Here is a 114,369-nt window from a genome sequence, read left to right as displayed (position 1 = left end):
GCACGGCACCCTGCTCGATGCCCTTGGCGACCAGGCTGAAGACGCGCTCTTTCGCCGCGCACGAGATGACCGGGCCCAGGTCCGGATTGTCCTTGCCCGCGCCGACCGTCAAGGTTTGCGCCTTGGCGGCCAGTTCCGGCAGCCACTCGCGCGCTTCGCCCACCAGCACGGCGACGGAAGCGGCCATGCAGCGCTGGCCGGCGGCGCCGAAGCCGGCACCCAGCAACTGGTTCAGGGTCTGCTCTTTATTGGCGTCCGGCAAGACGACAGCGTGGTTCTTGGCGCCCATCATGCATTGCGCGCGCTTGCCATTCAGGCTGGCGCGCTGGTACACATGCGTGCCCACCTTGCTGGAGCCGACAAACGAAATCGCCTTGATGTCCGGATGGTCGCACAGGGCGTTGACCACGTCTTCGCCGCCATGGATCACGTTCAGCACGCCAGCCGGGATGCCTGCCTGCAAGGCCAGGCGCACGAGTTTTTCCGTCACCAGCGGATCTTGCTCCGATGGTTTCAGCACAAACGTATTGCCGCAGGCAATCGCCATCGGGAACATCCATAAGGGGATCATGGCGGGAAAATTGAATGGAGTGATGCCGGCGCACACGCCCAACGGCTGCATCACGCTGTAGGTATCGACGCCACCGGCCACGTTTTGCGCGTATTCGCCCATCTGCAGGGTACCGATATTGGCGGCATGCTCGACCACTTCCAGGCCACGGAACACGTCGCCTTCCGCGTCGAGCAGGGTCTTGCCCTGTTCCATCGTCAGGGTAGCGGCCAGGTCGGCCATGTTTTCGCGGATCAACTGCTGGAGTTTGAGGAAAATGCGCGCGCGGGCACCGATCGGCGTCTTGCGCCAGGTCTTGAAGGCGCGCTGGGCCGAGGCGATGGCGGCATTGACTTCGTCCGGCGTGGCGAACGGTACCTTGGCCAGTACTTCCTGGGTGGCGGGGTTGACGACATCGCGCCAGACGGTGGTTTGGGATTCAAGCCACTCGCCATTGATCAAGAGGGGAACGGTCGGAACATTGATAGCTGCAGCGTTTTGCGTGGTCACTCGGTGTCTCCTGGTTTTATGGATAGGTCTGTTTGCATTATTCGCACATCCCCCGCCGCAAACAAGACGTGAAAATGCGAGATAATGCGAAGCTGAATCTGTTAATCTGCAAATATTGTAAATTTGCAGATTCCACAAAGCGGGGAAGAGGAAACGCGATGGCAAAGGTTTTCATGGGCGTGCGCCTGCAGCGGCTGCGCGAGGAACGGCGCATGACGCAGGTGGCGCTGGCCAAGGCCCTGGGCATTTCGCCCAGCTATCTGAACCAGATGGAGCGCAACCAGCGCCCGCTGACGGTGCCGATTCTGTTGCGCATCGGCACGGTGTTAGGGGTCGATCCGCAAATCTTTTCCGAACACGACAGCGCCAGCCTGGTGGCCGACGTGCGCGACGTGTTCGGCGAATTGCCCGACGCGCCGCCCACCTCGATGGCCGAGCTCAAGATGCTGGTGGAAAACATGCCGGAACTGGCCCGTTCCATCCTGCTGCTGCAGCGGCGTTACCGGGTGATGGCGGAACGGGCTGACACGTTGGCCGCGCGCCTCGATGACGGCAGCCGCGGCGCCAGCTCGGCGGCGCCCTCCACGGACGAGGAAGTGCGCGAATACCTGAACCGGCGGCAAAACTATATCGATGAACTGGACCGGGCGGCAGAGCTCGTGGCCGGTGAATTCGATCCCGCCCTGCGCACGCTCGACGCGTTGCAAAGCCGCTTGCTGGCGCGCCACGGCATCCAGGTGCAACTGTCCGATGGCGACGCGGGCATGGTGCGCAAGCACCGCTTTGACGCCCAGCAACACATATTGTGGCTGCCCGACACCTTGACGGGCGGCCAGCGCGCCTTCCAGATGGCGGCGCAAATCAGCCTGCTCGAGCACAGCGACCTGATCGATGCGCTGGTGCTGGCGGCGGGATTCTCCGGCGCGGCCGCACAAACGAGCGCGCGCCTGGCGTTTTCCAACTATTTTGCCGGCGCCCTGTTGATGCCGTATCAACGCTTCCTGCAGGCGGCGGAAACGCGCGCCTACGATATCGAGCGCCTGGCGCACCAGTTCGGCGTGGGTTTCGAAGCCGTGTGCCACCGCCTGAGCACCATGCAGCGCCCCGATGCGGCGGGTTTGCCATTTTTCTTTGTACGCGTCGACCGCGCGGGCAATGTGTCGAAGCGCCAATCGGCCACGGACTTTCACTTTTCAAGGGTGGGCGGCACCTGCCCCCTGTGGATCGTGTATGACGCCTTCAGTCATCCGGGCCAGGTGCTCACGCAAGTGGCCAGCATGCCCGACGGCTGCACCTATCTGTGGATCGCGCGCCAGGTCAGCACGGCCTCGCCAGGATTCCGCGCGCCAGGCAAAACCTTTGCCGTGGCGCTGGGCTGCGACATCTCGCAGGCGCACCGGCTGATTTACTCGAAGGGACTCGATTTGCACGACCCTTCCAGCGCCACGCCCATCGGCACGGGCTGCAAGGTGTGCGAGCGGCAGGCGTGTCCGCAGCGGGCGTTTCCCTCGCTGCTGGCACCGCCACCGGCGTCGGCCTGATTTACTCGACGACTCTTGCCCGCAAGGCGTCGAATTCACGCGCAAATTGCGCGCGCCAGTCGCGCCGCGTGGACTCAGCTATCCAGGCCGCGTCCAGACCATTCAGCATGAAGCCGCGCATGTCATCGAGGCCAAAGCCGAATTCGCGCATCATCATCCAGGCGCCAGTCGGCGTCACGTGGTGCAGGGTCGGGTCGTCCGTGTTCGGATGCAGTTTCAAGCCCAGCTTGGCCATGGCGCGGATCGGGTGATCGAGGGCCCAGCGTTCAGGCGTCAGCGTGCGCAGATAATACGAATTGGTCGGCACCACGGTAAACACCAGTCCCCGCTCGACGCAGCGCTGCGCCAGTTGAGGATTGTCGACAATCGTGTAGCCATGGTCGACGCGGTCCACCTGCAGTTGCTCGATGGCCGTCTCCACGTTCATCCACGGCATGCCGAATTCGCCCGCGTGCGCCGTGCATTTGAAGCCTGCCTCGCGCGCGGCGCGGTAGGCTTCGATGAATAGCTCCGGCGGACGGTCGTTTTCGCGGTAGTCGATGCCGATGCCGATCACTTCCGGCGCGCGGTGCGCCTTCATCCATTGCACCATCTGCACGGCTTCTGCGGGAGCGGCTTCGCGGTCGATGCTGGGGATCAAACGGCCGATCACGCCAAAATCGCGCTGCGCGTCGCGGATGGCGGCGACGATGGCGTCTTGCGCCGCGTCATAGCGGATGCCCGACACGCGCACGGTGCCAGTCGGATTCCAGAAAAACTCCGCATAGCGCACGCCGTGGCCATGCACGTCTTCCAGGTATTCGTAGGCGAGACAATACAGGTCAGTCGGCGAGACGATCAGGTGCGCGTCAAGTGCGCGCAGCACGCGCAGCACGCCAACGGGCTTGTCGCCGCGCGTATAGAACGCATCGATTTCCTCGGCGGTGACGACATTGCCCGCCTTCGCGGCCAGCGCACGGAAAGTAGCCTGGCGCACCGTGCCAAACAGGTGGCAATGCAGCTCCACCTTCGGCATGGCGCGTAAAAACTGTTCGATGCTCAGGGGGGAATTAGACATGAAGCTCGTTTCGTAGTGAAGTGGGTCAGACGAGAATGGCGGCCAGGCGGCGCATCAGGCACTCGATGGCGGCCGGGCCATCGGCCAGCATCGCCACCTGCGTGTTGATGGCGGCGCGGCGCGGCACGCGGAACTCGCACACCGTCATGCCGCGCGTCAGTTCGCCCGTCAATTCGATGGCCACGTGGGCGCTCTGGAACTGGAACAGCCGCGGCGCTTCCAGGTACAGGGCCACCACCGGGTCGTACATGGGCATGGGCACGGAACCGTCGGTACTGCGGATACGCACATACGCTTCCAGGTAGCCGGCCAGACGCTGCGCGCGCGGCGTGCCGATGGCGCGCAGGCGCTGCACTTCCGCATTCGTCACCAGCAGCTGGCGGCACAGGTTCAAGCCGAACATGCGCAGCGGGATGCCGGACTTGAAGACCTGGGCGGCCGCTTCCGGGTCCGCATAGATATTGAATTCGGCCGCCGCCGTATGATTGCCCTGGTCGGTGGAGCCGCCCATCAGGATGATTTCAACGATCTTGCCGGCGATGTCGGGGGCCCGGGTCAGTGCGGTCGCCAGGTTGGTCATCGGCGCAATCGCCATGATGGTGATCTGGCCAGGGTGGGCGCGCACGGCCGCGATCAGCGCATCGACGGCGTGGCCGGTAGCGTCGCTGGCGGCGCCAGGCGGCAGGATCTCGCCTGTTGTCGGCATGCCGCTGTCGCCGAGGATGCGCTGCGCCGTCTCGATGACGCCGGCCAGCGGTTTTTCGCAGCCCCGATAAATGGGCACCGTCAAGCCATCATGGGCCTTGATGCGCAAGGCATTGTCGTAGGTGATATCGACGGGCGCATTGCCCGCCACCACGCTCACGCCCAGCCACTCGATATCGGGATTGCTGCCCAAGAGCAGCATCGTCAGCCAGTCGTCGAAACCGGGATCGGTATCGAGCCAGATTTTTTTCAAGGCTTGGGTCATGATGCTTTCCATTAAGAAATCACGCGCCTAGCCACAGGGCGCTGTCGGACGGCAGTACGAAGGACACGGCCGTGCCTTCGCGCCAGGCGGCGCCACCGGCTGCGCAAATACCCTTGACCTGGCCCAGCGGCGTTTGCAGCAGGTATTCGACGGTGTCGCCGAGGAAGCCCCGTGCCAGCACGGTGCCAGGATACTGTCCTGCCGCGTCGTCGGCGGCGCAGACGCGCACCTTGTCCGGCCGCCAGCCCAGCACCGTGGTGCCGGCAGCGACGGGCGATGTGTACGGCAGGCTGGCACCCGCGTGGTGCAGCGCGCCATCGCGGTAGTCGAACAGGTTTTCAAAGCCCATGAAATTGGCGACAAAACGCGTCGACGGCGTATTGAAGACGGCTTCCGGCGCGGCCAATTGCTCGATGCGACCGCCGTTCATGACGACGATGCGGTCGGATAGCGCCAGCGCCTCTTCCTGGTCGTGCGTCACGTACAACATGGTGATGCCCAGTTCGCGCTGGATGCGGCGCAATTCGGCACGCATCTGCACGCGCAGCTTGGCGTCCAGGTTCGACAACGGCTCGTCCAGCAGCAGCAGGGCCGGCTCGACGACGATGGCGCGCGCCAGCGCCACGCGCTGTTGCTGGCCACCCGACATCTGCGCCGGCAAACGGGTTTCAAAACCGGTCAGTCCCACGGCGGCGATCACGGCTTCCACTTTCGTTTTCAGCAGGGCTGGCGCGACCTTGCGCAGGCGCAAGCCGAAAGCGATGTTGTCGTACACGTTCAGGTGCGGGAACAGCGCGTACGACTGGAACACCATGCCGATATTGCGCTTGTTCGGCGCCAGCTTGCCGATTTCGCGGCCATCGAGCACGATGCGGCCCGACTGCAGCGGCATCAGGCCGGCGATGGCGCGCATGGTGGTGGTCTTGCCGCAGCCGCTGGGGCCCAGCAGGGAAATCAATTCGCCCTGCTCGACGTGCAGGTCCAGGTCTTTCACGGACGTCGTGTTCTTGGCGTAGCCGAGGTTCAGCTTGTGCAGTTCCAGATAACTCATCGTATGTTGCCTCTTACATGTATTTAGAAATGCCCAGCACCTTCTCGGTCACCATCACGAAGGCCATGGTGAACAAGACCAGCAAGGTCGACAGGGCAGCGATCGATGGATCGAAACTGTTTTCCATATGCCCCAGCATCTCGATCGGCAAAGTGCTGATGCCCGGCCCCGTCAGGAACAGCGAGACGGGCACCTGATTGAACGAGGTGACGAAGGCGAGGAAGAAGGCGGCGATCACGGCGTTGCGGATATTCGGCAGCACGATCATGAAGAACGCGCGCAGACGCGACGCGCCCAGGGTGATGGCGGCATCCTCGATATCCACGCGCAAATTCACCAGGCTGGCGTACACCACGCGCACCGAGTACGGAATCAACAGCGCGATGTGGCCGATCAACAGGCCCACATACACGGGCGCATTGATGGTCAGGACCAGGTGGTGCAGCAAGCCCAGGCCGACCAGGATGGCGGGAATGATCAGCGGCGACGTCAGGATCTGGCGGATGGCGCCGATGCCTGGCGGCGGCATGCGCGAAAACGCATACGCGACGGGAATGCCCAGCAACAGCGCGATGACGGTGGCGATCAGGCCGATTTCCAGGCTGGTCTGGAAGGCGCGGCGGAACTCGGGCGCCGCCCACACTTCGAGGATCCAGCGCAGCGAATAGGACTCGGGCGGGAACGCCAGGGTTTCGCCGCCGGAAAAGCCCGCCAGCACGACGATGGCGAAAGGCCCCAGCAGGAACAAAAACACCAGCCATAAAACGGCACGTGAAAACAGGCTTTCTTTCATACGGAGCTCCGGCTCGAGGAAATACGTTTAAGGCCGGCGTTGACCAGCAGGGTCATGCAGACGAGGATGACGGCGATGACATTGGCGGCGCCGAAATCGCTCTCCACGCTGACCTTCTGGTACAGCAGGGTTTCCAGCATCAGCACCTTGGTGCCGCCCAGCAGGGCCGGCGTCACATAGGCCGTCACGCAGCCCGTAAACACCAGGGTGCCGCCAACGACCAGGCCTTCCTGCGTCAGCGGCAGGGTGACCTTGCAAAACACTTGCCATGGATTGGCGCCCAAAGTCGCCGCAGCCGGTTCCACGTCGCGCGGCAGGTTTTCCAGCGCGCCCGCCAGCGACATCAGCATCAAGGGCAGCAGCAATTGCAGCAGGCCCACAAACACGGCGAACTCGCTGAACAGCAAACGCAGGGGCTCGTCCGTGAAACCCATGTTGACGAGCGCCGCGTTGAGGGCGCCGTTACGCCCCAGCAAGACGATCCAGGCATAGGTACGCGCGATCGGCGAGACCATCAGCGGCAAGATCATCATGCCCACTACCAGCCCGCGCCACTTCGGCGACACGCGCGCCACGGCTTGCGCTGCCGGATAACCGAGGATGATGGAGGCCAGCGTCACCAGCGCGGCGATGCGCAGGGTGCGCCAGAAGATGGTGCGGTTGAATTCCTGCGAGAAAAATTCAATGAAGCGGTCGACGCCCCACTGCATGCCGTCGCCGACGCGGAAGGCGTCGACCAGCAAGGCCAGCACAGGCAGCAGGAAGCAGACGACGATAAAGATCAGCGCAGGCAGGACCAGCAGCAGTCCCAGGCGCTTTTTTGGATCAGCAAACATGGTGTTTTCTCCTCGTCACCACTATTTGCTCATGGCCTTGTTCCACTGCGTCATCCAGTTGCTGCGCTGCTTGAGGATGGTTTCCGGTTTGACGAATTTCAGCGAGCTGATTTGATCGGCGCCATAGGTATTGAATTGCGCGGCGGCCACCGACAGGCGCACGTCCTTGTTGACGGGCGAGTCGACCAGGTTGGTCGCCAGCTGCGTCTGCACTTCCTTGGACAGCCAGAAATCCATCAGCTGGTAAGCCAGGTCCGCATTCTTCGAACCGGCAACGATGCCCATCACGTTCATGCCTGCCGCCTGGCCTTCGGCCGGGATGCTCCACTTCAGGGGCAGGCCCGTCTTGAGCATTTGCGACCAGGTAAAGCGCGCCACGGGTGCGGCCCAGATTTCATCCTGGGCGAACAGGGCGGCCAGCTGCGCGCTGTTTTTCGAGAAGGTGACGACGTTGCCCTTCATGCCAACGATCTTGGCAAAGCCGGTGGCGTAGTCGTCCGTCTTGCCGCCCCAGGCCGCATCGGCCATGCGCAGCATCAACGGGCCCTGCGTGGTGCTCACGTCGGGGAAGGCCACGCGGCCCTTCAGTTCGGGGCGCCACAGGTCCTTCCAGGAGGTCAGCGGGGCAATCTTGTCGCTGCGGTACACCAGGCCGACCGAGTACAGGGTGTAGCCGACGGCGTAATTGCCGCCGATGGGGTTTTTCGCCACGTCGTACAGGGCTTTGTAATTGCTCAGCTTGGCATAATCCATGGGCTGGATCACACCCTTCTGCGCCGCTTCCAGCATGCCGGAATCGGACAGCAGCACCAGGTCGATCACCGGGTTCTTGCTGTGCACCACCAGCTTGGCGATGCGGTCCGCGTTATTCCCCGTTTCCACCTTGATATCGCAACCGCATTTGGCCTTGAACGGCTCGTACACATACTTCATGAACAAGGGCTGGGCAATCGGATAGGCCGAAATGACCAGCTCGCGTTTTTCCGCGTGGGCGGCGTTAGCCAGCAAGCCTAGGCTCAACGCCAACATGAGGTGCTTTTTCAAGATGCTTCCTTTCAGGGGGCGGCGCTGCGGGACAGCGCCTGTAACGATGAATCAGACTCAGAAATAATGTCGCATGCCGACGATCAAGACGCTTTGCGTCTTGCCGCCCGAGGCGCCGAAACCGAACACGCGGGCGAACGTCGCATCGCCGGCCGCTTTCTGGTAGCTCCAGGTGACGGCGACATCGGTGCGCTTGGACAGGAAGTAATCGGCCTGGAAGTTGACCTGATGCCATTTCGGCGTCTTGTTGATCACGTCGTATTTACCAGTGGTATAAAAATACGACGCGCCCAGGTTCAGTGCTTCCGTCAGCTTGTGGTTCACGTTCAGGTCCACGTTTTGCAAGGTCAGATTGCTTTGATCCAGGTAGTGGTAGCGCACGTTGGTGTACAGCGCGCCAAACTTGGTCCTGCCCACATTATAAAAGCCTCCCGTGCCGGCGATGGCCTGGCTGTCCACGCCGGCGCCCTTGACGGCGCTCTTGTTGAAGATCAACAGGGAACTGCCGTAGTCGTTGCCGATGGCGCCATTCGGCGCGTCCGGGCTGTTCGGGTGGTCCATCCTGGTATAGGCGACGGCCCAGCTGAAGGCATCGACTTTGTAGCCGGCGCCCATGCTGTAGACGCGGTTGCGGTTGGAGTCTGCCGGGTTCTCGCTGAAACCGTACAAGCCCGTGAACGACAAGTTGCTGATGTTCGGGCTGACATACTTGACGGCATTTTGCACGCGCAGGTTGTTGTAGCCATTGTCGTTGTCGCCGATGTGCACGCCGTTACTGGCGATGACCACCGGGCCCAGCAGGTCCTTGACGGCTTCGTACTGGCGACCCAGGGTCAGGGTGCCCTTGTCATTGCTCGACAGGCCCACATACGACTGGCGGCCGAACAAACGGCCGCTTTGCGCAGCCGTGCCCGTCATGACGTTAAAACCGTTTTCCAGCACGAAGATGGCCTTGGTGCCGTCACCCAGGTCTTCCTGGCCGCGGAAACCGATGCGGGGATTCTGATTCGTGCCGCTCAGCGCATGCGTGCGGCTGCCGTTACCCTCGTCCGACACATAGCCGATACCGGCCGACAGCAAGCCATACACTTGCACGCTGCTTTGCGCCTGCGCCGCGCCCTGCGCCGCCAGCAAGCCACCCACCACCATCGTTCCCGTCATCCATTTGTTCATCGCCGCCACCCTAAAAAGAATAAACCCTGAGTTTTTTGGAATTATTTTATTGATGCATCCCTTGCCCGGTGCGCCGCCGCGACTGGCGGCACCGCATTCCAGGCTCTTCTCCTGAATACTATTGCTTTCAAGACAAGTAAAGACCAGTCCAGAATATGGTAAATTGCGGGATAAGAAAATTTGTTTATTTTTATAAATCCATTACTTTTTCTAATAAGCAGCGCCCATGCATGAACTGAGCAAGAAGATTTCCTTACGACATTTACAAGCGTTTTCCACCTTAGCCCGGGTAAACAGCTTCAGCAAGGCTGCACAGGAATTGTGCGTGACCCAGCCGGCCCTCAGCGCGTCGATCAAGCTGCTGGAAAATCAACTGGGAAAAAAGTTGTTTAACCGCACAACCCACCAGCTGGAATTGACGCGCGAAGGCAAGCTGGCGCTCGACTACGCCACGCATTTATTGAATACGGCGAGCAACACTTTTGCCGATATCCAGCGTGCCATCGGCAGCGGCCGGCACCGCATCCGCATCGGCGCCATCCCGTCGGCCATGGCGATGACGGCCGCGGTGGTGGCGCGCTACAGCGAGCAGCATGGCGATGAAGTGGAAATCGTCCTGTCCGACATGCCCAATGACGGCTTGCTGCACGCCTTGCATTCGGGCCAGCTGGACTTTTGCGTGGGTATCGAGGTGCCCGGTTCCGTCTCGCTGGAAAGCGTGGGCCTGTTTGAAGACGAGTTGGTGCTGGTGACGGCGGGACGCCATGCGCTGGCGCCGCTCAAGGAAGTGCGCTGGGAGCAACTGGCCGGGCAGGAAATCGTCGTGTTCACCAAAGGCAGCATCTGGGAATTCGCCTCGAGCGCACTGCGCCAGCATGGCTTGAGCCCGTCGAGCCTGTATCAGATGATCCACAGCGAGTCGCTGTATGGCGTGGTGCGCGCCGGCATCGCCGTGGGCATCATGCCCAGCCTGTACACGACTTTCCTCAACGACGAAGAGCTGCACGTGGCGCCGCTGCGCCAGCCCACCTGCAAGCGCAAGATCGCCTTGATGCGGCGCAATGAAATCAGTCGCAACCACCATGTGGACGACTGTTTTTCAGCGCTGCGCAAAGATTTACAACAGGTCGACCAGTGGTTTTGATGGTCACCGCCGGGGTCAGACCCCCACTCACGTCGACGCCTGCTCAGGCGCTGGTGGTGGAGAGGGTCTGACCCCAGCCTTGGCGATTACTGCGGTGCCTTGAGCAGATTGGCCAGCGCCACGTATTGCTCCAGGCCTACCGTTTCCGGGCGCTTGGTCGGGTCGATGCCGGCCGCCTTGATCTGCTCTTCCGTAAACATGCCGGCCAGGCAGTTGCGGATCACCTTGCGGCGCTGCGAGAAGGCCTTCATGACCACCGCTTCCAGCGTGGCCTGGTCGCAGGCCAGGCGCTCGGCCACGGGGATCATGCGCACGATGGCCGATTCCACTTTCGGCGGCGGATCAAACGCCGTCGGCGGCACGATGAACATCAAGGTCATGTCATAACGCCATTGCAGCATCACGGACAGGCGGCCATACGCCTTGCTGCCCGGCTCGGCCACCATGCGTTCGACGACTTCCTTTTGCAGCATGAAATGCTGGTCTTTCACCAGTGGCGCGAAGTCCGCCAGGTGGAACAGCAGGGGGCTGGAAATGTTGTACGGCAAGTTGCCCACGATGCGCAGCTTCTCGCCGGCCGGCACGGGGATTTGCGCAAAATCGAATTTCAGCGCGTCACCCGAGTGGATCGTCAGCTTGGCCGGGTTGAAGGTCTTTTCCAGACGCACGATCAGGTCGCGGTCCAGTTCCACCACATGCATTTGCTTCAGGTGGCGCAGCAATTGCTCAGTCATGGCGCCCAGGCCGGGGCCAATCTCGACCATGGCATCGTCCGCTTGCGGCGCGATGGCGGCCGTGATGTCGTCGAGGACGAAGCGGTCATGCAGGAAGTTCTGACCAAAGCGTTTGCGGGCAACGTGTTTCATATTCTGTTTTTCTATTCTAGAGGCGGTGTAGCGGGGTAAAACCGGTGGGTATCAGGCGCGGGTGCTGGCGCGCAGCATGTCGAGCGCCGTTTGCAGGGCCTGCTCCATGCTGTGGCAATCGGCCAGTCCCAGCCCTTGCGCGGCCAGGTCCAGCGCCGTGCCGTGGTCGACCGAGGTGCGGATCAGCGGCAAGCCCAGGGTGATATTGATGCCGCGCCCGAAGGTCGCGTATTTCAGCACGGGCAAGCCCTGGTCGTGATACATGGCCAGCACGCAATCGGCATCGGCCAGATACTTGTGCTGGAACAAGGTGTCGGCCGGGTACGGTCCGCGTGCATCGATGCCGCGCAATTGCGCCGCGGCAATCGCCGGGGCGATCACATCGATTTCCTCGCGTCCCAGGTAACCGCCCTCGCCCGCATGCGGATTCAGGCCGGTCACCAGAATGCGCGGCGCGGCGATGCCGAATTTCTGTTGCAGGTCCGCCTGGATGATATCGAGGGTGACGGCCAGGCTGTCCGGGGTGATGGCAGCAGACACGTCCTTCAAGGGCAAATGCGTGGTAGCCAGCGCCACGCGCAGGGTCGGTTCGCCATGTCCCGGTTCGCCGGCCAGCATCATCACCACTTGCGGTGTGCCGGTTTTTTCTGCCAGGTATTCCGTGTGGCCGGAAAAGGCCACGCCGGCGTCGTTGATCGTGCTCTTTTGCAAGGGCGCCGTGACCATGGCGCCAAACCAGCCGGCCTGGATCCCTTCCACGGCCGCGTCCAGGGTAGCGAGCACGGAGCGCCCGTTTTCCTTGTCCAGCACGCCAGCAATGACATTGTTAACCGTCGGAATATCGATCACGGCCAGGCGACCTGAGCCGAACTGGGGCAAGCCGTTGTTGCGCACGGCTTGCAGCGACAGCGCCGCCAGGCGAATCTCCGGGTCGATCAGGCTGGCCGTCAGCGCCAGGAAGGCGGCGTCGCCCAGCAGGATGCAGTCGACTTCATGCCGCATGGCCCAGGCGGCGCGGATCGAAATTTCCGGGCCGACACCGGCCGGTTCGCCACAGGTAATGGCGATGGCCGGGCGGCGTGATACAGGCAGGTTACTCATGCACAAATAGTCGGCAGCATTACTGGTCGTCCGCGCGGAATTCGACGTAGGCACGGTCGCGTACTTCGCGCGCCCAGTTTTCCGTCGCTTCTTCCAGCTTGCGTTCGCGCAAAGCGTTGCGCGCGGCACTGCGCTGCTTCTCTTTCGAGACGTCGTCGCTCTTGCGTTCCAGCACTTCGATCAGGTGGAAGCCAAAGCTCGATTCAATCGGCTCGCTCACTTGACCCGGTTTCAGCGCATTCATCGCCGTTTCAAATTCCGGCACGGTGTCGCCCGGATACAGCCAGCCCAGGTCGCCGCCCTTGGCCGCCGAACCGTCATTCGAGAACAAACGGGCCAGGTCTTCGAACTTGGCAGCCTTGTTATCGAGACGCTCTTTCAATTCCGACAATTTGCGCTTGGCTTCGGCAGCCGACAAGGTCGGCGTAATTTTCAGCAAGATATGGCGGGCATGCGTCTGTTGCACGGCAGCGACGGCTTGCGCCTCGGCCGCGCTACGGCGGTCCACCAGCTTCAGGATGTGGAACCCCGTGTTGCTCTTGATGATGGGCGTGATCTGGCCCGGCTTCAACTTCATCAACTGTTCCGTGAACAAAGGCGGCAAACGGTCGCTATTGCGCCAGCCAATATCGCCGCCGCTCAGCGCATCGCTGGCGTCGGAATAGGTGGCGGCCATCTTGGCAAAGTCGGCGCCCGTGCGCAACTGGCGGCTGACTTCTTCGGCGCGCGCGCGGCGCGCGGCGATCTGTTCAGGGCTGGAATTTTCCGGTATGCGCACGAGAATCTGCGCCAGGTTCAACTCGACCTGTTCGCTGGCCGCCGCTTTTTCCGCTTCCAGGAAGTTATCCACTTCGGAATCGGAAATCTGGATCTTGGCGTCGACTTCATGCTCGCGCAAGCGCTGCATGATGATTTCATCACGGATTTCTTCGCGGAAGGTCGCAAACGGCGTGCCTTCTTTTTCCATCTGGTTGCGCAGTTCTTGCACCGTCATCTTTTGCTGTTCAGCAATACGGCCAATCGCGCGGTCCAGGGTCAGGTCATCCACGCGCACGCCCATTTCCTTGGCCAGCTGCATCTGTGCGCGTTCAACAATCATGCGCTCCAACAATTGACGACGCAGGTCAGCAGGATTGGGCAAAGGCACGTTCTGCGCCTTCATGCGCTGCTCCACGCTCTTGATACGGGCCGCCACTTCATTGCGCGTAATCACATCGTCATTGACGACGACGGCGATGGAGTCGATGCTCTGGCCACTGCTCGAGGCCGGTGGCGTGAAGCCCTTGGCCGGTGCTGGGGCAGTGGCAGCGGGCTTGGCCGCAGGCGCTGGCGCAGCCTGCTGCGCCCAGACACTACTGGTCGTGGCGCCGGAAACGGCGCACAACAAAACCGTTGCAATTTTGAGTTGGTGCATACTGGCATTACGCATAATGTGTAGAGCGCTCATGAGTTCAGGTGAATAAAAAAACCGGTTTGTGCCAGCGCCGGGAACACCGGCGGCGGCAACGGCAACGGTGCGTATCTTAACGGAGTGGCTGGCTCAGTGTCTGGTAACCCGGGATGGTTTTGGTAAAAGTTTCCAGGCCATTCGCCCCCATCCCCAGGCCATTCGACAAGCCTGTCAATTCCAGCTGGAAGAAGATCGGCGTCGAGACAGTCTTGGCCGTCGTCACGAAACGCTGCGCCCCCATGCGGAACACCCAGCAATCGCCCTTGTATTCCAGGCCGACCAGGCTTTCCAACATGCTACGATCCTTGATGGAGTAACTGATGCGTCCTACGCCATACAAGCGATCCGTCAACGGCCACTGCGTCGACACCTCAGCATTGCGCAAACTGCCACGCTGGAAACGATTGCTGAAATTTAGTACTTTCTTGGCACCTGGCTGATATTGCAAGCTGTAGTTGTAACTCATCAACTGACGCTCGCTGGGATTGTACTGCACCAGGCTGTCGGCGGCCCAATTCTCCGACACGCGGCCCGTTGCTGCCAGCAGGATATCCGAACGCGACTGATTGACGGGCGTGGTCGAATTGAGCTGCACGCGCTGGTCGGCAAAATAGAAACGCTGGCCGAAGGTCAGACGCATGCGCTCCGTGCCATCCGGCTGCAGGAAGCGCGAGACCACGGCCGCCGTGACCTGGTTGGCGTCGCCGATGCGGTCACTGCCAACAAAACGGTTTTCCGTGAAGATCTGCGTCAGGTTGAAGGTGCCGTCAGCCGTATCGAAATTCGGAAACTGCGACTGGTCGCGGTACGGCGTGTAGACGTAGAACAGGCGCGGCTCCAGGGTTTGCGTGCCGCCCTTGGCGCCAAACAGATTCGTGTCGCGTTCAAACACCAGGCCGCTGTCGACCGAGAAGGTTGGCACGGCGCGCGTAAACGAAGTCGTCGGGAACAGCGCCTTGGTCCTCGCGTCATTATCCAGCTGATAAGCACTGGCATTGAGCATCAGCTTGGGCGTGATGAAATAGCCTGGGCGCATGATGGGAAAACTCACTTGCGGCACGGCCACGAGGCGCGATCCTTGCACCAGCGTAGGATGGGCGAAGCGCGTCGCTTCCGCGTCAAAGGTCCAGTCGAAGCCGCCCCAGACGTCATATTTACCAGCGTGGAAGTTCACCGCCGGCAAGCGGTCATACGGGCGCGGCACGGTCACCGAAGGATCGGGATCCTGCAGCACCTGGTAATTCTGCACGCGCGCCGTCAGGCTCCAGTCCTCGGTGCGGTAATCTGTGCGCAATTCGCGCAGCAACTGGCGCTCGGTGGCGGTGGCGACGGTTTTCGAAAAATCGTTCGGGTAATTATTGTCCGATGCGTCGCGCAGGTCCCAGCTATAGGTCCAGCCCTTGGCCAGTGCCTGCTCATGCTTGGACTTGATCATGTAGCGGTTGGTCTTGGTCTGCTTGTCGTTAGGCAAGAACTCAACCGACGTTTCGCCCTGGTACAAACCGGCATCCGTCTCGCCCATGTAGCGGCCCGTCGCACCGAGCTGGATGCCGCGCCGCTGTATGTAGCGCGGGAACAGCGTCAGGTCGCGGTTCGGCGCGATGTTCAGGTAATACGGCATCAGCAGCTCGAAGCCGTTCTTCGAAGCAAAGCCCGGCGTGGGCGCCAGCCAGCCCGAGCGGCGCGCACCCGACAGCGAAAACGAGATGCCCGGCGTACCCAGGATCGGCACGTCCTTGAAATAGATGATGGTCTTGCTGCCCGTGCCTACGTCGCGGCCCGTATCGAGGTTCAAGGTGCTCGATTTCAGGTACCAATCCGGATTCGGCCCTTCGCAGGTACTGTACGTGCCGTCGATGACATTGGCTTCGTCGGGATTGATGAAGTCGACGCGCTCGGCCTTGCCCTGGCCGCCACCCACTTCGAAGCGATATGTCGGGTTGAGCAGGAAACCCTTGCCGGTCTCCATGTTCAACTTCAAGACGTCACCCGTGTAGTAATCGCCGAAACGCCACATCTTGATATGGCCCTCGGCGTCGAACTGATCTTCAACTTGTTTGTAACAAGCTGTATCGGCCGTCATTTTTGTGGTTTTTCCCCGCTCAATCACGACATTTTGCTCGAGATTGATCTCCCTTTCGGGCCGTCCGTTCATGCTGTTTGACGTCATGACGGTGGGCGCGTCGGGATCTTCCACATGCACCGGACGCGGTGCTTTCTGGGCGTGGGCAGGCACCGTCGTGGCGGCGACGAGCGCGCTGATGGCGAAAGCCCAGCGCTGCGAAGGGGGGGAGGCCGAAAACCAGCTCATGAATTGGAAGGGGCAAGCACCATGACAGGCGATTTTTTGATTTGAATCCCTTATTATATGGGAATCTGCACCATCAACCCGATTCCACAGGCCGCTTAATGTCATTCTCTTCCAATTCCTCCACCGCGCCGGCCCAGACCGACGCTCGCCTGACCCTGTTGAAAGCCTGGTTGACCTCGCTTAACCTCGTCGCGCCCGATTCCGCCCGCCCCGCTTCCAGCGATGCCAGCTTCCGCCGCTACTACCGTCTCGATATGCTGCCCGGCAATACAACATTGCCAGGAAGTACACTGATTGCCATGGATGCGCCGCCCGAGCGTGAAAACGTGCCCGCCTTTGTCAAGGTGGCCGGCTTGCTGAAAGGCGCCGGCGTGTCCGTGCCCGAGATCATCGCGCAAGATCTGGACAATGGCTTCCTGCTGCTCTCCGACCTGGGCACGACCACGTACCTCGATGCACTGAACCACGACAATGCCAGCGTGCTGTACGCCGAAGCGCTCGAGTCGCTGATGAAAATTCAGCTGGCCAGCCAGCCGGACGTCTTGCCCGAGTTCGACCGCGCCTTCATCCTGCGCGAAATGAATCTGTTCCCGGAATGGTTTATTGGCAAGCACCTGGGCGCCACCTTGACGGATGTGCAACAAACCCAGCTGGACAAGGTCTTCGAGGCCATCACGGCGAATATTTTGTCGCAACAACAGGTATTCATGCACCGCGACTACCATTCGCGCAATTTGATGCATATCAACGATGGTTCGATCCCGAATCCCGGCATCCTCGACTTCCAGGACGCCGTCTTCGGTCCCATCACCTACGACATCGCCTCGCTGCTGCGCGACGCCTATATCCAGTGGGATGAAGAACTGGTGCTCGACTGGGTGATCCGCTACTGGCAACGCGCCAAGCAGCTGGGTTTGCCAGTCAATCCCGACATCGACGCCTTCTACCGCGATTTCGAATTCACGGCCCTGCAGCGCCACCTGAAAATCCTCGGCCTGTTCGCGCGCCTGAATTACCGCGACGGCAAGGATCTGTACATGGGCGACCTGCCAACCGTGCTCGACTACGTGCGCAAGACAGCCAACCGCTATACGGAACTCAAGCCGCTGGTGCGTTTGCTCGATGCGCTGGAGAATAAAACGCCGCAGGTCGGCTACACATTCTGATCACTTCAGAGCAATGTACAAAATAAATCAGAAAACGAGTATTCCATGAAAGCCATGATCTTTGCCGCAGGCCGCGGTGAACGGATGCGTCCGCTTACCGACACCTGTCCCAAACCGCTGCTGAAAGTGCGCGGCCGTCCGCTGATCGTCTGGCATGTGCTGAACCTGGTGCGCGCCGGCATCACGGACATCGTCATCAACCATTCCCACCTGGGCCATCTGATCGAAGAAACCCTGGGCGATGGCAGCGCGTATGGCGCGCGCATCGCGTACTCGCCCGAGACCACGCCGCTGGAAACGGCGGGCGGCATCGCCCAGGCGCGCCACTTGCTGGGCGAGGAACCATTCCTGGCCATTTCCGGCGACATCTATTGCCCCTACTTTGATTTCAAGCAAGTACTCGACGTGCTGGCCGACAAGGATGTGCTGGGCACGCCGTATCCGGCCGACCAGCGCGACATCGCCTGGGCTTACCTGGTGCCCAATCCCGACTTCCATCCGAAAGGCGACTTCGGCCTGACCTTGTTTGCGATCAACAATACGGACGACACCAAGTGGACCTTCGCCAATATCGGCGTGTACCGTCCTGAAATGTTCGACGGCATCGCGCCCGGCAGCCACGCCAGACTGGGCGACCTGTTGCGCCAGTATGCAGATCAGGGCCGCGTGGGCGGCGAAGTCTATCCGGGCGAGTGGACGAACGTGGGTACCCCAAAGCAGCTCGACGCGCTCAATGGCGGCGCCAGTACAAGCCCGAAGGCGCCTGCGGCATGATGGCCAATTACGCGGCACGGCGCGCGGCGCTGCTGGCGCAGATGCTGCCGGGCAGCGTGGCCATCCTCGCCACGGCGCCGGAAGTGCCGCGCAACAGCGATTGCGATTATCCGTATCGCCACGACAGCTACTTTTACTACCTCAGCGGTTTCACGGAACCCGACAGCGCCGTGGCCCTGGTGGCCGCCAGCGCCACGGCACCCGCGCGCGCCATCCTGTTTTGCCGCGCCAAGAACACGGAGCGCGAAATCTGGGACGGCTTCCGCCATGGCCCCGAGGCGGCGCGCGCCACCTTCGGCTTCGACGAGGCCTTCCCCATCGAGGAACTCGACGTGGAAACGACGCGCCTGCTGGCCGACGCCCCCGCCATTTACTATGCGCTGGGCGGCAGCCTCGATGCACAGGTCAAGGTCTGGCTGCACAGTGTGCGCAAGAAGGCGCGCAGCGGCGTCACGGCGCCCGCCATGGCCATTGAACTCAACGGCATGCTCGACGCCATGCGCCTGCTGAAAGACCCGCAAGAACAAGACCTGATGCGCCGCGCGGCGGCCATTTCCAGCGCGGCACACGTGCGCGCCATGCGCGCCACGCGGCCCGGCATGCACGAATACGCGCTGGAAGCGGAACTGCTGTACGAATTTCGCCGTAGCGGTGCGCAATTTCCCGCGTATTCCTCCATCGTGGCCAGTGGCGACAACGCCTGCATCCTGCATTACAGCGCCAACAACGCCGTCTTGAAAGAAGGCGAACTGGTGCTGATCGACGCCGGCTGCGAACTCGATGGCTACGCCTCCGACATTACGCGTACCTGGCCCGTCAACGGCCGCTTCAGCGGCCCGCAGCGGGCACTGTATGAACTGGTGCTGGCGGCGCAGCAGGCAGCGCTGGACATGGTGCGCCCCGGCTTGCCGCACAGCGCCATCCACGAGGCGGCCGTGCAGGTGCTGGCGCAGGGCATGCTGGATTTGAAATTGCTGGACAGGGAAAAGAGCGGTGGCGTGCACGACGTCATCGCCGACAAGGCCTACCTGCCTTTCTACATGCACGGTACCAGCCACTGGCTGGGCATGGACGTGCACGACGTGGGCGCCTACCGCGACACGGGCGCGCCCGGCAAACCGTGGCGCGCTTTGGCACCGGGCATGGTGCTGACGGTGGAACCGGGCATCTATGTGCGCCCCGGCGCGGGCGTGCCGGAGCAGTTCTGGCATACCGGCATCCGCATCGAAGACGATGTGCTGGTCACGCCGCAAGGCCATGAAGTCTTCAGCACGGCGCCCAAAAGCGTCGCTGAAATCGAACAACTGATGTCACAGGATTAGCGCCGCCGCATGCATACACCGTCCACTTTCGATCTCGCCATCTGTGGCGCTGGCCCCGTCGGCATGGCGCTGGCCGCCCTGCTGGTGCAGCGGGGCACACGCGCCGCCGGCATCGCCTTGCTCGACGCCAAATCCATCGAGCAAGCCAGACGCGACCCGCGCACCATCGCCCTGTCGCACGGCAGCCGCCAGATTCTCGAGGAAGCGGGCGCCTGGCCCGTGGCAGCGACGCCTATCCACCAGATTCACGTTTCGCGCCGCGGCCATTTCGGGCGCAGCCTGATGGACCGCAGCGAGCATGGCGTCGAGGCGCTCGGCTATGTGGCGCGTTACGGCGCCGTCGTCAGCGCGCTGGCCGATGTATGCGAGCGCCTGGGCGTGGCCAGCTTGCGCCCGGCGCTGGTGACGGGTAGCGCGGAAGATGGCGACGGCGTCAGCGTGCAGATCGAACAGGCGGGTGCCGCATCGAGCTTGCGCGCCAGCCTGCTGGTGCAGGCCGAGGGCGGCCTGTTCGGCCAGCAGCCAGAGCGCGCCGTCAGCCGCGATTATGCTCAAAGCGCCATCATTGCCCATGTGCGCGCAAGCACACCCATTGCCCATCGCGCCTACGAACGCTTCACCGACGAAGGCCCGCTGGCCCTGCTGCCGCAGGACGACGGCTACGCGCTGGTGTGGTGCGTGCCGCCGACGCGCGCCGAACAGTTGCTGGCCCTGGACGACGCAGCCTTCCTGGCGCGCCTGGGCACCGCCTTCGGCAGCCGCCTCGGACGTTTTACCCACACGACGCCGCGCCTGGCCTATCCGCTGGGCCTGAACGCACAGGCGGGCGGCACGGCGCGCACGGTCGCTATCGGCAATGCGGCGCAAACCCTGCACCCGGTGGCAGGGCAAGGCCTGAACCTGGGCTTGCGCGACGCCGCCGTGCTGGCCCGCTTGCTGGCGCAGGACAGCAGCCCGGCGGGGCTGGAACGCTACGCCAGTCTGCGCCAGGGCGACCGGGGGCTGACCGTGCGCGTCACCGACACCATGGCGCGCATCTTTACGGGCAGCGCGCCCACGCAAGGCTTGCTGGGACTGTCGCTGGGCTTGCTAGACGTTGTCAGCCCTGCGCGCAAAAGCTTAGCGGAACTGATGATGTACGGCCGCCGCTGAGGGCGCACAAGGGGGCCATGGCGTTGTTGCCATGCCTTGCCGTACTAATCGTACTGTCTTCGGCAAGGCGCCTAGCCCTGCCCCCCTGTGCAACCCTCAGTCGTAACGAGCAGGCACGGGCGAAAAAGAAACAGGCGAGATATCCGGCATTGGAGTAAACGGCCCGTGGATGCGACAATGGCTGTCACCTGGCTTTCGGCGACCGTTCCATGACAGATGCATTGCCCGCAGCACCGCCTGCCGCTCTTCCCGAAGTAGTTTTTTCCCGCCTGCTGGAAGATGCCCTCGACGCCGTCATCATCATCGATGAACATTGCCGCATCCGCTATATCAATGGCGCCATGCAGGCACTGTCGGGCTATGCCAGCGGGGAATTACTGGGCCAGACCCTGAACGGCCTGCTGCCCGACGCCGTCGGCGCGCAGCACGACAACCACGTGATCAACTACATCCGCAGCTCGCGCACCTCCAGCGTGCTGGGCAAGATACGCGAATTCGCCATCCGCCACCGCGACACGCAGATGATTCCCATCGAAATGAAGGCGCTGGACCTGGGCGTGGTCGACGGCATGCGCTATTTCGGCGCCTTTTTGCTCGACGTACGCGAACGGCGCGAACTGGCGGCAAAAAACGCCAGCCTGCTGGCGCAGCTGGAACAGCAGGCGCTGCACGATGCGCTGACGTCGCTGCCCAACCGGCGCGCCTATGAAGCCCAGGCTGAACAAGCCATGGCGCGCGCGGCGCGCAGCGGTGCCGCCCTGAGCGTGGGCGTGGCCGACCTCGACCACTTCAAGAAGATCAACGACCGTTATGGCCATGCGGTGGGCGATGCCGTGCTGCGCACGGTGGCGCAGGCGCTGCGCGACACGGGACGCATCACCGACGTGGCAGCGCGTCTCGGTGGCGAGGAATTTGGCCTGCTCTTCCCCGACGCCAGCCTGCAGCAGGCCTGCCAGGTGGCTGAACGCATCCGCGCAGCCGTGGCAGCGGCGGTCACCGTGCTGCCCGACGGCAGCCCGTTGCACGTCACCATCAGCATCGGCGTGGCGTCACTGATCGCCGGCGCCAGCCTGGACGCTGCCATGTCGGATGCCGACAAGGCCCTGTATGTCGCCAAGCATCAGGGGCGCAACCAGGTCGTCACGGCAACGGCCGACCAATAAAAACGGCCCGCGCAAGGCGGGCCATCTTCAGTTGCGCAAGGCATTGCCTTACTCGACTGCCTTGAGCATATCCTCGATCACCTTCTTGGCATCGCCAAACACCATCATCGTGTTCGGCTGGTAGAACAGTTCATTGTCCAGGCCCGCATAGCCGGAAGCCATCGAGCGCTTGTTGACGATGATGCTCTTGGCCTTGTACGCCTCCAGGATCGGCATGCCGGCGATCGGCGATGTCGGGTCTTTCGCTGCCGGGTTGACGACATCGTTCGCGCCCAGCACCAGCACCACATCTGTCTGGCCGAATTCGCCGTTGATGTCTTCCATCTCGAAGACCTGGTCGTACGGCACTTCCGCCTCAGCCAGCAGCACGTTCATGTGGCCCGGCATGCGCCCCGCCACGGGGTGGATCGCATACTTGACGGTGACGCCCTTGTGCGTGAGCTTTTCCACCAGTTCCTTGAGCGAGTGCTGCGCGCGCGCCACGGCCAGGCCGTAGCCGGGCACGATGATGACGGTTTCCGCATTGCTCATGATGAAGGCGGCGTCGTCGGCGGAACCCGATTTCACGGGACGCTGTTCCTGCGCGCCGGCCACGCCTGCCGCCGGCGCAGCGCCGCCGAAGCCGCCGAGGATGACGTTGAAAAACGAGCGGTTCATGGCCTTGCACATGATGTACGACAGGATCGCGCCCGACGAGCCCACGAGCGAGCCGGCGATGATCAGCATCGAGTTATTCAGCGAAAAACCGATGCCGGCCGCGGCCCAGCCGGAGTAACTGTTGAGCATCGATACCACCACCGGCATATCGGCACCGCCGATGGGAATGATGATCAGCACACCCAGCGCAAAGGCGATGACGGCCATGACGATGAATGGCGTCCAGGCCGGCTCCACCCCGTCGGCGAAGCAGAACACCAGGCCCAGCGCGACCATCACCAGCGCCAGCACCAGGTTGAGCATGTGCTGGCCCTTGAAGCTGACGGGCGCGCCCTGGAACAGGCGGAACTTGTATTTGCCCGACAGCTTGCCGAAGGCAATCACTGAACCGGAGAACGTAATGGCGCCGACAAAGGTACCGATGAACAGCTCGAAGCGGTTGCCGATGGGCAGCGCCTGACCGTGCTGGGCGATATTGAAGGCCCATGGTTCGGACACGGCCGCCACGGCGATGCAGACGGCCGCCAGCCCGATCAGCGAGTGCATGGCCGCCACGAGTTCCGGCATCTTCGTCATTTCCACGGTTTTGGCCAGGTAGGCGCCGATGGCGCCACCCGTGACGATGCCGATAATGACGAGGGTCAGGCCCATGCCGCCCGTTTGCTGTTCCTTCAGTTTCAGGATCAGCGCCACGGTGGTGACGGCGGCAATCGCCATGCCGCTCATGCCGAAGGCATTGCCGCGGCGCGCTGTCGAGGGCGACGACAGGCCTTTCAAGGCCTGGATGAAGCACACCGAGGCGATCAGGTACATCATCGTCACCAGGTTCATGGTGACGAAGCTCATGGCGTGACTCATTCTTTTGCTCCTTGCTTGGCCTTCGGTTCTTTTTTGCGGAACATCTCGAGCATGCGCTGCGTGACGAGGAAGCCGCCAAACACGTTGACGGCGGCCAGCGCCACGGCCAGGGTGCCGGCCGCCTGCGCCAGCGGGCCTTGCGTCAGGCCGGCCGCCAGCATGGCGCCGACGATGATGATGGCGGAAATGGCATTGGTAACAGCCATCAGCGGCGTGTGCAGCGCCGGCGTGACGGTCCAGACGACGTGGTAGCCGACATAAATGGCCAGCACGAAGATGATCAGGTTAATGATGGTGTGACTGATTTCCATGATGTTATTCTCTCCGGCACCGCATTATTTACGTAAGATTTCACTGCCTGCACACACCAGGCTGGCCTTGATGATTTCATCCTCGCGGTCGATCAGCAACTGGTCGTCCTTGTCGATGATGAGCTTTAAAAAGTCCAGCACGTTGCGCGCATACAGGGCCGAAGCATCGGCCGCCACCAGGGTCGCCAGGTTCGGCTCGCCCACGATGTACACGCCGTGCTTGACGACCGTCTTGCCCAGCTCGGACAGGGGGCAGTTGCCGCCCTGCTCGACGGCCAGGTCGACGATGACGGAACCCGGTTTCATGGCTTTCACCGTTTCTTCGGAGATCAGCACGGGCGCGGCGCGGCCGGGGATCAGGGCCGTGGTGATGATGATGTCGGCCAGTTTCGCCCGTTCATGCACCAGTTCGGCCTGGCGGCGCATCCAGTCGGCCGGCATGGCGCGCGCATAGCCGCCCGAGCCCTTGGCGATTTCTTTTTCTTCATCGGTCAGGAAAGGCACGTCGAGGAACTTGGCGCCCAAGGATTCCACCTGCTCCTTGACGGGCGGGCGCACGTCGGATGCCTCGATGACGGCGCCCAGGCGCTTGGCCGTGGCGATCGCCTGCAGGCCGGCCACGCCCACGCCCATGATCAGTACGCGCGCTGCCTTGACGGTGCCGGCCGCCGTCATCAGCATGGGCATGAAGCGCTGATACGTATTGGCCGCCACCAGCACGGCCTTGTAGCCGGCGATATTCGCCTGCGACGACAGCACGTCCATCGACTGCGCGCGCGTGATGCGCGGCACGGCTTCGAGCGCAAAGGCGGACAGGCCGGCCGTGGCCATGGCGGCGATATTGTCGGCGTCAAACGGGTTGAGCATGCCGATCAGCACGGTGCCGCTGGCCATCAAGGCCCGTTCACCGGCATCGGGGGCGCGCACCTTGAGCACGATGGCGCAACCATAGGCTTCCTGGGCGCTGCCGATCAGCGCACCGGCGGCGGCATACGCATCGTCGGGAATCGAGGCTTGCAAGCCCGCTCCCGACTGCACGACGACCTGATGCTTGGCTGCCAATTTCTTGACTGTCTCGGGCGTGGCTGCCACCCGCGTTTCACCAGGCCGTGTTTCGGCCGGTATGCCTATCCTCATGATGCCTCCGCTAATTAATAAACTGACTAGAATCTAACACGGAAAGCAGCGCGTTAAACGTTTGTGAAGCAGCAACTTTTAGTTGTACGATACTAATTTCACCAGCATCCCCCAATTTGTTTCACCATGCGGCGCGGCGACCATATTGTGGGAAAAGTGTGTCAATCTCACCACAGGCTAGCGTGCGTGCACGCTTGTTTTGACCACGCGGAAAGCCTATATTAGCGGGCGTTTCCTGCCATCTTGCCGACTCAGCTCCCATGCTAGTGCGCGCCCCGGGAAAGACGTAAGTACCTCCCACCGTTATGTGCTAAAACGTTGTCATTTATCAATATCTCCGCGCAACAGAAGGCAGGGTTCCAACTGCGCGCGCAGAACAAGATAAAATGTCGGCTCTTTCAAGGATGGAATCATGCCGAGAATCTGGAAACCCTCTGTCACCGTTGCCGCCATCGTCGAGCGCGACGGCCTGTTTTTACTGATTGAAGAAGAGACCAGCGAAGGCATCAAGCTGAATCAGCCGGCCGGTCATCTCGACCCGTTCGAGTCGCTGGAACAGGCGGTGATCCGCGAAACGCTGGAAGAAGCGGCCTACGATTTCATCCCTACGGCACTGGTCGGCATGTATATGTCGCGCTATCAGTCACTGCGCACGGGCGAGGACGTGACCTATCTGCGCTTCACCTTTTGCGGCACGGCCGGCGCCGAGCATGACCGCCCGCTGGACGAAGGCATCATCCGCACCCTGTGGATGACGCGCGACGAGCTGGCGGCATGCCAGGAACGCCACCGCAGCCCCCTGGTGCTGCAGTGCGTGGACGAATACCTGGCTGGCCGGCGCGCACCGCTGGCCCTGCTGCACACGCATGCGTCTGTCTTTAATAGTGCATAGACCCGCGCATAGCAATCATTTAAAAGTAACTGGAAAGCAAGATGAGCAAGAAGAAAGTCGTTATCGGCATGTCCGGCGGGGTTGATTCCTCGGTCGCCGCATGGATGCTGAAGGAACAAGGCTATGAAGTCATCGGCCTGTTCATGAAAAACTGGGAAGATGACGACGATTCGCAATACTGCTCCACGCGCCAGGACTGGATCGATGCGGCCAGCGTGGCCGACGTCATCGGCGTCGATATCGAAGCCGTCAATTTCGCCTCCGAATACAAGGACCGCGTGTTCGCCGATTTCTTACGCGAATACCAGGCCGGCCGTACGCCGAATCCGGACGTGCTGTGCAACGCCGAAATCAAATTCAAGGCGTTTCTTGACCACGCCATGACCCTGGGCGCCGACCTGATCGCCACCGGCCACTACGCGCGCGTGCGCCAGGCGCCCACCGATGCGGGCCGCTATGAACTGCTGAAAGCCGTCGACGCCAGCAAGGACCAAAGCTACTTCCTGCACCGGCTGAACCAGGCGCAATTGTCTAAAACCCTGTTTCCGCTCGGTGAAATCCCGAAGACGCAAGTGCGCCAGATCGCCGAGCAGCTGGCGCTGCCGAACGCGCAGAAAAAAGATTCGACGGGCATCTGTTTTATCGGCGAACGCCCGTTCCGCGAATTTTTGAACCGCTACCTGTCCTACAAGCCGGGTCCCATGAAAACGGCCGACGGCAAGACCGTGGGCGAACACGTGGGACTGAGTTTTTATACGCTGGGCCAGCGCAAGGGCATCGGCATCGGCGGCGTGAAGTCGTACCAGAACGCCGATGGCAGCAGCGACGCGTGGTATGTGGCGCGCAAGGATATCGCCAATAACACTCTGTGGGTGGTGCAGGGCCATGACCATCCGTGGCTGCTGTCGCCCGCCTTGACGGCCGACCAGGCCAGCTGGGTCGCCGGCACTGCGCCACAAGCGGGCGCCCTGTCCGCCAAGACGCGCTACCGACAGGCTGACGTGGCTTGCCAGCTATTGCCGGATGGGAATGACCATTTCGGCCTGGCGTTTGACCAGGCGCAATGGGCCGTCACGCCGGGCCAGTCGGCCGTGCTGTACGACGGCGACGTGTGCCTGGGCGGCGGGATTATCGCCAGCGCCTCGGGCATGCCATGATCATGGACTGAAAGGATACGCTGATGCGCACACTGCACGCCCGGATAAGCACCGCATGGAATGCATTACCCTTAGTCCTGCAAGCGAGCTTGCTGCTGAGTGCCACTGCGTACTGTTTACTGCATCTCGGGAAGTCACTGGGCCAGGCGCTGTATTACCTGACCCACTGACACCTGACAATGCCGCCAGTTCAGCCGGGCTGATTGGTCGATTGTGCGGCGGCCAATGCCTGCTGCTTGCGCACCATCGCGATAACCGTGTTGCGCACGGTTTTCAGCACCGTGTCGGCCATGAAGGGTTTCACGATGAAGCCCGACACGCCCATCGCATGGGCTGCCTGCAGCGAGGCCGCGTCGATGCCGCCCGAGACCATGAAAATGAGCGTCTTCGGATACTGGGCGCGGATGGTTTGCACCACATTGCTCCCATCTTCCACCTGCTCGCGCGCGATGCACACGAAATGCGGATGGTGCTTGACCAGCAGCGCCAGTCCCAGCGCGCTGGTATGCGTCTGCCCGCAGACATCGTAGCCGCCATCGGTCAGGACCGTGTTCAGCAGGCCGCGCGCCACGGCGCTGCTATCGATCAGGACTGTCTTTAACATCATGATTACTTCCCTTGCTTGATTGTTCTTGTCTTGCGCCGTGCCTTACTTTTCCCACACGAGCTTGTTCCAGGTCACGCCTAAAGTCACGTCCGTCTTGAGCGCGACTAACTTTCTTGAAAGATACAGTATTTCCCGCTCTTTTCGCAGGCTTTCGCCCAGTGCGCCGGGCAAAATTCCCGCGCCGGCCATCACGGCGTCGATATTGCCGTAAGCACGCAACAGTTTCGCGCCCGTCTTCAGGCCGATCTTCGATACGCCGGGGATGCTGTCGGTGACGTCGCCCATCAGCGCCAGCAAGTCGGGCAGCAGTTCCGGCGGCACGCCGAACTTTTTCTCGACCCAGGCGCGGTCATGCCAGACACCCTTGAAATGGTCCCATACCAGCGCGCCGTGGGCGATCAGGCCATGCAAATCCTTGTCGGTGGTGGCGATGACGGCCGCGCCGCGCCCCTCGTGCAGCCAGCGCATGACGGCTGTGCCGATCACGTCGTCGGCCTCGACCTCGGGAATGCTCACCACATGCATGCCGAAGCTGGCCAGGGTGGCATAGAAGCCGGGCAAGGCGTCGCGCAGCACCTGCGGCATGGGCTGGCGCCCTTCGCGGTAACCGGCATACAGGGCGTGGCGCCAGGTGGGGCCGCCAAAGTCGAAGGCCGGCAGGATGTGCGTCGGCTCGTGGTCGTTGATGAGCGTGCGGAATGACGACAGCGCATGGCGCAGCGCGATCTCCGCTTTCAGGTCGGAATCGGGTTCAGGACTGGCTTCGTAGACGCGGCGTACGATATTCAAGCCGTCGATAGCGAGGAGTCTGGCCATGCGGTTAGTCGATACTGGTTGAATCGGGCATTTTACCGTATGGCGCCGGGGATATTCCCAGCATATTCCCCTTGGCAGGATTCACGCGGCCTCACAGCACCGAACAAAACCGTAGCGAGCGGAAGGGAGATGTGGCCGAGAAGCGCAACCGTACTCTAGTACGGTGAGCATCGCAGGCCATATATACCGACGCGCAGCAGGTTTGGTTTGGTGCTCTCATTTGGCGAAATCGTAGGGCCCGCCACGTTCGAGCGCCCGCTGGTAGGCAGGGCGCGCGTGGATGCGCTGCAAGAACGCCGTCAGCTTCGGCAGGCGCTCGTCGAGTCCGCCACGCATGGCGGCCGCTTCCAGCGGAAAGCTCATCTGGATGTCGGCCGCCGTAAATTCATTGCCGGCAAACCATTTGGCATTCTCCAGCTCCGCTTCCATATAGGCCAGCTGGCTATGGATATTGGGCATGATGAAGCTGCTCTTGACCTTGCTGGCGATGCCGCGCGCGATCGGCTTGACAAAAAACGGCATGGGCGACGATTCGACCTTGTCGAATACCAGCTTCATCAGCAGCGGCGGCATGGCCGAGCCTTCCGCGAAATGCAGCCAGTAGGTCCAGCGCAGCTTCTCCGGCGTGCCCGCCGCCGGGATCAATCGGCCATTGCCGTAGCGCTCGACCAGGTAATCGATGATGGCGCCCGATTCGGCGATGGTGTGGGCGCCATCCGTGATCACGGGCGACTTGCCGAGAGGATGGACGGCTTTCAAGGAAGCGGGCGCCAGCATGGTTTTCGGGTCGCGCTGGTAGCGCTTGACCTCGTAGTCGAGGCCCAGCTCCTCGAGCAGCCAGAGCACGCGCTGCGAGCGCGAATTATTCAGATGGTGGACGACGATCATAGAGTTTCCCGTTAGGCGATGGTTGAGTTCCAGTATAGCCGGGACGGGAAAATCGCGGCGAAAGGGGCTGCACACCAAAAGAAATTGCGAAAAACAGTATTTTCAATTGATAACTTTTCAATCTTCCCTTATCTTGTTTTGTTTCCCATAAGTAAGGATCTTTCCCCGTGGATGTCGACGTCAACAACAACAGCGCCCAGCGCGAGGCCATTACCTTCAGCGCCACCGGCAGCGAATACTTCCGTATCTGGATCGTCAACCTGCTGCTGAGCATCGTCACCCTGGGCATTTACTCCGCCTGGGCCAAGGTGCGCCGCAACCGGTATTTCTATTCCAGCACCCACCTGGCGGGCAGCAGCTTCGAATACCATGGCAATGCGGTCGCCATCCTGAAAGGCCGCATCGCGGCCGTGGTGCTGATCGGCGGCTACAACATCGCCCTGCGTGTCTCGCCCATCGTGGGCCTGCTGATGTTCGTGCTGCTGGCCGCCATCCTGCCCTGGCTGGTATGGAAAAGCCTGCAATTCAAGCTGTACAACACCAGCTACCGGGGCATCCGCTTCGGTTTCGGCGGCAGCGCCAGGGAAGCCTACAAATACTTCCTGTGGCTGCCCATCCTGAACACCTTCACGGCAGGCTTGATGACGCCGTTTCTGCACCAGCGCCTGAAGCGCTTCCAGCACACGCAAAGCCGTTTCGGCACCAGCCCGTTCAGCTTTGACGCCACAGTCGGCAGCTTTTACAAGACCTACTTGCTGTTCTTTGCGCTGCTGCTGGGCGGCCTGCTGGTGCTCATTTTCGTCGTCTTCGGCAGCGTGTTTGCCTCGTTTGCGGCCCATGCCAACGACGCCACCAAGGTCGGCAGCCTGATGTTTGCCATCGGCGCACTGTATCTGTGGGCGTTTACCGTGCTGCCGTTGTTCCTGACCATGATCCAGAACCTGATCTGGAACCACACGCGCTTGCAGCAGCACCAGTTCCAGTCGCAACTGACCTGGGGCCGCACCACCTTCATCATGCTGACCAACCTGCTGGGCGTCGTCGTCACGCTGGGCCTGTTCGCACCATTCGCCCACGTGCGCTGGCTGAAGTACCGCCTGGAAGCGACGTCCATGCTGGTGCATGGCAGCCTGGACGAGTTTGTCGCCGCCACGGGCCAGCAAGTGTCGGCCACGGGCGAAGGCATGGCCGACCTGCTGGACTTCGACCTGTCGATGTAAGCAATGAACGCCAACACGCAAGAAGACCACGCAGCTCTGGCCGCCCGCTATTTCGACGGCCAGAGTTCGCGCCTGTACCACGTGACACTGTCCGTGCGCGATGGCGTGGCCATGCTGGCAGGCGACATCGAGCGCAGCTGCCCGCTGGGCGAGCTGCACGTGTCCGAACGCAGCAGCCACGCCGTGCGCAAGGTCAGCTTTCCCGACGGCGCCTACCTGGAGATCGCCGACCAGGCGGCCTTCAACGACATGCTGCACGAAACGGGACACCGCGACGGCTGGGTGGTGCGGCTGCAGCAAAGCTGGCGCGGCGCCCTGCTGGCCACGGTCGCCACCGTGCTGGCCCTGTGGCTCAGCTATCAGTACCTGCTGCCCGTGGTGGCGAAGGGTGTCGCGTATGCGATTCCCCAGTCGGTCGAGCGCCAGCTGGGGCAGGGCGTGCTCGATTTCCTCGACGGCCACGTGTTTGAAGCGAGCAAGCTCGCTGGCACGCGCCAGCAAGCCTTGCGCAGCCAGTTCGCGCGCCTGGCCACGCCCGGCGACAGCACGCCCGAGCACCGCATCGTTTTCCGCAAGAGCAAGATCGGTCCGAACGCGTTTGCCCTGCCGTCCGGCGACATCGTGCTGACCGATGAAATGGTGGAACTGCTGCCGGACGACCAGGCCATCATGGGCGTGCTGGCACATGAGCTGGGCCACTTGCAGCAGCGCCACCTGACGCGGCGCATCATCCAGACCTCGGCCGTGGGCGCCGGCGCGGCACTGCTGTTCGGCGACGTGTCGACGGTGGTGGCCACCGTGCCGCCGCTGCTGCTGGACTTGAAGTATTCGCGCGATGTCGAACGCGACGCGGACGACTACGCGATTGCCATGCTGCGCCAGAACGGCATTGCGCTGGAACACCTGGCGCAAGTGTTTGTCGCCCTGGGCAAGCTGGACCAGGGCACGCCCTACCTGTCGAGCCATCCGGCCAGCGCCGAACGGGTCGAACGCATCCGCGCCGCACAGCGGTAATCATGCGCGGCGTCCGCTGGGCGCCGCGTTCTTTCCCACCAGCACGTTGCGCAAATCGAAGGTAGACTCGGCAGTATCAGTCTGACTTCACCGGAGTGCCCATGCGCCTAGTACCATTTCGCTACCTGACCTTCATTGCGACGGCCGCCATCTTTGTCCTGTCCCTGTTTTACTATGACCATTACTGGCTGCCCCTGCTGGCCGGTGCGCTGACCCTGGTCGGCATCAGCGACCTGCTGCAAACGAAGCGCGCGCTGCGCCGCAACTACCCCATCCTCGCGCATTTCCGCTTTTTCTTCGAGAGCATCCGTCCGGAAATCCGCCAGTACTTCCTGGAAAGCGACAGCGAGGCGACGCCGTTTTCGCGCAGCCAGCGCAGCATCGTCTACCAGCGCGCCAAGGAGCAGACCGACAAGCGCCCATTCGGCACCCAGCTCGACGTGTATGCAGCGGGCTATGAATGGATCAACCATTCCATCGCTCCCGCCAAGGTCACGGGCCACGATTTCCGCATCGAGATCGGCAATCACCCGGACTGCCCGCGCGCCAAACCGTATTCGGCCAGCGTCTTCAATATCTCGGCGATGAGCTTTGGCGCCCTGTCGGCCAACGCCATCCTGGCCCTGAACGGCGGCGCGCGCAGCGGCGGCTTCATGCACGACACGGGCGAAGGCAGCATTAGTCCTTACCACCGCGAAAACGGCGGCGACCTGGTATGGGAAATCGGCTCCGGCTACTTCGGCTGCCGCAACCAGGACGGCACGTTTTCCGAAGAACGCTTCATCGCCAACGCCAGCTCCGAGCAAGTCAAAATGATCGAGCTGAAAATGTCGCAGGGCGCCAAGCCAGGTCACGGCGGCGTGCTGCCCGGCCCGAAAGTGACCATCGAGATCGCCACCACGCGCGGCGTGATGGTGGGCGAAGATTGCGTCTCGCCGGCCGCGCACAGCGCCTTTTCCACGCCACTGGAAATGCTGCACTTTATCGACCGCCTGCGCAATCTCTCCGGTGGCAAGCCGACGGGTTTCAAGCTGGCCATCGGCCATCCGTGGGAGTTTTTCGCCATCGTCAAGGCTATGTTAGCAACAGGTATCACGCCCGACTTCATCGTCGTCGACGGCAGCGAAGGCGGCACGGGCGCGGCACCGCTGGAATTTACGGACCATGTGGGCACGCCGCTGCAGGAAGCGCTGGTGCTCGTGCATAACACCCTGGTGGGCGCCAACCTGCGCGAGCGCGTCAAGATTGGCTGCTCGGGCAAGATCATCACGGCCTTCGACATCGCCCGATTGCTGGCACTGGGCGCCGACTGGTGCAATTCGGCGCGCGGCTTCATGTTCGCGCTCGGTTGCATCCAGTCGCAAAGCTGCCACACGGACCGCTGTCCCACGGGCGTGGCCACGCAAGACCCGCAGCGCCAGCGCGCGCTGGTGGTGCCCGACAAGATCGCCCGCGTGGCGCACTTCCACCAGAACACCATGAAAGCGCTGGCCGAACTGATCGCCGCTGCCGGCCTGGCGCATCCGCAGGAACTGCGTCCGCATCACCTGGTGCGGCGCATCTCGCCGAATCAGGTAAAACTGGCGTCGGCCCTGCTGCCCTTCCTGGAAGCGGGCCAGTTGCTCGACCCGAGCCAGCTGCCACAGTTGCCGCCCGTGTTCGGCCTGTACTGGCCCAAGGCTCAGGCGGTTTCGTTCCAGCGCCTGGATTAAGCCCTGCATTGCGCAAGTGGTGGCAATACCACTTAATAACCACTTGCGCAAAAACCTGAATCCAATACAATACCAAAACAAATACAAAACGCAGGCAGCTTTTCCGGTGATCGCCCAGACGCGCCACCACGGTGCCACAATACGTATGCCATCATCACAGACCGGAGGAGTTGCAGCATGGAGCAGGGTTTGCGCGAGAAAGTAGGACAGTTGTTCATGGTGGGCTTCGACGCCCTGCAGGCGGACGAGCATATCAAGACCTTGATACGCGAAAAGAAGGTGGGCGGCGTGATCCTGTTCCGCCGCAACGTGCACACGCCCGCGCAAGTGTCAGCCCTGTGCCGCGAACTTCAGGAAATCAACGCGGAAGTGTCCGACACGCCACTGCTCATCTCGATTGACCAGGAAGGCGGCATGGTGATGCGCATCGAGCAGGGCGTCACCCCGATACCCGCAGCGATGGCTTTCCAGGCGGCCGGCTCCATCGAGGATTGCGAACGCATGAACCGGATCAGCGGCGATGAAATGCGCCAGGTGGGCATTAACATGCTGCTCGCGCCCGTGCTGGATGTGAACAACAACCGCAACAACCCCGTCATCGGCGTGCGTGCGTATGGCGAGGATGCCGCCACCGTCATCGACTACGGCATGGCGGCCATGCGCGGCCAGCGCGCCAGCGGCGTGGCCGTCACCGCCAAGCACTTCCCCGGCCACGGCGACACGGCCATCGACACGCATTACGCCATGGCGCTGGTGCCGCACGGCAAGGAACGCCTGCACGCCGTGGAACTGGCGCCGTTCCGCGCGGCGATCGCCGGCGGCGTGGATGCCATCATGACCGCGCACGTGGTCTTCCCCGCTTTTGAGGCCGATACCAGCGTGCCGGCCACCCTCTCCAAAGGCGTGCTGACGGACCTGCTGCGCGACGAGTTGCAATACAAGGGCGTCGTCATCACCGACTGCCTGGAAATGGCGGCCATCGCCGATGGTATCGGCATCGCCCAGGGCGCCATCGCCACCCTGCAGGCGGGCGCCGACATCGTCCTCATCTCGCACCGCGAAGCGCAGCAGACAGCCGCCATCGAGGCCGTCATCGCCGCCGTGGAACGCGGTGACATTCCCATGGCGCGCATCGACGCGGCTTGCGCGCGCGTGGCTGAACTCAAGCGCAACCGCGCCGTGCGCGACTGGCGCACCCGCCCCGTCGTCCCGCCGGCACTGATGCAGCCGGCCGCCATGGCCCTGTCGCAGCTGCTGCAAAAGGCCGCCTTGCGCGTGCAAGGCGAATACCGCGCGCTCGACGCCAGCTTGCCCGTGACCCTGCTGACGGTGGAAGTGCGTTCGCGCAGCGAAATCGACGAAGTGGCGCTGGGCCGCAACAAGGAAGCGCGCAGCTCCATGTTGCCGGCGTTGCTCGAAGCGGGCCTGGACGTGCGCGAATATGCGCTGTCGGCCGAAGCGCTGGACGAGGAAGTGGCTGCCGCCATCGCCTTTGCGCAAGGCGCGCAGCAAATTGTGCTGCAAACGTATAACGCCATGTTCGTCGAGGGCCAGCGCCGCCTGGTCGAGGCGCTGCCGCAGGATAAACTGTGGCTGGTGGCCGGCCGCTTGCCATACGATTTGGACCTCGCGCCGCACGCGCAAGGCCGCCTGGCCGCCTTCGGCTGCCGTCCGGCCGCGCTGGTACCCGTCGTCGACAAGCTAGTCGGCAAGGCCTAGGCGCTGTAGCTGCGTAAAAAAACCCGCAGACGCGGGTTTTTTGTCGTTCAGGGCTGCGTGACTGGCGGCAAGGCCGCCACCGCCAGCAAGGCAAACGGTCCGAGGAACAGGCCGATGCCGAACCAGAGTCCCCCGTGGCGGCCGCGCCGGCTGGCCAGCAGCCAGGAAGCGATCGCAAACAAAAACATGAAGATCAACAGTATCGCCATTGCCACTCCTTGCCATGCGGAAGGCCCAGTGTAGCCCACGGGCGCGCCCATGACCAGACCTGCATCAAGCCCTGGCTAGCGCTGCACCTGCATCAGGATCACGCGCTTGCTGCTGCCGTCGACGGGCGGCGTGGCGGATGGCGGCGGCGGGCTGTCGCAGGAGCCGCAGGAACCGCAGCCGCTGCCGCAACCCGGCGCCACCTTGAACAAGGCCGACATCTTCGCCTCATCGAGGCCGCAGCGCACCAGGCCACGCACGATGGCGCGGCGCACGCCCGCCGGCAGGTATTTGGTCGAAAAATGCAGCAGCGCGGCTGCGACGATCAGGGCGACGATAATGGTTTGCCACATGGTGTGCTCCTAGGCGCCCAGCATCAGGGCGACGCGATACGTGATGAACGAGGCTGCGTAGGCCAGGGCGAACATATAGCCGGCCATCAGCAGCGGATAGCGCCAGCCGCCCGTTTCGCGTTTCACCACGGAGAGGGTTGACAGGCACTGCGGCGCGAACACATACCAGGCCAGCAAGGAGAGCGCGGTGGCCATCGACCACGAATGGGCGATCAGCGGCTCCAGGGTCGAAGCCAGCGCATCGCCCGTTTGCGACAGCGCATACACGGTACCCAGGGCGCCGACGGCCACTTCGCGCGCCGCCATGCCCGGCACCAGCGCGATGCAGATCTGCCAGTTAAAACCGATGGGCGCGAAGATCACTTCCAGGCCGCGGCCCAGGATGCCGGCCAGGCTGTAATAGATCGGCGGATGGATCGCGTTGTCCGGCGCACCGGGGAAGGTGCTGAGAAACCACAGGATGATCATCAGGCTCAGGATGATGGTACCGACGCGCGTCAGGAAGATCTTCGCGCGCTCCCACAGGCTGACGGCCAGGTTGCGCAAGTGCGGCCAGTGGTAAGCCGGCAGTTCCAGCATCAGCGGCTGGTTGCCGCGCACGCCCATGCTGCGCTTCATGACCCAGGCCACGGCCATGGCCGAGATGATGCCGGCGAAGTACAGGACAAACAGCACCAGGCCTTGCAGGCTCAGATAGCCCCACACTTCGCGCTGCGGGATGAAGGCGGCGATGATCAGCGCATACACGGGCAGGCGTGCCGAGCATGTCATCAGCGGCGCAATCATGATGGTAACCAGGCGGTCGCGCGGGTTCTGGATGGTGCGCGCCGCCATCACGCCGGGAATGGCGCAGGCAAAGCTCGACAGCAGCGGAATGAAGGCGCGGCCCGAAAGGCCCACGCCACCCATCAGACGGTCCAGCAAGAAGGCCGCGCGCGGCAGGTAGCCGCAGTCTTCCAGGCTGAGGATAAAGAAGAACAGGATCAGGATCTGCGGCAGGAATACCAGCACGCTGCCGACCCCGCCGATGATGCCTTCCACCAGCAAGCTTTTCAGGTGGCCATCGGGCATGTTCGCCGTCAGCAAGGCACCCAGGTGGCCCACGCCATCGGTGATCATTTCCATCGGCGTGGCGGCCCAGGCAAACACGGCCTGGAAGATCAGGAACATCAGCACGGCCAGGATGAGGGGGCCGAACACGGGATGCAGCACCACGTCGTCGATTTTTTCCGTCAGGTTGCCCGTGTCGCTGGTGTCATTGCTGACGGCGGCCAGGATGCGGCGCACTTCGCGCTGAGTTTCCTCGACGGTAACGGTATCGATGGCCGCCAGCGGTTTCGCTTCCACGGCCGGCAGCGGCAGCATGGCGTCGATAGCGCTCAGCAAAGCTTTTTCGCCATCGTGCTGCACCGCGACGGTTTCCACCACGGGCATGCCCAGTTCCTGCGACAGCCTGGCCGTATCGATCAGCATGCCGCGCTTGCGCGCCACGTCCGTCATGTTCAGCGCCAGCAGCATGGGCAAGCCCAGGCGCTTGACTTCCAGCACCAGGCGCAAGTTCAGGCGCAGATTGGTGGCATCGACCACACAGATGATGGCGTCCGGGCGCGGGTCGCCCTTGCGCAATCCCCCCACCACGTCGCGCGTGATGGCTTCATCGGGCGTGGTGGCGGACAGGCTGTAGGCGCCCGGCAGGTCGAGCAGGCGCACGGGCGTGCCACCCGGCGAGGTGAAATGGCCTTCCTTGCGCTCGATGGTCACACCGGCGTAGTTCGCCACTTTCTGGCGCGCGCCCGTCAAACGGTTGAACAGGGCGGTCTTGCCGCAGTTCGGATTGCCCAGCAAGGCAATTTGTGGCTGATGCGGCGGCTTGTGCACGCCCGCATCGACGATAGTTTCGACAGCACCCATGGTTATTCCGGTTGAAGCAGCGGTTGAATCGTGATCAGCGCCGCTTCGAAGCGGCGCAGTGCGAACGTGGCATTGCCGACCTTGATGGCCAGCGGATCGCCGCCGGGAATGCCGCGCTTGAGCATGCGGAGTCGTTCGCCGGGAACGAATCCCAGCTCCATCAAGCGGCGGGCGAGGTCGACGCCGTCTTCCGTCTGTCCTGCCGTGTGGGGCGTGATATGCAACACCGTGCCGCTCTGGCCGACTGCCAGCGCATCGAGCGTCATCAAGGGTGGAACTAGAGTCATGAGCAAATTCCGTTCAAATTAAGAACACCGGGGACAGACTGCTGCGCGCGGCGCATCGCGTTTGACTTGGGTGTTGTGAGGTAAAACGCAACTGTTGCGCATTACCGACAAGCGGCCTTTCAAACTGTCCAGACGACGACCGTCCGAGACAATACCAGCATTATAAACATGAATGCGAATTGTTTTTATTTAGCCCGGAGAGTGGCCCCTGTCAAGGGCTACGCCATGTGCGCGAAGGCCATATCCACGCGCCGCGCCAAGCCGCCAAGCGCCGCACACTTGATCAAAATCGCTTGCATTGTCCTGCACTTTGCGCGACAATGAAACGTAATGATAATGATTCTCATTAAAACACTAGCAACAATGCTTCAGTGCACTAGTGTCTATTCATCCTCCAGCCAGAAGGTGCATCAATGATTGTATGTGTCTGCAACAACATATCTGATCGTGAAATCCGTCAAGCCGTCGATCTTGGCCTGTCCAGCATGGCCGAACTGCGCCGTGACTTGGGCGTGGCCACCTGCTGCGGCAAATGCCATACCTGCGCGCGGGAGGTGCTGAACGATCACCTGAACGCCACCGCAGTGCTGCAAGAAACCGTATTGATGCGGGCTGTACTGACAAACTAAAGAAAGCGATAAACGCCATGACGATGATGCCCCCGCCCGTAACGGTGCAGGCCGTGCAACAATTTGCCGACTTCGACAAGAAGCGCAACAAGTTCGCGCCGCTGATGGCCATCGTCGTCCTGCATATCGCCGGCTTTTACGCCATCCAGAGCGGCTTGCTGAGCCGCGTCGTCACGGCGGCCATGCCGACCATCACCACCATCAGCATCATCGCCCCGCCGGCGCCGCCCAAGCCACCGGCACCGTCGGTGCCAAAAACCGTGGAACTGAGCGCTCCCGTGCCACGCGCCGTGATCCCGCCGCTGCCGCTGATCGCTATGGCGCCGAGCGAACCGACGATCACGCCGCCGCAGCCGACGCGCGCCGAAGCGGCACCCGTTGCCACTGCCGCGCCGACAGCGCCATCGACACCGGCGCCGTCACCACCTGCACCAGCGGCACCGCGCACCGTCAGCAGCGTCGAATACATCAAGGCACCGCAACTGATCTACCCGAATTTGTCACGCCGTCTGGGCGAAAGCGGCACGGTGGTGCTGCGCATCCTGATCAATGAAAAAGGCTTGCCGGAGCAAATCCTGATCCATAAATCGACCGGCTACGGCAACCTCGATGAAGCGGGCCGCCAGGCCGCCCAGCGCGCGCTGTTCAAGCCCATGATCGAAAACGGCAAGCCGGTTCCCGTCTACGTTTTAGTACCGCTGACCTTCCAACTGAGCTAGCCTTCCGGCGGCGCCCTGTTTTCCGTACCAGTCAAGCAACAGCTTGTTTCAGTCTGCCAGCCACCATCCCCGGGCCAGGCAGACTTTTTTTTGTCCAAGGGGTCAGACCCTCAACACCGCCAACGCAAGATTCAGCGCCAACTTCGCCGGGGGTCTGACCCCAGCCTTACATCTCCGCCCACATCCTGAGCAGGTTGTGATAATGCCCCGTCAAGCCCACCGTCGCCGGCGAATCGCCGTGCTCGCCGCGCACGCTCTGGATGTTCTGATCGAGCTCGAACAGCATGCTGCGCTTCCAGTCCTCGCGCACCATGCTTTGCGTCCACAGGAAGGAGCAGATGCGCTCGCCGCTGGTGACGGGCAGCACCTGATGCACGCTGCTCGACGGATACACGATCACGTCGCCGGCCGGCAGTTTCACTTCATGCGTGCCGTAGGAATCGACTACCACCAGTTCGCCGCCTTCGTACTCGTCCGGCTCGCTCAGGAACACGGTCGAGGAAACGTCGGCGCGCATCGACTGCATGCCGTTTTTCGGCGTGCGGATGGCGCCATCGATATGCAGGCCATAGTGCTCGCCGCCCGCATAGCTGTTGAAGAACGGCGGCAGGATGCGCAGCGGCAGCACGGCGGCAAAGAACAGCGGATTGGCCATCAGCGCGCGGCTGACGATCTCGCCCAGCTCCAGCGCCAGCGGCGAACCTTCGGCCAGCTGGCGGTTGCGCTTGACCTGCGCCCCTTGCGCCCCGACGCTGGCGCGCCCGTCGACCCAGTCCGTCTGCGCCAGGCGCTGGCGAAACTGCGTCACCTGTTCCGGCGTCAGCACGCCGGGTATATGCAGCATCATCTTGCTATCCTTTTTCAATAAAATTTCTGCCTGATTATCGCATCGCCACCAGCGACCAAGAAGACACAAAAGCAAGAACGGAGCAACATTTCCCGCCTTTTCAGCGCAGCCAAATAGCAGCATGAACGCGAATGAGAATGGCCTTCATTTTCCTTAACAAATAAAAAATGGGAAAATGCTGCAATCCATTTGAGAATAGGTTTTATTCGCACGATATTTACGTTAAAAAGACGGAAAAACACCGTTTCGCAGCAAAAACCGCCCATATTTTGCGCTATCATGCGGACATAGCGAAACCGGCAACCTGCGCGCCACCAGGCAGCCCTGCGCCACCCGGCAGTGAACGCCAGCAGCCTGCGGTTTCATCATCGAACGCAACACAGAACAAAGGAATTCCCATGAAGGGCGATAAAGAAGTCATCCGCATGCTCAATGCACAGCTCACCAACGAACTGTCGGCCATCAACCAGTACTTCCTGCATGCGCGCATGTACAAGCACTGGGGCCTGGAAAAGCTGGGCAAGAAGGAATACGAAGAATCGATCGGCGAAATGAAACACGCCGACAAGCTGATCGACCGCATCCTGATGCTCGACGGCCTGCCTAACCTGCAAGCGCTGCACAAGCTGCTGATCGGCGAGAACACGCCGGAAATGCTGGAATGCGACTTGAAGCTGGAACGCGCCGCGCACGCCACCGTCAAGGAAGGCATCGCCATCAGCGAAAAAGCGGGCGATTACGTCTCGCGTGACCTGTTCCTGATGATCCTGGAAGACACGGAAGAGCATATCGACTGGCTCGAAACGCAGATCGACCTGATCGCCAAAATCGGCATCCAGAACTATCTGCAAAGCCAGATGGCCGTGGAAGAGTAATCGTTTCGCAGCATCGAAAAAAACCGGCACGCGTGCCGGTTTTTTTACGCCTATGCCTTTACTGCGGCACGGTGTCCTTGAACGATGGCCGCTCGGACAGTTTGTCGAACAGGCGCGCCAGCGCGGGATGATCGTCGCGCCAGTCGATTTCCGGGAAGCGGAAGCTGAGCCAGCCCAGCGCGCAGCCCACGGCCACGTCGGCCAGGGTGTAGTTCTTGCCGGCGCAATACGCGCTCTCGCCCAGGCGTGCCTCCAGCGCCGCCAGGCCCAGGGAGATTTTTTCCAGCTGACGCGCGATCCAGGCCGCACTTTGTTGCTCGGGCGGGCGCTGCGTGCGCTCCAGGCGCACCAGCACGCCCGCATCGAGAATGCCGTCGGCCAGCGCTTCCCAGTTCTTGATATCAGCGCGCTCGCGGCCATTGCCGCCAGCCGGCAGCAGCTTGCACACGGGCGTGAGCGTGTCGAGGTATTCGACGATGACTTTCGAATCGATGAGCGCGCTGCCATCCTCCATCACCAGGCAGGGCACCTTGCCCAGCGGATTGGCCTGGGCGATGCGGGTTTCCGACGCCCACACGTTTTCCAGCTCATAGACATAGTCGAGCTTTTTTTCCGCCAGCACGATACGGGCTTTGCGGACATACGGGCTGGCGAGGGAACCGATCAGTTTCATAGGTACTTTAAGGTAAAGGAGCAGCAAGCAGTATAGCATCGGCGGCAGCGGCGTTTGGCAGCATGCGCCCAGCGGTCCCCGGGGTGTGGCAGGCACGCCGCATCGGGGCCGGATTCGGCCAAAATGGGGGCCACCCACCGCCGACGGACGGCTGGCCAGCGGCCAGCGGTGGTAAAATCGCCCTTTACTGTGGCGCCGTCAGTGTTGCTGTATTGCAATAGCCCTGCCCTCCCCGCGCGCCACACGCCAACCGTTTCTTTAACTTGCGTCCGCTCTCATGACTTCTACACCTCCGTATTCCACGCTGTCGGCCCTGTCTCCGCTCGATGGCCGCTACGCCAGCAAGACCGACCTGCTGCGCCCGATCCTGTCCGAAGCCGGTTTCATGCACCACCGCGTGAAAGTGGAAATCTCCTGGCTGCAAGCGCTGTCGCAAGCGGGTTTCGCTGAAATCAAGCCGTTCTCGGCAGAAGCGACCGCCCTGCTCGACAAGATGGCGGCGGACTTCTCGGAAGCCGACGCGGCCCGCATCAAGGCCATCGAAGCGGTCACCAACCATGACGTCAAGGCTGTCGAATACTGGCTGAAGGAACAAGTGGCGGATGTGCCGGAACTGGTGGCGGCGTCGGAATTCATCCATTTCGCCTGCACCTCGGAAGATATCAACAACACCTCGCACGGCATGATGCTGAAAGCCGCGCGCGATGGCGTGATGCTGCCGGCATTGAACGGCCTGGTAGCCAAGCTGACGCAGATCGCGCACGACAATGCCGACGTGCCGATGCTGTCGCGCACGCACGGCCAGACGGCCAGCCCGACCACCCTGGGCAAGGAGTTTGCCAACGTCGTGGCCCGCTTGCAGCGCGCGGTAAAACGCATCGAGCAAGTGGAAATCCTCGGCAAGATGAATGGCGCCGTCGGCAACTACAACGCCCACCTGTCTGCCTACCCAGGCTTCGACTGGCCGGCATTCTCGCAAGCCGTGATCGAACAGCGCCTGGGCCTGGTCTTCAACCCGTACACCATCCAGATCGAGCCGCATGATTACATGGCCGAACTGTTCGATGCCTTCGCGCGCGCCAACACGATCTTGCTGGACTTGAACCGCGACATCTGGACGTATGTGTCGCTGGGCTATTTCAAGCAAAAACTGAAAGCGGGCGAAATCGGCTCGTCGACCATGCCGCACAAGGTCAATCCGATCGACTTTGAAAACTCGGAAGGCAATCTGGGCCTGGCCAACGCCGTCCTGAAACACCTGTCGGAAAAACTGCCCGTCTCGCGCATGCAGCGCGACCTGACCGATTCGACCGTGCTGCGCAATATCGGCGTGGGCCTGGGCTACACCCTGCTGGCCTATGACAGCTGCCTGCGCGGCTTGAACAAGCTGGAAGTGAACCACGCGCGCCTGGCGCAAGACCTGGACGCCACCTGGGAAGTGCTGGCCGAGCCCGTGCAAACCGTGATGCGCCGCTATGGCATCGAAAATCCGTACGAGCAGCTGAAAGAATTGACGCGCGGCAAGGGCATCTCGAAAGAGGCGCTGCAAACCTTCGTCAATGGCCTGGCCATTCCGCAGGATGCCAAGGATGTCTTGCTGACCATGACACCGGGTAACTATATCGGTATCGCGGCGCAATTGGCCAAGGCGATCTAAGCGACCAACGCTATCCGGATCAGGCAGATCCACTCCCGCGGGGCGGCCAGCACACAAATGCTGCCCGCCCCGCGGTTTTTCCGGCAATCTTTCTTGTAGAATCTGCAGCACGCAGCGCCATTTGCTTTTCTTTGGTATATTAGGCCGAATTAGTCCTAATGCGTACTACTTTCAAGAAAGCCGCCGATGCAACGCTACACCACCACCGCCATCATCCTGCACTGGCTGACTGCCCTGCTGATCATCAGCGCCTTTGTCATGGGCCTGGTCATGACGGACATTCCCGGCCTGACGCCCACCAAACTCAAATATTTTTCCTGGCACAAGTGGCTGGGCGTGACCGTGCTGGCCATCGCCGCCATCCGCCTGCTGTGGCGCAAGGCCAACGTGCCGCCGCCGCATCCGGCCAGCATGCTTGCCTGGCAAAAGAAGGCGGCCGACGCCATGCATGTGCTGCTGTACATCCTGATCTTCGCCGTGCCCGTCTCCGGCTACCTGTACACCCTGGCTGCCGGCGTGCCGGTGGTCTATCTGGGCCTGTTCCAGCTGCCGGTCATCATGGCGCCGAACCCGGAACTTAAGCCGCTTTTAAAAGAGATTCATTATGTTCTGAACATGACGATGGCCGCCGCCGTGGCCGCCCATGTGCTGGCGGCGCTGAAGCACCAGTTCATCGACCGCGATGGCGTGCTCAAGCGCATGCTGCCTTAACGTCCTCCCCTTGCTCACTGAAACACAGGAAAAAACAAGATGAAAACCACCCAACGCATCGTCCTCGCTTCCCTGCTGGGCCTGTCCGTGGCCGCCACCGCCGCCACCCTGCTGAAAGTCGATCCCGCCAAGACCAGCGTGTCGGCCGTATTCAAGCAAATGAACGTGCCCGTGGAAGCGAAGTTCAAGAAATTCAATATCGCCATCGATTACAACCCTGCCACGCCGGACGCATCGAAAGCGTCGGTCGAAATCGACACGGCCAGTATCGATATCGGCGACCCCGAGTACAACAAGGAAGTGGCCAAGAAAGAATGGTTCAACGCGGCCCAGTTCCCGAAAGCCACCTTTGTGTCGAGCAGCATCAAGGCCGCCGGTGCGGGCAAGCTGACGGTCAGCGGCAAGCTGAGCATCAAAGGCAAGACCACCGACGTGACCTTCCCCCTGACGGTGAAAGCCGACGGCGGAAAATATGCATTTGACGGCGCCCTGCCGATCAAACGCCTGACCTACAACATCGGCGAAGGCGAGTGGAAAGACACGAGCATGGTTGCCGACGAGGTTACGATTAAATTCCACGTTGCCGCCCAGTAACACCTGAGAAAACGTCCAGGACGGCGTTGCTCTTGCCTCGTCGCGCTATTCGCACTGCCTTCGGCAAGGCGCCTTGTCCTGAACGTTTTTCAGTCGTTACCAAAAACAACCCCACCACCTGTTCAACTATAGGATCTGCATGAAATTTTCGCACTTGATGATCGCCGTGCTGGCAGCCGCTGGCGCGGGTTCGGCCATGGCCGCTACCGACACCTACAACCTCGACCCGACGCATACCTTCCCCAGCTTTGAAGCCGATCACATGGGCATGTCCGTCTGGCGCGGCAAGTTCAACAAGACCAAAGGAACCGTGACCCTGGACCGTGCCGCCAAGACGGGCAGCCTGGACCTGGTCATCGATGCCGATTCGATCGATTTCGGCCTCGACGCCATGAACACGCACGCGAAAAAAGCGGACATGTTCAATGTGGAAAAATTCCCGGCAATCACCTACAAGAGCAAGTCGCTCAAGTTCAACGGCGATCAGCTGGTGGAAGTCGATGGCGAACTGACCCTGCTGGGCGTGACCAAGCCCGTCAAATTGAACGTGAGCAAATTCAAGTGCATCATGCACCCGCGCTACAAGCGCGAAGTGTGCGGCGCCGATGCCAGCGCGGAATTCAAGCGCAGCGACTTTGGACTGAACTATGGCATGCCGGCATTCTCGCCGGAAGTCAAGCTGGCCATCCAGGTCGAAGCGATCAAGGCCGATTAAACAAGACCTTGCCGCATGACAAGCCCGCCTCGCTGCCCGCAGCCAGGCGGGCTTTTGCATGCGCGACGCGAATCCGCTGGACTTTTCTATCGTGCGGCATCACTATCTATTGGCATGATGTTGTTCTGACATGAAACCCCACTCACCCATCGCGCGGAGGACTACATGAATTTCATTATCTGGATCGTTATTGGCGGCGTCATCGGCTGGCTGGCCAGCATGGTCATGAAAACCGATGCGCAACAGGGCATCTTCCTCAATATCGTCGTCGGCATCGTGGGCGCCTTCCTGGGCGGCTGGCTGCTGGCGCCCCTGTTCGGCACGGGCACCATCAATAGCGACAATTTCAGCGTGTCTTCGCTGCTGGTCTCGTTCCTGGGCGCCGTGATCCTGCTGGGCATCGTGAATCTTTTGCGCCGCGGCAAAATACGCTAGACCAGTAACAGCCATCGATCACGAAGTGGCCGGGCCGCGCAAGCGTCCGGCCATTTTTCATTGCTGCCAAGACACGTATGGACAATGCCACAGTCGCCGCACGGAAAAATGCGGGCTGGCGGCCGGCTCCTGCCCCTACGCCATCGAAAATCATGCCATTTATGCCAACATACAAGAGCATGCCACCCGGAAAATGTGATTGACTAGTGCGAGTTCGATACGGATACTCTAGGTCGCCCGCTGAGAAAAGACACTGGGTACACGTTGGTTCCGACTTCCCACCATGTAAAAAGACTAGAACTCGAATGAAAAAATCGTTAATCGCGCTCGCCATCCTGAGCAATTTCGCACACGCCGACGAAGGCATGTGGATGCCCCAACAGCTGCCACAAGTAGCCAAGGAACTGAAAGCAGCCGGACTGAAACTCGATCCGACCACCCTGACCAAACTGACCGAGTTCCCGATGGGCGCCATCGTCAGCCTGGGCGGTTGCTCGGCCTCGTTCGTCTCGCCACAAGGCCTGGTTGCCACCAACCACCATTGCGTCTACAACAGCGTGGCGGTCAATTCGACCAAAGAGCGCGATTTGCTGGCCAATGGTTTCCTGGCCAAGACCTTCGCTGAAGAATTGCCGGCCGCCCCGGGCAGCCGCATCTTCGTCACCTCGGCCGTGACGAATGTCAGCGACAAGATCATCAGCGCCGACGTAGCCAAGCTGCAAGGCAAGGCACGCATCGACGCGATCGAGAAAAACCAGAAAAAACTGGTCGCCGAATGCGAAAAAGAAGCCGGTTTCCGCTGCACAGTGTCGAGCTACTACGGCGGCCTGGAGTTCTACCTGATCAAGCAACTGGAAATCCGCGACGTGCGCCTGGTACACGCGCCTCCAGCGGGCGTGGGCAAGTTCGGCGGCGACACCGACAACTGGATGTGGCCGCGCCACACGGGCGACTACGGTTTCTACCGCGCCTATGTCAGCAAGGATGGCAAGGCTGCCGACTTCAGCAAGGACAACGTGCCTTACCAGCCAAAACACGTGCTGAAACTGGCCAAGGATGGCTTGAAAGAAGGCGATTTCGTGATGGCGCTGGGCTACCCTGGCCGCACCAACCGTCACCGCCTGCCATCGGAAGTGGCGTTCACGTTTGACTGGAACTACCCGGCCTTCGTGAAAGCGTCGGGCGAAACCCTGGCCATCATCGCGCGTGAAACCAAGGACAACAAGGATGTTGCCCTGAAATACGCGGGTCAGGTTGCTGGCGTCAACAATTACTACAAGAACCGCCAAGGCATGCTCGATTCCTACGCCGGCAGCGACTTCCTGGCACGCAAGACGACGGAACACGAAGCCCTGAAAACCTGGGTCAATGCCAATGCTGCCCGCAAGGCGGAATTTGCCGGTGATATCGAGCAAGTGGAAAAGCTGATCGCCGAGCGCGATGCCGACACCAAGCGCGACTTCTTCCTTAGCTACGCACAGCCACGCCTGCTGAGCACGGCGCGCAGCCTGTACCGCCTGTCGAACGAAAGCACCAAGGCCGATACGGAACGCAAGTCCGGCTACCAGACGCGCGATTTGCCACGCCTGGAAGCGGGTATCACCTCGGTCGAGCGCACCTACGATGAAAAAGTCGACAAGGCGCTGGTACTGAACAGCCTGACCAAGTACGCCGCGCAACCGGCAGCACAACGCCGCGCCAGCTTCGACGCCGCCATCGGCATCAAGGACGGCATGTCGCCGGCCGAGCTGTCCGCCGCCCTGGACAAACTGTATGCGGGCAGCAAGCTGGGCGACAAGGCCGAGCGCGCAGCATGGCTGAAACGTACGCCAGCCGAGTTCCAGGCCAGCAAGGACAGCTTCATCCAGGCAGCCGTCGCCATGTACCCCGATTCGCTGAAAAACGAAGCGGAAGACGAAGAACTGGCCGGCAAGATCCAGCAAGCCTACGCCAACTACATGAAAGCAAAAATTGCCTTCATGAAGAGCAAGGGCCAAGCCGTGTATCCTGACGCCAACAGCACCTTGCGCGTGACATTCGGCAGAGTTGCCGGCCGTGACCATGGCGCCGACGGCACCACCTGGACTGCCTTCACCACCGTCAATGGCGTTGCTGCCAAAGCCACGGGCGAAGGCGAGTTCAATGCACCTGCAAATCAACTGGCCGCGATCAAAGCCAAGGACTTCGGTAAATTCGTCGATCCGAAGCTGAAAACCGTGCCGGTCGACTACCTGGCCACTTTGGACATCACCGGCGGCAACTCCGGTTCGGCTGCCCTGAACGCGAAAGGCGAATTCATCGGCCTGGCATTCGATGGCACCCTGGACTCGATCATTTCCGATTGGGACTACAACAAGGCCAACACCCGTTCGATCCAGGTCGACCTGCGCTACATGCTGTGGAACATGAAACACATCGACCACGCAGACAACCTGCTGAAAGAAATGGGCGCTGAATAACAAGAAGCAATAACCCGGCAACGGGCGCTTGTCAGCTGAGCCACTCCTGCGGGAGTGGCTTTTTTTCGTCTAGCGTCTGATCTTTGAAAACCGGTAAGGCACGGCTTGCTCCGCGCCAAACACCTGTGCCCGACTGCTTCCCAAAGGCAGCATCACGCGCCGGCCATCCTGCAGCAGCAAGGCCAGATCCGCGCCGGGAAAGCGCTGCGCCAGCAGCCGATACGCTTGCCGCTCGATGGCGGCAGCAAGAATCACGATGCGGTAATCGGCCTCGCCAAAATCCAGCAGCAGCGCGGGAGCCTCAGGCCCCGGCAGCGCCGTGATGCGCAAGCGCGTGCTTCCCTTGACGAGCTCGAAGGCGGACCACGGGGGCAAGGTACGCCGCGTGGAACCGATCTGCAGCTGCGGCGCCTGGCCTGCATCCGCCAAAGCCAGCAAGGCATCGGGCCGCAGCTCCGACATGGCCCCATCGACGGCCAGCAGCCAGCCACGGTAACGTATCAGTGCACCCTGCGCGGTGGCCGTGACGGAGCCGCCCTGCGTCACGGGTTCCTTGCTCACCGGCAAGCGCAACGGCGCTGTCTGTGCCGTCAGGCAAGGCCACCACATCAGCGCCGCCATCGCTGCCATCACTGCCTTGCCCATGCCGCCTCCCCCTCGTGCGTGAAACGTATTCATAACACAAGTACTGCAGCCAGCCCCTGCGGCGCCTCAAGGCAGGAGCGCCGGTGCTACAATTGGCCCCTAGCGGGCGTACTTACCCAGCGCGCCTTCCCCCTCCCAGACTCAGACCGCTATGCCACCAGACTTGCGCACGACCTACGAACTCGGTAACCACAACCAGACCACGACCTGGCTGGAATGCATCACCTTCTACAAGGATCTTGCCGCACGCTACCCGCACGTGCTGCATTTCGAACAGATCGGCCTGTCCGACTCGGGCGTGCCCATCCACGCTGGCGTCGTCAGCGCGGACGGCGTGTTTGACCGCGAGCAGATCAAGCGCGCGGGCCGCACCGTTTTCTTCAACAATAACGGCATCCACCCGGGTGAACCGGAAGGCATCGACGCCTGCATGGCCATCGTGCGCGACCTATGCACACAGCCCGAGCGCCTGGCAGCGCTGGGCAGCACCGTGCTGCTGTTCATCCCGATCTACAACGTCGATGGCAGCCTGAACCGTGCCAATACATCGCGCGTCAACCAGGATGGCCCGGAGCAATTCGGTTTCCGCGGCAACAGCCGCCACCTGGACCTGAACCGCGATTTCATCAAGTGCGACAGCCTGAACGCGCAAGTGTTCAACCGCCTGCTAGCGAGCTGGGACCCGGACGTGATGGTTGACACGCATACGTCGAACGGCGCCGACTATCCGTACACGATGACCCTGATTCACACGCAGACGGATAAGCTGGGCAATGGCCTTGGTCCCTTCCTGCAAGACACCATGCTGCCGCACATCTTTGCGCGCATGGAACAAGCCGGCTGGCCCACCTGCCCGTATGTCAATCCCGTCAAGGATAGCCCGGACCACGGCATCGCCGAATTCCTCGAAGTGCCCCGTTTCTCGACCGGTTTTGCGGCCCTGCATCACGTGATCGGCTTCATGCCGGAAACGCATATGTTGAAACCATTTGCCGACCGCTACGCTTCCATGCGCGCCCTGCTCGACATCACCATGGCATTCACCATCGAGCATGGCGAACAAATCAAGCAATTGCGCGCACGGGCAAAAGCGGCTGGCCGCACGCAGGCAGAATGGCCGATCCACTGGGCCATGAACGAAGAGCAACCATCGACCTTCCCCTTCAAGGGCTACGCGGCGCAATACACGCCGAGTATCCTGGGCGACTACCAGCGCCTGTCCTACGACCGTTCGCAGCCGTGGGAACGCGATATCAAGTATTACAACCGCTTCGATGCGGATGTCACCGTGGCCGCGCCGAAAGCCTATGTGGTGCCGCAAGCCTGGCGCGAAGTCATCGAGCGCCTGCGTTGGAATGGCGTCGAAATGAGCCGCATCACCGCCGAACAGACGCTAACGGCACGCTACTACCACATCACCAACGTCGGCACGCGCGCCACTGCCTACGAAGGCCATATGTTCCACGACACGGTGGACGTGGAAGCGCGCACGGGACAATTCACCGTACAGGCAGGCGATTATGTGATCAGCCTGGAGCAGGACAACGCGCGCTACGCCGTGGAAACGCTGGAACCGCAAGCGCACGACAGCTTCTTCCGCTGGGGTTTCTTTAACAGCGTGCTGGAGAAGAAAGAAGCGTTTTCCGATTACGTGTTCGAAGACATGGCATCCGAACTGCTGCGCGACGAACCGGCGCTGGCGGCCAAGTTTGCCGACTGGAAAGCAGCGAATCCGGCCCTGCTGAGCAATCAGGAAGCCGTACTGAATTTCATTTTTGAGCACTGCCAGCGCTTTGCCGAGCCTGAATGGCGGCGCTACCCCGTCATTGCCCTGATGTAACTCAAGGCGGTAGCAACTGCAACATCCTGGCGCCGCAGCGGAGACCCCGGTGCGGCGCCTCTTTCTGTGCCCTGCCCACAAGGTAATCCCATGCACTACGCACTAAACCTGCGCACCTTCATTTACAGCCATTATTTTTACCTGGGCTTGCGCGTGGCCATCGGCCTGGTCGGCCTGGCCTTGCTGGTCCAGGAAATCAGCGACAGCGCCACCGCCATGACGGTGTGCATCGGCGCCCTGTGCACGACCCTGATGGACATGCCCAGCCCGCTGCGCCACAAATTCAACGAAATGCTGGCTTCCGTGCTGCTGTGCAGCGCCGTCACCTTACTCATCAGCCTGTGCGGGCCCGTGCAGTGGCTGCTGATGACGGTACTTGTGCTGGTGAGTTTTCTCGCCAGCATGATGGTGGTGTACGGCAAGAAATCCATGCCCTTGCAACTGGCCGCTCTGTTCATCATGACCATGTCGATGGAGCATCAGATGACATGGCAGCAATCGTTTCACCATGCGGGCCTGTTCATGCTGGGGGGCTTGATCTATCTGGCCTATGCCATGGCCATCGCCTGGGTCTTGCGCCACCGCATCAAGCAGCAAGTGCTGGCCGAAGCCCTGTTCGAACTGGCCGCCTACATCGACATCAAGGCCGATTTCTACGACACGCGCTTCAATTTGACGGAGCAATTCAACAAGCTGGTGCGCCACCAAAGCATTTTGGCCGACCGCCAGCAGGCGTCGCGCGACTTGATTTTGCGCAGCCACAAGAACAGCAAGGATGCCATCGTTGTGCAAGTGCACGTGTGCATGCTGGATTTATACGAACTGATCCTCTCCACGCACACCGATTACGCGCTGCTGCGCCAGCACCTGGCCGACTCCGACGTGCTCAAATCCTTGCACGACCTCGCTTACAAGGCGGCGCGCGACATCGAAGCCGTCGCCTACGCCGTCACGCGCAAGCGCGCCTCGTATGCGCACATCAGCTACGACAAGGAATGGCTTGATATCGAAGCAGAAATTGCCCGCTTGCACGCACAAGGCGATGCTGCGCAGGAAGCGCTGGCGACCCTGCGTGCGCAGCGCAACAAGATCCGCGCCATTTTAAAGATGATCGGTGAATTGCATTTGGCCACGCAAAAAGTCTATGCCGACGTACCGTTCTGGAGCGGCGCGGACATGGCGCCGTTCCTGTCGCAACAGAAATATGAACTGAAGACCCTGTTGTCCAACTTGCGCCTGGATTCGCCCGTGTTCCGCTTCGCCCTGCGCGTGTCGATGGCCATCTCGGTGGGATTGCTGATTGGCCACTGGTTGCCGTATGCGGCGCACAGCTACTGGATCGTGCTCACCATCGTCATCATCCTGCGCCCCACGTTCAGCATGACGCGCCAGCGCCGCGCCGACCGCATCATCGGCACCATCATCGGCTGCGTCATCACGGCCATCGTGATCCGCTATGTGCACAGCAATATCGTGCTGATGGCCATTTTATTTCTCTCCATCGTGGCCACCCCCACCTTCATCTATCTGCGCTACCGCTACACGGCCATCGCGGTGAGCCTGATGATCTTGCTGCAAATGCACCTGGTGGCGCCCAGCAACCCGAACCTGGTCAGCGAACGCCTGATCGATACCCTGATCGGCGCGGCGGTGGCGACCATCTTCAGCTTTGTGCTGGCCAACTGGGAATACCAGAGCCTGCCACGGCTGGTGCGCCAGGTACTGAATGTAAACTTGAGCTATATGCAGGCCAGCTTCGCGCTGCTGCAGGGGAAGTGTTTCGATGATTTCGCCTACCGCATCGAGCGCAAGCGCCTGATGGACAGCCTGGCCGCGCTCAGCTCGGCACTGGTGCGCATGCTCGATGAACCGGCCAGCAAGCAGCGGGCCGTGGAAGACATCAACCTGTTCATCGTGCAAAATTACTTATTGGTGGCCCACGTGGCGGCACTGCGCTCCATCCTGGGGCGCCACGCCAGCCAGTTGCCTGTCGCGCCCGTCAATGCCTTGCTCAGCCACAGCCATACGCAAGTGTGTTTGACCCTGTCGCGCGCGCTGGAACAGCTCGACAACCAGGCCGCCATCAGCGCCCCGCTGGCCACCCTTCCCGCACCGCCCGTCAGCGACGTGGCCTGGTCAGGTTGGCCGCTGGTCAAAAGACGCATTCGCCTGTTGCAGGCAGATGCCGACAAGATCGTGATACATAGTGCGGCGATCGTGCACATCGTCTCACCGCGCAACTGACCTGTTTGTCAGCCGCTTTATGCAGGCTGGCCTGCCTGCGGCAGGCTACCAATCACTACTTCAGATACTGCTCAAACCAGCCGACGGTGCGTTTCTGCAAGTCGCGCTGGTGCTCGGGCTTGCGGAAGGAATGGCCTTCGCCATCGTAGATGAACAGGCTGGACGGCACACCCATGGCGCGCAAGCCGTGCCAGAATTCCAGCGACTGGGCGGCCGGCGTTTCCACGTCGCGCTCGCCCACATAGATCAGGGTCGGCGTCTTGGCCGCCTTGATCGATTCGATGGGCGAAGCCTTGCGGTAGACCTCAGGCTTGTCATACGCGGAGGCGCCAAAGAACGGGATCATCCACTGATTGATGCCGTTCTGGCCGTAATAACTGATCCAGTTCGACACGCCCGCACCCGCCACGGCCGCCTTGAAGCGGTCGCTGTGCGTGACGCCCCACATGGTCATGAAGCCACCATACGAATGGCCAATCAGGCCCAGGCGCTGGCCGTCGACGGGCGCCACTTTTTCCACCGCATCGATGCCGGCCAGGATATCGCGCCAGTCGCCGCCGCCAAAGTCAGCCATGTTGGCACGCGTAAATGCCTGGCCCTGGCCGAAGCTGCCGCGCGGATTCGGCAGGAAGACGAAATAGCCTTTTTGCGTCAATTCCTCGATCACGGTGCCCGCTGCCACATAACGGGGCGAGGCGGCAGCGCCGGGGCCGCCATGCACGTTGACGATCATCGGGTAGCGCTTGCCGGCCTCCACCTTCAACGGTCCCAGCAGCCAGCCTTGCACCTTGTATTGCTCGTTGTTCCAGCCCACGTTCTGCACCGTCAGCTGCGGCGCAAAGCCGTCATTGTCGCGCGTGATCTTTTTCAGCTGGCCCACCGGTCCCGCCACCAGGTAGCTGGCGTGCGTAAAATCTTCCTGAGCGGCGGCCGCCTGCCGGCCATCGGCGCTGAACGAGAGACGGCCATCGCTGCCGCTACTGCTGAGTTCACCCAGCATCACCGGCTGAGCCGGACCGGTTTGCGCATCGACGGGCACCAGCGCCAGCTGCGAATCGATCAGTGCGGTCGCCAGCAAGCCGGTGCCGCGCCAGACGACGCCATTGAAGGTGCCGCGATAGTCTTGTGTGAGATTGCGCGGTGTGCCGCCGGCCAGCGGTACGCTATAAATATCGCCGCCGATGGAGCCGAAGTCGCTCATCAGGCCACCGATGAAAACCACCGTCTTGCCGTCCGGCGAGACGGAAGGCAGGTTCAGCTGCATGGCTGGCGCGACGATTACGCGCAGGGCGCCCGTGGCCGCATCGATATGGCTGAGCTTGGCCACCCACCAGTTACTGTCACCATTGCCTTGCGCGCTGGTGGCAACAAAGCCGCGGCCATCGGGCGTCCAGCTGTATTCATACACATAGGTGTCGGCGGGTGACAGCAGACGCGCTTCGCCGCCGCTGACAGGCACGACGGTAATGCGCTGGGTATCGTCTTCGCTGCCCACTTCGCCCACCTGGCGCACGCCCGCTTCCACGGCGCCGGCCAGCTTGCGCGCTCCCACTGTCGCTAGCATGGCCAGCTGCTTGCCGTCCGGCGACCAGCGCGCCGTACTGGCCACACCTTTAATACTGGTCAACACCCGCGCTTGCGTTTGCGACAGGGTGGCCAGGTACAACTGCGCCATACCCGCCTTGGCGTCGTAGCCGACAAAGACCAGCTGCCTGCCATCGGGTGACCAGCTGGGCTTGTCGTAGGAACACACGGCACACGGGTCGAATTGCTGCACGATGGCGCCGTTGGCAGCGTCGCGCACGACGATGGCGGCATGCGGGCGCTGCGGCTGCTCGCCCGCCTTGCTCGATTCGATGGCGGCGATGCGCTGGCCATTGGCCGACAGGGCGACGGCGCGGTAATCGCGCAATGCCAGCTCGGTTGCAGGGGCGGCCTGCGCCACGCTCCCCAGAAGGCTGCCTGCCAGCAAGCCACAGACGGCCAGATCAGTTATTTTCATCATGTAAATTCCGGTTAGAAATAAAAAAAACCGCCGGCGAGCGCGGCGGTTTTGGATGGAGCAGACTGCATTAGCGGGCCTTCTTGCCCAGGTGCGAATGCCGCATGCTGTACAAGAAGTAAATGGCCACGGTCACCGCCATCCACACGCTGAACACGACAAACGTCGTATGCGGCAAATCGCGCATGATGTACAGGCAAGCCAGTATGCTCAAGCCAGGAATCACGTACGGCCCGAACGGCACGCTGAAGCCTTCGATGCGGTTGGCACCCTGCTTGTGGCGCAGCACGGGCACGGCAACCGAGACCACCATGAAGGCAGTCAGGGTGCCGATGCTGACCATGTCCCACAAATAAGTCGCATCGACGGAGCCGGCCACCACGGCGACCACCAGGCAGACGATGATGGTATTGCTGACCGGCACCAGGGTGCGCGGGTGGATCTTCTGGAACGACTTCGGGATCAGGCCGTCGCGGCTGACGGCAAACAAGATGCGCGTCTGGCCGTAAATCGTCACCAGGGTCACGCTGAAGACGGAAATGACGGCGCCAGCCGACAGCACCAGCGCCGGCCAGGTCTTGCCCGTGACATTTTGCAGGATCACCGCCAGCCCCGCTTCCTGGCCTTCGAACAGCTTGGCCTGTTGCGCGCCCAGGGCGGCCACGGCCACCAGCAGGTAAAACACGGTGACGATGAGCAGGGCGCCGAGGATGCCGCGCGGCACATTGCGCGTGGGATTTTTCACTTCGTCACCGGCCGTCGCCACCGTATCGAGGCCGATGAAAGAGAAGAACACGGTGCCTGCTGCGGCTGTCACGCCCGTCATGCCGGCAAAGCCCTTGCTGTTGTCGGTATTGAAGAAGGGGAAGAAATTGTCGGCATTGAATCCGGAAAACGCGATGACGACAAAAAACACCAGGATCGCCAGCTTGATGATGACCATGATAGCGTTCATCAGGGCCGATTCCTTGGCGCCGCGCAGCAGCAAAAAACCGCACATGCAGATCAAAAAGATCGGCGGCAGGTTGATGTGGCCGGCATGAAACTCCATGCCATGCGGGCCGGAAACAATCATCGGCGTACGCAGCATCTCGGGAATATGCCAGCCGAAGGCATTTTCCAGAAAATTATTCAGGTAAGACGACCAGCCGATGGCCACGGCACTGCCCGCCAACCCGTATTCCAGCAGCAAACAAGCGGCCATGATGAAGGCAAGAAACTCGCCCACGGTGGCGTAAGCAAACGAATACGAGGAGCCGGAGGCAGGAATGCGGAACGACAATTCCGCATAGCACAAGGCCGTCAGGCCGGCCGTGATGGCGGCGATCAGGAAAGACAGGACGACCGATGGGCCCGCCTTGGGCACGGCTTCGACCATGGTAAAGAAAATGCCCGTGCCGATGGTGGCGCCGACGCCGATCATGGTGAGGGAAAACAGGCCGATGGACCGGCTCAAGCCACTGCTGCTGAGGCCTTCACCATAGTCGACCATGGTATCGATCGGCTTGGTGCGGCAAAGTTTCTGGACCAGGGTTTGGCTCACTAGCATTCCTTTATGAGGCATGCACTTGAACACCTGCCAAAACCTACTGCGCGTCGCGATTCGCGGCCTGCGATGCTCACTGTGCATTCGCACAGCTGCGCTTCTTAGCCACAACTCACTTCCGCTCGCTACGGTTTTGTAAGGTGTTGTTAGGAACATGACGGGTAAAAACAAGAGAAAACGGCGCGCCGGCCCTACCTGGCAAAAAACCGGAAAGATCGCGTCCATTTTCAAAACTAAACGATTATAGGGCTTTCATCGGCTCAGCTAAACAGAACTTTGATGCAAGGAAACAACGCCAGGCGTGCGACGGCAAACCTGTCAGCGTGCTGGCGAAGTGGAAATTGCTTCTATGAAATAAAAAGCGCGCCACTGCAGGGGCAGGGGCGCGCTTCTGGCTCAGCTCAACTACGCTGGTTTACTTCTTCGCGTGTGGCGCATCGGCCGCCGGCCAGCCTGCCTCGTAGCCTTGCGGCACGTCATCGCGCCGCTCTTTCGGCGCCAGGCCCAGCACGTAGTACAGCACCGTCAGCAGGATCAGCCAGGCTGGTCCCACCATCAGGGCGATGCGCGTATCGGGGAAATACGCCATCAGGCCGATCACCAGCGCCAGGAAAGCCAGCGAAATCCAGGAACCGTACGGCGCGAACGGCATGCGGAAGGCCAGGTTCTTGATTTCCAGTGGCGTCAAGGTCTTGCGGAACTGGATCTGCGTGACCAGGATCACGCCCCAGGTCCAGACGGCGCCGAAGGTGGAAATCGAGGTGACCCAGATAAACACTTTTTCCGGCACCAGGTAGTTCAGCAGCACGCCCAGCAGCAGGGCAAACACGGACACCAGAATGGCGCGGCGTGGCACGCCGTTAGCCGTGGTTTCCGCAAATGCCTTCGGTGCCTGGCCTTGCAGCGCCAGGTTGTACAGCATGCGGCCCGTGCTGAAGATACCGCCATTGCACGACGACAAGGCTGCCGTCAGCACGACGAAGTTGATGATGCCGGCTGCCGTCTTGATGCCCAGGCGTTCAAACGTCATGACGAACGGGCTGCCGGTGGTGCCGATTTCATTCCATGGATAAATCGACAGGATGACGAACAGCGCGCCGACATAGAAAATCAGGATGCGCCAGAACACCGAATTGATGGCGTCGGGAATCGATTTCTTCGGGTTTGCCGCCTCGCCGGCGGTCAGGCCGATCATTTCCACGCCCAGGTAGGCAAACATCACCATCTGCAGCGACATCAGCACGCCCTGCGCGCCGTTCGGGAAGAAGCCGCCATGCGTCCACAGGTTCGAGATGCCGATGGCCACGCCGTCGTTGCCGAGACCGAAGATGATCATGCCTGTGCCGCCGACGATCATCAGGATGATGGTGACCACCTTGATCAGGGCGAACCAGAATTCGAACTCGCCGTAGGCTTTCACGGCCAGCAGGTTGATCGCGCCCATGGAACCGAGGGCCGCCAGGGCCCAGATCCAGCGTGGCACGTCGGGGAACCAGATGCCCATGTAGATGGCGACGGCGGTAATTTCAGCCACGCACGTGACCAGCCACAGGAACCAGTAATTCCAGCCAGTCAGATAGCCTTGCAGAGGTCCCAGGTAATCCTGGGCATAGCGGCTGAAGGAGCCGGCCACCGGATTGTGCACGGCCATTTCGCCCAGCGCGCGCATGATCATGAAGATGACCGCGCCACCGATGATGTACGACAGCATGATGCCGGGACCGGCCATCTTGATGGCGTTGCCGGAACCCAAAAACAGGCCCACGCCAATCGCAGCGCCCAGCGCCATCAGGCGTATCTGCCGCTCGCCCAGGCCGCGGTGCAAGCCTTGTTCACTCGTTTTCATTACATGTCTCCGTTTTTTTCTTGAATACACCGATCCCTCCACCCCAATGGCGGTTCCGCTCTTGCTGGACAGGAGGAAAGGGCGAGCCGGCGGCAAGCGCCGGCATGCTCAGATGATCAGGCCAGTTCAGCGATCAGTTCGATCTCGACGCAAGCACCCAGCGGGATTTGCGCCACGCCGAAGGCGGAGCGGGCATGCTTGCCGCTGTCGCCGAAGACTTCGACGAACAGTTCCGAGGCGCCATTGGTCACCAGGTGCTGTTCCGTGAATGCAGAGGTGGAATTGACCAGGCTCATGACCTTGACGATGCGTTTGACCTTGTTCAAGTCGCCGCCGCACGCGTCTTGCAGGGTGGCGATCAGTTCGATGGCGATACCGCGCGCGGCGATCTTGCCTTCTTCCGTGGTGACGTCCTTGCCCAGCTGACCGACCCAGACCTTGCCATCCTTCTTGGCCAGGTGGCCGGACAGGAAGACGGTGTTGCCCGTGCGGGCATGCATCACGTAGGCGGCAGCTGGCGCGGCAACGACTGGCAGTTCAATGTTGAGGGCTTTGAGTTTTTCGTAAAACGACATGCTATTTCTCCAAGAAAACAATATAAGCGAAACCAAAATTCATGCACGGCAGGGCACGAAGGATGACGCCCTGGCAAGGCGGCAGTGACCGACTACAGTGCCAGATTAAACGTCATCATATTGGTGAACCAGCAGTTTTAGTTCACAAATAGGCCCGGTTATTCAGTGGATTATACCGACAATCAAACAAAATTCAGCATCGGTTCATGAAGCATGCTCTACAGGCATCGAGCGTGACTTTTTTCATTCAATTGTCACTTGTGCAATGTCAAGCCCTCCGGGTCAAGGTTTATCGCCGCCAAAAATGCGTGGTCATGCGAAACCACAAGTAACGCCCCCTGATATTGCAGCAGCATGTGCTCCAGCGCCTGCAGGCTGGCCAGGTCCAGGTGATTGTCGGGTTCGTCGAGCAGCAACAGTTGCGGCGGCGCCTGCGCATACAGTTCGGCCGCCAGCGCTACCTTCATGCGCTCGCCACCGCTGAGCAAACGGCTGGGCATGGTGGCGCGTGCGCCGGCAATGCCCACCAGCGCCAGCCGCGTGCGCAAGGCCCCTTCCGCCAGGCTGCTATTGCGTGCCTGCAAGCGTTGCACGGCGCTCCACTCGCCGTCTTGCAGTCCAGCATGCTGGTCCAGCCAGGCCACCTGCGCATGGCAGCGCAGCTCGCCGCTGGCGGGCGCCAGTTGCCCGGCGATCACGCGCAGCAAGGTCGACTTGCCGCTGCCATTGTCACCCGTCACGGCCAGCCGGCGCGGCCCGCTCAGTACCAGGTTGATGGCGTGCGCCTGGCCATGCGGCAAGACCACGTCGCGCAATGCCAGCAGCAATTTACCATCCGGCACCAGGCTCTCGGGCGCCAGCAGCAGCCGTTCGGCCTCGGGCGCGCAGCGGGCGCTGGCATCCAGCACGCGTTGCTGGCGCGCCTGCTGCGCCTCCTGCGCGCGCAAACGCAGCTTGCCCTGGCTATCCTGGCTTTTCTCCTTCTTCGCGTCCAGCAGCAACTTGCTTTGGTTGCCTTCGCGGCCCTCGCGCTCACCACGTCCGACACGACGCTGCTGGCGCTCTGCTTGCTGCTGCGCCTCGCGCTGTTCGCGTCTGGCGCCGGCCTTTTCCGCCTGCAGGGCCGCCGCAAAACCAGCCTGCTCCAGCGCGCGCTGCTGCACATACAAGGGGTAATTGCCGCCATAGCTGCGCAAGCCCTGCGGCGACAACTCGACGATTTCATCGACGTGCTGCAACAAGGCGCGGTCATGGCTAATCAGCAGCAAGCCGCCCGGCCAGCGCGCCATCTGCGCCACCAGGCGGGCCCGCTGCCGCACATCGAGATGGTTGCTCGGCTCATCGAGCACCAGCCAGTCCGCCTGCGACAGCCAGCCCCCTTGCAAGGCAATGCGCTGGCGTTCTCCGCCGCTCAGGCTAGCCGTTGGCGTGTCGGCATCGACATGGCGCAGATCGAGCGCATCAAGCGCATGGCGCAGGCGGGCGTGGGCATCCCAGCGTTCGCCCACCAGTGCGTAATCAGCCTCGTCGATGCTACCGGCGGCGATGCGCGCCAGCGCCGCCAGCAAGTTCTCCATGCCTGCGAGCGCCGCCACGCTGGGATAGTGCTGCGGATCGAGTTCCTGCGCCACGTAATGCAGGCGGCCATCGCAGCGCACGGTGCCAGAAGACGGCTGCGCCTGGCCAGCCAGCAGGCGCGCCAGCACACTCTTGCCCACGCCGTTATCGCCGACGAGGCCGATACGTTGCGGGGCAAAGATGAATTGCAAATCGGAAAACAGGGCGCGCCCATCGGGCAGCACAACGGAAAGACGGTCGAGTTGCAGGAATGCAGGCATGGATACTCCTTGAGCAAGGCTGGCGAACCCGCGCGGCGCAAGGCGCTGTGGCGGGAAGGGCGAGGCCGTGCACAGCACGGCAGTATCAATGGCGCATGTCGAAGCGTCCTGGAGAAATGGAGAAGAGGCGTCAGTGTAGCAGAGCAGGTCTTTTAGCGCTGGCCCAGCGTCGTGTCGCCGAACAGGTTCTTGTACTCGCGCGGCTGCGAGCGCCAGTACTGCGGTGGCACCTGCACCTGCGCGCCCAGCTGGGCCGCCGCATGCCAGGGCCAGCGCGGGTCGAACAGGATGGCGCGCGCCAGCGCCACCATGTCGGACTGGCCATTGGCAATGATGTCTTCTGCCTGCTGCGCCTCCGTGATCAAGCCCACGCTGATGGTCGGCAAGCCGCTGTCGCGCTTGATGCGTTCGGCAAACGCCACCTGGTAGCCGGGTCCCACGGGAATCTGCTGCTGCGGCGAAATGCCGCCGCTGGAGACGTGGATGAAGTCGGCACCCAGCTGCTTGAGTTCCTGCGCGAAACGCACGCTTTGCTCGATTTCCCAGCCTCCCTCAACCCAGTCGGTGGCGGAAATGCGCACGCCCACGGCCACGCTGGCGGGCACGGCGGCGCGCACGGCTTCATAGACTTCCAGCGGAAAACGCATGCGGTTATCCAGGCTGCCGCCATATGCATCGGTGCGCTGGTTGGACAGGGGCGAGAGAAACTGGTGCAGCAAATAGCCGTGCGCCGCATGCAATTCGATGCCTTCGATACCGAGCGCATGCACGCGCTGTGCGGCCGCGACAAAGGCACCCTTGATTTGCAGCAAGCCCATCTCGTCCAGGGCAATCGGCACGGTTTCGCCGGGCGCATGGGCGATGGCGGACGGCGCCACCGTTTGCCAGCCGCCGTCGGCCAGGTGCACACAGGCACCGCCCTGCCAGGGAGCGCGGCTCGACGCCTTGCGTCCCGCGTGGCCCAGCTGCACCACCAGCGGAATCGGAGAGTGGCGGCGGATCGCCTGCACCACGTTGGCCAGCGCAATTTGATTCGCGTCCGACCACAGGCCCAGGTCCTCGGCCGAGATGCGTCCCTCGGGCGAGACGGCCGTCGCTTCCGTCATCAGCAAGCCCGCACCGGACAGGGCCAGGTGGCCCAGGTGGATCATGTGCCAGTCGGTGGCGTTGCCGTTGTCGGCAGAGTACTGGCACATGGGCGCGATGGCGATACGGTTGGCCACGTGCAGCGGCCCCAGTGCATACGGCGTGAATAGGTGGCTCATGGCGGACTCCGGAAAAGGGGAAGCACCGATTCTACTGTGCTTAGCAAAGCGCGGCTTACACCTGCTTACGTTTGATACAGCGCAAGGGCTAGCCTTGCGGCCAGCACACCGTTAATGTGGACACATCAGCTGGACACATCAACAACATCGCAACACCTTGCCCCCCAGGAGAACACATGAACACGACGACCACCGCCAGCCGCATCCACCCCTTGATGGCCGGCGCCGCCATTTCCGTGACGGTCCTGTGCCTGGTGGGCGCGGCGTCCATCGCCGGCATCTTGCCCAATTCGCGGGCGAATGTGCCTGCCGTGCCTGCCGATGTGGCCGCCATGACGCCGGCGAACGCCGCAGCCCTGGCTGCTCCCGTGGCCGCGCCTGTCGTCGCGCAAACGGCCCCCGCTCCGGCACCGGCGCCTGTCGTGCACAAGCGCGTCGTGCACCACACGCAAGTGGCGCAGGCGCGTCCTGCCTACAATGACAACAATGATGGCTACCGCGACACAGCCTACCGCGAACCCGTCCGCCAGCAGCAGCCGGCGCCAGCACCGGCACAACCGAACTATGTGGGCATCGGCACGGGCGCCGTCATCGGTGGCTTGATCGGCAATCAGGTCGGTGGTGGCCGCGGCAAGGCGCTGGCGACGGTGGCCGGTGTGATCGGCGGCGGCATGCTGGGTAATGCGGTGCAGAACCAGGTGCAGCAACCCCAACGTTAAGCGGGATCAGTCGTCACGACTCAGTCGTACGGTCCCAGAAAATCGAGCTTGCCCACGGCCACGCCATTGTTTCTCAGGATGGCGTGGACCATGGAGATGTGAAAATAGAAGTTCGGCAAGGCAAAGCTGAGCAGATAATTGTCGCCCGAGAATGTCTTGCCTTCATCGGTCCAGTTCAGCACCACTTCCTTCTGCGCGCTGCCGGCCATCTGGCCCGCGTTGACGCTGTCGATGTAAGCGATGGTGTTGGCGATACGCTCTTGCAACTGTTCGAACGACGCTTCGTTATCCTCGAACTTCGGTGCCGGCACGCCGCTCAGGCGCTCGACCGACATCTTCGACGTATCGCTTGCGCGCTGCACCTGCGCCGTCAAGTCCAGCATGTCGGGCGCCAGTTGCGCGCCCAGTAAAATCTCGGGCACGATGCCATCTTCCTCCACATGGGCTTGCGCTTTTTCCAGCAGGGCCGAGACGACCCGCAAGCCGCGAATGAAGACGGGAATAGTTGCCTGATACATGGACACGGACATGACGCACTCCTGATAGTGAACGATGAGCCAGTGTACCCGAGGCGCTGTCTTCCGGCAGCGCGCGCAATGCCACTCCTGTGCGCCAGCGCACCAAGCGAAACAGTTGCCCTTACTTTTCCAGGTTCACCTTGCCAGCCGGTGCATGGTTGGGCTGTTCCGCGGGCTCTGCCTGCGGGAGTGGCTGCGGCGCCGGATTGTCCTTGCGCTTGCCACCGAAGAACTTGACGATGGCCGCGCCGCCGCCCACCACAGCCAGGATCAGCACTTTCTTGAAGGCCAGCAGCAGCGCCAGCAACTTGCCAAACAGGCCCAGCTTGCTGGCCACGCCACCGGCCACCAGCGCCGCCAGGCCATATTCAGCCACCTTGTCCGTCTTGCTGTCGAAATCCGTGTAGCGGTTACCCTCGGTAAATTCCGTGAATGCCGTCACTTGCTGCATCTCTTTCTTGATCGCCTCGATCTGCTGCATGCCGGCGATCGCGTTCAGGTTCAGCACGCCTTCGCGGCCCAGCACGCGTACGTTGTAGTTCAGCGAGTGCTCGCCGCCATCGACCATCAGATCCTTGGCCCAGTACAGCTTGTGCGTATCCTTGGCATAGCTGGGTTTTTCCGCCCAGCCCATCAGATGGATGCCGGGATAACCCTGCTTCTTGCGCTCCGCATTGTTTTCCAGCACGGACGCCTGCATATCCTTGAGCAATTCGTCGTACTTGATACTGTCCGCATCGTCATCCTTGATATGGCCTTCCTTTTCATACGTGACGATGACACCCCAGCTATCGCGTTCGAGCACGCTGGTCTTGGCGGGCACGATCATGCCCAGCGATACCATGCCGGGAGGATTGCCCCAGGCATCAACCAGCACGCGCTCGGCATCGGCCGGCGACAAATAACGGAAGCTGGCGGGCAAATCCAGGGTGGCGATGCCTCCTGGCAAAGTGATCTTGCCGCGCTGCAGGTGCAATTGGGCGAGAAATTGCTCGGCCGTCATTTCCGGAGCGGCTGCCTTGTCATCGGCAGGGGCGGCAGCCGTCAGGCCGGAGAGGGTCAGGCACAGCAAGGCTGTCAGCAGGCGTTTCAACATAATCGGTCCAAGAAATTGCAAAAGGGAAATATTTTAAACCAGATGATTGCCTAATGGATAATTATTTCTGTGCGACATCTTTTTCATCAAAAAAGCGCCAGGCGGGTTTCCCCGGCTGGCGCCTGATGCTGCGTGATGGCTGCACGATCAGGAGGTACGCACCACCATCAGCCCCGCGCGCAAGCCCACGCGCACGTCCGGGTTCGGAAACACCACTAGCTCTTCCGCGTGCTGCACTGTGTACACATGGTCGCCATCGCTGGCGATCACCGCGTGCTGCGGCAGGGACGTGAAATTCTGCGTGCTGCGATCAAAAGCCATGCGGAACTCATCGCTGTGCTTGATGATTTCCTGCGCCACCTTGAACACGTGCGGTTGCGCCTTGATCGGCTGCGCAGGCAAGCCGCGCAGCAAGCCGTCCAGCGCCCGCGACACGTCGTCGAACAGGCTCAGGTCGTTCTGCCCCAGGGTACCCACGCGGCCCAGCTCCACCGTGCTGGCGGCGGCGCCAAAATGCTCGGCCGAATAATAACTATACGTGCCGGCCGACTGCGGGTTCATGATGATGGCGCCGATGGCCGCCTGACCCAGCCAATCGATCAGCTGCGCCTTGGCGTCGTCGGCCACCAGGTCCGGCACGATGGCAAACGTGGGGTACACGGAAGGCCGGATGGCCGTGTGCAAATCCAGGTGCCAGCGAACTGGGCCCGCCGCGCCAAAGAACGCTTTTGTCGCGGCGATCATTTCATCGGCGCGCGCGCTTTCCGCCGCTTGCGCCAGGCTCCCCCGCACGGGGCGGAACATGCGATTCAGGTCGGCGTCGATGAAACGCTTGCCGGCCCGGATCGCATCGACATTACCCACGCAAACGAGCAAGTCGACGGCCAGCTTAGCCGCATCGCGCGACAGCGCGTCGAGCAGATGCGCCAGCACTTCGATCGGCCCCGTCTCGTCGCCGTGCACCCCCACCGAGATGGCCACGCTGGCGCGGCCCGCATCGGCTTGCGGCTTGACAACTTGCAGCATGCCGGGCGCCGGCAAGGCCACCGTGAAACCGGCGTTGGCAAACAGCTGCGCCACGGCGCCGAAATCGGCCTGCGCCAGCGCCTGCACGGCTGGCGGCAAGCCGCCAGCGCCCGGTCCAACTTGTCGTACTTCCTGCGTCATTACACCGCCGCTTCCGCTGTGGATTTCACCGTGATTTTATTCACGGCCTCCGACAAGGTCCACACATCCAGCATGGCTTGCTCCAGTTCCGTCGCCGCCACATAGGCCGACAGGCCCAGCGCACCCGTCACCGCATCGACCGCCTCGCCTGCGTTACCTTGCCCGGCACGCGCCAGCACCTGCGTCAGCAAACGCTGTTGCGTGCGACGCAGGGCTTGCTGCGCGTAGTTGCGCAACTGTTCCTGCGACTTGCCTTGCGCGGCCAGCTTCAGGCCACGCTCCAGCGTATCGATGCCCGCCTGGCTGCGCAGGGCCAGACCCACTTGCAGGAAGGCGGCCAGGTCCATCGAGGCAGGACGCGGCACGGACAGGGCCGGGAACAGGAAGCCGGCGACGACTTCCAGCGCGTCGACCGCATCCCACGCCTGCACAAAGGCCGGCGTCAAGCCTGGCACCAGTGCGGCCTCGGACTTGATGCCAACGGCTTGCAGCAGCTCGCGCTTCGATTCCGCGCCAAACAAACGCGTCAGTTCGGCCAGGCCGGCACCACGCAATTGCTCGGCTGGCACGGACAGGACGCCGGCGATCATCGTTTGCTGCAGCACGCGCGTTTGCGCGTCCACCTTGATCGACACGTCACGCGGCACCGTCAGCGCATCGGCATCGAGCGCATCAAACACGGGCGCCAGATTCAGTGCCACCCAGGCCTGGCCCCATGCCAGGATGACTGCCGACTCGTCGACGCCATGTTCTGCCGCCAGGTTGCGGATCATCAGCGGGCCGCAGCGGTTGATCACTTCATTGGCCAGCACGGTGGCCAGGATGGCGTTGGCCAGCGGATGGTCGAGCGCCGAACGCGTTTCCACCAGCAAGGATGGGAAGTAAGGTTTCAGGACCGGCTCGGCCCACGTTTCATCCGTCAACGGCAGGGCGGAGAGGATGCGCTTGAAGCGGTTCTTCACGTTGGCGATCACCACCGCCAGTTCCGGCGTAGTCAGGCCACGGTTGTCCAGCTTGCGGCGCGCCAGTTCGGCCACCGACGGCAATTGCTCCAGTTCGCGCGACAGGGCACCCTCTTCTTCCAGGCTGGCGATCAGCGCGGCATAGCCATCCTGTACGGCGCTCTCGCCTTGCGCCTGCAACTCGCGCACCAGCAAATGCGTCTGCTGCGTGTTGTCGCGCAAGACCAGGCGCTCGACGTCGTCCGTCATCGCATACAGTTCGCGGTTGCGTTCTTCTTCCGTCAGCTTGCCCGCATTGACTTCCACATCCAGCCAGATTTTGACGTTGACTTCATGGTCCGAGCAATCCACGCCGGCCGAGTTGTCGATCGCATCGGTGAAGATGCGTCCGCCCGCCAGCGCGAACTCGATGCGGCCTGCCTGCGTCGCACCCAAATTCCCCCCTTCGGCGACGACCTTCACGCGCAGCTCATTGCCGCTGACGCGGATATGGTCGTTGGCGCGGTCCTTCACCTGGGCGTGCGTCTCGGTGGAAGCCTTGATATAGGTGCCGATACCGCCGTTGTAGAACAGGTCCACCGGAGATTTCAGGATGCGGTGCATCAGTTCTTCCGGCGGCAGCGAGGTTTCCGCGATATCGAGCGCGGCGCGGATTTGCGGCGACAGCTCGATCGTACGGGCGGAACGCGGGTACACACCGCCGCCTGCCGAGATCAGCTCCTTGTTGTAGTCGTCCCACGAGGAACGCGGCAAGGCGAACAGGCGCGCGCGTTCGTCGAACGAAACGGCGACGTCCGGTGTCGGGTCGAGGAAGATGTGGCGGTGGTCAAACGCAGCCACCAGTTTCAGCTGGCGCGACAGCAATACGCCGTTGCCGAACACGTCGCCCGACATGTCGCCCACGCCAACCATGGTGATCGGGGTGGTATTGAGGTCGTGGTCCATTTCATAGAAGTGACGTTTCACGGCTTCGAATGCGCCCTTGGCGGTGATGCCCAGTTTCTTGTGGTCGTAGCCGTTCGAGCCGCCCGAGGCAAACGCGTCACCGAGCCAGAAGCCGCGCTGCACGGCGATGCCGTTGGCGATGTCGGAGAAGGTGGCCGTGCCTTTGTCGGCAGCCACTACCAGGTAAGGATCGGCATCGTCAAAACACACGGTGTCGACTGGCGGCACGATATTGCCCAGGGAACGGTTGTCCGTCACTTCCAGCAGGCTGGAAATGAACAGGCGGTACACGGCTTCGCCTTCGGCCGCGATGGTTTCGCGCACGGCGTCCTTCGGCATCATCTTGCAGACAAAACCACCCTTCGCGCCGGCCGGCACGATCACGGCGTTTTTCACCATCTGGGCTTTGACGAGGCCCAGGACTTCGGTGCGGTAGTCTTCCATGCGGTCGGACCAGCGCAAGCCGCCACGGGCAACGGGGCCGCCGCGCAGGTGCACGCCTTCAAAACGGCGCGAGAAGACAAAAATCTCGCGGTAAGGACGCGGTTCCGGCACCAGCGCCAGGCTGCTGGTATCGAACTTGAAGATGATCTTGTCACCTTCCTGATTGTTCTGGAAGTAGCTGGTGCGCAGGGTGGCGGCCATCAGGTCGGCCAGCGCGCCGAGGATTTCCTCGGTGTCTGCGTGGTTCACGGACGGCAGGCCGGCCTTGATGGTGGCGATCGCCTCCAGGGCGGCCGCGTGCTGCGCGTCGGACAGCGACGGATCGAAGCGCTGCAGGAAGGCGTCGACCAGGGCTTTCACGTGGGCCGGCTGCTTGCGCAGGCTTTCGGCAATGTAGCGCACCGAGAAGCGGCTGCCCGTCTGGCGCCAGTAGCTGGTGTAGGCGCGCACCAGTTGCACTTCGCGCGTCGACAGGCCGCCTTCGATGACCAGGCCATTCAGGCGGCCATCTTCGGCTTCATCGTTGAACAGCGCGGCAAACAACTCCTGCGCCACGGCGACAACTTCCGGCTGCGCCAGTTTCGCCGCGCTGGCGGCATCGACCGTCAGACTGGTGACGAAATAGCGCGTGCCGTCCAGTGGCGAAATCGAAAAGGCCTGCTCGCGGTCGATGGCCACGCCCGCGTTATGCAGCGCCGGCAGGATGGCCGACAGCGGCGGCACCTTGTTGGCCGAATACAGGCGGATGGTGGTGACGGCACCCGTCTCGATGCGCACGGCTACGTGCGATGGATCGGTGTTGCGCAGGATGGTGTCGAGGTCGCGGAAGGCGACGGCCGGCGCGGTGGCGGCAACGTAGTCGAGCGGCAGGGTGGCGCAGAGTTTGCGCAGGCTGGTACGCAGGGCCACGTCGGGCACGGCGTCGGCCACGGCGGCAAAACCGTTATGCCAGCCATCGAGCACACCCAGCAATGGCTGTTCGATATCCGTTTCCAGGTCCAGCGGGTAACGGGCGGCGTGCGCGATCAGATAGACACGCGCCAGTGGACCGTCGGCCACCAGGGTTTGCGTGCTCACATGCGTGGCGCCGGAACTGGCTTGCAGCGCCTTTGCCAGGCTCGATGCCACGCTGGCGCTATAGCGCTCGCGCGGCAGGTACACCAGCACGTTCAGGTGGCGCGCATACACGTCGCGGCGCGCAAAGACCTTGGTGCGCGGCTGCTTGTACAGCGAGACGACGGCACCGCATACTTGCGCCAGCCAGTCGAGGTCCGCTTCCAGCGCTTCGGTGCGCGGCAGGGATTCGAGGATTTCACGGAATTTCTCGGCGCGGAAGCCTTGCTGGCGCACGCCGGCCAGGCTCAGTACCTTGGCCACGCGGCCACGCGCAAATGGCAGCGCTGCCAGCGGAGTGGAATTGCCGGCACGGGTAAACAAGCCGACAAAGCAATGCTCGCCCAGGATCGCGCCTTGCGCATCCATGTCGCGCACGCCGATGAAGTCCAGCTGCTGGTCGCGGTGCAAAGTACCCGCCACGTCGGCCTTGACGATGGACAGCGCCGATTCGCGCTTGGCCAGGGTGTCGAAGTCGCCGGGAATATTTGCCAGGCAGGTGCCGTAGACTGGGTGTGCCGTATCCTGCAGCACGCCGACGCGGCTAGGAATATCGCGTTCGAGTTCGCGCACGCCCGGCTTGACGCGGTAATAGGCGTAGCCGAACACTTCAAAGCCGCCACTGCGGGCCCACTCCAAAAAGGCAGCCACTTCCGCGCCTTCTTCGCCATGCTGGGAAGCGGTCGTGGCGACGGCGGCCAGGCGCTCGCTCATGGCGGCGGCGTCGCGGCGCACGACGGCAGCGTCACGCGCCACCATGTCGATGGCGGCGACCAGCGCGGCCAGGGCTTCCGGCGCCAGCTCTTCGTCGAGCAGCACCAGCACATACGATTCGAGCGGGTCGCCCGGCTGGCGCACCGCTTCCACGCTGCCGTCAGCGGCGCGGCGCACCGGCAGCACGGTATTCATCACGCCGCGCACGGCCAGGTGCTGGCGGCGCATGGCCATGACGATGGAGTCGACCAGGTAAGGCATGTCTTCGTTCAGGATCAGCAAGGCGCTCGCCATGCCGCCACGGCCATCCGCATAACGCAGGGTGGCGATTTGGCAGCCGCTGCCGCTGCGCTTGGCCGCTTGCGTAAAACCATCGACCAGCACGGGCGCCAGGCTGTCAGGCGCGATATCGGCCAGGTCTTCGGCGTCGAGCGAGTCGAGCCATGCCTGTACCAGTTGTACGACAGGCGCTGCCGCCTTGTTCGCACTGCCAGCCGCGTTAATCAGCTGCAGCGTTTGTGTGCGCAAATCTTGTGGCGTGTGATTCATCTTGCATCTCCATTACGGTAATGTGAATGTCCAACGCTGTCGTTCGGGCTCGTGGCTGCGCGGCAGCGGTGTCAAGAGACGGGGGTCGCCCGTCCAATTCTGTGTTGCGAATAGTCTGTCTCGGATTTTCTGTGTATTTTTCTATCGCCTACAAGTCGTACAATCCAGGTAAGTTGAGGATGATCGTCAATTCTTCAAGCGCCGCATGCACTTCCAGCGCCAGCTGCGGGTCGGCCAGATCACCCGGCTCCAGATGGTCGCGGTAGTGCTTCTCCACCCACTGTACCAGCCGATGGTACAACGCTTCCGTCATGATCACGCCCTGGTGCATGGCGCGCGCTTCGGTTTCCGTCAGGGCCACGCGCAAACGCAGGCAGGCAGGCCCGCCGCCGTTGCGCATGCTCTGGCGCAGGTCGAAATGAATCAGTTCATCGATGGTTCCACCGCTGACCACCAGGCCTTCCAGATAGCGCGACACGGCGCGATTTTCCTGGCACTCCTGCGGTATCACCAGCGCCATCTTGCCGCCCTCTTTCGTCAGCAACTGGCTGTTGAACAGATAGCTGCTGACGGCGTCCGCAATCGGCACCTGGCCCGTGTCCACCCGCAGCGCCCGCAAGTCGGCACCCGTGGCGGCGACGGCGCGGTGCAGCTGCGACAGGCTCGCCTCTTCATCGGCAAACGCCTGCTCATGATAGAACAGCACGTTGCCATTACCGACGGCGATGACGTCGTTATGGAACACGCCTTGGTCGATCACTTCCGGATTCTGCTGCACGTACACGGTGCGCCTGGCGTCCAGACCATGCAATCGCGCCACGGCTTGCGACGCTTCCAGCGTCTGGCGCGCCGGGTAGCGCTTCGGCGACGGCGCGGAAGGATCGAACTCCACCCGACCATACACGAACAACTCAACCGATGGCGCGCCGTGGCTCGCACCGAGACGCGTGTGATTGGCCGCGCCCTCGTCGCCAAAGGCGGGCGTCGACGGCAGCGCCTCATGCACGGCGAAGTGCTGGTCGTCGCTGAAAATGGCGCGCAGGCTGCGCGCCGACTGCGCGTGCTCGAAGGCGCGGTGCAGCTTGTTATTCAGGTTGGCGGCCGTGAAATGCACGCGGCCATCCTGCGTGTCCGCCGACGGGCTGACCGTGGCGGCATTCGCCGTCCACATGGGCGAGGCCGAATACGCACAGGCCAGGATGACGGGCGACTCCTTGTAGGCGCGTGCCAGCACTTCGGCATCTGTCCCAGTGAAACCGATAGCGCGCAGCAGGCGGAAATTGGGCCGATCCTGTGGCGGCAGCAAGGCTTGCGCAAAGCCGCGCGCGGCCAGCGCACGCATCTTGGCCAGGCCCTGCAAGGCGGCCTGCTTCGGATTCGAAGCGCTTTTCACATTGCTGAACGAGGCCACGTTGCCGAACGAGAGCCCCGCGTAGTTATGCGATGGGCCAACCAGGCCGTCAAAATTGTATTCGCGCGTGCTGTGCATGAGGTTTCCTTAAAAATTCAGGCCGGGCGACAGCTTGGCCGGCATTTCCAATACGCTGTTCTCGATCGAAGCGACCGGATAGGCGCAGTAATCGGCTGCGTAATAAGCGCTCGGACGGTGGTTGCCCGACTTGCCGATACCGCCGAACGGCGCCGTGCTGGCCGCTCCCGTGGTGGGACGGTTCCAGTTGATGATGCCGGCGCGCGCGCGGACCTGGAAGGTTTGCCACAGGGCAGGATCGTCGGACAACAAGGCGGCGGCCAGGCCGAATTCGGTGGCGTTGGCAACCTTCAGGGCCGCATCGAAATCGGCCACGCGGATCACTTGCAGCAGTGGGCCGAACCATTCTTCGTCGGGGATGCCCTTGGCATCGGTAACGTCGACGATGCCGGCCGTGACAAAGCCCGCTTCGGGATTCAACTGGCGCATCTGCAGCAGGGTGGTGCCGCCCTTGGCGACCATATCGGCTTGCGCCTGCACCAGGCGCGCGGCCACGGCGGCTGAGACGACAGGCCCCATGAAAGGCTGCGGCTGGGCGTCGGACGCGCCGATACCCAGTTTCGCGGCCACTTCCACCAGGCGCGCCACAAAAGCAGTACCAAAGGCGTTATCCTGTACCACCAGGCGGCGCGCGCAGGTGCAGCGCTGGCCGGCCGAAACGAAGGCGGAGAAGATCGCGTGGTGCACGGCCGCGTCCACGTCCTTCACATCCCACACAACCAGAGCGTTATTGCCGCCCATTTCCAGCGCCAGCATCTTGCCCGGCTGGCCGCCGAACTGACGGTGCAGGCTGATGCCCGTCTGGCAGGAACCCGTGAACAGCACGCCGTCGAGCAAGGCATTCGCACCCAGGGCCACGCCCGTATCGCGCCCGCCATTGACGAGGTTGACGACGCCATTCGGCAAGCCAGCCTGCTGCCACAGCTGCACGGTTTTCACGGCCGTGCGCGGCGCATATTCGCTGGGCTTGAAGACGATGGTGTTACCGGCGATCAGGGCCGGCACGATGTGGCCGTTGGGCAGGTGGCCGGGGAAATTGTACGGGCCGAACACGCCGAATACACCGTGCGGACGGTGGCGCAGCACGGCGTCGCCATCGGCGATCTTGCTTTGCGCAATGCCCGTGCGCGCATTGTACGACTGCACCGAGATATCGATCTTGTTGGCCATGGTGGCCACTTCCGTGCGCGATTCCCACAGCGGTTTGCCCACTTCTTCCGAAATCAGCAGCGCCAGCGCTTCCGCATGTTCCTTCAGCAGTTCGCGAAAGCGCACGCAGATGGCGATGCGTTCTTCGACGGGCGTATCGGCCCACGCTTCAAAGGCGGCGCGGGCAGCCTGGCAAGCCTGTTCGACTTCGCTCTCCGTCGCTTCCAGGCTGGCCCAGGTTTGCTTGCCGTTCGATGGATCGATGGTGAGCAGTTCACGGCCCGTGCCTGGCAGCCAGGCGCCGTTGATGAAGTTCGATGCTGCGGTAGATGAATTCAGGTCGGACGATTTAGACATGGGGATGCTTCCTCGGGTTGAGTGACAAGGTGCGCACAGTGTCGCCGTGATGGCAGCGCAGCAGATGCAGTTCATCATCGTCCAGCGCGATCTTGCCGCTGTGCGGATTGGCGCTGGTGACGATCATGCGGAAATCTTTCAGGTCGGTGTTCGACACCAGGTAAGGCTCGGCCTGGGCGAGGTCGCTGCACACGTCAGGCGCAGCCTCCGCATCGAGCACGGCCGGCATGCTGTCGCGCATGGCGCGCAGCTCGGAGACGCGCGCCTGCAGTACGGGACCGGCGTCGAAAATATCGACATAGCCTTCGAAGTGCAAGCCTTCCTGCTCCAGCAGGCGGCGCGCGGGCGCCGTGCTCAGATGCACCTTGCCGATGACTTCCTGCGCCTCGTCGGGCAGGTAGGCCACGTACATGGGCTGGCGCGGCATCAGTTCGGCGATGAAGGATTTTTTTCCCAGGCTCGTCAAGTCGTCGACGTGATGGAAATCCATCTTGAAGAAGTGGCGGCCCAGTCCCTCGTAGAACGGCGAGCTGCCGTCCGGCGCCTGGTAACCGCGCATTTCGGCGATCAGCTTTTCCGTGAACAGGTGCGGGAACTGGGCGATGAAAAGAAAGCGGCTCTTCGACAGCAGCTTGCCATTGTTGCCGCTGCGGTAATCGGGGTGCAGGAACAGCGAACACAGTTCCGTGCTGCCCGTCAGGTCGTTCGACAGGTACAGGGTTTCCATGCGCGTAAACACGTCGAGTTCGCGGCTGGAATGGACCAGGGTGCCGATGCGGTAGTTATAGAACGGCTCATCCAGGCCCACGGCGCCTTTGATGGCGCACACGCCGGCCAGGCGGCCCGTGTCGGTATCCTCCATGACAAACATGTAGTCGCGCTTTTCGGGCGCGATAGTTTCGGCGAACGAGGCGCAGGCGATGGCCAGGCGGTCGCCCAGCATTTTCATGTCCGGCTTGAGGGTGGTCATGCCGGTGCCGACCTGGCTGGCCAAGCCGTACAGGGCATCCAGGTCAGAAGCGTTGATGGCGCGTACTACTAGCATAATGTTCTCTCGGTTAGATGCGCACGCAAATGACGCTGTCGCCTTCGGCCACGACCAGCGCTTCAAGCAGCTCGGGCGGCAAGCCGACGGTGTCCTGCGCTTCGAGCGCATCGCAGGTAAAGGTGACGGCGCGGAAGTTGCGCTCCGCGCCCGAAGCGACCGCGTAATGGACTTTCAGGCCCGTGCGGCTGGGCGTGACGCCTGCGACGACGCGGCGCGTGAGCGAACCCGTAAACGAGCGCAGCGCATGCTTGTGCGCCTGCAGGATCGGGCCACCGTCGAAGATGTCGATGTAGTCGTCCGCCTCGAAACCTTCTTCCGTCAGCAAATTGAACGCCAGTTCACCGCTCGGGTGGATCTGGCCCATGGCCGCCTGCGCATCGCCGGGCAGCAGCGGTACGTACACGGGGTAATGCGGCATCAGTTCGACGATCAGGGTGCGGTTGCGGGCACCGCCGATGACTTTTTCGGCATCGAGGAAATCCATCTGGAAGAACTTGCGGCCCAGCGCATCCCAGAATGGCGACTGGCCGTTGGCATCCGTGATGCCGGCCAGCGGCACGAAGAAGCGGTCGCCGAAACGGTGCGGCGCCAGCACGGCAAACAGCAGCCGCGCGCGCGACAGCAGGGCCGCTTCCAGGCCAGCCTGCTCCATGTTGCGCACGTAGAAGCCGGACAGCTGCGAATACGCCGTCAGCTCCGAGCACAGGGTCAGCGCATGCACGCTGTGGCTGATGTTGAGGTCACGCGAAACCTGCTGGATGACGTCGTTGCGAAAGGAAAAATACGTGCCGTTCGAGCCGGCCGAGGCGAAGATGGCGGCCGTACCGAAGATGCTCTTGTCGAGCAGGGATTCAAGCACGAAGAGATATGACTCTTCGCTGGGGATGTCGACATGGGCGGCAAACGAGGCGATGGAGCGCTCGACGGAGGCGGCGATTTTTTCGCGCGTCTTCGGCAGGGTATGGACACCCGGCATGGTGACTGCGGCCAGCGCTTCGAGGGCTGCAATATCCGCAATTTCTACCGGACGGACAACATACATGGGTACTCCTTCAATGCTGACGATGCTGGGGTAGAACCAAGCCGGCCCGCAGCAAAGCGGCGGGCCGGTGATAGTACGGGGGTAAGACTAGCCTCAGGCTTTCAGCAGGCCGTCGATGGCCACGCGCAGCAGACGGCCCGCTTCGGCGATCTGCGCGTCCGAGACGATCAGGGCAGGCGCCAGGCGTACCACGTCCATGCCGGCGATCAGCACCATCAAGCCTTGCGCTTCGGCCGCTTTCTGGATGTCCTTGGCGCGGCCCTTGTAGGCATCGCTGACTACCAGACCCAGCAGCAAACCGCTGCCGCGCACCACGGAGAACACTTGCGGGTAATCCGTGATCAAGCCTTGCAGCATGGCGATGGTGTTGACGCTCGCTTCCTTGACGCGCGCCAGGAACGCTGGCGTGTTGATCGTTTCGAGCACGCTCAGGGCCACGGTGGCGGCCAGCGGGTTGCCGCCGTAGGTGGTGCCGTGGGTGCCGACGGCCAGGGTTTGCGCCAGTTCGTTGGTGGTCAGCATGGCGCCGATCGGGTAGCCGTTGCCCAGCGCCTTGGCGGCCGTCAGGATGTCCGGCGTGACGCCGTAGCCCATGTAGGCGAACAACGCGCCAGTGCGGCCCATGCCGCACTGGACTTCGTCGAAAATCAACAGGGCGCCCGTCTTGTCGCACAGGGCGCGCAGCTCCTTGAGGAACTCCGGATTGCCCGGTACGACGCCGCCTTCGCCTTGTACCGGCTCGACGATCACTGCGCACACGTCATCGCCGATGGCGGCGCGCGCCGCTTCGATGTCGTTGTAGGCAATGTGGTCGATCGACGGTGGCAGCGGCTCGAAGCCTTCCGTGTACTTGGCCTGGCCGCCGACGGAGACGGTAAACAGGGTACGGCCGTGGAAGGAGCTGAAGCACGAGATGATGCGCGACTTGTGTGCGCCAAACTTGGTGTGCGCGTATTTGCGCGCCAGTTTCAGGGCCGCTTCGTTGGCTTCCGCGCCCGAGTTGCAGAAGAAGGCGCGGTCAGCGAAGGTCGCTTCCGTCAGGGCCAGGGCCAGGCGCAGCACGGGCTCGTTGGTGTAACCGTTGCCCAAATGCCACAAATTATTGATTTGCTTGGTCAGCACGTCGACCAGGGCTGGATGGCAGTGGCCCAGGCTGTTGACGGCGATGCCGGAGGTGAAATCGAGGTAATGCTTGCCTGACTGGTCCCACAGATCCAGTCCGGAACCGCGCACGGGCACCATGGCGGCTGGGGCGTAGGTAGGGACGAGGACCTGGTCAAAGGTTTCCCGGGTGACTGGACGAGCCGTTACGGTCGAATCAAGCTTGGCATTCATAGCATTTCCCCATCAATATGTTAGGTACTCCGCAGCTACGACAGCTACGTGTGTACTGCATTATAAAAAGCGGGATGCTAAAACTCTTTTGAATCTGCGACAAGGATTTTCACAATTCATCACAGCTGTCTTGATGCTGGCTAGACCGGCGGCATCAGCTTGCGCTGCCGCTCTTCGCGGGGAGTATTGCCAAACAGCGTGCCAAATGCCGTGGAAAAGTGCGAACCCGAGGAAAAGCCGCACATCAGGCCGACTTGCACGATGGAATAATGCGTATCGAGCAACAGTTGCCTGGAACGCTGCAGGCGCAGTTCCAGGTAGTAGCGCGATGGCAGGCTGCCCAGGTATTGCTTGAACAGACGTTCCAGCTGGCGCCGCGACAGGCCCACCAGGCTGGCGATGTCATCGGTCGACAGCGGCTCCTCGATATTGGCCTCCATCAAGGTGACAGCTTCGGACAATTTCGGCTGCAGCACGCCAAAACGCGCTTGCAATGCCACGCGCTGGCGTTCTTCCTTGCCGCGCACCTTGTCCACGCACAACGCTTCCTTGACGAGCGCCTGTACGTCGGCACCAAACACGGTTTCGATCAGGGTCAGCGAAAAGTCGATGCTGGCCGCGCCGCCGCAGCAGGTAATGTGGGGGCCGTCGATGTCGAACAGGTGCGGCGTCAGGATGGCCCGTTCGGCCTTCGCCTCCGCATCGGCGTACAGGGCCCACGGCAAGGCGATGCGCACGCCATCCATGACGCCCGCGTCGGCCAGCCACAGCACGGCCGCGCCCACCCCGCCCCAGAATGGCGCCGAACGGCAGCGCTCGATCACGGCCCGACACAACTCGGCGCGCAGCGGCGCCTGCGTTTCATCGGCCACCAGCAGCGCGATATGCCAGTTGCCGCCCTGCTGGGCCACTTGCTCGGGCGTGCGCACGTCCAGTTGCAGGGCGTCCGGTCCCAGCGCCCGCGCGCACAGGCGCAGCGGCTGCACCAGGCCCGCCCAGGTAATCGACTCGGCATCGCCGGCATGGACCAGCAGCAAGCGCAGCGGTTTGTCGAGGCCGATACGGGAAAGATTAGCGAAAGACATCGGCGAGACGGACCAGGGACAAGGGCTGAGTTGCCCACATGATACCGGAGTTCAGTCCCATCCAGACCCGCATGCAACAGCGGGGCCTGACGCGGCGGAAAAAAGCGGGATGGAAGGATATAATCACACCCCATGGGTGAACGATATTTAAAAAGTATCCGGCTGCTGGCCGAATGCATGCAAAGCTTCGAGCGGTTTTCTAGCGACTTCGTGCGCCAGTACGGCTTGACGCATGCGCAATTCGACATCATTGCCACGCTCGGCAACACCTGCGGCATGTCCTACAAGGAACTGGGCCAGAAAACCCTGATTACCAAGGGTACCTTGACGGGCGTGGTGGACCGGCTGGAGCAAAAGGGGCTGGTGGTCCGCGAACGTTGCACGAAAGACAAGCGCTCCTACTTCGTGCGCTTGAGCTGCGAGGGCGAACAGGTGTTCCATGACGTGTTCCCCAAGCTGACAAAGCAGGGCCAGCGCTTGTTTGACGGCTATACCGACGACGACTTCATGCGCCTGGAAACCACCCTGGCGGGCTTGAAACACGCCATCGCCTACGGTCACAGCTGACAATTCACCAAGCATAGACATTCAAACAAGACAAAGGAAACCAAGTTGAAAACCACACTGCTCGACGGCAAAAAGCCCGCTCATTTCGATAAACACATCATCGGCAACCTGCTGCTCAACGCCAGCACGCCAGAACTGGTACGCCAGGAAAAACTGATTATCGGCGTGCGCAACGAAGACGGCGAAATCTACCGCCTGATCGGCGCCACCAAGCACAACAGCTTCATGAATGCCGTCGAGGAACTCTTCGACCTGGGCCTGACCGATGAGCTGGAAGACAGCGACGAGTTGGTTGAAGGCTGCGACGCGATCTTCAGCGAAGCTGACTGATAGCGCTCGCATGATCCAGAAAGGGTATGCCGCTGATCCAGTGGCCTGCCCTTTTTCCGTTTACAGGGGGGTTACTTGCCGTTTACTCGCTTGTTTGCGAAAAGATCATGGTTAAAAAGTTCCGCACGGAAATATTGCGAGTATAATTTTTTCAATGAACAGACTCGACGCCTTTAAAAGCATCGCCGCACAAGCCGCTCGTGGCGAGCTGACCTTTCCTGCCAATGTGGACGCTTCGCTCAAGCTGCAAGAGGCGCTGGCCGATCCCGACTGCCATATCGAGGCCGCTGCCAAGCTGGTGCAAGCCGACCCGCTGCTGGCCGCGCGCACGGTGGCCATCGCCAATTCGGTGGCGTTCAACCGTTCCGGCAATGAAATCACCAGCGTGCGCAATGCCGTGCAACGGCTCGGCGTGCGTACCCTGCAGTCGGTGGTAGCGTCGCTGATCGTGCGCCAGCTGGGCAGCACTATCACCGATCCCGTGCTGCAAGCGAAGGCCAACCAGCTGTGGGAACATACGGCCCATGTGGCGGCCCTGTCGCAGGTACTGGCCCGCCGCGTCACCAAGGTGGACCCCGATACGGCCCTGTTTGCCGGCATCATGCATGAAGTGGGCGGCTTTTATCTGCTGTCGCGCGCGGCCGAATTCCCCGGCATCCTCGACGGCGAACCGGAGGACTGGGTCGAACATGGCGAACAAGCCATCGGCCATGGTGTATTAACCAAACTGAAGGTGCCGGAAGCCGTAATGGACGCCATCGATGCGCTGTGGGAAGGTTTGCGCGCCATCCCGCCCGAATCGCTGGGCGACACGCTGCTGCTGGCGAATGACCTGGCGCCGGTGGCCTCGCCCCTCAACGAAAGCCCGGCCGCCATCGCCGTGCGCGCCGCCCGCGCCGCCGGCAGCATCGATTGCGTGATCGGCGATGCGACTCTGTCGAAGATCATGGAAGAATCGGACGATGAAGTACAGTCGCTGCTGAAGGTGCTCGTACATTAATCCTGTTTTACCGGCACCGGCGGCATGATCGGCACGCCTGGCGCCGGCTTCGGCACGTCGACGATCAGCACATGCTTGTCCATGGCCTTACTCGCCTGCTTCTGCTGGACAACTTGGGTCGCGACCGCCCGGGTACTCAATAGTGGCTTCGGATGGCGTGGCATGAACATGGCGTACCTGCTTGCAGTGGGAGACGCCCCATATGTGCAGCAATGATCAAATTATCAAGCCACTTTTCAAACGCCGGATAAAAAAGCCGCTCGAAAGCGGAAAAAAAACCCGCTCGAAAGCGGGTAAAGTCCAAAGCTAGGGATGTCCTGAAAGAGACAAACCTATCTTATGCGCTGCGCTGCGCCGGCTCCGTGCGCTGGCACACTTAGCGAGCACATTATCCCGGCAACAGCTCCACGTCCGTTTCCTGCCAGGCCCGCAACTGCCGCACGCGGGCAAACCAGGCCTGGAGATGCTGGTACTGCGCCAGCGGCAGCCGTACGGCCTCGCTGTACATCAACGGCGCGGCCACGCCAAAATCGGCCAGGGTCACATCGCCTCCGCTAAGCCAGCTGCGCCCCGCCAGATGCGCGTCCAGCACCACGGCACACTCATGCAGTTCGCGCTCGCCGCGCGCCTCTTCCAGCGAATCCGCCGGACCATTGCCCGTCATGCCTTTCCACGCGCGTTCCCAGGCCAGCACGCTGATGGCGGGCGCGAAATGCTGCGTGGCCCAGAACAGCCAGCGGTTGACGTCGGACCGGGCCTGCGGCGCCTGCGGATAAATCGTCTGGCCCGGTACCTGCTCGGCCAGGTATTGCATGATGGCGCACGACTCCCACAGCAGGAAATCGCCATCGGCCAGCACGGGCACCTTGCCGTTCGGGTTCAGTTCGGCCAGGCGGCGGCGGTCGTCCGCATTCATCAGGTCGACTTCGGCCAGTTCCAGAGGCAGGCCGAGGTGGATCGCCGTCATCCGGGCGCGGCGGGCATTCGAGGACATGGGGTGGTGGTACAGGCGCATGATGGCGTACTCCGGTGAGTGAAGAAGCCACCATCGTAGAACCAGTCACTGACAGTTTTTGTCAGGAGCCGATATCAGGATTCGGGATCAATATCGTGCGCCTTGCGCCAGGTATCGAGCAAGGCGTGGCGGCGCGTGGGATAGCGCTCGTCGTGCCGCTGCACGCTGGCGATGCGATCGATGCGGAAATGCCGGTAGTCGCCGCGCAGCTCGCACCACGCGGCCAGCAAGCGCTTGCCTTCAAAAAAAGCCAGGGCAAACGGCCATACCGTGCGCGAACTGGCGCTCCCATGCTCATCCTGGTAGCCCACGGTGAGCTTCTGTTCATAACGGATGGCCTCGCGCACCGGCTGCACGTAAAGGTCGGCCGGCTGCGCGCCATCGGCGGGGCGCCCCAGCGGCACCCACAGGCTGGTCTCGGCCATGCTGTCGCGCAGGTCGCGCGGCGAAGCGGCGGCGATCTTCGCCAGGGCATTGCCGGCCGCCTGCGCCAGGCCCGCATCACCCTGACGGCGCACCCAGCGCGCGCCCAGCACCAGCGCTTCCAGTTCATCGGGACCGAACATCAGCGGTGGCAGGAAGGCGCCACGGCGCAGCACATAGCCGATGCCAGCCTCGCCCTGCAGGGGCGCCCCAAGTTCGGCCAGAGTCTGGATGTCGCGGTAAATCGTGCGCTCGGAGACGCCCAGCTGCTGCGCCAGTTGGGCGGCCGTGACGGGCACCCGTTTGGCGCGCATGGCGTCCATCAGCAGGAACAAACGGCCGCTGCGACTCATGGGCAGTCCGGCAAGGCCTGGTCGCCCATGACCAGGGCTGACAGGGCCGGCACGTACAGATAGCCGTCCGGCGCCAGGCGCGCCGCGCGCGGCCCCTCTTGCACGCCCCCGATGCCGTAACAACGCTGCAGGCGGGCGGCCGCCGGCCACCAGTAGATGGCCGCCTCCTGGTCGGGAAAGCGCTGGCGCAAGCTATCGGCCTGCGCCGCCACCTGCCGGAAATCATGGTAAAAGGCCGGGGCAATGCCCAGCTCCGCGGCAAAAGCCGCTTCCAGCGCCGCCACCTGCGCCAGTTGTGCGGCCAGCGCCGCTGTTTCACGGTCCAGTTCATCGGCCGGCACGCCCGCCTCGAGCAGCCTGCGGTGCATGTATTCCGGGCCGGCCTGCGCGCGCAGGGCGGCCGACTCCTGCAGCGCCAGCACGGCGGTGCCGGGAATGCTCTTGCGCCGCGCGGCCGGGAAAACGTACAGGGCGCAACTGCCGGCACACACGGTGTCGATGGCGACATCCCATTGCCGCTGGTGCAGGTAGCGCCCCAGCTGCATGGCCGCCTGCGCATCGCCGCCGTCGCTATTGATGCGCAACACGGTTGTCCCCGGCGTGGCCAGCTGCCGCAGCTTGTCCACGTCGCCTTCGGCGATGGCGCCGCCCAGGGCGATGGTATCGCTGGCCACACGGCGCAATTGCGCGCCACTGGCCAGCGTGCTGATACCCGCCATGATGCCCATCATTATCAAACGCTTCATCGTCATCCGTTACAAAAAAAAACGACCACCGCGCGGGTGATCGTTCTTGAATTCGTCATGCATCAAACTGCGCTTACACCACGGCGCCGTCGGTTTCGTCTTTTTCCTTGACCGGCTTGATCAAGTCTTCGCGCTTGACGCCCAGCCACATGGCGATCGATGCCGCGACGAATACGGACGAGTAAATACCGAAGCAGATACCGATGGTCAGCGCCAGTGCGAAGTAATGCAGGGTCTGGCCGCCGAAGATCAGCATCGACAGCACCATCATCTGGGTCGAGCCGTGGGTGATGATGGTCCGCGAAATGGTGCTGGTAATCGCGCTGTCGATCACTTCATGCACGGAAGCCTTGCGCTGCTTGCGGAAGTTTTCGCGGATACGGTCAAAGATCACCACCGATTCGTTGACCGAGTAGCCGAGCACCGCCAGGATCGCCGCCAGTACCGTCAGCGAGAATTCCCACTGGAAGAAGGCAAAGAAGCCCAGGATGATCACCACGTCATGCAAGTTGGCGATAATGGCCGAGACAGCGTATTTCCACTCGAAGCGCACGGCCAGGTAGATCATCACGCCGATAATCACCACCACCAGCGCGTTCAAGCCGTTCTGCGCCAGTTCCTCGCCCACTTGCGGGCCGACGAATTCGACTTTCTGCAAGACGACTGCCTCGTTGCCGGCAGCGTCCAGGCACGCGCTCTTGAGCACATGCTCGCCCTTTGCAGTGACGGTGTCGATGGCCTTGCTCGTGCCTTGCTCGGCCTTGCACAGGGCGTCAAACACGCGCTGCGACGTGTTCGCCGCGCTGACGCCCTTTTCCACCGGCAGGCGGATCATCACGTCGCGCGCCGTATCGAAGCTGGTCACGCCCGGCTCTTCGTAGCCCATGGCGATCAGGCTGCCGCGTATGCCTTCGAGATTGGCCGCCTTGGGGTATTTCACCTCCATCAGGGTGCCGCCCTTGAATTCAACGGACAGGTGCAAGCCCTTGTGCACCAGGAAGAAGACGGCGGCAAGGAAGGTCACCGCCGAAATCACGTTGAAAATCAACGCATGGCGCATGAAGGGAATATCTTTTTTGATCCGGAAAAATTCCATGAAATCCTCTGAGTTCTATTCTGTGCATCCGGCGGCTGTGCCACCAGATGCTATCGCTGTTGTCGCTATAGGGTGCTTATTTGCTGGTGCCCGGCACCCATACCGTGCCGATCGACAAGGTCGTCAGCTTTTTCTTGCGGCCATACCAGAGGTTGACCACGCCGCGCGAAACGAAGACGGAGGAGAACATCGAGGTCAGGATGCCCAGGCAATGCACAACAGCGAAGCCGCGCACGGGACCGCTGCCGAAGGCCAGCAGCGCCAGGCCGACAATCAGGGTGGTCACGTTCGAATCGAGAATCGTCGCCCAGGCGCGGTCGAAGCCGGCAGCGATCGCCGCTTGCGGCGTATTGCCGGCGCGCAGCTCTTCGCGGATACGTTCATTGATCAGCACGTTGGCATCAATCGCCATGCCCAGTGCCAGCGCGATCGCGGCGATACCCGGCAGTGTCAGCGTCACCTGGATCATCGACAGCAAGCCGACCAGCAACAGCAGATTGGTGGCCAGGGCCAGCACGCTGAAGGCGCCGAACAGCATGTAGTAGGCGATCATGAAGATGGCGATGGCGATGAAGCCATACAAGGTCGAATGGAAGCCCTTGGCAATGTTTTCCGCGCCCAGTTGCGGTCCGATCGTGCGTTCTTCGATGACGGTCATCGGTGCCGACAAGGCACCCGAGCGCAGCAGCAGCGCCAGTTCATTCGCGTTTTCCGCGCCGCCCATGCCGGTGATCTGGAAGCGCGAACCGAGTTCCTGCTGGATGGTCGCCACCGACAGCACTTCCGGCTTGCCCTTTTCAAACAGCACGATGGCCATGCGCTTGCCTACGCGATCGCGCGTCGCTTCGCGCATCTTGCGACCGCCGTCTCCGTTCAGGTCGATCGACACGGCCGCTTGCTGGTTCTGGTCGAAGCTGGCCGTGGCGCTGGAGATATAGTCGCCCGTCAGGATCACGTCTTTCGACAGCACGACAGGCACGCCCTTGCCAACGGTAAACAATTCCGAGTTGAACGGGATGGCGCTTGACAGTTCGGTGTTGGGCACGATGCTTTCATCGACCAGGCGCACTTCCAGCGTGGCCGTGCGGCCGATGATGGCTTTCGCACGGGCCACGTCCTGCACGCCAGGCAATTGCACCACGATACGGTCAGGACCTTGCTGCTGGATCAGCGGCTCAGCCACGCCCAGCTCGTTGACGCGCTTGGACAGGGTGGAAATATTCTGCTTCACGCCTTCATCGATGGTCGCCTTCAGGGCCGCCGGCTTCAGGGTGATGTTCAGTTTCAAATCGCTGCCTTCGCCCGCATCGGCGAACGCCAGTTCCGACATCTGGTCGGACAGCACATTCTTGGCCTTCAGGCGCGTTTCCGCATCGCGGAAGTTGATTTGCACGCTGTCACCCACACGCTCGATGCCGGCGTGGCGGATATTCTTGTCGCGCAACACGCTACGCGCGGCGGACTGGACGCCCTGGACTTTCTTGTTGAGTACTGCTTTCGCATCGACCTGCATCAGGAAGTGCACGCCACCGCGCAAGTCCAGGCCCAGGAACATGGGCAAGGCATGCAATTTTTGCATCCACATTGGCGTATTGGCTTGCAGATTGACCGTCACGATGTACGCGGGATCGGTGGCATCGGGGTTCAGGTCCTTTTCCAGCACCAGTTTTGCCTTGAACTGGGTATCGGGATCGGCGAAACGCACGCGCACGGAGGCGAGGTTACCGGCGCCATCCATGGTGACACCTTCCGACTTGACGTTCTCTTTCGTCAATATTTGCTCGACTTGCGTCATCAGCTCGCCCGTCACTTTGACAGTCGACCTGCCGCTGGTTACTTGCAGCGCCGGTGACTCACCGAAATAATTGGGCGCCGTATAGAGTGCGCCCAGCAATAAGGCGACGACGATGATGATGTATTTCCAGGCAGGATAGCGATTCATAGTGATTCAGCGTTCAGTGTTGAGCGTCGGAGGCGTCGCGAGGGGCGGCGGGTAGCCGCCCCGGTGCATCATTGCCGAAGCAATGACGGCGAGGAATTACAGCGCCTTCAGGGTGCCTTTAGGCAGCAAGGTGGTAATGGAGCTCTTTTGCACCGTGATTTCGGTGCCGGTCGCCACTTCGATGGTGACGTAAGCGTCCACTACCTTGACAACACGGCCCAGCATGCCGCCGGCGGTGACGACTTCGTCACCCTTGGCCAGCGCGTCCATCATCGCCCGTTGTTCTTTGGCGCGTTTTTGCTGTGGACGGATCATCAGGAAATACATGACCACGAACATCAATACCAGCGGCAGGAAGCTGGTCAGGTTGCCGCCGAGGCCCAGGGCGTCGGTTGGGGCTTGCGCATAAGCGTTGGAAATGAAAAACACGGTGACTCCAGTTCTAATCAGTTTGAAAAATAGCGCTGTATTCTAGCATTGGCAAAAGGCCATGCCCCGAATTGCAGGCATGGCAACTTCAAATGGGGCTAAAAAAGCATTATGCAATGCTTTATCGCCCCAGTCCAAGCACCAATCTCGAAAACATTAGCTCAGGACCTCGCGGCCCATGAACCTAAGCATTTCTTAAGTTCCCCGTGCGCGTTCCGCATGGAATTGCACGGTAAACGCATGGAAACGGTCTTCGTCCAGCGCTTCACGCATCTGGCGCATCAAGTCCAGGTAGTAATGCAGGTTGTGGATGGTATTCAGGCGGGCGCCGAGGATTTCCTTGGAACGGTGCAAATGGTGCAGGTAGGCGCGCGAAAAGTTGCGGCAGGCGTAGCAGCTGCAGGTCTCGTCGAGCGGCGCCTGGTCTTCCTTGTACTTGGCGTTCTTGATCTTGATGTCGCCGAAACGGGTAAACAGCCAGCCATTGCGGGCGTTGCGCGTCGGCATGACGCAATCGAACATGTCGATGCCGTTCGACACACCAGCCACCAGGTCTTCCGGCGTGCCCACGCCCATCAAGTAATGCGGCTTGTTGGCCGGCAGGCGCGGGCCCACGTGGGCCAGCATGCGCATCATGTCTTCCTTCGGCTCGCCGACGGACAGGCCACCGATGGCGATGCCGGGGAAATCGATCTCTTCCAGCTTGGCCAGCGACTCGTCACGCAGCATTTCGAACATGCCGCCCTGCACGATGCCGAACAGCGCGTTCGGGTTTTCACCGCGGTGGAACTCGTCCTTCGAGCGCTGCGCCCAGCGCAAGGACATGCGCATGGACTTGGCCGCTTCCTCGATGGTGGCCGGACGGCCGGCGATTTCGTACGGCGTGCATTCGTCAAACTGCATGACGATGTCGGAGTTCAGCACGCGCTGCACCTGCATCGACACTTCCGGCGAGAGGAACAGTTTATCGCCGTTGATCGGCGAATTGAAATGCACGCCCTCTTCCGTAATCTTGCGCATGGCGCCCAGCGAAAACACCTGGAAGCCGCCCGAATCGGTCAGAATCGGCTTGTTCCAGCCCATGAAACCGTGCAAGCCGCCGAATTTTTCCATGACGGTGTTGCCAGGGCGCAACCACAGGTGAAAGGTGTTGCCCAGGATGATCTGCGCGTCGATCTCGTTCAGTTCCAGCGGCGACATCGCCTTGACAGTGCCGTAAGTGCCCACTGGCATGAAGATCGGCGTCTGCACGACGCCATGGTTGAGTTTCAAGGTGCCGCGGCGTGCCTTGGTCAGGCCGCTCGTGTCGGTCTTGAGTAGTGTAAATTCCAGCATGGTCAGTCTTTCACGGGAGTATCAAGGTTCAGCGGAAGCGGAGCGCGCGATTGCGTGGTGAGCAGCATCGCGTCGCCATAGCTGAAGAAACGGTAGTTCTGCGCGATCGCATGCGCGTAAGCGCTGCGGATCGGCGCATAGCCGGCAAAAGCCGACACCAGCATCAGCAGGGTCGACTTGGGCAAATGGAAATTGGTGATCAGCCGCGTCACCGTCTTGAAGGCATAGCCGGGCGTGATGAACAGGGCCGTATCGGCGCTGCCCGCTACCAGCTGCCCGCTTTGCGAAGCCGATTCCAGCGCGCGCAGGCTGGTCGTGCCGACAGCCACCACGTCGCGTCCCGCCAGTTGCGCGGTGCGCACGGCGTCGACGGTGTCCTGCGGCATGGTGTACCACTCGGTGTGCATCTTGTGTTCGCTCAGCACTTCGGTGCGCACTGGCTGGAAGGTGCCCGCGCCCACGTGCAAGGTCACATAGGCAAAGTTGACGCCCTTGGCCTTCAGTTGATCGAGCAGGGCCTGATCGAAATGCAGGCCGGCCGTCGGCGCGGCGACAGCACCCGGCACCTTGTTGAAGACAGTCTGGTAGCGCGTCTCGTCGAATGCGTCCGCATCGTGTTCGATGTAGGGCGGCAGCGGCAAGCGGCCATGCGCCTCGATCAGCTCAAACACGTCGGCCTCGAAGTGCAGCGTGAAGAATTCGCCGGCACGCTGGCCGACGGTGACGTCGAACGCGTCGGCCAGGCGGATGCGGCAACCGGGCGGCGGGGACTTCGACGCGCGCACCTGGGCCAGCACGGTGCGCTCATCGAGCACGCGCTCGACCAGTGCCTCGATCTTGCCGCCGCTTTCCTTGACGCCAAAGAAGCGCGCCTTCAGCACGCGCGTATCGTTCATCACCAGCAGGTCGCCCGCTTGCAGCAATCCTACGATGTCGGCGAACTGGCGGTCGACCAGGGTCTCGCCGTCCAGATGCAACAGGCGCGAGGCGCTGCGCTCGGCCAACGGAGTTTGCGCAATGTTTTCTTGCGGCAAATTAAAATCGAAATCGGAAAGCGAATACATGCGTTTTGCTTCAAAAGTACGTCAAAAATGATTAGGAGTGCGCAATGGAACATCTGGCACTATACTGTGCGCCTATACAGGCATTACAATAATCCGCCGCAACAACGATGACTGCGGTACGCACAGGGTGTGCCGGACAACCCTCTATTTTACGCTAGCGGCACAAAAATCTCCGATATGTCCGAACCCAAGCCCGATCTTCCTCCCACAGCCAAGCCTGCCGCGAAGCCGAAAGCCATCAAAAAGGTAGTCAGCACGGAAAGCCGGCTGGCCAAACTGGGCTTGCGCAGCGATATGGATCTGGTGCTGCACCTGCCGATGCGCTACGAGGACGAGACGAAGGTCTACACCATACGCGACGCCTGCCTGCGCGGCGGCGAGTCGTGGCAAGTGGAAGGCGTCGTCACCAAGTGCGAAGTCAATTTCAAGCCGCGCAAGCAATTGCTGGTGACGATCGCCGACGAAACGGGCAACCTGCTGCTGCGTTTCATGAATTTCTACGGCAGCCAGGTCAAGCAGCTGGCCGAAGGCACGCGGGTACGCGCGCGCGCCGAACTCAAACACGGCTTTTTTGGTGCCGAGATGGTGCACCCGACCTACAAGGTGGTCAACGAGGGCGCACCGCTGCCCACGGCGCTGACGCCCGTGTATCCGTCCGGCGAAGGCTTGTCGCAGCACGTGCTGCGGCGCGAGATCGCCAACGCCATGCGCCGCATCGACTGGCACGATACCTTGCCTGACGATTTGTTGCGCCAGATGCAGCTGTCGCCGTTCCGGGCCGCCGTGCACCTGCTGCACTACCCGCCGCAAGACATCGATGAAAGCGCGCTGATGGACCGCTCGCACCCGGCCTGGGTGCGCATGAAATTCGATGAGCTGCTGGCGCAGCAGCTATCGCTGAAACGCGCCCAGCGCGCACGCCGCTCGAAAGGCGCGGCCTCCCTGCCCATCGTCGGCACCCTGTCGCATGCCTTTGGCGCCGCCCTGCCCTTCAAGCTGACGGGCGCGCAGGCGCGCGTGCTCGAGGAAATCCGCGCCGACCTGCACCAGCCGTATCCGATGCAGCGCTTGCTGCAGGGCGACGTCGGCAGCGGCAAGACGGTGGTGGCGGCGTTGTCGGCCACGCAAGCCATCGACAGTGGCTACCAGGCCGCGCTGATGGCGCCCACGGAGATCCTGGCCGAGCAGCACTTCCGCAAGATCGCCGCCTGGATGGAGCCGCTGGGCGTGAAGGTCGCCTGGCTGACGGGTAGCCTGAAGAAAAAGGAAAAGACGGCGGCGCTGGCCCTGATCGAATCGGGCGAAGCGCAGCTGGTGATCGGCACGCATGCGCTGATCCAGGACAATGTGCTGTTTGCCAAACTGGGACTGGTGATCGTCGACGAACAGCACCGTTTCGGCGTGGGGCAGCGCCTGACCCTGCGCAACAAGGGCGACAGCGCGGCCGTGCCGCACCAGCTGATGATGTCGGCCACGCCCATCCCGCGCACCCTGGCCATGACGTATTACGCCGACCTGGAAGTGTCGGTGATCGACGAGCTGCCGCCCGGACGCAGCCCCATCGTCACGCGCTCCATCGACCAGAACCGGCGCGACGAAGTCATCGCCCGCGTGTATGCGGCCGCGCTGGAAGGCCGGCAGGTGTACTGGGTCTGCCCGCTGATCGAGGAATCGGAAGCGCTGCAGCTGCAAACGGCCACCGACACCTACATGATGCTGGCCGAAGCCCTGCCCGCACTGCAGGTGGGCCTCGTGCATGGCCGCTTGAAACCGGCGGAAAAACAGGAAGTGATGGATGCCTTCATCGCCGGCCATATCCATGTGCTGGTGGCCACCACCGTCATCGAGGTGGGCGTCGATGTGCCGAACGCCTCGCTGATGGTGATCGAGCACGCCGAGCGTTTTGGTTTGTCTCAGCTGCATCAGCTGCGCGGCCGCGTGGGCCGCGGCACGGCGGCCAGCGTTTGCCTGCTGCTGTACCAGGGCCCGCTGGGCGGCGTGGCGCGCCAGCGCTTGATGACCATGCGCGAGACGACGGACGGTTTTGAAATTGCCCGCCGCGACCTGGAAATCCGCGGCCCCGGGGAGTTTCTTGGCGCGCGCCAGTCCGGCCAGGCAATGCTGCGCTTCGCCGACCTGGAAACGGATCAATGGCTGGTTGACCAGGCGCGCGACGTGGCACACGATTTACTGCACGCCACCACGACGGCTGCCGCAGCCACCGTGGAAGCGCACCTGGCGCGCTGGCTGGGTGGGAAAGAAGAGTTTTTGAAGGTGTAAGACCGGATGCCTGCTACATGCACATCCAGAAGCGGTTCGCCAGGTCGAGCATGAAGTCAGGTCGTAGATAAGCCAGGAAGACGATGGCCAGCAGCGCGGCGCCAGCCAGGCGCCACAGCCATGTGCGCCAGTTGGCCATTACGCGGCCACCGCCACGCGTTTGACGGCGCGCTCGTCGATGGGCAGGTTGATCAGCGCTGCCAGCAAGCCCAGGCCGATGGTGATCATCCACACGACATGGTAACTGCCCTGCCGCTCGTACAGATAGCCGCCCAGCCACGCGCCCAGAAAACTGCCCACCTGGTGCGAGAAGAACACCATCCCGGCCAGCATCGACAGATGCTTCACGCCGAAGATGCCGGCGATGATCCCGTTAGTCAACGGCACGGTCGACAGCCACAGCACGCCCATGCCGGCGGCAAACAGGTAGACCGACCACGCCGACAAGGGCGCCAGCAGGAATAGCGTGATGACCACGGCGCGCGTCACGTAGATGGCTGACAGCAGATAGCGCTTGGCGATCTTGCCACCGAGTTTGCCAGCGTAATAGGAGCCAACGATGTTGAACAGGCCGATCAGCGCCAGCGCCGTGACGGCGATGTTCGGATTCATCAGTCCCTGGTCCTTCAGGTAGGCCGGCAAATGCACGCCAATGAAGACCAGCTGGAAACCGCAGACAAAATACCCTGCCAGCAGCAGCCAGAACGAGCGGCTGGCGATGGCTTCGCTGAAGGCCGCGCCGATGCTTTGCTGCGGGCCGCTGGCGTGCGAGACGGGTGGCTCGCGCAGGTAGAAGGCCATCGGGATCATGGCCAGCAGCACCAGCGCAGCCAGCACATAAAAGGCGTTTTGCCAGCCCACGGCGGAGATGAGCTGCTGCTCGACTGGCATCATGAGGAACTGGCCGAACGAGCCGGCCGCCGAGGAGATGCCGAAGGCCCACGAGCGCTGCTCGGGCGGCGCGCTGCGGCCGATGATGCCGCTGATGGCGCCAAAGGCCGTGCAGGCCAGCGCCAGGCCGATGAAGACGCCGGAACCGGCGATGAACAGCGTGGGCTGCGTCACGAGCGCCATCCACACCAGGCCCGCCATGTAACTGATGGCGCCGACGATGACGACGCGCATGGTGCCGAAGCGGTCGGCCGCCATGCCTGCGAACGGGCCGAAGACGCCCCACATCAGGTTTTGCATGGCCAGCGCCAACGAATACGTTTCGCGCGTCCAGCCATTGGCTTGCGAGATCGGCTGCATCCAGAAACCCAGGCCATGGCGCACGCCCATCGCCAGAGTCAGGACGACGCCGCTGGCGATCAGGACGGTTTTCAGGCTGGGGCGAGAAGAATGCAATGTCATGGAAACTCTTTCCTATGCCTGGTCGGCACGGTACACGAGGCCGATCTGGCCGCGCATGGTGTCAAGGTTGTGCATCAGCGCCACGCTGTCGGCGTGCTGCATGACGGGGCTTTCCAGCAATCCGGCGCGGATGCAGCGCATCGCTTCGATCGCCTCGTGCGCATAGCCATTGCCCAGATAGGGCGCGGCGACGACGCGGCGTTCGCCATCCATTGATTCAACGATCAGGTGGTCGGGTTTGTAAAAACGGCTGGGCAGGCGGATGCGTCCCAGGCTGCCGGCAATGGTCATTTCCGTCGGCGTCTGCGCGCGCAGGCTGCAGGCGCAGGACGAGGTGCCGCCGCCCGCGTGCAGCAGGGAGAACACCACCTGTTCATCGACGCCGGTGGCGCCCATTTCAGCCAGCGCCTGCACCTGCGATACAGGACCGAGGAAGAAGGCCGCCATCGACAGCGGATAGATACCCACGTCGAGCAGCGCGCCGCCACCGAGTTCGGGATTGAACATGCGGTGCTCGGGCGGGAAATTGGCGACAAAGCCGATATCGGCTTGCACTTGCTGCAGCACGCCGATCTCGCCGCTGGCGATGATGCGCTGCGCTTCCTGCACGGCCGGCAGGAAGCGGCTCCACATGGCTTCCATCAGGAACAGCTTTTTTTCGCGTGCCATATCGACCACGGCCTGCGCTTCGCGCGCGTTCATGGTGAACGGTTTTTCGCACACGACGTGCTTGCCGGCGGCCAGGCACAGCAAGGCATTTTCCGCATGCAGCGTATGCGGCGTGGCGATATAGATCACGTCCACTTCGGGATCCATGGCCAGCGCCTGGTAGGAACCATGGCAACGCTCGATGCCGAATTCGGCGCCGAAGGCCTGTGCGCCGGCGGCGCTGCGCGAAGCAACCGCCACCAGTTGCGCACCGGGCGCGTCGCGCAAGCCATCGGCCATCGCGCGGGCGATCTTGCCTGTGCCGAGGATACCCCAGCGAACGTTGTTTTCCATGCTATAGATCTCTTTGTGCGCCAGCTGCCTTGCGCTTCGGGCGGAACACCGCCGCGTCATTGTAAAAATCGTCGTCCTGGCCCTCGCACCAGCCGGGCAAGCCCAGCACAGGCAGCGGCGTGAAGTCGGCTGTCGTCAAGCCATCACTGGCCAGGTCTTGCGCCACCCGCTCATCGAGCCAGGCGCGGCGTGCCGCACCATCGAGCGCAAAGTAAGCGTCGCCGGCAAAGATCACGCGCGTGTGCGCCGTGATGGCCTTGCGCGGCGCCACCAGTTTTTCCATCAGCGCGTGGCCGAACAGCCAGACTTCGGCGTCGCCGCCGGCGCCAAATTTGTCGCGCTGAGCGATAAAAGCACTGCGCCAGTCGTGTCCGCGCAAGGCCGCTTCCAGCGCGCGTCCGGCATCGCTGTCGCGCAGCACCAGCAAGGCGGAATTTTCGTCAAAGATCGTGGCGCCGTCGCGTGCCGGCCCGCGCGATTTGCCTACGCCGGACAGGGCGATCTGCGCCGCCTGCAGCGCATTCAACTGCCGCTTGATGCGCGGGAAGGTGAGCCACACGAGCGCATTAAAAAAGTCATGCAGATTGTCGCGCGTCGGCACACCGCCCGTCGCGCCGATGAACTCCTCATAGGCCACGCCTTCAGGCAGGTCGGCTTGCGGCACGAAGCACACCGGCAAGCCTGACGGATTGCGCAAGTCCAGCGCCCGCGCCTGCCCGTTCAGCGCGGCAATCACCGTATCGCGCTGCAGGTCCAGCTGCCGTCGCGCCGGCAGCACCGTGGCATACCAGGGCCGGCTCCAGTCTATCGATGGCAGCATGAACGCTTAGACCATTTTCCAGTTGATCTGCTCACCCGCATTGAGCGGAATGACATGGCTGTCGCCCAGCGGCAGCGAGGCGGGCAAGGTCCAGCTTTCGCGCTTCAAGGTGATGCTGTCCGTGTTGCGCGGCACGCCGTAGAAGGCCGGGCCGTGGAAGCTGGCGAACGCTTCCAATTTATCCAGCGCGCCGGCCCGTTCGAACGCTTCCGCATACATTTCCATCGCGTGCAGGGCCGTGTAGCAACCGGCGCAGCCGCAAGCCATTTCCTTGGCGCCTTGCGCATGCGGCGCCGAGTCGGTACCGAGGAAGAAGCGCTCGTCGCCGCTGGCGGCGGCCGTCATCAGCGCCAAACGGTGCTCTTCGCGTTTGAGGATGGGCAGGCAGTAGTAATGCGGGCGGATGCCACCCTTGAAAATCTCGTTGCGGTTGTACAGCAGATGATGCGCCGTGATGGTGGCGGCGATCGGGCCTTCCGCTTCAGCCACGTACTGCGCCGCATCCTTGGTGGTGATGTGTTCGAACACCACGGACAGGGCCGGGAAGGCGCTGCGCAGCGGGCGCATCACGCGTTCGATGAAGACGGCTTCGCGGTCGAAAATGTCGATCTCAGGGTCCGTCACTTCGCCGTGCACGAGGAAGGGCATGCCCACTTCCTGCATCACCTCGAGCACCTTGTAGCAATTCTTCAAATCCGTCACGCCCAGATCGGAATTCGTCGTGGCGCCGGCCGGATACAGTTTGACGGCTTGCACGATGCCGCTGTCCTGCGCGCGGCGGATTTCGTCGGGCGAGGTGTTGTTCGTCAGGTACAGCACCATCAGCGGATCGAAGTTCACGCCTTCGGGCACGGCGGCCAGGATGCGCTCGCGGTAGGCGGCGGCGTCCGCCGTGGTGGTGACGGGCGGTTTCAGGTTCGGCATGACGATGGCGCGGCCGAACTGGCGCGCGCTGTGCGGCAGCACGCTGGCCATGACGGCGCCGTCGCGCAGGTGCAAATGCCAGTCGTCAGGACGGGTGATCGTGATGGAAGATGGGACGGCGGTCGGGGTGTGATCGTGTGTGGACATGGCGGCAGCTCTCAGGCAGTCATTGCGGATGGTGCCATTTTACCAGCCGCCGGACCGGCTCGCCGGCCCGGACACTCCGTGCACGCTCGCTGCCGGACGATAAAACGGCCAGTGTGCACTGGCCGTTTTCAATATCGGGAGTACGCGCGAATCAGGATGCAGGTCGTTGGCCGTCAGCTCCTGCTCGCGCGCTGCAAGTTAATGGATGATCTTGGCGAGGAAATCGCGCGCGCGGTCCGAGCGTGTCGTATTGAAGAAGTCATCCTTGCTGCAATCCTCGATGATCTTGCCCTGGTCCATGAAGACGATGCGGTTGGCCACGCGCTTGGCAAAGCCCATCTCGTGCGTGACGACCATCATCGTCATGCCTTCCTGCGCCAGGCCCACCATCACGTCGAGCACCTCGTTGATCATTTCCGGGTCGAGCGCCGAAGTGGGCTCGTCGAACAGCATGGCGATCGGGTCCATCGACAGCGCGCGGGCGATCGCCACGCGCTGCTGCTGGCCGCCCGACAGCTGGCCCGGAAACTTGTCCTGCTGCGACAGCAGGCCCACGCGGTCCAGGTATTTCAAGCCCTTGGCATTGGCTTCGTCGGCGCTGCGACCGAGCACCTTGATCTGGCCGATGGTCAGGTTTTCGCGGATCGACAGGTGTGGAAACAGCTCGAAATTCTGGAACACCATGCCGATGCGCGCACGCAGTTTCGACAGGTTCGTCTTCGGGTCGTTGACGGTGATGCCGTCGACGATGATCTGCCCCTGCTGTATCGGTTCGAGGCCGTTGACGGTCTTGATCAGGGTCGACTTGCCGGAGCCGGAAGGGCCGCAAATGACCATCACGTCGCCCTTGGCGACCTTGGTGGTGCAGTCGGTCAGTACCTGGAACTGGCCATACCATTTGCTGACGTTATTGAGTTCGATCATCTTGTTCTTTCTTTTTCGGTTAGCGAATGATGGCGACGCGTTTCTGCAGGCGTTTTACCAGGAACGACAAGGCATAGCACAGCACGAAATACACGACGGCGACAAACACGTACATTTCCACCAGGCGGCCGTCGCGCTGCGCGATTTTCGAGGCGGCGCCAACGAAATCGGGGATCGACAGCACGTACACGAGCGACACGTCCTGGAACAGCACGATGGTCTGCGTCAGCAGCACGGGGATCATGTTGCGGAAGGCTTGCGGCAGCACGATGCTGCCCATGGTTTGCCGGTAGTTCATGCCCAGTGCCTGGCCGGCCCATACCTGGCCACGGGGGATCGACTGTATGCCGCTGCGCATGATCTCGCAATAGTAGGCCGCCTCGAACATGATGAAGGTGATCAGCGCAGAAGAAAATGCGCCCACTTTCACGGGTTCGTTCGCGCCGATGACCCAGGCGGCGATGTACGGCACCAGGAAGTAGAACCAGAAGATCACCAGCACCAGCGGGATCGAGCGTATCAGGTTGACGTAGCTCGACGCCACGCCCGAGATGAGGCGGTTGCTCGACAAGCGCATCAGCGCCAGCAGGGTGCCCAGCACGATGCCGCCCACCATGGCCAGCGCCGTCAGTTTCAGGGTAAACACCATGCCGGTCTGGAACAGGTAAACCCACGAGCGGGAGATGACATCGAAATCGAAATTACCGAACATGTCAGTGTCCTCCCGTCTTGGCGCCAGCGACGATGAAGCCCGGGATGGCGACCTTTTTCTCGATCAGGTGCATTAGCACCACCACCAGCAGATTGACGACGACGTAAATGATGGTGGCGGCCGAAAAAGCCTCGAACACCTGGAAGGAAAACTCCTGGATTTCGCGCGCGCGGGCCGTCAGTTCGAACAGGCCGATGGTCAATGCCACGGAGCTGTTCTTGATGATGTTCAAAAATTCGCTGGTGAGCGGCGGCATGATGACGCGCGCGGCCATCGGCAGCAAGATGAAACGGTAGGTTTGCGGCAGGGTCAGCCCCAGCGCGGTACCGGCCAGTTTCTGCCCGCGCGGCAGCGCCTCGATACCCGTCGTTACCTGCACGGCCACGCGCGAGGAGGTAAAGAATCCCAGACATACAACGGCCGTGACGAATGGCGCGTTCGGCAGCGACTTGACCCAGGCGCCCAGGTCCGGCGGCAGCAATTCAGGCATGACGAAATACCAGAGGAACATCTGCACCAGCAGTGGCACATTGCGAAACAATTCAACGTAGGCATTGGCCACGCCTACCAGCCATTTGTTCGGCAGGGTGCGGACGGTGCCGATCACCAGACCCAGGATCAGGGCCATGATCCAGGCCGCACCGGCCGTGGCCAGGGTCCACACCAGGCCGGACCACAGGGTATCCATATACGTGCCCACACCACCGGGGGACATCTCCCAGAAGATGCGCCAATTCCAGTTGTAATTCATGATCATCCTTCCCATGCAGCTCAAGGAATGCGGCCAGCCGCCTACCCTGCAAATAAAACCGGGAGGCTCGCGCCCCCCGATTTGTTACGCACTCTTGTTACTTTTTCCGTTTGTCCGATGTCTTCTGCGCTTCGGGTACAGCCGCATACGCCGCCGGGTCACCCGAGTCGGTCGGATTCATGAACACGGCCTTCAATTGCGGCGGCATAGGAAAATTCAGGTTGATGTTTTTCGGCGGGATCGGCGAGGTAAACCATTTCGCATAGATGCGGTTAATGTCTTCGCTCTTGTACAGGCGGGTCAAGGCATCGTCGACCACTTTCTTGAAGGCTGGATCGCCCTTGCGCAGCATGATGCCGTATGGCTCGACCGACAGCGCTTCCTTGGTGATTTCATAGTCGTTCGGGTTTTTCGAATTGGCCACTTGCGACGCCAGCAGGATGTCGTCGTTGGCTTCGGCCACCGCGCGCCCCGTTTCCAGCATCAGGAACGATTCAGGATGATCCTTGCCGACGGCGATGGTCATGCCCAGGTTTTTTTCCTTGTTCAAAATCGTCATCTGCTTGATGGTCGACGTGCCGGCCGTGGCGACCAGGGTCTTGCCGCGCAAGTCTTCCAGGGTCTTGATGTTCGAGGTTTTTTTCGACAGCACGCGGTTGCCGATGACGAACATGGTGGGCGCGAATGCCACCTGCTGCTGGCGCTCCAGGTTGTTCGTCGTCGAACCACATTCGAGGTCGATGGTGCCGTTGGCCATCAGCGGGATGCGGTTGGCCGACGTGACAGGGCTCATCACCACTTTCAGTTCGCTCAAGCCCAGGTGCTTTTGCAGGGCCGTGACGACTTTCATGCACAGGTCGATCGAATAACCCTGGTATTGCTGTTTGTCATCGAGATAGGAGAAGGGAACGGAGCCGTCGCGCACACCGAGGGTGACGGAACCGGCTTTCTTGATCTTGGCCAAGGTGCCGGTCAATTCCTGGGCCTGGACTGGCGACATGCTGCTGATGACACCGACGCTGAGCAGCGTGGCGATGATTTTGGTCAATTTCATAAATTCTCCTGGACGGACAAACCGGACACAAAGCCGGACGAAACAACTGTGGTGCAAATGCCACCAATGGAATTAATTTTATTTCATTTTCAGCGCCGGACCAGCCGTTTTCTGCGATTGTCCGAAAATAGGCGCTATACGCGCGCCTGAATCAGCGCGGCTGTAGCATTTTTCCTACTGATTTTCCGCCACCAATTTATTTTGCCGACGCCAGGCCCGCCAGCGCGTCGTCCTCTTCCGCCTCATCGTCCCTGTTCGCCTGCTGGCGTTGCCACATTTGCGCGTACAAGCCATCGGCGGCCAGCAATTGCGGATGCGTGCCCCGCTCGACGATGCGGCCATGATCGAGCACCAGGATTTGCTGGGCATCGGCCACTGTTGAAAGACGGTGCGCGATCACCAGCGTGGTGCGGTTTTTGGCGATGTCCTTCAATTGCGCCTGAATCGCCTGCTCGGCCTTGGAATCGAGCGCGGACGTGGCTTCGTCGAAGATCAGTATGGCAGGGTCTTTCAGCAAGGTGCGGGCAATGGCCACGCGCTGCTTTTCACCGCCCGACAGTTTCAAGCCCCGCTCGCCCACCATGGAATTGTAGCCATCTGGCAAGCTTTCAATAAAATCATGGATCGATGCCGCTTTCGCTGCCGCCACGATAGCGTCCTTGCTGGCGCCCGGCTTGCCGTAAGCGATGTTGTATTCGATGCTGTCGTTGAACAGCACCGTGTCTTGCGGCACGATGCCGATGGCGGCGCGCAGGGAGTCCTGCGTCATGCTGCGCAAGTCCTGCCCATCGATGGTGATGCCACCGCCATCGACTTCATAGAAGCGGAACAGCAAGCGCGACAAGGTCGACTTGCCCGAGCCGCTGTGGCCCACAACGGCCGTGGTGGTGCCAGCGGGGATCTGGAAATCCACGTCGAACAGGATTTGCCGCTTGGCTTCATAGCTGAAATCCACATGCGAGAAACGCACGGCCGCGCCCCGCGTGACGAGCGGTTTGGCCTCCGGCGTATCGGCGATTTCGCGGTTTTCGTTCAGCAGGGAAAACAATCGTTCCATGTCGGCCAGGCTTTGCTTGATTTCGCGGTAAATGACCCCTAAAAAATTGAGGGGAATGTACAGCTGGATCATGAAGGCGTTCACCAGCACCAGGTCACCCAGGGTCATGCTGCCGTTGATCACGCCCACCGTCGCGCGCCACAGGATCAAAGTGACGGCCGTGGCGATGATCAGCGACTGGCCCGTATTAAGCAGGGACAAGGAAGTTTGCGATTTCACGGCGGCCGATTCATAGCGCTGCAAGCCTTCGTCGTAGCGCTTCGCCTCGTAATCCTCGTTGCCGAAATATTTCACGGTTTCATAGTTGATCAGCGAATCGATGGCCTTGGTATTCGCCTTCGAGTCGAGGTCGTTCATGGTGCGGCGGAAATGCGTGCGCCAGTTCGTCACCAGCACGGTAAACGCGATGTAGGACACCAGCGCCACGGCCGTGATCACGGTGAACCAGATGTCGTAATGCAAGACCAGATAGCCGAGCACCAGGGTGATTTCCACCAGGGTCGGCAAGATGTTGAACAAGGTATAGGAAATGAGCGAGCCGACGCTGCGCGTGCCCCGTTCGATGTCACGCGTCATGCCGCCCGTCTGGCGGTTCAGGTGGAAGCGCAGCGACAAGGCATGCAGGTGGCGGAACACTTGCAGGGCGATGGTGCGCACGGCCCGCTGCGTCACCCTGGCGAACAGAAATTCGCGCAATTCCGTAAACAAGGTGGTCGACAGGCGCAGCAAGCCATACCCCACCAGCAAGCTGACCGGCAGCACCAGCAGCGCTTGCGGGTGCGCCGCCGTGATCGTCATGGCGTCGACGAGTTTTTTCAGGATCAGGGGCACGCCCACGTTGGCCAGCTTGGCGCCCACCAGGCATAGCAGCGCCAGCAGCACCCGCCATTTGTAGACCCACAAATACGGCAGCAAGGTCTTGATGGTAGCGAAATCGCTGTGGCTGGCGGAGGCTGGCGAGCGGGGCGGAGGGGGAGTCTGGGAACGGCGCATGGCGAAGGTCGGCTTTTTATGGTTCAATCTGGGCAATTGTAGCCTTTCATGAGAATAAAAGATGAGCACCTCCCCCGCCCGCCCCGACAACTGCCTCGCCTCCGGCCTGCCCGCCGGAAAAATGCCGGAATTGCGCATGATGCCCGCGCCGTCCGACGCCAATGTGTACGGCGACGTCTTCGGCGGCTGGATCATGGCGCAAGTCGATATCGCTGGCTCGCTGCCGGCCACGCGGCGCGCCAACGGCCGCGTCGCCACTATCGCCGTCAATTCCTTCGTCTTCAAAAACCCCGTCTTCGTCGGCGATCTGCTGTCCTTCTACGCCGAAATCGTCAAGGTTGGCAATACCTCGATCACTGTCAATGTCGAGGTGTATGCCGAACGCAACCGCCTGCAGGCATGCATCGTGAAAGTCACGGAAGCGACCCTGATCTACGTGGCGACCGATTCCGACCGCAAGCCGCGCAAGGTGCCGCCCATCGAGACCTTATTGTCGTCTTGATTGTCGCAATAATTCCACACTATGGATAGTCAGCGCCGCATCTTTTTGCACAGCGCTGCGCGCATCACGGCACTGGCTGCCGCCGGCAGCGTACTGTCCGGTTCCGGCGCGCGCGCCGCCACGCGCCTCAATGGCACGGGCTATCCGTTTGCGCTCGGTGTCGCGTCCGGCTCGCCCTTGCCAGACGCCGTCGTGCTGTGGACGCGCATCTGCCATGACCCGCTGCAGGCGACCGCCACACCCGCCATCGCGCTGAACGTGCGCTGGGAAGTCGCCGACGATGAAGGGTTTCGGCGCGTTATCGCCAAAGGGCAAGCCACGGCCATGCCCACCCTCGCGCACAGCGTGCACGTCGACGTGGCAGGCCTGGCGCCGGGGCGCTGGTACTGGTACCGCTTTATCTTTGGCGACGCCGTCAGCCCCGTGGGCCGTACGCGCACGGCGCCCGCCGCCGATACCCTGCCCGCCTCGCTGAAGCTGGCCGTGGCCTCATGCCAGCACTGGGAATTCGGCGCGTATGCGGCGCACCGGCACATCGCGGCGGCCGCACCCGACCTGGTGGCCTTTCTCGGTGATTACATTTATGAGTGGGGACCGTATCAGTTGCAGCACCCGAGCAGGGCCATGCGCACGCACGAAAGCTTTACCCTGGACGAGTACCGCGCCCGCTATGCGCAATACAAGAGCGACCAGGATTTGCAGGGTGCACACCTGGCCGCGCCGTGGATCGTCACCTGGGATGACCATGAAGTGGCCAACGATTACGGCAACGACCGCGACGAATTGCTCACGCCCACCTTTTTGCAGCGCCGCGCGGCCGCCTACCAGGCGTTTTATGAACACATGCCGCTGCGCCTGCTGCCACTGGGACGACGGGGCTTTGTCGACATGCGCATCTACCAGCGCTACGACTGGGGCCGGCTGGCGCGCTTCCACGTACTGGACGACCGGCAATACCGCGCCTATCACGCGTGCGCCAGGCCGGGCCGCGGCGGCTCCAATTCCGTCACCACGCGCAACTGCCCCGACTTGCTGAAACCTGAACGCACCATGCTGGGCGAGGAGCAGCAGCGCTGGCTGCAAACCGGTCTCGCTACTTCCCCGGCGCGCTGGAATATCCTGGCCCAGCAAACGCTGATGGCGCAAGCTAGCCAGGTGCCCTTCCTGCGTCCTGGCGACGAGCGCATCTGGACCGATGGCTGGGATGGCTATCCGCTGGCGCGCCAGCACCTGCTCGACGCCTTGCGCAGCAGCAAGGCCAGTAATCCGCTGGTACTGTCGGGCGACGTACATACTTTTTATGCCACGGAACTGAGCCGCAACGCCATGCGTCCCACCGGCAAGGAAAATCCCGTGCTGGCGACCGAGTTTTGCGGTACTTCAATCACGTCGAGTTCCCGCCCGCAGGCCCGCACGGCGCAGTACGTGGCGATGAACCCGCACATCCGCTACGGACGCAGCGACAAGCGCGGCTATATGTTGATGGAAATCACGCCCGCAAAAACGACGACCCTGTTCCAGGGCTTGGAGGATGTGCGCGACAGCGCGTCCGGCATCGCCACATTGGCCAGTTTCACCGTCCAGGATGGCAAAGCCGGCCTGCAGCCCACTTAGCAGGTACTTTTCAATACATCGCGGTAACGCCGGCTGACGGGCACTTCCCCGCCCGTGGACAGTACGGCGCGCGCATCACCCGATTCCAGCGGTACGATGCTCTGCACAAAATCGAGGTTGACGATGTAGCTGCGGTGCACGCGCACAAAGCGCTTGCCGTCGAGACGGCGCTCGATGGCGGCCATGGTCGAGCGTAGCGGATAATCGTGCCCACGCACGCGTAAGTTCACATAATTGCCCCAGGCCTGTATCCACTCGATATCGGCAGCCGGCAACAGAAAATCCTTGCCCAGCTTGCGCACCAGGAAGCGCTCCGGCTGCTGCACCGGTTCCACGGCCGGCCCTTCATCGGGTTCGCCCAGCAGGGTCGCTTCGCCCTGCCAGCGCATCAGCAGCAACTGGTAAAAGCCCACGGCCAGCAACACGAGGAAGTAAGCACGCACATCTTTCACATACTCATACGGCAACTCGCGCCACCAGGCGCCAAAATCATAGTGGCTACCCTGGCTCCAATAAGCAATTTTGCGCAAGGCCACCATGGCCGCCACATGCACCAGGCTGTAGACGACCGACGCAGCCAGGTGCCAGCGCAGGTTCTGGCGCTGGAACACCAGGTGTAGCGGCCGGTACTGTCCCGCTAGCACGACCACGGGCACCAGCGCCAGCAACACCAGATTGCTGCTCCATTCCCACCCGGCCACTTCCCAGAACGCCGTATCGATCCCGGTGCGCTGCAGGTCGATCCACACCAGCCAACTGTTCACGCTGGCCTGCATCAAGGTCAGCACGATCCAGAATCCGGGCTCGGCGACGCGGCGCCAGAGTTGATAGCGTTGCAACAAATCGGAGGAAGAGAGGTGCATGGATTCAAAGGGAAAATTAGTTGCACGATTGTAAGGTCCCACGCCCGTCCCAGGCCATCCATTCGTCCCAGCGAGCCGTCCGCTGATCCCATTTCGCTGGCTGGCGACCCCGCCGCTGCCTATGCTGGCACTTCCCTCACCACTCGCTCTCGGATCATGAACCACGACTCCCGCCGTCACGATATCGACGCCTTGCGCTTCCTCGTCTTCAGCCTGCTGATCTTTTTTCATACGGCCCTGATGTACGTGCAAGGGACAGACTTTCATATGCGCAGCAGCTATGCCACCGATGCCCTGAATATGCCGCTGGTCTTCATCAACCGCTGGCGCATGGAGATCGTCTTCCTCATTTCCGGCGTTTCCTGCGCCATGATGACACACACCTCGCGCAGTGCGTTCCTGTGGCGCAGGATCAAGCGCCTGCTGCTGCCGCTTCTGTTTGGCATGGCCGTCATCATCCCCATCCAGCCCTATTGCGAAGGCGTCAGCAATGGCCTGGTGGAGCCCGGCTTTGGCCGCTTCCTGCTGCATTACTTTGGCGGCCACGCCTGGCCTGCGGGCGCATTCGCCGGCTGGCAATATGGATTTACGTGGAATCACTTGTGGTATCTGGTGTACCTGCCGCTGTACATCATCGTGCTGGTCACGCTGCAGCCGCTGCTGGAGCGGATCAAGCCATACTTCCGGCGCCTGCGCGGCTGGCGCCTGCTGGTCTTGCCGGCGCTGCCGACGCTGGCGGCCATGGCGCTGCTGAAGATGCGCTACCCGGAAACCCACGCGCTGGTGCGCGACTGGTATGCGCACGCCATCTATTTCACACTGTTCATGTATGGCTGGTGGCTGGGCAATGACAAGGGCTTATGGCAGGAACTGGCGCGCTTGCGCTGGCATGCGCTGTGGCTGGCCTTGTGCGCGTTTATCATATATCAATATTGTGACAAGATTCACTCGGAACATCTGCTGACCTGGGCCTCGGTCGGTTCCTGGCCCATGCGCAATCTCTACATGTGGCTGGCCATCTGCGCCATCCTGGGCTGGTCGCACACCCTGTTGAACCGGCCCTTTTCCTGGCTGCCATGGGCGCGCCAGGCTGTCTTTCCCTGGTACATACTGCACCAGAGCGCCATCGTGCTGCTGGCCTACTGGCTGGTGCCCTTGCAGCTTGGGCCGGTGGTGGAACCGCTGCTGGTACTGACAGGCACGGCGGCGATCTGCTGGCTGGGGACTTCGCTGCTGATCAGCAAGGTGAGCTGGCTGCGCCCCTGCTTCGGCCTGCCCGCCCGGCCACGGCAAGCCGTGGCGGCGGACACAAGCCTGGCGGCGAACTAAGCGGACTTTTTTTCGTCGCGCAATTGACGGCGCAAGATCTTGCCGACATTGGTCTTCGGTAATTCATCGCGGAACTCGATGTATTTCGGTTTCTTGTAGGCCGTCAATTCATGCTTGCAATGCTCGCGGATCTGTTCCACCGTCAGGTTAGGATCCTTGCGCACGACAAACACTTTCACGGCTTCGCCCGCGTTAGCGTCCGGCACGCCGATACATGCGCATTCGAGCACGCCCGGGCACGACGAAACAACGTCTTCCACTTCATTCGGATACACGTTGAAACCGGACACGATGATCATATCTTTCTTGCGGTCCACGATCTTCACGTAGCCGCGTTCGTCCATGACACCCACGTCGCCCGTCTTGAAGTAGCCGTCGGCCGTCATCGACTTGGCCGTTTCGTCCGGACGCTGCCAGTAGCCTGCCATCACTTGCGGGCCGCGTACGGCGATCTCGCCCGGCTCGCCCAGCGGCACTTCCGCGCCGTCATCGTTCAAAATGGCCACTTCCGTCGAGGGGAAAGGCAAGCCGATGGTGCCCGTGAATTCCGTGATGTCGACGCGGTTGCCCGTCACTACGGGCGATGTTTCCGACATGCCATAGCCTTCGATCAGCGGGCAGCCCGTCAGTTTGAGCCAGCGTTCGGCCACGTTGCGCTGCAAGGCCATGCCGCCGCCATTGCACACCTTGTAGCTGGAGAAATCGAGCTTGGCAAACTCGGCATTGTTCAGCAGCGCGTTGTACAGGGTGTTGACGGCCGGGAAAACGACGATCTTGTGCTTGCTCAATTCCTTGACGAAACCGGGAATGTCGCGCGGGTTGGGTATCAGCACGTTCAAACCACCCAGGCGCATGCCCATCAGGGCGCTGACCGTCAGCGAATAGATGTGATACAGGGGCAAGGCGCACATGAATCCCATCGAGGTGGCGCGCATTGCAGGCGTCATCACAGGCGACATCCACGCCTCGTTTTGCAGCACGTTGGCGATCACGTTACGGTGCAACAACATCGCACCTTTTGACACGCCCGTCGTGCCACCCGTGTATTGCAGGAAGACGATATCGTCATGCCCCTGCTGCACGGGCTTGAGCGTCAGGCGCGCGCCTTCGGCCAGCATCTTGTTGAAACTGATCGCGCCCGGCAAGGAAAACGCGGGTACCATTTTCTTGATCTTGCGCACGACGAAGTTGACGATAGTACCCTTCAAGCCACCCAGCAAGTCGCCCATGGTGGCCACGATCACATGCTTGACCTGGGTATGCGGCAGCACCTCCTCGACCGTGGTAGCAAAGTTCTCCAGTACGATGATCGCTACACTGCCCGAATCGATCAGCTGATGCTGCAATTCACGGGGCGTGTACAGCGGGTTGACGTTCACCACGGTGTAGCCCGCGCGCAAAATCGCCGCCATGGCCACCGGATATTGCAGCACGTTCGGCAGCATGATCGCCACGCGCGCACCTGGCTGCAAACCCTTGCTTTGCAGCCAGGCCCCCATCTGCTGCGACAACTGGTCAAGCTCGCGGTAGGTAATGAATTTATCCATGCATACGAAAGCGTTGCGGTCCGCATATTTCTGGAACGACTCTTCCAGCAAATGCGTCACGGAACGGTATTGCGTGCAATCAATCTCTGCGGGAACGCTGTCCGGGTACGACTTCAACCAAATCTTGTCCATCTCGCCTCATCTTTATCTGTAAAAGGGATGCGCCTCCTGGCGCATCCCACACTGTTTATGCTGCTATCTTCGTTTCGTCACGCAGGGCGCGACGCAAAATCTTGCCGACGTTGGTTTTCGGCAGTTCATCGCGGAACTCGATGTATTTCGGCCGCTTGTAACCAGTGAATTGTTCCTTGCAATACGCGGCCAGCACTGCCTGGGTCAGGTTCGGGTCCTTGCGCACCACAAACACTTTCACGGCCTCGCCCGAATGCTCATCGGGCACGCCCACGCAGGCGCACTCGAGCACGCCCGGATGGGCCGCGATGACGGCTTCGACCTCGTTCGGATACACATTGAAACCGGAGACGAGAATCATGTCTTTCTTGCGGTCCACGATCTTCACGTAGCCGCGTTCATCCATGATGCCCACGTCGCCTGATTTGAAATAGCCGTCGGACGTCATGACCTTGGCCGTTTCATCGGGACGGTTCCAGTAGCCCGTCATCACTTGCGGGCCACGGATGGCGATCTCGCCCGTCTGGCCCAGCGGCACTTCTTTGCCGTCATCGTCGAGAATCGCGATCTCGGTCGACGGAATCGGCAAGCCGATGGTGCCGGAAAACGCCGTACTGTCGGCGCGGTTGCACGTGGCGACAGGCGACGTTTCCGACAGGCCATAACCCTCGATGATGGACACGCCCGTCGCTTGCAGCCATTTGTCATTGACGGCTTGCTGCACCGCCATGCCGCCGCCATTGGCGATCTTCAAGCCCGAGAAGTCGAGCTTGGCAAAGTCGGGGTGATTCACCAGCGCGTTATACAGCGTATTGACCGCTGGCAGCAGGTTGAATTTGTACTTGCCCAACTCCTTGATCAGGCCCGGAATATCGCGCGGATTCGGGATCAGGATATTCAGGGCGCCCACGCGCGTGCCCCACATCGCGCACGCCGTCAGGGCAAAGATATGATACAGCGGCAAGGCGCAGACGATGATCAACTGCTCCTTGCTGTTCTGATCGAGTGCCGCGCCCGACCACGCTTCGCTCTGCAGCACATTGGCGATCACGTTGCGGTGGCTCAAGGTCGCGCCTTTCGACACGCCCGTGGTGCCACCCGTATATTGCAGGAAGGCGGCGTCGTTGATGCTCAGCTCGACGGGCGTGAGTTTCATGCGGTTGCCAAGCGCCAGCGCCTGCTTGAAACGCATGGCGTTCGGCAAGGAATACGCGGGCACCATCTTCTTGACGTTGCGCACGACAAAATTGACGATCATGCCTTTCAAGCCGCCCAGCATTTCACCCATGCTGGCGACGATGATGTGCTTGACGGCCGTCTTGCTCAATACTTGTTCGAGCGTATGGGCAAAGTTTTCCAGCACGATGATCGCTTCGCTGCCCGAATCATTGAGCTGGTGCTCGAGTTCGCGTGGCGTGTACAGCGGGTTGACGTTGACCACCGTGTAGCCAGCGCGCAAGACGGCGGCAATCGCCACCGGATACTGCAGCACGTTCGGCATCATCAAGGCGACTCTGGCCCCTTTTTTCAAGCCACGGCTTTGCAGCCAGGCACCCATTTGGCGCGAATAGGTGTCGAGTTCGGCATAGGTAAGAAATTTGTCCATGCAGACATAGGCATTGCGGTCTGCATATTTTTGAAATGCTTCTTCCAGCAAATGTACCAGCGAACGATATTGATCAGGATCGATGTCGGCAGGTACGCCGGGAGGGTACGACTTCAGCCAAATTTTTTCCATCCTGTGCCTCTTGTCTCGAATAATCGTGGGGGAGCCGGCGCATCTTGCCGACGCGGATCATTGCTGCGGATTCTGTTGTCCTGCAGTCAGTTTGAGCATTCTGACGAGCAATTGCTCTATGCTACTAACGCGATGCTATCGGGCGCCGCGCTTCCATGCAAGCGCTTTCAACAGTATTCGAGCGACAACTCTATGGGTATTTTATGCTGCAATGCAGCATGGCAAATACACTGTTACCGAATCGCTTGCCTCGCCGTACGGGACAATCTTTAAGGGTCAGGGGCTGGACAATTGTTCCAGCGCATGCCTGCGCTCAGGCTTCTTGACTTGAGCCATTGTGTGCACTGCAGCATAAAAAGCACGAAAGTTCTTTTTTTCTTCCAGCAATTTTTTGAAGGCCGGCAAAAATTCATTGTAGGTGGACACGGAAGCGAGGTGCGCATTGCTCAATGGCTGCTCGAACCAGCGGTCATAACCGGCAAATCCCCCCCACTGTTGCTTGAGCACCTGATATGCTTCTTGCAATTCCGCAAACACCTGCGCCTTGCGCGCGCGCTTGTCCGCATCGCTGGCCTCGCTGGCATACACGGCCTCCAGCTCCTCCCGATATTTCAGCAGCAAGGCCAGAAAATCCTGGCGCCGCGCCGCATACTGGGCGTAGGCCGCGCGCATGGCGTCATTGCCCTCGCGTGCCAGCCAGCGCTGCACGCCCGCCTCTTCCACCGCGCTGGCAAACGACTCGTTGAAGGCGGAATCGCCGGGCACGTACACGACCTGGTGCGCCAGTTCATGGAAGATCAGGCGCGCCAGTTCCGCATCGTTGTAATTGATAAAGGTCGACAGCAGGGGATCGTCGAACCAGCCCAGGGTGGAATACGCTGGCACGCCGCCCACCTGCACGTCGTAATGCCGGGCCCGCAACTCGTCGGCATACGCGAGCGCCTCGTCCTTGCTGTAATAGCCGCGGTAATTTACGCAGCCGGCGATGGGAAAACACCATTGCAGCGGCTGCAATGACAGTTCCGGCGTGGCCACCACGTTCCACAGTACGAACGGGCGCCGCAGGGCGGCGTAGTTCTTGTAACTGCCATTGTCGGGCAAGTCCAGCTCGCTGACGGCAAAGCGGCGGATCTGCTGCGCCCTGGCCAGGCGCACTTTCAGGCGCGGTTCGGTGGCCGGGTCGTCGAGCCAGTCAGCGATGGGCCGCGCGCCTGACCACAGGGCATATTGCCCGTGCGCCGCTTGCGTGTAGTAGCGCAGCTGCGTGCAGCCGCCCAGCAGCAAGCACACCGTGCCGACAAGCAAGCGGGCCGGCCAGCGCAGCAGGGCCATGGTCAGCCAGCCTTTTCCACTTCGACCAGCGTATCGTAGAAGGTGGGCGCGCGGCCCATGTCCGTCAGGCGCTGGCTGGTCACTTCATTGGCGTTCTTGCCATCGCTGGCCAGCTTCTTCCACCACACGGACAAGCCTACCACCAGGCCCCGTCGCGCCTTGTCCGTCACCCTGGCCTTGGCAACAAAACTGCCACGGTCGTTGAAGATGCGCACCATGTCGCCGGCCACGATGCCGCGCGCTGCGCCATCATCGGGATGAATATCGAGGTGCGGCTCGCCCTCGGCCGCGCGCAGGCTTTTCACGTTCACGAAGGTGGAATTGAGGAAGTTGCGCGCCGGCGGCGAAATCATGGCCAGCGGGAAACGCGCCGCCAGCGCGGGATTGCTGGCCAGCGACTCATGCGGTGCAATGTAGGTCGGCAAGGGATCGAGTCCCGCCTGCGCCATGGCGCTGGAATAAAACTCGCACTTGCCTGATGGCGTGGGGAAACCACCCGCAGCAAACGGTGCCTCGGGCATGGCCAGCTTTTGCCAGCCCGTGCGTTTCAGCGATTCCCAGTCGAAATGCACGGCGCGCGCATCCGTCGCATCGAAGGCCTTGGCCGCCAGCGCATCGTCGCTTTCCTGGAAGCACGGGTCATCAAAGCCCATGTACTGCGCCAGCAGGCGGAAGATTTCCGTATTCGCCTTCGCCTCGCCCAGCGGCGCCACGGCCGCATTGTTCGCCATCATGTACAGGTGGCCATAGGTGGAATGCGCATCGACGTGCTCGAGCTGCGTGGTGGCGGGCAGAACGATGTCGGCGTAATCGACGGTATCGGTCTGGAAGTGCTCGAGCACGACCGTAAACAGATCTTCGCGGGCAAAGCCCTGTGCCACTTTTGATGAATCGGGCGCCACGGCCAGGGGATTCGAGTTGTAGACAATCACGGCCTCGACTTGCGGACCGAACTCGACGGAACTTTCTTTCAATAAATCGTCGCCGATGGTGCTCATGTTGATGGTGCGCGGCGTGCCTTTGAGCAAATCAGGGCGCTGCAAGGCCTTGCGGTTGACGGGAAAGGAACCCGAGCTCGACAGCTGCATGCCGCCCGCTGGATGGCGCCAGGCGCCCGTCAGGGCCGGCAGGCAGGCGATGTTGCGCACGGCCATGCCACCACCATGCACGCGTTGCACGCCGTAGTTGGTGCGGATGGCGGCGCCCGCGCCAGAACGGCACGCCTGGCCGTACAGGCGCGCCAGTTCCACCACTTCCGTCACCGTGATGCCGCACACCTCGGCCACGCGCTCGGGTGGCCATTCCAGGGCCCGCTGTTTCAGTTCAGCATAGCCGACGGTGTACTGCGCAATATAGTCCTGGTCGACCAGGTCTTCGGCGATCAGCACATGCATCAAACCCAGCGCCAGTGCCGCATCGGTACCCGGCAGCAAGGCGATATGCTGGTGGCACTTTTCGGCCGTCAGCGAGCGGTAGGGGTCGATGGCGATCAGTGTCGCACCATTGCGCTTGGCCTCTTGCGCCCGCATCCAGAAGTGCAGGTTCGAGGCGATCGGGTTGCCGCCCCAGATGATAATCAATTTCGCGTTCTGGAACTGCTCCAGGTCCGTGCCAATGCTGGCGCCTACCGTGTAGCGGTAGCCGGTGGCGCCGGCCGAGGCGCAAATGGTGCGGTCCAGCAAGGAAGCACCGAGTTGGTTGAAGAAACGCGAGGACATCGATTCACCCTGCACCAGGCCCATGGTGCCGCAGTAGCTGTACGGCAAGATCGCCTGTGGATCGCGCGCGGCGATCAGTTTCAAGCGGGCGGCGATGGTCTGCAATGCTTCTTCCCAGCTGATGCGCTCGAACTTGCCTTCACCCTTCTTGCCCACGCGGCGCAGAGGATGCAGCAGCCTGTCCGCGTGGTAGGTGCGTTCCGTGAAGCGCGACACCTTGGTGCACAGCACGCCAGCCGTGGTCGGGTGGTCAGGATCGCCCTTGACGGCAGTGGCCACGCCATCGGTCACGGTGACCAGCAAGGCACAGGTATCGGGGCAGTCGAGCGGGCAGGCGGCGCGCACTTGGGTGGTGGTCATGGTGCAATCCAAAAACGTTGGGGGAAGGCGATACTGTAAACCATTCCGCGCGCTTGCTGTTGGCGCCATGGCAAGCTGGGCCGTGCGCTGGATTTACCCGGCAAACAAGGGCTACAATGCATTATTAGCCGCGCCTGTTGTTGATCAAACAGCCGTGGTCCGGCGCGCCATACATTGCTGCGTGCCAGCATCCACAGGAGAGTTCCATGAAACTAGTTGATCCCATCTTGGCGTTTCAATCCGAGCTGCAAGGTATTCGACGCGACCTGCACGCGCATCCCGAGCTATGTTATGAAGAACAGCGCACCTCGGACGTGGTCGCCGCCAAACTGACGCAATGGGGCATTCCCGTGGTACGCGGCCTGGGCCGCACCGGCGTGGTCGGCATCATCCAGAATGGCACCTCAACGCGTTCCATCGGCTTGCGCGCCGACATGGATGCCTTGCCGATGCAGGAAATGAATACCTTTGAGCATGCTTCACGCCACCCGGGCAAGATGCACGCCTGCGGCCACGACGGCCACACGGCCATGCTGCTGGGCGCCGCCCATTACCTGGCGCAGCACCGCCATTTCGACGGCACGGTCTACCTGGTCTTCCAGCCGGCGGAAGAAGGCGGCGCCGGCGCGCGCGAAATGATCGAAGACGGCTTGTTTACCCGTTTTCCCATGGATGCCATCTACGGCATGCACAACTGGCCAGGCGCCGAAACGGGCACCCTGAGCGTGGTGGAAGGGCCGATGATGGCATCGAGCAATGAATTCCACGTCACCGTCAAGGGCAAGGGCGCGCATGCGGCCCAGCCCCACAAGGGCATCGATCCCGTGATGGTGGCCGTGCAGATCGCGCAAAGCTGGCAAACTGTCATCACACGCAACAAGAGCCCGCTCGACACGGCCGTGCTGTCGATCACGCAAATCCATGCGGGCAGCGCTACCAATGTGATCCCCGATGACGCCAGCCTGGTCGGCACCGTGCGCACCTTCACCACGCCCGTGCTCGACTTGATCGAAGAGCGCATGCGCGAGATTGCCGTGCACACGGCCGCCGCCTTTGGCGCGGAAGTCGAGTTCCATTTCAAGCGCAACTATCCGCCGCTGGTCAACCACGCGAAGGAAACGGCGTTTGCCGTCGAAGTGATGAAAAGCGTGGTGGGCCCGGACAAGGTCAACGCGAACGTCGAACCGACCATGGGTGCCGAGGATTTTGCTTTCTTCCTGCAAGAAAAAGCCGGCTGCTACATCTTCATCGGCAATGGCGATGGCGAGCACCGCGATGGCGGTCACGGCCTGGGACCGTGCGTCTTGCACAATGGCAGCTATGACTTCAACGACCATCTGCTGCCCATCGGCGCCAGTTTCTGGGTCAAGCTGGCCGAAGCGAGCCTGCCCATCGCTTGAATCAGCTCAGCTTATCCGGGCCGTCACCGAGGCGCTGGCCCGGATTCAACGCTTCCAGGGCCAGCAAGGCCGCCGCATGGTCGGCCGTCGGGTACGTTTTGGCAATGGTTTCATAGCGCTGCGTTACCAGTTGCGTCACTGGCAAGGTGATATGCGCGGCCTCGGCCGCCGCGAGGATGTTGTGCATATCCTTGATCTGGCTTTTCACCTGCCCACCGGCAACAAAATTGCGTTCCAGCATGCGTTGGCCATGCACGTCCAAAATCTTGCTCTCAGCAAAACCGCCACGAATGGCCGCGCGCACGGCCGCTGCATCGGCGCCGGCCGCCTGTGCCAGCAACAGCGCTTCGGCAACGATGGTCAGGGTGGCACCGACGATCAGTTGATTGCACAGCTTGGCCACCTGTCCGCTGCCTGGCGGGCCCACCAGGGTCGGGCGCCCCATGGCTGACAGAATCGTTTCAATTCGTGCGTAATCGCTGGTATCGGCACCGGCCATGATGGCCAGGCTGCCCGCCTGCGCCCCGCCGACGCCGCCCGACACGGGTGCATCGATGAAGGCATGGCCTGCCGCCTGCAAGGTGGCATGAAATTGCTGGGCCTCTGATTGCTTGGTGGAACTCATATCGATCCATATCGCAGCCGCTGGCAAGGCCGGCAGCGCCTCTTGCAGCACCTGCGCCACAATGGGACCGGCTTCCAGCATCGAGATGACCACATCCGCACCATTGACTGCCTCAGCCACGGAAACAGCCGGCTGTGCCCCTGCCGCACGCAGGACTTGGGCCTTGCTGTGCGTGCGATTCCAAATTGTGACAGAATATCCAGCGCGTAGCAGGCACCGGACCATCGGATCCCCCATCAGACCGATACCGAGAAATGCGATTTTTGTAGAGAATGTCAATTGAACCCCTGAGATCAACAAGTGGCGAGAGCGACATGCAAAGCAAGGTGCCTGTACAACAATAGCCTATCGGCCAATTTTACGATGAAAGTCTCTATGTTCTTCAAGAAGAATCTCCTCAAGTCCGTCGCCGCCGTTGCCGCGCTGATGGCGGCCAACGCCGGCTTTGCCGCCGACGACAAACTGATCGACTCCGTCTACGGCGAATATGCCAAGGGTGTCAAAGTGCAGATGCTGCGCGCCGGCGTGACGTCGAACTGGGATAAGGCCTGGTTTGTATCGAATGGTACACAGCTGAGCGGTTACTGGGATGCCAGCATCGGCGGATGGGATGGCAAGAGCTATCAGAATGTCCCAGGCCAGCATCAAAAACTGTGGGACCTGGGCTTTACTCCCGTGTTCCGCTTTGAAAATACGAATAAGCTGGGCTTCTATGCAGAAGGCGGTATTGGCGTACACATGCTGTCCAAGCTGTACGATAACGACGATAACCGCCTGTCGACCCACTTCCAGTTCGGCGACCATATCGGCATCGGCTATATCTTCAATAACAAATGGGAAGTCGCTGCGAAAATCCAGCATTTCTCAAATGGCGGCTACAAAAAGCCAAACAGTGGCGTCAATTACATGAACGTCAAAGTCGCTTATCACTTTTAATTGATTTGATAAATGACAAAGGCAGCGCGCAGCGCTGCTTTTTTTACGCCTGCAAGCCTTGTCAGACAAAGCGCCAGACGAAAAAAAACCCGACCATTTCTGATCGGGTTTTTCTCTACTACGAATAACAAGCCTGACGATAACCTACTTTCACACTGGTTGCAGCACTATCATCGGCGCAAAGTTGTTTCACGGTCCTGTTCGGGATGGGAAGGGGTGGGACCAACTTGCTATGGTCATCAGGCATAACTTGTACTGGCGTTTGTCCTCAGTTGAGCGACAAAGCCTGAATCTGGAAGAAGCAAAGATTGGGTAATGAATAGTAGTATCAACAAACTCACAACGTTGTACCGTCTTATCCTCTGTACCTGCTAAGGTTATAGGGACAA

General features: G+C 61.7%; 100 protein-coding genes and 1 rRNA gene (1 of these 101 only partly in view). 34 read left to right on the top strand and 67 right to left on the bottom strand.

Translation table 11 applies throughout. The annotated features are described in order from the left end of the window. On the bottom strand, window positions 1–1,060 hold the 5' portion of the coding sequence (locus ACQ4WN_RS06205) for a CoA-acylating methylmalonate-semialdehyde dehydrogenase (protein WP_436550729.1). The gene continues 461 nt to the left of window position 1, outside the view; 1,060 of the gene's 1,521 nt are visible here — the first part of the coding sequence; its start codon is at window positions 1,058–1,060; its stop codon lies beyond the left edge, outside the window. Between the two features lie 158 nt (window positions 1,061–1,218). On the opposite strand from ACQ4WN_RS06205, the gene ACQ4WN_RS06200 reads away from it, so the two are divergent. Beyond that, entirely contained in the window at window positions 1,219–2,601 is a 1,383-nt protein-coding gene (locus ACQ4WN_RS06200; protein ID WP_436550728.1) for a short-chain fatty acyl-CoA regulator family protein, read from the top strand. A 1-nt stretch (window position 2,602) separates the two neighbouring features. Here the strand turns inward: ACQ4WN_RS06200 and ACQ4WN_RS06195 are convergent, their stop codons facing one another. The 7 genes from ACQ4WN_RS06195 to ACQ4WN_RS06165 are packed head-to-tail and all read right to left on the bottom strand — an operon-like array spanning window position 2,603 to window position 9,525. Further along, the gene (locus ACQ4WN_RS06195; RefSeq protein ID WP_436550727.1) at window positions 2,603–3,658 is read right to left on the bottom strand and encodes an adenosine deaminase family protein; all 1,056 of its coding nucleotides are present in this window, start codon (window positions 3,656–3,658) and stop codon (window positions 2,603–2,605) included. Between the two features lie 25 nt (window positions 3,659–3,683). After that, a complete protein-coding gene (locus ACQ4WN_RS06190; protein ID WP_436550726.1) occupies window positions 3,684–4,628 on the bottom strand; it encodes a nucleoside hydrolase in 945 nt (314 codons plus the stop codon). 19 nt (window positions 4,629–4,647) lie between these two features. Next, window positions 4,648–5,679, bottom strand: a complete 1,032-nt coding sequence (locus ACQ4WN_RS06185; RefSeq protein ID WP_034778812.1) for an ABC transporter ATP-binding protein — start codon at window positions 5,677–5,679, stop codon at window positions 4,648–4,650. Window positions 5,680–5,692: 13 nt separating this feature from the next. After that, window positions 5,693–6,472, bottom strand: a complete 780-nt coding sequence (locus ACQ4WN_RS06180) for an ABC transporter permease (protein ID WP_070290842.1) — start codon at window positions 6,470–6,472, stop codon at window positions 5,693–5,695. Further along, a complete protein-coding gene (locus ACQ4WN_RS06175) occupies window positions 6,469–7,308 on the bottom strand; it encodes an ABC transporter permease (protein WP_426053837.1) in 840 nt (279 codons plus the stop codon). The genes ACQ4WN_RS06180 and ACQ4WN_RS06175 overlap by 4 nt, the downstream gene beginning before the upstream one ends. Window positions 7,309–7,329: 21 nt before the next feature. Beyond that, complete coding sequence (locus ACQ4WN_RS06170; protein WP_282408243.1) at window positions 7,330–8,352, bottom strand: ABC transporter substrate-binding protein; 1,023 nt, start codon at window positions 8,350–8,352, stop codon at window positions 7,330–7,332. 57 nt (window positions 8,353–8,409) lie between these two features. After that, window positions 8,410–9,525 (bottom strand): porin, encoded by a 1,116-nt coding sequence (locus ACQ4WN_RS06165; protein WP_436550725.1) that lies wholly within the window; start codon window positions 9,523–9,525, stop codon window positions 8,410–8,412. A 226-nt stretch (window positions 9,526–9,751) separates the two neighbouring features. On the opposite strand from ACQ4WN_RS06165, the gene ACQ4WN_RS06160 reads away from it, so the two are divergent. Continuing rightward, on the top strand, window positions 9,752–10,669 hold the full coding sequence (locus ACQ4WN_RS06160) for a LysR family transcriptional regulator (RefSeq protein WP_436550724.1): 918 nt from the start codon (window positions 9,752–9,754) through the stop codon (window positions 10,667–10,669). Between the two features lie 86 nt (window positions 10,670–10,755). Here ACQ4WN_RS06160 and rsmA read toward each other — a convergent pair whose 3' ends face one another. From rsmA to ACQ4WN_RS06140, 4 genes are all read right to left on the bottom strand, one after another. After that, window positions 10,756–11,535: a 16S rRNA (adenine(1518)-N(6)/adenine(1519)-N(6))-dimethyltransferase RsmA gene (rsmA, locus tag ACQ4WN_RS06155; protein ID WP_436550723.1), complete on the bottom strand. Its 780-nt coding sequence runs from the start codon at window positions 11,533–11,535 to the stop codon at window positions 10,756–10,758. Between the two features lie 51 nt (window positions 11,536–11,586). After that, window positions 11,587–12,636, bottom strand: coding sequence for a 4-hydroxythreonine-4-phosphate dehydrogenase PdxA (gene pdxA / locus ACQ4WN_RS06150; protein WP_436550722.1), 1,050 nt, complete (start codon window positions 12,634–12,636; stop codon window positions 11,587–11,589). A gap of 19 nt (window positions 12,637–12,655) precedes the next feature. Beyond that, window positions 12,656–14,050, bottom strand: a complete 1,395-nt coding sequence (locus tag ACQ4WN_RS06145) for a peptidylprolyl isomerase (protein WP_436550721.1) — start codon at window positions 14,048–14,050, stop codon at window positions 12,656–12,658. Window positions 14,051–14,159: 109 nt separating this feature from the next. Next, the gene (locus ACQ4WN_RS06140; protein WP_436550720.1) at window positions 14,160–16,397 is read right to left on the bottom strand and encodes an LPS-assembly protein LptD; all 2,238 of its coding nucleotides are present in this window, start codon (window positions 16,395–16,397) and stop codon (window positions 14,160–14,162) included. Window positions 16,398–16,495: 98 nt separating this feature from the next. On the opposite strand from ACQ4WN_RS06140, the gene ACQ4WN_RS06135 reads away from it, so the two are divergent. The 5 genes from ACQ4WN_RS06135 (at window position 16,496) to ACQ4WN_RS06115 (ending at window position 21,974) form a co-directional block, all read left to right on the top strand. Then, entirely contained in the window at window positions 16,496–17,563 is a 1,068-nt protein-coding gene (locus tag ACQ4WN_RS06135) for an aminoglycoside phosphotransferase family protein (protein ID WP_436550719.1), read from the top strand. A 45-nt stretch (window positions 17,564–17,608) separates the two neighbouring features. Continuing rightward, window positions 17,609–18,337, top strand: coding sequence for an N-acetylmuramate alpha-1-phosphate uridylyltransferase MurU (gene murU, locus ACQ4WN_RS06130; protein ID WP_436550718.1), 729 nt, complete (start codon window positions 17,609–17,611; stop codon window positions 18,335–18,337). After that, complete coding sequence (pepP, locus tag ACQ4WN_RS06125) at window positions 18,334–19,659, top strand: Xaa-Pro aminopeptidase (RefSeq protein WP_436550717.1); 1,326 nt, start codon at window positions 18,334–18,336, stop codon at window positions 19,657–19,659. Before murU ends, pepP begins: the two co-directional genes overlap by 4 nt. A 9-nt stretch (window positions 19,660–19,668) precedes the next feature. After that, window positions 19,669–20,811 carry a UbiH/UbiF/VisC/COQ6 family ubiquinone biosynthesis hydroxylase gene (locus tag ACQ4WN_RS06120; protein WP_436550716.1) on the top strand — a complete coding sequence of 381 codons (1,143 nt, stop codon included), beginning with the start codon at window positions 19,669–19,671 and terminating at the stop codon, window positions 20,809–20,811. A gap of 209 nt (window positions 20,812–21,020) precedes the next feature. After that, window positions 21,021–21,974, top strand: a complete 954-nt coding sequence (locus tag ACQ4WN_RS06115) for a GGDEF domain-containing protein (RefSeq protein WP_436550715.1) — start codon at window positions 21,021–21,023, stop codon at window positions 21,972–21,974. 48 nt (window positions 21,975–22,022) lie between these two features. Here the strand turns inward: ACQ4WN_RS06115 and ACQ4WN_RS06110 are convergent, their stop codons facing one another. From ACQ4WN_RS06110 to ACQ4WN_RS06100, 3 genes are read right to left on the bottom strand one after another with little or no spacing between them, the layout of a single operon-like run. Beyond that, window positions 22,023–23,477, bottom strand: coding sequence for an NAD(P)(+) transhydrogenase (Re/Si-specific) subunit beta (locus tag ACQ4WN_RS06110; RefSeq protein WP_436550866.1), 1,455 nt, complete (start codon window positions 23,475–23,477; stop codon window positions 22,023–22,025). A gap of 8 nt (window positions 23,478–23,485) precedes the next feature. After that, a complete protein-coding gene (locus ACQ4WN_RS06105; protein ID WP_034778841.1) occupies window positions 23,486–23,800 on the bottom strand; it encodes an NAD(P) transhydrogenase subunit alpha part 2 in 315 nt (104 codons plus the stop codon). 24 nt (window positions 23,801–23,824) lie between these two features. After that, the gene (locus ACQ4WN_RS06100) at window positions 23,825–24,937 is read right to left on the bottom strand and encodes a Re/Si-specific NAD(P)(+) transhydrogenase subunit alpha (RefSeq protein WP_436550714.1); all 1,113 of its coding nucleotides are present in this window, start codon (window positions 24,935–24,937) and stop codon (window positions 23,825–23,827) included. A gap of 412 nt (window positions 24,938–25,349) precedes the next feature. Between ACQ4WN_RS06100 and ACQ4WN_RS06095 the strand changes: the two genes are divergently transcribed. Together ACQ4WN_RS06095 and mnmA are read left to right on the top strand one after the other, a co-directional pair. After that, entirely contained in the window at window positions 25,350–25,829 is a 480-nt protein-coding gene (locus ACQ4WN_RS06095) for an NUDIX hydrolase (protein WP_010401817.1), read from the top strand. Between the two features lie 41 nt (window positions 25,830–25,870). Beyond that, window positions 25,871–26,986: a tRNA 2-thiouridine(34) synthase MnmA gene (gene mnmA / locus ACQ4WN_RS06090; protein ID WP_436550713.1), complete on the top strand. Its 1,116-nt coding sequence runs from the start codon at window positions 25,871–25,873 to the stop codon at window positions 26,984–26,986. A gap of 190 nt (window positions 26,987–27,176) precedes the next feature. Here the strand turns inward: mnmA and ACQ4WN_RS06085 are convergent, their stop codons facing one another. The 3 genes from ACQ4WN_RS06085 to ACQ4WN_RS06075 form a co-directional block, all read right to left on the bottom strand. Further along, entirely contained in the window at window positions 27,177–27,590 is a 414-nt protein-coding gene (locus tag ACQ4WN_RS06085) for a response regulator (RefSeq protein WP_436550865.1), read from the bottom strand. A 45-nt stretch (window positions 27,591–27,635) separates the two neighbouring features. Continuing rightward, a complete protein-coding gene (locus ACQ4WN_RS06080) occupies window positions 27,636–28,409 on the bottom strand; it encodes a 5'-3' exonuclease (protein ID WP_436550712.1) in 774 nt (257 codons plus the stop codon). Between the two features lie 216 nt (window positions 28,410–28,625). After that, complete coding sequence (locus ACQ4WN_RS06075) at window positions 28,626–29,297, bottom strand: glutathione S-transferase (RefSeq protein WP_436550711.1); 672 nt, start codon at window positions 29,295–29,297, stop codon at window positions 28,626–28,628. Window positions 29,298–29,464: 167 nt separating this feature from the next. Between ACQ4WN_RS06075 and ACQ4WN_RS06070 the strand changes: the two genes are divergently transcribed. The 4 genes from ACQ4WN_RS06070 to nagZ all read left to right on the top strand — a co-directional run bounded on the left by ACQ4WN_RS06070 (window position 29,465) and on the right by nagZ (window position 34,962). Next, window positions 29,465–30,517, top strand: a complete 1,053-nt coding sequence (locus tag ACQ4WN_RS06070; protein ID WP_436550710.1) for a YjgN family protein — start codon at window positions 29,465–29,467, stop codon at window positions 30,515–30,517. 3 nt (window positions 30,518–30,520) lie between these two features. Then, window positions 30,521–31,531, top strand: coding sequence for a M48 family metallopeptidase (locus tag ACQ4WN_RS06065; protein WP_436550709.1), 1,011 nt, complete (start codon window positions 30,521–30,523; stop codon window positions 31,529–31,531). A gap of 101 nt (window positions 31,532–31,632) precedes the next feature. After that, complete coding sequence (locus tag ACQ4WN_RS06060) at window positions 31,633–33,243, top strand: FMN-binding glutamate synthase family protein (RefSeq protein ID WP_436550708.1); 1,611 nt, start codon at window positions 31,633–31,635, stop codon at window positions 33,241–33,243. 177 nt (window positions 33,244–33,420) lie between these two features. After that, window positions 33,421–34,962: a beta-N-acetylhexosaminidase gene (nagZ, locus tag ACQ4WN_RS06055; RefSeq protein ID WP_436550707.1), complete on the top strand. Its 1,542-nt coding sequence runs from the start codon at window positions 33,421–33,423 to the stop codon at window positions 34,960–34,962. Between the two features lie 47 nt (window positions 34,963–35,009). On the opposite strand, the gene ACQ4WN_RS06050 is transcribed toward nagZ, so the two are convergent. The 4 genes from ACQ4WN_RS06050 to ACQ4WN_RS06035 form a co-directional block, all read right to left on the bottom strand. Then, entirely contained in the window at window positions 35,010–35,171 is a 162-nt protein-coding gene (locus tag ACQ4WN_RS06050; RefSeq protein ID WP_436550706.1) for a hypothetical protein, read from the bottom strand. Between the two features lie 75 nt (window positions 35,172–35,246). Then, window positions 35,247–35,522, bottom strand: coding sequence for a DUF6587 family protein (locus ACQ4WN_RS06045; RefSeq protein WP_436550705.1), 276 nt, complete (start codon window positions 35,520–35,522; stop codon window positions 35,247–35,249). Window positions 35,523–35,531: 9 nt separating this feature from the next. Next, on the bottom strand, window positions 35,532–37,433 hold the full coding sequence (gene feoB / locus ACQ4WN_RS06040) for a ferrous iron transporter B (RefSeq protein WP_436550704.1): 1,902 nt from the start codon (window positions 37,431–37,433) through the stop codon (window positions 35,532–35,534). Window positions 37,434–37,435: 2 nt separating this feature from the next. Then, window positions 37,436–37,720 (bottom strand): FeoA family protein, encoded by a 285-nt coding sequence (locus tag ACQ4WN_RS06035; RefSeq protein WP_436550703.1) that lies wholly within the window; start codon window positions 37,718–37,720, stop codon window positions 37,436–37,438. A 413-nt stretch (window positions 37,721–38,133) separates the two neighbouring features. Here ACQ4WN_RS06035 and ACQ4WN_RS06030 point away from each other — a divergent pair, with 413 nt between their 5' ends. Next, the gene (locus tag ACQ4WN_RS06030) at window positions 38,134–38,349 is read left to right on the top strand and encodes a (2Fe-2S)-binding protein (RefSeq protein ID WP_086144695.1); all 216 of its coding nucleotides are present in this window, start codon (window positions 38,134–38,136) and stop codon (window positions 38,347–38,349) included. 17 nt (window positions 38,350–38,366) lie between these two features. After that, window positions 38,367–39,068 carry an energy transducer TonB gene (locus ACQ4WN_RS06025; protein WP_436550702.1) on the top strand — a complete coding sequence of 234 codons (702 nt, stop codon included), beginning with the start codon at window positions 38,367–38,369 and terminating at the stop codon, window positions 39,066–39,068. 166 nt (window positions 39,069–39,234) lie between these two features. Here ACQ4WN_RS06025 and ACQ4WN_RS06020 read toward each other — a convergent pair whose 3' ends face one another. Beyond that, window positions 39,235–39,915, bottom strand: coding sequence for a Fe2+-dependent dioxygenase (locus ACQ4WN_RS06020; RefSeq protein ID WP_436534288.1), 681 nt, complete (start codon window positions 39,913–39,915; stop codon window positions 39,235–39,237). 398 nt (window positions 39,916–40,313) lie between these two features. Here ACQ4WN_RS06020 and bfr point away from each other — a divergent pair, with 398 nt between their 5' ends. Next, window positions 40,314–40,790, top strand: coding sequence for a bacterioferritin (bfr, locus tag ACQ4WN_RS06015; protein WP_034778875.1), 477 nt, complete (start codon window positions 40,314–40,316; stop codon window positions 40,788–40,790). A 58-nt stretch (window positions 40,791–40,848) separates the two neighbouring features. Here the strand turns inward: bfr and ACQ4WN_RS06010 are convergent, their stop codons facing one another. Then, the gene (locus ACQ4WN_RS06010; protein ID WP_436550701.1) at window positions 40,849–41,463 is read right to left on the bottom strand and encodes a glutathione S-transferase N-terminal domain-containing protein; all 615 of its coding nucleotides are present in this window, start codon (window positions 41,461–41,463) and stop codon (window positions 40,849–40,851) included. Window positions 41,464–41,740: 277 nt separating this feature from the next. Here ACQ4WN_RS06010 and purB point away from each other — a divergent pair, with 277 nt between their 5' ends. The 6 genes from purB to ACQ4WN_RS05980 all read left to right on the top strand — a co-directional run bounded on the left by purB (window position 41,741) and on the right by ACQ4WN_RS05980 (window position 48,034). After that, window positions 41,741–43,120: an adenylosuccinate lyase gene (gene purB, locus ACQ4WN_RS06005; protein ID WP_436475191.1), complete on the top strand. Its 1,380-nt coding sequence runs from the start codon at window positions 41,741–41,743 to the stop codon at window positions 43,118–43,120. 186 nt (window positions 43,121–43,306) lie between these two features. Continuing rightward, on the top strand, window positions 43,307–43,831 hold the full coding sequence (locus ACQ4WN_RS06000) for a cytochrome b (RefSeq protein WP_436550700.1): 525 nt from the start codon (window positions 43,307–43,309) through the stop codon (window positions 43,829–43,831). Window positions 43,832–43,870: 39 nt separating this feature from the next. Next, window positions 43,871–44,425: a YceI family protein gene (locus ACQ4WN_RS05995; RefSeq protein WP_436550699.1), complete on the top strand. Its 555-nt coding sequence runs from the start codon at window positions 43,871–43,873 to the stop codon at window positions 44,423–44,425. A 139-nt stretch (window positions 44,426–44,564) separates the two neighbouring features. After that, window positions 44,565–45,140, top strand: a complete 576-nt coding sequence (locus ACQ4WN_RS05990; protein WP_436550698.1) for a YceI family protein — start codon at window positions 44,565–44,567, stop codon at window positions 45,138–45,140. A 165-nt stretch (window positions 45,141–45,305) separates the two neighbouring features. Then, window positions 45,306–45,575: a GlsB/YeaQ/YmgE family stress response membrane protein gene (locus ACQ4WN_RS05985; RefSeq protein ID WP_096238131.1), complete on the top strand. Its 270-nt coding sequence runs from the start codon at window positions 45,306–45,308 to the stop codon at window positions 45,573–45,575. A gap of 305 nt (window positions 45,576–45,880) precedes the next feature. Next, window positions 45,881–48,034: a S46 family peptidase gene (locus tag ACQ4WN_RS05980; RefSeq protein WP_436550697.1), complete on the top strand. Its 2,154-nt coding sequence runs from the start codon at window positions 45,881–45,883 to the stop codon at window positions 48,032–48,034. Window positions 48,035–48,103: 69 nt separating this feature from the next. Here the strand turns inward: ACQ4WN_RS05980 and ACQ4WN_RS05975 are convergent, their stop codons facing one another. Further along, on the bottom strand, window positions 48,104–48,679 hold the full coding sequence (locus tag ACQ4WN_RS05975; RefSeq protein ID WP_436550696.1) for a hypothetical protein: 576 nt from the start codon (window positions 48,677–48,679) through the stop codon (window positions 48,104–48,106). A 151-nt stretch (window positions 48,680–48,830) separates the two neighbouring features. On the opposite strand from ACQ4WN_RS05975, the gene ACQ4WN_RS05970 reads away from it, so the two are divergent. After that, window positions 48,831–50,519 carry a M14 family zinc carboxypeptidase gene (locus ACQ4WN_RS05970; protein WP_436550695.1) on the top strand — a complete coding sequence of 563 codons (1,689 nt, stop codon included), beginning with the start codon at window positions 48,831–48,833 and terminating at the stop codon, window positions 50,517–50,519. Between the two features lie 90 nt (window positions 50,520–50,609). Next, a complete protein-coding gene (locus tag ACQ4WN_RS05965) occupies window positions 50,610–52,763 on the top strand; it encodes an FUSC family protein (protein WP_436550694.1) in 2,154 nt (717 codons plus the stop codon). Window positions 52,764–52,818: 55 nt separating this feature from the next. Here ACQ4WN_RS05965 and ACQ4WN_RS05960 read toward each other — a convergent pair whose 3' ends face one another. The 6 genes from ACQ4WN_RS05960 to ACQ4WN_RS05935 form a co-directional block, all read right to left on the bottom strand. Further along, window positions 52,819–54,768: a S9 family peptidase gene (locus ACQ4WN_RS05960; protein WP_436550693.1), complete on the bottom strand. Its 1,950-nt coding sequence runs from the start codon at window positions 54,766–54,768 to the stop codon at window positions 52,819–52,821. 67 nt (window positions 54,769–54,835) lie between these two features. Next, window positions 54,836–56,308, bottom strand: a complete 1,473-nt coding sequence (locus ACQ4WN_RS05955; protein ID WP_436550692.1) for an amino acid permease — start codon at window positions 56,306–56,308, stop codon at window positions 54,836–54,838. A 418-nt stretch (window positions 56,309–56,726) separates the two neighbouring features. Beyond that, window positions 56,727–58,157: an amino acid permease gene (locus tag ACQ4WN_RS05950; RefSeq protein ID WP_436550691.1), complete on the bottom strand. Its 1,431-nt coding sequence runs from the start codon at window positions 58,155–58,157 to the stop codon at window positions 56,727–56,729. 116 nt (window positions 58,158–58,273) lie between these two features. Further along, entirely contained in the window at window positions 58,274–58,732 is a 459-nt protein-coding gene (locus tag ACQ4WN_RS05945) for a RidA family protein (protein ID WP_034778908.1), read from the bottom strand. Between the two features lie 254 nt (window positions 58,733–58,986). After that, the gene (locus tag ACQ4WN_RS05940; RefSeq protein ID WP_436550690.1) at window positions 58,987–60,570 is read right to left on the bottom strand and encodes an ATP-binding cassette domain-containing protein; all 1,584 of its coding nucleotides are present in this window, start codon (window positions 60,568–60,570) and stop codon (window positions 58,987–58,989) included. 152 nt (window positions 60,571–60,722) lie between these two features. After that, window positions 60,723–61,835, bottom strand: a complete 1,113-nt coding sequence (locus ACQ4WN_RS05935) for an NADH:flavin oxidoreductase/NADH oxidase (protein WP_436550689.1) — start codon at window positions 61,833–61,835, stop codon at window positions 60,723–60,725. A 176-nt stretch (window positions 61,836–62,011) separates the two neighbouring features. Here ACQ4WN_RS05935 and ACQ4WN_RS05930 point away from each other — a divergent pair, with 176 nt between their 5' ends. Then, window positions 62,012–62,554, top strand: a complete 543-nt coding sequence (locus ACQ4WN_RS05930) for a glycine zipper 2TM domain-containing protein (protein ID WP_436550688.1) — start codon at window positions 62,012–62,014, stop codon at window positions 62,552–62,554. Window positions 62,555–62,574: 20 nt separating this feature from the next. Here the strand turns inward: ACQ4WN_RS05930 and ACQ4WN_RS05925 are convergent, their stop codons facing one another. The 10 genes from ACQ4WN_RS05925 to ACQ4WN_RS05880 all read right to left on the bottom strand — a co-directional run bounded on the left by ACQ4WN_RS05925 (window position 62,575) and on the right by ACQ4WN_RS05880 (window position 77,567). Continuing rightward, window positions 62,575–63,084: a DUF1993 domain-containing protein gene (locus ACQ4WN_RS05925; RefSeq protein WP_436550687.1), complete on the bottom strand. Its 510-nt coding sequence runs from the start codon at window positions 63,082–63,084 to the stop codon at window positions 62,575–62,577. A gap of 109 nt (window positions 63,085–63,193) precedes the next feature. Beyond that, window positions 63,194–64,168 carry a DUF2167 domain-containing protein gene (locus ACQ4WN_RS05920; protein ID WP_436550686.1) on the bottom strand — a complete coding sequence of 325 codons (975 nt, stop codon included), beginning with the start codon at window positions 64,166–64,168 and terminating at the stop codon, window positions 63,194–63,196. Between the two features lie 147 nt (window positions 64,169–64,315). After that, window positions 64,316–65,335 carry a succinylglutamate desuccinylase gene (locus ACQ4WN_RS05915; protein WP_436550685.1) on the bottom strand — a complete coding sequence of 340 codons (1,020 nt, stop codon included), beginning with the start codon at window positions 65,333–65,335 and terminating at the stop codon, window positions 64,316–64,318. Then, window positions 65,335–70,062 (bottom strand): NAD-glutamate dehydrogenase domain-containing protein, encoded by a 4,728-nt coding sequence (locus tag ACQ4WN_RS05910; protein ID WP_436550684.1) that lies wholly within the window; start codon window positions 70,060–70,062, stop codon window positions 65,335–65,337. The genes ACQ4WN_RS05915 and ACQ4WN_RS05910 overlap by 1 nt, the downstream gene beginning before the upstream one ends. A gap of 148 nt (window positions 70,063–70,210) precedes the next feature. Continuing rightward, complete coding sequence (astB, locus tag ACQ4WN_RS05905; protein WP_436550683.1) at window positions 70,211–71,551, bottom strand: N-succinylarginine dihydrolase; 1,341 nt, start codon at window positions 71,549–71,551, stop codon at window positions 70,211–70,213. Window positions 71,552–71,560: 9 nt separating this feature from the next. Then, entirely contained in the window at window positions 71,561–73,057 is a 1,497-nt protein-coding gene (gene astD / locus ACQ4WN_RS05900; RefSeq protein WP_436550682.1) for a succinylglutamate-semialdehyde dehydrogenase, read from the bottom strand. Continuing rightward, a complete protein-coding gene (gene astA / locus ACQ4WN_RS05895; RefSeq protein WP_436550681.1) occupies window positions 73,050–74,102 on the bottom strand; it encodes an arginine N-succinyltransferase in 1,053 nt (350 codons plus the stop codon). Before astA ends, astD begins: the two co-directional genes overlap by 8 nt. A gap of 13 nt (window positions 74,103–74,115) precedes the next feature. Further along, window positions 74,116–75,147 (bottom strand): arginine N-succinyltransferase, encoded by a 1,032-nt coding sequence (locus tag ACQ4WN_RS05890; RefSeq protein WP_436550680.1) that lies wholly within the window; start codon window positions 75,145–75,147, stop codon window positions 74,116–74,118. A gap of 93 nt (window positions 75,148–75,240) precedes the next feature. Further along, complete coding sequence (gene astC, locus ACQ4WN_RS05885; RefSeq protein ID WP_436550679.1) at window positions 75,241–76,482, bottom strand: acetylornithine/succinylornithine family transaminase; 1,242 nt, start codon at window positions 76,480–76,482, stop codon at window positions 75,241–75,243. Window positions 76,483–76,622: 140 nt separating this feature from the next. Beyond that, entirely contained in the window at window positions 76,623–77,567 is a 945-nt protein-coding gene (locus ACQ4WN_RS05880; protein ID WP_436550678.1) for a GlxA family transcriptional regulator, read from the bottom strand. A 132-nt stretch (window positions 77,568–77,699) separates the two neighbouring features. Here ACQ4WN_RS05880 and ACQ4WN_RS05875 point away from each other — a divergent pair, with 132 nt between their 5' ends. From ACQ4WN_RS05875 to ACQ4WN_RS05865, 3 genes are all read left to right on the top strand, one after another. After that, the gene (locus ACQ4WN_RS05875; RefSeq protein ID WP_436550677.1) at window positions 77,700–78,134 is read left to right on the top strand and encodes a MarR family winged helix-turn-helix transcriptional regulator; all 435 of its coding nucleotides are present in this window, start codon (window positions 77,700–77,702) and stop codon (window positions 78,132–78,134) included. A gap of 45 nt (window positions 78,135–78,179) precedes the next feature. After that, window positions 78,180–78,464 (top strand): hypothetical protein, encoded by a 285-nt coding sequence (locus ACQ4WN_RS05870; protein ID WP_436550676.1) that lies wholly within the window; start codon window positions 78,180–78,182, stop codon window positions 78,462–78,464. 154 nt (window positions 78,465–78,618) lie between these two features. After that, window positions 78,619–79,464 carry an HDOD domain-containing protein gene (locus ACQ4WN_RS05865; protein WP_436550675.1) on the top strand — a complete coding sequence of 282 codons (846 nt, stop codon included), beginning with the start codon at window positions 78,619–78,621 and terminating at the stop codon, window positions 79,462–79,464. Here the strand turns inward: ACQ4WN_RS05865 and ACQ4WN_RS05860 are convergent. From ACQ4WN_RS05860 to queA, 9 genes are all read right to left on the bottom strand, one after another. Then, on the bottom strand, window positions 79,461–79,634 hold the full coding sequence (locus tag ACQ4WN_RS05860) for a hypothetical protein (protein WP_436550674.1): 174 nt from the start codon (window positions 79,632–79,634) through the stop codon (window positions 79,461–79,463). The two genes, ACQ4WN_RS05865 and ACQ4WN_RS05860, sit on opposite strands and share 4 nt — an antisense overlap. A 218-nt stretch (window positions 79,635–79,852) precedes the next feature. Further along, window positions 79,853–80,479, bottom strand: a complete 627-nt coding sequence (locus tag ACQ4WN_RS05855) for a glutathione S-transferase family protein (RefSeq protein ID WP_436550673.1) — start codon at window positions 80,477–80,479, stop codon at window positions 79,853–79,855. 74 nt (window positions 80,480–80,553) lie between these two features. After that, window positions 80,554–81,255 carry a helix-turn-helix transcriptional regulator gene (locus tag ACQ4WN_RS05850; protein WP_436550672.1) on the bottom strand — a complete coding sequence of 234 codons (702 nt, stop codon included), beginning with the start codon at window positions 81,253–81,255 and terminating at the stop codon, window positions 80,554–80,556. After that, window positions 81,252–82,001, bottom strand: a complete 750-nt coding sequence (locus ACQ4WN_RS05845) for a hypothetical protein (protein ID WP_436550671.1) — start codon at window positions 81,999–82,001, stop codon at window positions 81,252–81,254. The genes ACQ4WN_RS05850 and ACQ4WN_RS05845 overlap by 4 nt, the downstream gene beginning before the upstream one ends. A gap of 73 nt (window positions 82,002–82,074) precedes the next feature. Next, a complete protein-coding gene (gene secF / locus ACQ4WN_RS05840) occupies window positions 82,075–83,097 on the bottom strand; it encodes a protein translocase subunit SecF (protein WP_436550670.1) in 1,023 nt (340 codons plus the stop codon). A 76-nt stretch (window positions 83,098–83,173) separates the two neighbouring features. Next, complete coding sequence (gene secD, locus ACQ4WN_RS05835) at window positions 83,174–85,039, bottom strand: protein translocase subunit SecD (protein WP_436550669.1); 1,866 nt, start codon at window positions 85,037–85,039, stop codon at window positions 83,174–83,176. Between the two features lie 96 nt (window positions 85,040–85,135). Further along, window positions 85,136–85,468 (bottom strand): preprotein translocase subunit YajC, encoded by a 333-nt coding sequence (yajC, locus tag ACQ4WN_RS05830; RefSeq protein ID WP_034745505.1) that lies wholly within the window; start codon window positions 85,466–85,468, stop codon window positions 85,136–85,138. 195 nt (window positions 85,469–85,663) lie between these two features. Further along, on the bottom strand, window positions 85,664–86,803 hold the full coding sequence (gene tgt / locus ACQ4WN_RS05825) for a tRNA guanosine(34) transglycosylase Tgt (RefSeq protein ID WP_436550668.1): 1,140 nt from the start codon (window positions 86,801–86,803) through the stop codon (window positions 85,664–85,666). A 2-nt stretch (window positions 86,804–86,805) separates the two neighbouring features. Continuing rightward, window positions 86,806–87,867, bottom strand: a complete 1,062-nt coding sequence (gene queA, locus ACQ4WN_RS05820) for a tRNA preQ1(34) S-adenosylmethionine ribosyltransferase-isomerase QueA (RefSeq protein ID WP_436550667.1) — start codon at window positions 87,865–87,867, stop codon at window positions 86,806–86,808. Window positions 87,868–88,044: 177 nt separating this feature from the next. On the opposite strand from queA, the gene recG reads away from it, so the two are divergent. After that, a complete protein-coding gene (gene recG / locus ACQ4WN_RS05815; protein ID WP_436550666.1) occupies window positions 88,045–90,147 on the top strand; it encodes an ATP-dependent DNA helicase RecG in 2,103 nt (700 codons plus the stop codon). Between the two features lie 13 nt (window positions 90,148–90,160). Here the strand turns inward: recG and ACQ4WN_RS05810 are convergent, their stop codons facing one another. The 10 genes from ACQ4WN_RS05810 to ACQ4WN_RS05765 all read right to left on the bottom strand — a co-directional run bounded on the left by ACQ4WN_RS05810 (window position 90,161) and on the right by ACQ4WN_RS05765 (window position 99,884). Next, entirely contained in the window at window positions 90,161–90,286 is a 126-nt protein-coding gene (locus tag ACQ4WN_RS05810; RefSeq protein WP_268991989.1) for a hypothetical protein, read from the bottom strand. Then, a complete protein-coding gene (locus ACQ4WN_RS05805; protein WP_436550665.1) occupies window positions 90,286–91,500 on the bottom strand; it encodes an MFS transporter in 1,215 nt (404 codons plus the stop codon). The genes ACQ4WN_RS05810 and ACQ4WN_RS05805 overlap by 1 nt, the downstream gene beginning before the upstream one ends. 12 nt (window positions 91,501–91,512) lie before the next feature. Continuing rightward, window positions 91,513–92,502, bottom strand: a complete 990-nt coding sequence (locus ACQ4WN_RS05800; protein ID WP_436550664.1) for a Gfo/Idh/MocA family protein — start codon at window positions 92,500–92,502, stop codon at window positions 91,513–91,515. A gap of 1 nt (window position 92,503) precedes the next feature. Then, the gene (locus tag ACQ4WN_RS05795; protein ID WP_436550663.1) at window positions 92,504–93,322 is read right to left on the bottom strand and encodes a DUF3025 domain-containing protein; all 819 of its coding nucleotides are present in this window, start codon (window positions 93,320–93,322) and stop codon (window positions 92,504–92,506) included. A gap of 6 nt (window positions 93,323–93,328) precedes the next feature. After that, on the bottom strand, window positions 93,329–94,393 hold the full coding sequence (pyrC, locus tag ACQ4WN_RS05790; RefSeq protein ID WP_436550662.1) for a dihydroorotase: 1,065 nt from the start codon (window positions 94,391–94,393) through the stop codon (window positions 93,329–93,331). A gap of 198 nt (window positions 94,394–94,591) precedes the next feature. Then, window positions 94,592–95,317, bottom strand: a complete 726-nt coding sequence (locus ACQ4WN_RS05785; protein WP_102121361.1) for an amino acid ABC transporter ATP-binding protein — start codon at window positions 95,315–95,317, stop codon at window positions 94,592–94,594. A gap of 19 nt (window positions 95,318–95,336) precedes the next feature. Beyond that, complete coding sequence (locus ACQ4WN_RS05780) at window positions 95,337–96,029, bottom strand: amino acid ABC transporter permease (RefSeq protein ID WP_219115037.1); 693 nt, start codon at window positions 96,027–96,029, stop codon at window positions 95,337–95,339. Window position 96,030: 1 nt separating this feature from the next. Beyond that, window positions 96,031–96,780, bottom strand: coding sequence for an amino acid ABC transporter permease (locus ACQ4WN_RS05775; protein WP_436550661.1), 750 nt, complete (start codon window positions 96,778–96,780; stop codon window positions 96,031–96,033). A gap of 97 nt (window positions 96,781–96,877) precedes the next feature. Then, window positions 96,878–97,834 (bottom strand): amino acid ABC transporter substrate-binding protein, encoded by a 957-nt coding sequence (locus ACQ4WN_RS05770; RefSeq protein WP_436550660.1) that lies wholly within the window; start codon window positions 97,832–97,834, stop codon window positions 96,878–96,880. A 196-nt stretch (window positions 97,835–98,030) separates the two neighbouring features. After that, window positions 98,031–99,884 (bottom strand): ABCB family ABC transporter ATP-binding protein/permease, encoded by a 1,854-nt coding sequence (locus ACQ4WN_RS05765; protein ID WP_436550659.1) that lies wholly within the window; start codon window positions 99,882–99,884, stop codon window positions 98,031–98,033. 61 nt (window positions 99,885–99,945) lie between these two features. Between ACQ4WN_RS05765 and ACQ4WN_RS05760 the strand changes: the two genes are divergently transcribed. Continuing rightward, the gene (locus tag ACQ4WN_RS05760) at window positions 99,946–100,386 is read left to right on the top strand and encodes an acyl-CoA thioesterase (RefSeq protein ID WP_436550658.1); all 441 of its coding nucleotides are present in this window, start codon (window positions 99,946–99,948) and stop codon (window positions 100,384–100,386) included. A 21-nt stretch (window positions 100,387–100,407) separates the two neighbouring features. Beyond that, window positions 100,408–102,000: an alkaline phosphatase D family protein gene (locus tag ACQ4WN_RS05755; protein WP_436550657.1), complete on the top strand. Its 1,593-nt coding sequence runs from the start codon at window positions 100,408–100,410 to the stop codon at window positions 101,998–102,000. Here ACQ4WN_RS05755 and ACQ4WN_RS05750 read toward each other — a convergent pair. Next, window positions 101,997–102,863 (bottom strand): LytTR family DNA-binding domain-containing protein, encoded by an 867-nt coding sequence (locus tag ACQ4WN_RS05750; RefSeq protein WP_436550656.1) that lies wholly within the window; start codon window positions 102,861–102,863, stop codon window positions 101,997–101,999. The genes ACQ4WN_RS05755 and ACQ4WN_RS05750 overlap by 4 nt on opposite strands. Window positions 102,864–103,019: 156 nt before the next feature. Between ACQ4WN_RS05750 and ACQ4WN_RS05745 the strand changes: the two genes are divergently transcribed. Then, window positions 103,020–104,192 carry an acyltransferase family protein gene (locus ACQ4WN_RS05745; RefSeq protein ID WP_436550655.1) on the top strand — a complete coding sequence of 391 codons (1,173 nt, stop codon included), beginning with the start codon at window positions 103,020–103,022 and terminating at the stop codon, window positions 104,190–104,192. Here ACQ4WN_RS05745 and ACQ4WN_RS05740 read toward each other — a convergent pair. From ACQ4WN_RS05740 to ACQ4WN_RS05725, 4 genes are all read right to left on the bottom strand, one after another. Further along, the gene (locus ACQ4WN_RS05740; RefSeq protein ID WP_436550654.1) at window positions 104,189–105,871 is read right to left on the bottom strand and encodes a long-chain-fatty-acid--CoA ligase; all 1,683 of its coding nucleotides are present in this window, start codon (window positions 105,869–105,871) and stop codon (window positions 104,189–104,191) included. The two genes, ACQ4WN_RS05745 and ACQ4WN_RS05740, sit on opposite strands and share 4 nt — an antisense overlap. 55 nt (window positions 105,872–105,926) lie before the next feature. Beyond that, window positions 105,927–107,609, bottom strand: a complete 1,683-nt coding sequence (locus ACQ4WN_RS05735; protein WP_436550653.1) for a long-chain fatty acid--CoA ligase — start codon at window positions 107,607–107,609, stop codon at window positions 105,927–105,929. Between the two features lie 276 nt (window positions 107,610–107,885). Then, on the bottom strand, window positions 107,886–108,941 hold the full coding sequence (locus tag ACQ4WN_RS05730; protein ID WP_436550652.1) for an aminopeptidase: 1,056 nt from the start codon (window positions 108,939–108,941) through the stop codon (window positions 107,886–107,888). Window positions 108,942–108,943: 2 nt separating this feature from the next. Beyond that, window positions 108,944–111,019: a molybdopterin-containing oxidoreductase family protein gene (locus tag ACQ4WN_RS05725; protein ID WP_436550651.1), complete on the bottom strand. Its 2,076-nt coding sequence runs from the start codon at window positions 111,017–111,019 to the stop codon at window positions 108,944–108,946. Window positions 111,020–111,225: 206 nt separating this feature from the next. Here ACQ4WN_RS05725 and ACQ4WN_RS05720 point away from each other — a divergent pair, with 206 nt between their 5' ends. After that, window positions 111,226–112,419 (top strand): M20 aminoacylase family protein, encoded by a 1,194-nt coding sequence (locus tag ACQ4WN_RS05720; RefSeq protein WP_436550650.1) that lies wholly within the window; start codon window positions 111,226–111,228, stop codon window positions 112,417–112,419. 1 nt (window position 112,420) lies between these two features. On the opposite strand, the gene ACQ4WN_RS05715 is transcribed toward ACQ4WN_RS05720, so the two are convergent. Further along, window positions 112,421–113,323, bottom strand: a complete 903-nt coding sequence (locus tag ACQ4WN_RS05715) for an NAD(P)-dependent oxidoreductase (protein WP_436550649.1) — start codon at window positions 113,321–113,323, stop codon at window positions 112,421–112,423. A gap of 84 nt (window positions 113,324–113,407) precedes the next feature. Here ACQ4WN_RS05715 and ACQ4WN_RS05710 point away from each other — a divergent pair, with 84 nt between their 5' ends. Beyond that, window positions 113,408–113,980 carry an acyloxyacyl hydrolase gene (locus tag ACQ4WN_RS05710; protein ID WP_436550648.1) on the top strand — a complete coding sequence of 191 codons (573 nt, stop codon included), beginning with the start codon at window positions 113,408–113,410 and terminating at the stop codon, window positions 113,978–113,980. A 131-nt stretch (window positions 113,981–114,111) separates the two neighbouring features. On the opposite strand, the gene rrf is transcribed toward ACQ4WN_RS05710, so the two are convergent. Next, a 5S ribosomal RNA gene (rrf, locus tag ACQ4WN_RS05705) occupies window positions 114,112–114,224 on the bottom strand. Between the last annotated feature and the right edge of the window lie 145 nt (window positions 114,225–114,369).

It is taken from the genome of Janthinobacterium pasteuri, assembly GCF_051380775.1.
Classification (GTDB): Bacteria; Pseudomonadota; Gammaproteobacteria; order Burkholderiales; family Burkholderiaceae_D; genus Janthinobacterium.
This window is presented reverse-complemented; position numbering and strand designations above follow the sequence as displayed.

What these genes read in the sequence shown, in the direction of transcription:
- ACQ4WN_RS06200 (WP_436550728.1), top strand. Translation starts at nt 1,219, where the DNA reads ATGGCAAAGGTTTTCATGGGCGTGCGCCTGCAGCGGCTGCGCGAGGAA.
- ACQ4WN_RS06195 (WP_436550727.1), bottom strand. Translation starts at nt 3,658, where the DNA reads ATGTCTAATTCCCCCCTGAGCATCGAACAGTTTTTACGCGCCATGCCG.
- ACQ4WN_RS06190 (WP_436550726.1), bottom strand. Translation starts at nt 4,628, where the DNA reads ATGACCCAAGCCTTGAAAAAAATCTGGCTCGATACCGATCCCGGTTTC.
- ACQ4WN_RS06185 (WP_034778812.1), bottom strand. Translation starts at nt 5,679, where the DNA reads ATGAGTTATCTGGAACTGCACAAGCTGAACCTCGGCTACGCCAAGAAC.
- ACQ4WN_RS06180 (WP_070290842.1), bottom strand. Translation starts at nt 6,472, where the DNA reads ATGAAAGAAAGCCTGTTTTCACGTGCCGTTTTATGGCTGGTGTTTTTG.
- ACQ4WN_RS06175 (WP_426053837.1), bottom strand. Translation starts at nt 7,308, where the DNA reads ATGTTTGCTGATCCAAAAAAGCGCCTGGGACTGCTGCTGGTCCTGCCT.
- ACQ4WN_RS06165 (WP_436550725.1), bottom strand. Translation starts at nt 9,525, where the DNA reads ATGAACAAATGGATGACGGGAACGATGGTGGTGGGTGGCTTGCTGGCG.
- ACQ4WN_RS06160 (WP_436550724.1), top strand. Translation starts at nt 9,752, where the DNA reads ATGCATGAACTGAGCAAGAAGATTTCCTTACGACATTTACAAGCGTTT.
- rsmA (WP_436550723.1), bottom strand. Translation starts at nt 11,535, where the DNA reads ATGAAACACGTTGCCCGCAAACGCTTTGGTCAGAACTTCCTGCATGAC.
- pdxA (WP_436550722.1), bottom strand. Translation starts at nt 12,636, where the DNA reads ATGAGTAACCTGCCTGTATCACGCCGCCCGGCCATCGCCATTACCTGT.
- ACQ4WN_RS06145 (WP_436550721.1), bottom strand. Translation starts at nt 14,050, where the DNA reads ATGCACCAACTCAAAATTGCAACGGTTTTGTTGTGCGCCGTTTCCGGC.
- ACQ4WN_RS06140 (WP_436550720.1), bottom strand. Translation starts at nt 16,397, where the DNA reads ATGAGCTGGTTTTCGGCCTCCCCCCCTTCGCAGCGCTGGGCTTTCGCC.
- ACQ4WN_RS06135 (WP_436550719.1), top strand. Translation starts at nt 16,496, where the DNA reads ATGTCATTCTCTTCCAATTCCTCCACCGCGCCGGCCCAGACCGACGCT.
- murU (WP_436550718.1), top strand. Translation starts at nt 17,609, where the DNA reads ATGAAAGCCATGATCTTTGCCGCAGGCCGCGGTGAACGGATGCGTCCG.
- pepP (WP_436550717.1), top strand. Translation starts at nt 18,334, where the DNA reads ATGATGGCCAATTACGCGGCACGGCGCGCGGCGCTGCTGGCGCAGATG.
- ACQ4WN_RS06120 (WP_436550716.1), top strand. Translation starts at nt 19,669, where the DNA reads ATGCATACACCGTCCACTTTCGATCTCGCCATCTGTGGCGCTGGCCCC.
- ACQ4WN_RS06115 (WP_436550715.1), top strand. Translation starts at nt 21,021, where the DNA reads ATGACAGATGCATTGCCCGCAGCACCGCCTGCCGCTCTTCCCGAAGTA.
- ACQ4WN_RS06110 (WP_436550866.1), bottom strand. Translation starts at nt 23,477, where the DNA reads ATGAGCTTCGTCACCATGAACCTGGTGACGATGATGTACCTGATCGCC.
- ACQ4WN_RS06105 (WP_034778841.1), bottom strand. Translation starts at nt 23,800, where the DNA reads ATGGAAATCAGTCACACCATCATTAACCTGATCATCTTCGTGCTGGCC.
- ACQ4WN_RS06100 (WP_436550714.1), bottom strand. Translation starts at nt 24,937, where the DNA reads ATGAGGATAGGCATACCGGCCGAAACACGGCCTGGTGAAACGCGGGTG.
- ACQ4WN_RS06095 (WP_010401817.1), top strand. Translation starts at nt 25,350, where the DNA reads ATGCCGAGAATCTGGAAACCCTCTGTCACCGTTGCCGCCATCGTCGAG.
- mnmA (WP_436550713.1), top strand. Translation starts at nt 25,871, where the DNA reads ATGAGCAAGAAGAAAGTCGTTATCGGCATGTCCGGCGGGGTTGATTCC.
- ACQ4WN_RS06085 (WP_436550865.1), bottom strand. Translation starts at nt 27,590, where the DNA reads ATGTTAAAGACAGTCCTGATCGATAGCAGCGCCGTGGCGCGCGGCCTG.
- ACQ4WN_RS06080 (WP_436550712.1), bottom strand. Translation starts at nt 28,409, where the DNA reads ATGGCCAGACTCCTCGCTATCGACGGCTTGAATATCGTACGCCGCGTC.
- ACQ4WN_RS06075 (WP_436550711.1), bottom strand. Translation starts at nt 29,297, where the DNA reads ATGATCGTCGTCCACCATCTGAATAATTCGCGCTCGCAGCGCGTGCTC.
- ACQ4WN_RS06065 (WP_436550709.1), top strand. Translation starts at nt 30,521, where the DNA reads ATGAACGCCAACACGCAAGAAGACCACGCAGCTCTGGCCGCCCGCTAT.
- ACQ4WN_RS06060 (WP_436550708.1), top strand. Translation starts at nt 31,633, where the DNA reads ATGCGCCTAGTACCATTTCGCTACCTGACCTTCATTGCGACGGCCGCC.
- nagZ (WP_436550707.1), top strand. Translation starts at nt 33,421, where the DNA reads ATGGAGCAGGGTTTGCGCGAGAAAGTAGGACAGTTGTTCATGGTGGGC.
- ACQ4WN_RS06050 (WP_436550706.1), bottom strand. Translation starts at nt 35,171, where the DNA reads ATGGCGATACTGTTGATCTTCATGTTTTTGTTTGCGATCGCTTCCTGG.
- ACQ4WN_RS06045 (WP_436550705.1), bottom strand. Translation starts at nt 35,522, where the DNA reads ATGTGGCAAACCATTATCGTCGCCCTGATCGTCGCAGCCGCGCTGCTG.
- feoB (WP_436550704.1), bottom strand. Translation starts at nt 37,433, where the DNA reads ATGGGTGCTGTCGAAACTATCGTCGATGCGGGCGTGCACAAGCCGCCG.
- ACQ4WN_RS06035 (WP_436550703.1), bottom strand. Translation starts at nt 37,720, where the DNA reads ATGACTCTAGTTCCACCCTTGATGACGCTCGATGCGCTGGCAGTCGGC.
- ACQ4WN_RS06030 (WP_086144695.1), top strand. Translation starts at nt 38,134, where the DNA reads ATGATTGTATGTGTCTGCAACAACATATCTGATCGTGAAATCCGTCAA.
- ACQ4WN_RS06025 (WP_436550702.1), top strand. Translation starts at nt 38,367, where the DNA reads ATGACGATGATGCCCCCGCCCGTAACGGTGCAGGCCGTGCAACAATTT.
- ACQ4WN_RS06020 (WP_436534288.1), bottom strand. Translation starts at nt 39,915, where the DNA reads ATGATGCTGCATATACCCGGCGTGCTGACGCCGGAACAGGTGACGCAG.
- bfr (WP_034778875.1), top strand. Translation starts at nt 40,314, where the DNA reads ATGAAGGGCGATAAAGAAGTCATCCGCATGCTCAATGCACAGCTCACC.
- ACQ4WN_RS06010 (WP_436550701.1), bottom strand. Translation starts at nt 41,463, where the DNA reads ATGAAACTGATCGGTTCCCTCGCCAGCCCGTATGTCCGCAAAGCCCGT.
- purB (WP_436475191.1), top strand. Translation starts at nt 41,741, where the DNA reads ATGACTTCTACACCTCCGTATTCCACGCTGTCGGCCCTGTCTCCGCTC.
- ACQ4WN_RS06000 (WP_436550700.1), top strand. Translation starts at nt 43,307, where the DNA reads ATGCAACGCTACACCACCACCGCCATCATCCTGCACTGGCTGACTGCC.
- ACQ4WN_RS05995 (WP_436550699.1), top strand. Translation starts at nt 43,871, where the DNA reads ATGAAAACCACCCAACGCATCGTCCTCGCTTCCCTGCTGGGCCTGTCC.
- ACQ4WN_RS05990 (WP_436550698.1), top strand. Translation starts at nt 44,565, where the DNA reads ATGAAATTTTCGCACTTGATGATCGCCGTGCTGGCAGCCGCTGGCGCG.
- ACQ4WN_RS05985 (WP_096238131.1), top strand. Translation starts at nt 45,306, where the DNA reads ATGAATTTCATTATCTGGATCGTTATTGGCGGCGTCATCGGCTGGCTG.
- ACQ4WN_RS05980 (WP_436550697.1), top strand. Translation starts at nt 45,881, where the DNA reads ATGAAAAAATCGTTAATCGCGCTCGCCATCCTGAGCAATTTCGCACAC.
- ACQ4WN_RS05975 (WP_436550696.1), bottom strand. Translation starts at nt 48,679, where the DNA reads ATGGGCAAGGCAGTGATGGCAGCGATGGCGGCGCTGATGTGGTGGCCT.
- ACQ4WN_RS05970 (WP_436550695.1), top strand. Translation starts at nt 48,831, where the DNA reads ATGCCACCAGACTTGCGCACGACCTACGAACTCGGTAACCACAACCAG.
- ACQ4WN_RS05965 (WP_436550694.1), top strand. Translation starts at nt 50,610, where the DNA reads ATGCACTACGCACTAAACCTGCGCACCTTCATTTACAGCCATTATTTT.
- ACQ4WN_RS05960 (WP_436550693.1), bottom strand. Translation starts at nt 54,768, where the DNA reads ATGATGAAAATAACTGATCTGGCCGTCTGTGGCTTGCTGGCAGGCAGC.
- ACQ4WN_RS05950 (WP_436550691.1), bottom strand. Translation starts at nt 58,157, where the DNA reads ATGAAAACGAGTGAACAAGGCTTGCACCGCGGCCTGGGCGAGCGGCAG.
- ACQ4WN_RS05945 (WP_034778908.1), bottom strand. Translation starts at nt 58,732, where the DNA reads ATGTCGTTTTACGAAAAACTCAAAGCCCTCAACATTGAACTGCCAGTC.
- ACQ4WN_RS05940 (WP_436550690.1), bottom strand. Translation starts at nt 60,570, where the DNA reads ATGCCTGCATTCCTGCAACTCGACCGTCTTTCCGTTGTGCTGCCCGAT.
- ACQ4WN_RS05935 (WP_436550689.1), bottom strand. Translation starts at nt 61,835, where the DNA reads ATGAGCCACCTATTCACGCCGTATGCACTGGGGCCGCTGCACGTGGCC.
- ACQ4WN_RS05930 (WP_436550688.1), top strand. Translation starts at nt 62,012, where the DNA reads ATGAACACGACGACCACCGCCAGCCGCATCCACCCCTTGATGGCCGGC.
- ACQ4WN_RS05925 (WP_436550687.1), bottom strand. Translation starts at nt 63,084, where the DNA reads ATGTCCGTGTCCATGTATCAGGCAACTATTCCCGTCTTCATTCGCGGC.
- ACQ4WN_RS05920 (WP_436550686.1), bottom strand. Translation starts at nt 64,168, where the DNA reads ATGTTGAAACGCCTGCTGACAGCCTTGCTGTGCCTGACCCTCTCCGGC.
- ACQ4WN_RS05915 (WP_436550685.1), bottom strand. Translation starts at nt 65,335, where the DNA reads ATGACGCAGGAAGTACGACAAGTTGGACCGGGCGCTGGCGGCTTGCCG.
- ACQ4WN_RS05910 (WP_436550684.1), bottom strand. Translation starts at nt 70,062, where the DNA reads ATGAATCACACGCCACAAGATTTGCGCACACAAACGCTGCAGCTGATT.
- astB (WP_436550683.1), bottom strand. Translation starts at nt 71,551, where the DNA reads ATGCACAGCACGCGCGAATACAATTTTGACGGCCTGGTTGGCCCATCG.
- astD (WP_436550682.1), bottom strand. Translation starts at nt 73,057, where the DNA reads ATGTCTAAATCGTCCGACCTGAATTCATCTACCGCAGCATCGAACTTC.
- astA (WP_436550681.1), bottom strand. Translation starts at nt 74,102, where the DNA reads ATGCTAGTAGTACGCGCCATCAACGCTTCTGACCTGGATGCCCTGTAC.
- ACQ4WN_RS05890 (WP_436550680.1), bottom strand. Translation starts at nt 75,147, where the DNA reads ATGTATGTTGTCCGTCCGGTAGAAATTGCGGATATTGCAGCCCTCGAA.
- astC (WP_436550679.1), bottom strand. Translation starts at nt 76,482, where the DNA reads ATGAATGCCAAGCTTGATTCGACCGTAACGGCTCGTCCAGTCACCCGG.
- ACQ4WN_RS05880 (WP_436550678.1), bottom strand. Translation starts at nt 77,567, where the DNA reads ATGTCTTTCGCTAATCTTTCCCGTATCGGCCTCGACAAACCGCTGCGC.
- ACQ4WN_RS05875 (WP_436550677.1), top strand. Translation starts at nt 77,700, where the DNA reads ATGGGTGAACGATATTTAAAAAGTATCCGGCTGCTGGCCGAATGCATG.
- ACQ4WN_RS05865 (WP_436550675.1), top strand. Translation starts at nt 78,619, where the DNA reads ATGAACAGACTCGACGCCTTTAAAAGCATCGCCGCACAAGCCGCTCGT.
- ACQ4WN_RS05860 (WP_436550674.1), bottom strand. Translation starts at nt 79,634, where the DNA reads ATGTTCATGCCACGCCATCCGAAGCCACTATTGAGTACCCGGGCGGTC.
- ACQ4WN_RS05855 (WP_436550673.1), bottom strand. Translation starts at nt 80,479, where the DNA reads ATGCGCCTGTACCACCACCCCATGTCCTCGAATGCCCGCCGCGCCCGG.
- ACQ4WN_RS05850 (WP_436550672.1), bottom strand. Translation starts at nt 81,255, where the DNA reads ATGAGTCGCAGCGGCCGTTTGTTCCTGCTGATGGACGCCATGCGCGCC.
- ACQ4WN_RS05845 (WP_436550671.1), bottom strand. Translation starts at nt 82,001, where the DNA reads ATGAAGCGTTTGATAATGATGGGCATCATGGCGGGTATCAGCACGCTG.
- secF (WP_436550670.1), bottom strand. Translation starts at nt 83,097, where the DNA reads ATGGAATTTTTCCGGATCAAAAAAGATATTCCCTTCATGCGCCATGCG.
- secD (WP_436550669.1), bottom strand. Translation starts at nt 85,039, where the DNA reads ATGAATCGCTATCCTGCCTGGAAATACATCATCATCGTCGTCGCCTTA.
- tgt (WP_436550668.1), bottom strand. Translation starts at nt 86,803, where the DNA reads ATGCTGGAATTTACACTACTCAAGACCGACACGAGCGGCCTGACCAAG.
- queA (WP_436550667.1), bottom strand. Translation starts at nt 87,867, where the DNA reads ATGTATTCGCTTTCCGATTTCGATTTTAATTTGCCGCAAGAAAACATT.
- recG (WP_436550666.1), top strand. Translation starts at nt 88,045, where the DNA reads ATGTCCGAACCCAAGCCCGATCTTCCTCCCACAGCCAAGCCTGCCGCG.
- ACQ4WN_RS05810 (WP_268991989.1), bottom strand. Translation starts at nt 90,286, where the DNA reads ATGGCCAACTGGCGCACATGGCTGTGGCGCCTGGCTGGCGCCGCGCTG.
- ACQ4WN_RS05805 (WP_436550665.1), bottom strand. Translation starts at nt 91,500, where the DNA reads ATGACATTGCATTCTTCTCGCCCCAGCCTGAAAACCGTCCTGATCGCC.
- ACQ4WN_RS05800 (WP_436550664.1), bottom strand. Translation starts at nt 92,502, where the DNA reads ATGGAAAACAACGTTCGCTGGGGTATCCTCGGCACAGGCAAGATCGCC.
- ACQ4WN_RS05795 (WP_436550663.1), bottom strand. Translation starts at nt 93,322, where the DNA reads ATGCTGCCATCGATAGACTGGAGCCGGCCCTGGTATGCCACGGTGCTG.
- pyrC (WP_436550662.1), bottom strand. Translation starts at nt 94,393, where the DNA reads ATGTCCACACACGATCACACCCCGACCGCCGTCCCATCTTCCATCACG.
- ACQ4WN_RS05785 (WP_102121361.1), bottom strand. Translation starts at nt 95,317, where the DNA reads ATGATCGAACTCAATAACGTCAGCAAATGGTATGGCCAGTTCCAGGTA.
- ACQ4WN_RS05780 (WP_219115037.1), bottom strand. Translation starts at nt 96,029, where the DNA reads ATGTTCGGTAATTTCGATTTCGATGTCATCTCCCGCTCGTGGGTTTAC.
- ACQ4WN_RS05775 (WP_436550661.1), bottom strand. Translation starts at nt 96,780, where the DNA reads ATGAATTACAACTGGAATTGGCGCATCTTCTGGGAGATGTCCCCCGGT.
- ACQ4WN_RS05770 (WP_436550660.1), bottom strand. Translation starts at nt 97,834, where the DNA reads ATGAAATTGACCAAAATCATCGCCACGCTGCTCAGCGTCGGTGTCATC.
- ACQ4WN_RS05765 (WP_436550659.1), bottom strand. Translation starts at nt 99,884, where the DNA reads ATGCGCCGTTCCCAGACTCCCCCTCCGCCCCGCTCGCCAGCCTCCGCC.
- ACQ4WN_RS05760 (WP_436550658.1), top strand. Translation starts at nt 99,946, where the DNA reads ATGAGCACCTCCCCCGCCCGCCCCGACAACTGCCTCGCCTCCGGCCTG.
- ACQ4WN_RS05755 (WP_436550657.1), top strand. Translation starts at nt 100,408, where the DNA reads ATGGATAGTCAGCGCCGCATCTTTTTGCACAGCGCTGCGCGCATCACG.
- ACQ4WN_RS05750 (WP_436550656.1), bottom strand. Translation starts at nt 102,863, where the DNA reads ATGCACCTCTCTTCCTCCGATTTGTTGCAACGCTATCAACTCTGGCGC.
- ACQ4WN_RS05745 (WP_436550655.1), top strand. Translation starts at nt 103,020, where the DNA reads ATGAACCACGACTCCCGCCGTCACGATATCGACGCCTTGCGCTTCCTC.
- ACQ4WN_RS05740 (WP_436550654.1), bottom strand. Translation starts at nt 105,871, where the DNA reads ATGGACAAGATTTGGTTGAAGTCGTACCCGGACAGCGTTCCCGCAGAG.
- ACQ4WN_RS05735 (WP_436550653.1), bottom strand. Translation starts at nt 107,609, where the DNA reads ATGGAAAAAATTTGGCTGAAGTCGTACCCTCCCGGCGTACCTGCCGAC.
- ACQ4WN_RS05730 (WP_436550652.1), bottom strand. Translation starts at nt 108,941, where the DNA reads ATGGCCCTGCTGCGCTGGCCGGCCCGCTTGCTTGTCGGCACGGTGTGC.
- ACQ4WN_RS05725 (WP_436550651.1), bottom strand. Translation starts at nt 111,019, where the DNA reads ATGACCACCACCCAAGTGCGCGCCGCCTGCCCGCTCGACTGCCCCGAT.
- ACQ4WN_RS05720 (WP_436550650.1), top strand. Translation starts at nt 111,226, where the DNA reads ATGAAACTAGTTGATCCCATCTTGGCGTTTCAATCCGAGCTGCAAGGT.
- ACQ4WN_RS05710 (WP_436550648.1), top strand. Translation starts at nt 113,408, where the DNA reads ATGAAAGTCTCTATGTTCTTCAAGAAGAATCTCCTCAAGTCCGTCGCC.